The following is an 88,769-nucleotide window of genomic DNA, read 5'->3' as shown; positions in this document are numbered from 1 at the left end:
GGATAACAGGCTGATACCGCCCAAGAGTTCATATCGACGGCGGTGTTTGGCACCTCGATGTCGGCTCATCACATCCTGGGGCTGAAGCCGGTCCCAAGGGTATGGCTGTTCGCCATTTAAAGTGGTACGCGAGCTGGGTTTAGAACGTCGTGAGACAGTTCGGTCCCTATCTGCCGTGGACGTTTGAGATTTGAGAGGGGCTGCTCCTAGTACGAGAGGACCGGAGTGGACGAACCTCTGGTGTTCCGGTTGTCACGCCAGTGGCATTGCCGGGTAGCTATGTTCGGAATAGATAACCGCTGAAAGCATCTAAGCGGGAAACTAGCCTCAAGATGAGATCTCACTGGGACCTTGAGTCCCCTGAAGGGCCGTCGAAGACTACGACGTTGATAGGTTGGGTGTGTAAGCGCTGTGAGGCGTTGAGCTAACCAATACTAATTGCCCGTGAGGCTTGACCATATAACACCCAAGCAATTTGACTACTCTAACGAGCATCAGATTGCGGTGTGTGAAGACGCAATGAACCGAAAGTTCGACGCTCACAAAACACCGACAGCTGTCACATACCCAATTTGCTGAAGCGAGGCCAACTGGTCACGACTCAGTACCCGAATTTCTTGACGACCATAGAGCATTGGAACCACCTGATCCCATCCCGAACTCAGTAGTGAAACGATGCATCGCCGATGGTAGTGTGGGGTTTCCCCATGTGAGAGTAGGTCATCGTCAAGATTAAATTCCGAAACCCCAATTGCGAAAGCAGTTGGGGTTTTGTTTTGGGCGCTCGAAAGTGTCCGTTCCTTGTTTGCTCCATATCCCTATGGGTTCCCCTCTGCGCTGTGCTATCGAGGCTTTTTGCAATGCCGCCCAAGTTCAGTCGAACCTTACAGCGGTTCAGGGTTCACAGCAGGTGCGTCATGCATTTACCTCTACGGTGTATCTACAAACACCGGTGCAGCGTCTGAGCTCTTGTGCAAAATAATCCCCGAAACAGACAATCCCGCCTGTCCGGACCCGACCACCCGGGACTATCATGCCGATAGCCCTGTCACTCACTGCAAGGAGCCGCTCGGAACGCCGATGCGCCAGATCTGGAAATCTTTTCGAGCCCTTTATTTCGCCTCCTTGATGATGCTGATTGGCTCCGGGCTGCTCAGTACTTATCTGGCCTTGCGCCTGGCGGCAGACAATGTCGACAGCCTGTGGGTCGGTGCGCTGATGGCCGCCAACTATTTTGGCTTGGTTCTGGGTGGCAAGATCGGGCACCGCCTGATTGCCCGGGTCGGGCACATTCGTGCCTACGCCACTTGTGCCGGAATCGTCGGAGCAGCGGTGCTGGGCCACGGTCTGATCGATTGGCTGCCAGCCTGGATCGTGCTTCGGATGATCGTGGGTCTGGGTATGATGTGCCAGTACATGGTCATTGAAAGTTGGCTGAACGAGCAGGCGGATGCCAAGCAGCGCGGCGTAGTGTTCAGTGGCTATATGATTGCGTCTTATCTCGGACTGGTGCTGGGCCAATTGATCCTGGTCATGCATCCCCATCTTGGGCTCGAGCTGTTGATGCTGGTCGCCTTGTGCTTTGCCCTGTGTCTGGTGCCGGTGGCCATGACCCGACGTATTCACCCTGCGCCCTTGCACCCGGCGCCCATGGAACCCCGCTTCTTTATCAAGCGCGTGCCGCAGTCGCTCAGTACAGTATTGGGTGCGGGATTGATCGTGGGCTCGTTCTACGGTTTGGCGCCGCTCTATGCGTCCCAGCAGGGGCTGACGACTGAACAGGTCGGCCTGTTCATGGGTAGCTGCATTTTCGCTGGTTTGCTCGTGCAGTGGCCTTTGGGCTGGTTATCGGACCGCTATGACCGAGCACTGCTGATTCGCTGCTTTGCCTTGTGTCTGGCGATAACGGCGTTGCCGCTGGCGATCATGACCGAGGTGCCCTTGGAAGTGCTGTTCGTGACGGGCTTCTTTTGTTCGCTGGTGCAGTTCTGCCTGTACCCCTTGGCTGTGGCCTTTTCCAACGACCACGTCGAAGGTGACCGTCGGGTTTCGCTGACGGCCATGCTGCTGGTGACCTATGGCATAGGTGCGAGTGTCGGGCCACTGTTGGCAGGTATTGTCATGAAGCTCTTCGGCAGCCAGATGCTCTATGCGTTTTTCAGCCTTTGTGCGTTGGTCCTGGTGTGGCGAATTCGACCGAAGGCGGTAACCAACCTGCACCAGGTCGACGACGCGCCGCTTCATCACGTGGCTATGCCCGACAGTATGTCCAGTTCGCCATTGGTCGCTGCGCTGGACCCCCGGGTGGATGAGCAGGTGGTACAGGAGCAGATGCAAGGCAGTGTTCCTGATCCAGAGCCTGAACCCACACCTGAAGAGCCGGCTAACGAAGAGCCTGCCGACGAAGAGCCACAAGAACCCCTGGACCCAGACGAACACCCCCATGACTTGAGCAGGGCGCGACCCTGAACGAAAAACGGGCAGATCCCACCAGATCTGCCCGTTTTTTTGCCTCAGCGTTAGAGCTTAAAAATCGTCGTCTTTGTCGAAGCGCCGAGCCTCACGTTGCAGCTGATACACAAAGCGCTCCACTTGGCGTTGCACCAGGCCACTCATGTTGTGGAAGCGCACGCCGGCGAACGTGATGTTGATCTTGTCTTCGAAGTGCAGGTAGCGCAGCTCTACGGCGGTAGTCATGCTGCCGAAAGGCAGGGCAGCGACAAAGCGGTCGTAGACCTGGCCCAGCTGCAGGCGTCCGGAGATGTCACCTTCGAAGCGAAGCTTGCAGCCGGTGGCGGAGATATCCAGCAACTTACCATTGACCGGTGCCTTGAGTTTCTCGCCACCCAACTCGATATTTACCAATTGCGCCAATTTCAATGCGGCTCGAAACGCATTGCGACGCTGGTGGTAGACCACCTCGTTGGGCATATTGCCGCTATAGATGCGGTGGCCGTCCTTTTCGCTGAGGCTCAGCGTGCCGTTGCTTTCCCACGCAACCCGTACGCCATCGTGAAAACCTTCGATACGAAAGGGTTCGCCATTCTCCAGGTAGCGTTCACCGTCACGGGGAATCATTTCATCCAGTACCAGCGTCTTGCTGTCTCGGGAAACGTCCACCAGGTAGCTTTGGAAGCGTTGGCTGCGCTCGTGGAAGGTGATGATCAAAGGATCATGGCTGTCTTGGAGCATCCGCAAAGTGCTGGCGATTTCCAGAGGCGTGGTAAGGACCTTCGGGGGCTGCGGGGCATCTTCCGCATTAAGGGCGTTGAACACGATTCTTCCATCTCCAGGCAAAATACGACTACACGCAAGAACAGGCATTTTGCCAGTATGTAGCGCACCTTGGATAGGCCGCGCTGTAAACCGGCGTCAGGCTTGGCTGCGGGTGCTAGGCTTGACCAGGCGTGAGGTGGAGCCTTGGGCGTTGTACAGGGCCGGAGGTTCGCCGCCGTGGAGTATGCGTAACTGATTGGCGGTCGTGGCTTGCTGAAGCTGGATCGACTGGCCGTTGAGCTGGTTGGCTTCCTGGCACTGGGCGAGCAATTGGTTGAGTTCTTTGCTCTGTGACAGCAACTGGTCGCCGACCGAAGAATGACTGGCCAGTTGCGCGAGGCCATCGTGATCGGCCGGCAGACCCAGGCTGATCAGAATCTCGCTGCGCTTCTTGCCGTGCTGTTCGAGCAACACAATCAGCGATTGTTTGCGCGCCAGGATTTCTTCCAGCAAGGGCATATCCCGGCCGTACAAGGCCAGGGACTCTTCTTTGAGCAGCTCGAGCAATTGCTGCGTCGGCGCCAGATCATCAATGATCAGTTGAAGCAAATGTTCGTCGTGGTGCATGGCTGGCCTTGGGTTTTAAGCGTCCAAAAGCCCTGCGCAGGCCTTTGCCTAGCGCTCGGCTTCGAAGTTGAGCAGCTTGCTGGCTACACGGTTGCTGTCGACTTTATAGCTGCCATCTGCGATGGCCTGTTTCAACTCGGCCACGCGGGCTTTATTGACAACCGGCTGGTCGCGCAGCGAGTCAGTGACCTTCTGCAACTGTTGAGCCTCATTGCTCAGGTGTACCGATTCCCCACTCTGGCTGACGCTGGCCTGTTCTGCCTTGGCAGGCAGGGGCTGGGACTTGGCTTCTACGCTGTCCTTGGCACCGCCGGTACGCGTATTGCCTGGCAAAGCCGGGGCGTTATTCAAACGACTGAAATCAATGACCATGTTGAAAAAACCTCTGGGTATTTGGACGCTTGCCATGTTTTCGGCCATACCCGGATAAACTTTAGGCTCGGATTGACAATAAACCTGTACAGGTCGACATCCAACACACAGTGTAGGAAAAGCTGGCGTGTGATTCCAGTGATCTATAAAGCCACTTCGACCTGGCCGGGTGCCGTGACCCGCGCCTTGATCACGCGATTGGAGTTGAGATTCTTGACGCGGATCTGTTCGCTCATGCCGCCGTTGGACAACGCTTCACCTGGCATCCTGACGTTCAACCCGCCGCTGCTGGCGGAAATGACCACTTGGTCACCCTTACGGATCACCTCGGCCTGTTCCAGATGAACCAGGGTGATGACTTGGTCTGTAACCACTGGTCGGGTAAGTCTTTGCCCGATAGCCTGGTCCAGTGAGGTCAGGTAACCCTGATTAATCTGGCTGATGTCTCGCTCACGCAAGGCCACATCCTCGAAGCTGATAATACCGGTGCGTTTCAAAGGTCGCGCAACGACAACCACCTCACGGAACAGCTTGACTTGAGCAGGCACGAACACCGTCCAGGGCGAGGCACCTTCACAGCGTACTTTCACCGTGACTCGGCCAATGGGTTGGGCGGGACTTTCCAGGGTCGCTGTCAATTCCCTGTCGCACATGGGCATGCGCAAACGCGGGTCCAACTGATTGACCTGGATTTCATAACGTCCCGGCGTCTGTGTGGTTGCCAGATAATCTTCTACAGTGAACTCAAGAAACCCTTGGGTGACGCCGATAAGTACATCAGGCAGGGTAACGTTGTCGGCACGGGTCGTAGCATTGAGTCCCAAGGCAAGCAACGCCATCGTGGCGCAGAGTAATCTGCGATAGCGTTGGTGACCGAAGCGTCGGGAAACTGTCGTTTTGATATCCATGATCAATAAATAGCAAAGCTCGTGCCGTTTAGTGTTGGGTACGCTTCGTACCCCTAGTTTTGGGAGTCTGGGCATGGCAGGTGTAATGGATTCAGTAAACCAGCGCACACAGCTGGTAGGGCAGAATCGCCTGGAGTTGTTGCTTTTCCGCCTGGACGGCAAGCAGTTGTATGGCATCAACGTATTCAAAGTGCGTGAAGTGCTGCAATGCCCCAAGTTGACGATCATGCCCAAGTCCAATCCGGTCGTGTGTGGCGTGGCCAACATCCGTGGCGCGACTATTCCGATTCTCGACCTGGCATTGGCCACGGGGTCCTCGGGTTTGCAAGACCGCCAGAGCCCATTCGTGATCATTACCGAGTACAACACCAAGACCCAGGGTTTCCTGGTGCGCTCGGTGGAACGTATCGTCAATATGAACTGGGAAGAGATTCATCCGCCGCCCAAGGGCACCGGACGCGATCACTACCTGACGGCGGTGACGCGGGTCGATAACCAGTTGGTGGAAATCATCGACGTGGAGAAAATTCTCGCCGAAGTGGCGCCGACCTCGGAAGCCATCTCGGTCGGTGTGGTGGATGCCGAGACCGCGCATAAGGCCGTGTCTCTGCGTGTGCTGACCGTGGACGATTCTTCGGTGGCGCGCAAGCAGGTTACGCGTTGCCTGCAAACCGTCGGTGTGGACGTAGTAGCGCTCAATGATGGTCGCCAGGCCCTGGACTACCTGCGCAAGCTGGTGGACGAAGGCAAGAAGCCAGAGGAAGAATTCTTGATGATGATTTCCGACATCGAGATGCCGGAAATGGACGGCTACACCCTTACAGCCGAGATACGCAACGATCCACGCATGCAAAAACTGCATATCATCCTGCATACTTCGTTGTCGGGGGTATTCAATCAGGCAATGGTCAAGAAGGTCGGTGCTGATGACTTCCTGGCCAAATTCCGTCCTGATGACCTCGCATCCCGGGTAGTCGACCGGATCAAGGCAGCAGATCACAGCTAAGGGATTCTCCCCTGGCGGTCACACGATTTAAGAGGCGGTACCATTGTCTACGGGTAATTTGGATTTCGAACAGTTCCGGGTCTTCCTGGAAAAAGCCTGTGGCATATTGCTCGGTGAAAACAAGCAATACCTGGTATCCAGCCGTCTCAACAAACTGATGGAACAGCAGGGCATCAAATCCCTGGGTGAGTTGGTCCAGCGGATCCAGGGCCAGCCGCGCAGCGGGCTCAAGGAAATGGTGGTCGATGCCATGACTACCAACGAAACCTTATGGTTTCGCGATACATACCCCTTTGAAGTGCTTAAGAACAAGGTGCTGCCGGAGGCCATCAAGGCCAGCCCGGGCCAGCGCTTGCGTATCTGGTCGGCGGCGTGCTCTTCGGGGCAGGAACCGTACTCGATCTCGATGTCCATCGACGAGTTCGAACGGACCAATATGGGCCAGTTGAAAGCCGGCGCGCAAATTGTCGCCACGGACCTGTCCGGCACCATGCTTACCAACTGCAAGACCGGTGAGTATGACAGCCTGGCGCTGGGTCGAGGTCTGTCCCAGGAGCGCCTGCAACGTTACTTCGACCCCAAAGGGGCGGGACGCTGGGCGATCAAGGCACCGATCAAGAATCGCGTGGAGTTCCGCTCGTTCAACCTGCTCGATAGTTATGCGAGCCTGGGCAAGTTCGACATGGTGTTCTGCCGTAACGTGCTGATCTATTTCTCGGCTGAAGTGAAGAAAGACATCCTGTTACGCATTCACGGCACGCTCAAGCGTGGGGGGTATCTGTTTCTCGGCGCTTCCGAAGCCTTGAACGGCCTGCCTGATCACTACCAGATGGTGCAGTGCAGCCCGGGTATCATCTACCAGGCCAAGTAAGTCAATGTGAGAGTGTGGGAGGGGGCTTGCTCCCGATAGCGGTGTGTCAGTGATAGATTTATCAACTGAACCACCGCCATCGGGAGCAAGCCCCCTCCCACATTTTTTTGCGGCAAGATAACTAAAAGTGGCAATGCCCATTGCCGCTTTACTGGCGCCACGCGGAAATCACTTGCCGCTTTTCTGGCATTGCCGCCGGCAATCTCCCCCGCAAACCCCTTGTATACGGGGCTTCACAAAATTGGCATGCACCTTGCTATAACCCTGCTAACGAACAGCAGGTCAGCCTAAAGGTCTCCGCCATGAGCATCAGCTTCGATAAAGCGCTCGGTATCCACGAACAGGCCCTGGGCTTTCGCGCCCAGCGTGCCGAAGTCCTGGCCAACAACATTGCCAATGCCGATACCCCGAATTACAAGGCTCGGGACCTGGACTTCTCCGCCGTGCTCGCCGCCCAGCAAGACAAGACCAAGAACGGCACCTTCGCCTTGAACATGACCAACAGCCGTCATATCGAAGCTCAGGGCCTGGGCAATGCTGACGAGTCGCTGCTGTATCGCACGCCGATGCAGCCGTCGATCGACCAGAACACCGTCGACGCCCAACTGGAGCAATCGAATTACGCCGAGAACTCGGTGAACTTCCAGGCCAGCTTCACCCTGCTCAACAGTAAATTCAAAGGGCTGATGTCAGCCCTGCGTGGAGAGTAAGCCATGTCCCTGTCCAGTGTTTTCAATATTGCCGGCAGTGGCATGAGCGCGCAAACCACGCGCTTGAACACCGTCGCCAGTAACATCGCCAACGCCGAGACCGTGTCTTCGAGCATTGACCAGACTTACCGCGCCCGTCACCCGGTGTTTGCCACCATGTTCCAGGCTGGTCAGAGCGGCGGCAGTGATTCGTTGTTCCAGGACCAGGACGCAGCTGGCTCTGGTGTGCAAGTGCTGGGTGTGGTCGAAGACCAGAGCAACCTTGAGGCCCGTTACGAGCCGAACCATCCTGCCGCGAACGAAAAGGGTTACGTCTATTACCCCAACGTCAACGTGGTCGAGGAAATGGCCGACATGATTTCCGCCAGCCGCTCTTTCCAGACTAACGCGGAAATGATGAACACCGCCAAAGCCATGATGCAGAAGGTCCTGACCCTGGGTCAGTGATAAGGGGCGCCAAATAATGGCCATCGTTGATACGTCTAACAATACGGCAGTCCAGGACCTGTTCAATTCCAAGGTCAAGGATGCTTCGAACAATGTATCGAATGTTTCCAAAGCCGCGACTGGTAACCAGTCGCTGGGCAAGGATGCATTCCTGCAGTTGCTGGTCACCCAGCTGAAAAACCAGAACCCGCTGTCGCCTCAGGACAACGGCGCGTTCGTGGCGCAACTCGCCCAGTTCAGCAGCCTGGAAGGCATCAACACCCTGAACGACTCGGTGAATAACATCTCCAGCAACTTCAGCTCCTCGCAAGCGTTGCAGGCTTCGTCGCTAGTGGGGCGGTCGATCATTATCCAGACCGACAAAGCCATGGTTGATACCAGCAAGAGCATGAACGGTTCGGTGGATGTGCCATCGGCGGTGGGCAACGTTTCCGTCAAGATCACCGACAAGGACGGCAACGTCGTGCGCACCGTGGATATGGGCGCGCAGAGTGCCGGCAGCCAGAGCTTTATCTGGGATGGCAAGAACGACAAGGGCGAGGTCGCCCCAGCCGGCACCTACACCTTCAATGCCTCCACCAAGAACGACAAGGGTGATGCGGTGGCCCTGGCCACCTCACTGCCGGCCACGGTAACCAGCGTGACCCTGAGCAAGACCGGCGGCGAAATGCTGCTCAACCTTGCAGGCGGCATGGGCAGCGTCAAGCTGTCGCAAATTCAGACTATCGGTACATAGAGCCGGCTAGATACGGCAGAGGGAGAGAAACATGTCTTTTAACATCGGCCTTAGCGGCCTCTATGCGGCCAACAAACAACTGGACGTGACCGGCAACAACATCGCCAACGTCGCGACCACTGGCTTCAAGTCATCCCGTGCGGAATTCGCTGATATCTACGCGGCCTCCAAGCTGGGTACCGGCCAGAACACTATCGGCAACGGTGTGAACCTGGCGGCGGTGTCCCAGCAGTTCACCCAGGGCGACGTCAACGGCGGTGGCGGCATCCTCGACATGGCGATCCAGGGCGGTGGTTTCTTCGTGCAGAAGGGTAGCGACGGATCGCTGGAATACACCCGTAGCGGTGCTTTCCGTGCGGACAAGGACGGCTACATTACCAACAACACCGGTACTTCGCGTTTGCAGGGTTACGCTGCGGACGAGAATGGCAAGATCTCCAAGGGTGGCCTGGTCGACCTGCAACTGAACCTGGCGAACCTGCCACCGAAGGCGTCCACCAAGGTGGACTCTGCCAGTAACCTCAACTCCTCGTCGCCGGTAATTGACCAGACCAAGAATCCGTTTGATCCGAGTAAGTCCGAAACATTCACCACTCAATACAGCACTACATTGTATGACTCTCAGGGTAACGCTCACCCGATGGTGCAGTACGTGGTGAAAACCGACGCCAACCAGTGGCAGTCCTACACCTTGATCGATGGCCGCAACCCTGATGGTTCGCCTCCTACCGGTACCGGTGCTGACGTGAAGGCGCCTGTGCCCTCGACTCTGAGTTTCGATGGTGCCGGTAATCTCAAGAGCATCGTGACCGGTGGTGTTGCCGGCAACACCTTGACCATCAAGGATTGGGTACCTGGCACAGTCACCGATGGAGTCTGGAAGGCCAACGATGCGACAGCGAACAAGGACGGCATTGCTATCAACATGGGCAACGTCACTCAGTACAACTCCGCCAGCTACCGCAATCCGCCAATCACTGACGGTTATGCCACTGGCCAGATCACCGGCCTGAAAATCGACGGCAGCGGTGTATTGTTCGCGACCTTCAGCAACCAGCAGAGCAAGGCCATCGGCCAGATCTCCCTGGCCAGCTTCAACAACGAGCAAGGCTTGCAGCCGGCTGGCGGTACGGCTTGGAAAGAGACCTTCGCATCGGGTCAGCCGGGCTACGACGCGCCGGAATCCGGCACTCTGGGTTCGATCAAGGGCTCCTCTCTGGAAGCCTCCAACGTTAACCTGACCAACGAGCTGGTGGACTTGATCAAGGCCCAGAGCAACTACCAGGCGAACGCCAAGACCATCTCCACGCAGAGCACCATCATGCAGACCATCATTCAGATGACCTGATACCGTCGCTCAATACGCGCGCACAAAAAAAGCCCCTCGATAGAGGGGCTTTTTTTGTGCGCGCGTTACTTGTTTACCGCATGTTTCATCTCGCTTTGCTGCTGGAACGTCCAACGCCCGTTGCGCCACGGACGAGTCACGGGCGCATGCCGCCCATGGACCAGTGGGAGACATGCATGGCGATTTACAAGCAGTGGGAAGGCGCACCACCAGGAAGTCATTGGTTTGTCCTGAATAACTATAGTGCGGGCTTATACGGACGCAAAAATCAGCCGGATGAACCCGGAAAAAACAAAGACACCGACGCTGAGTCCGTCAGGCAACTGCTCAGTGAGTTGATGGATGCCGAAAAAGACTCCAAGAGCCAGACCGCTCAAGACCTTCGCGACAAGCTGAACGAAAAGCGCGAAGAGCTCGGTGACGAAAAAATCAAGGAGATCATCAAGGCGCTGATGGAGACGGCTGACGTCTCCTGGTTGGATTTTCTGCGGCGCTTGATGAGGTTGTGGTTCCCAGAGATGGATGATGCATCACCGTCACCTTCACCGCCTTCTCCTCGCCCATCGCCAGGTGGAGGCGGAGGTGGTGGGGGTGGTGGCAATTGGCCGAGCCCCAACGATTTCGGCCCCAGCGAGCCCATGAGTAATCTGCCGATTACCGAAGGCTCCAAGCACTTCAACTACAAGCCCGATGAAAGTAACCCAGGGAAAAAACCAGACAATATCTGGAGTGGATTCAGCCAGGGGCCGGACGGCAATTGCGTCACCGTTTCAGCGATTAAGGGGGCAATGATGAAGTTTGGACAGAAGCCCACTGATGTCTTCGCAGAGGTCAAAGAGACGAGCAATGGCTATTACGTGAAAATGCGCGATGGCAAAGAGGTTAACTTTACCAAAGATGAATTACGGCAGGCAGCCAGGTATGCGCAGTTCAAGGGCGATAATCCGAGTATGTTGACCGATGCCAATTTCATGTTCGCCGCGAGTGCCAAGCGTGCACAAATGGAAGGCAATGGACTGGACGACAACCCCAATGAATCGAAGAAGAGCTTTGCCCATGCCATGCAAAGTCTGAACAACGGCGAAATGCCCGGCGAAGCATTGGATCGCCTTGGTTTGAAAGGGCTCTATAGGAAGTCCTCGAGTAGCGAACTGGCGAGCGGCAAGCTGGGCGTCGTGGCCTATAATCGCCATTCAATGGTGGTCATCGACGGTCAAGTTGAGCTATGGGGGCGGCGAGGTGGCGCGCCGAAGCAGGGTATTGCGTACGCGTTCCTCTAGGCGTGATAAACAAAAAAGCCCGATAAACCCTGTGCAGTCGGGGTCCATCGGGCTTTTTAAATCCAGGGCGTTCAAGCCCTGGATCGGTTCAGCTTATTGGCAAGCTTCGCAATCCGGCTCGTCAATTGCGCAGGCCTTTGGCACTGGTGCCGGGCCGGCGGGGGCAGCGAGTACCGAATCATCACCGTGGTTGCCGCTGGAAACAGCATTGAGCTTACCGGTGTTGATGGTCGACTTCTCGGTGCTGGTTGCGGCCAGGGCACGGAGGTAGTAAGTGGTTTTCAGGCCACGGTACCAAGCCATGCGGTAGGTCACGTCCAGCTTCTTGCCCGAAGCGCCGGCGATGTAGAGGTTCAGCGATTGGGCCTGGTCGATCCACTTCTGGCGACGACTGGCGGCGTCAACGATCCACTTGGTGTCCACTTCGAACGCGGTCGCGTAGAGCTCCTTGAGCTCTTGCGGGATGCGCTCGATCTGCTGCACCGAACCGTCGTAGTACTTCAGGTCGTTGATCATCACCGAGTCCCACAGGCCGCGGGCTTTCAGGTCACGGACCAGGTACGGGTTGATCACGGTGAATTCGCCCGACAGGTTCGATTTCACATACAGGTTCTGGTAGGTCGGTTCGATCGACTGCGACACGCCGGTGATGTTGGCGATGGTAGCGGTCGGTGCGATGGCCATGATGTTGGAGTTACGAATACCTTTCTGTACACGGGCACGTACCGGTGCCCAGTCCAGGGTTTCGTTCAGGTCGACATCGATGTACTTCTGGCCACGCTGTTCGATCAGGATCTGTTGCGAATCCAGCGGCAGGATGCCCTTGGACCACAGCGAGCCCTGGAACGTCTCGTAGGCGCCGCGTTCGTCGGCCAGGTCGCAGGAAGCCTGGATTGCGTAGTAGCTGACCGCCTCCATGGACTTGTCGGCGAACTCGACCGCAGCATCCGAACCGTAAGGAATGTGCTGCAGGTACAGCGCGTCCTGGAAGCCCATGATGCCCAGTCCCACTGGACGATGCTTGAAGTTGGAGTTCTGCGCCTGTGGCACCGAGTAGTAGTTGATGTCGATGACGTTATCGAGCATGCGTACTGCGGTGTTGACGGTGCGTTGCAGCTTGGCGGTGTCCAGCTGGCCGTTGACGATGTGGTTCGGCAGGTTGATCGAGCCCAGGTTGCAAACGGCGATCTCGTCCTTGTTGGTGTTCAAGGTGATCTCGGTGCACAGGTTCGAGCTGTGGACCACGCCCACGTGCTGCTGCGGGCTGCGCAGGTTGCATGGGTCTTTGAAAGTCAGCCATGGGTGGCCGGTTTCAAACAGCATGGACAGCATTTTGCGCCACAGGTCTTTGGCCTGGATGGTCTTGAACAGCTTGACCTTGCCTGGGTACTCGGTGAGGGCTTCGTAGTACTCGTAGCGCTCCTCGAAGGCCTTGCCGGTCAGGTCGTGCAGGTCCGGGACTTCGGATGGCGAGAACAGGGTCCACTTGCCGTCATCGAAGACACGCTTCATGAACAGGTCAGGGATCCAGTTGGCGGTGTTCATGTCGTGGGTACGACGACGGTCATCACCGGTGTTCTTGCGCAGCTCGATGAACTCTTCAATGTCCATGTGCCAGGTTTCCAGGTAGGCACACACAGCGCCTTTGCGCTTGCCACCCTGGTTCACGGCGACGGCGGTATCGTTCACCACTTTCAGGAAGGGGACGACGCCCTGGGACTTGCCGTTGGTGCCCTTGATGTACGAACCCAGTGCGCGCACCGGTGTCCAGTCGTTGCCCAGGCCGCCGGCGAATTTGGACAGCATGGCGTTGTCGTGGATCGCGTGGTAGATGCCCGACAGGTCATCCGGCACGGTGGTCAGGTAGCAGCTCGACAACTGCGGACGCAGGGTGCCGGCGTTGAACAGGGTCGGGGTCGACGACATGTAGTCGAAGGACGACAGCAGGTTGTAGAACTCGATGGCGCGATCTTCTTTCTGCTTCTCTTCAATCGCCAGGCCCATGGCCACGCGCATGAAGAACACTTGCGGCAGTTCGAAGCGGATACCGTCCTTGTGGATGAAGTAACGGTCGTAAAGGGTTTGCAGGCCCAGGTAGGTGAACTGCTGGTCACGTTCGTGGTTGATCGCCTTGCCAAGTTTTTCCAGGTCGAAGGTGGCCAGCACCGGGTTGAGCAATTCGAACTCGATACCCTTGGCGATGTAGGCTGGCAGGGCCTTGGCGTACAGGTCAGCCATCTCGTGGTGGGTGGCGCTGTCGGCCACGCCCAGGAAGCCCAGGCCTTCGGCACGCAGGGTGTCCATCAGCAGGCGCGCGGTCACGAACGAGTAGTTCGGCTCGCGTTCAACCAGGGTACGGGCGGTCATCACCAGGGCGGTGTTGACGTCGGTCAGGGCCACGCCGTCGTACAGGTTCTTCAGGGTTTCGCGCTGGATCAGGTCACCATCGACTTCTTCCAGGCCTTCGCAGGCTTCGGTGATGATGGTGTTCAGGCGGCCCAGGTCCAGCGGCGCAAAGCTGCCGTCGGCCAGGGTGATGCGGATCGACGGGTGCGCTTGTACGGCAGCTTCTTCGGCCGGGGAACGCACGGCACGTTCCTTGGCGCGCGAATCACGGTAGATCACGTAGTCGCGTGCGACTTTCTGCTCGCCGGCACGCATCAGGGCCAGTTCGACCTGGTCCTGGATTTCTTCGATGTGGATAGTGCCGCCCGATGGCATGCGACGCTTGAAGGTTGCGGTGACCTGTTCGGTCAGGCGGGCAACCGTGTCGTGGATGCGCGACGAGGCAGCAGCGGTGCCGCCTTCAACTGCAAGAAACGCTTTGGTGATGGCGACGGTGATCTTGTCATCGGTATAAGGAACGACAGTGCCGTTACGCTTGATCACGCGCAGTTGGCCAGGTGCAGTGGCGGACAGATCCAGGTTCGAATCAGCGGCCTGCGGCACGGAGCCCTGCGGGTTCTCGCGAGTTGTGTCGGTTTGCATGGGGGGTTGTCTCCACGTTCTATATTTGATTGCGAGTGCCAGGCTTTTTCCTGCAACACCCGTACCGTTTTCCATGTCGGGGATGGAGAACAGCTGCCATCCGCGTGAGCGGTTTGGTCTACTGAAAAATCTGTTGGTTCAACGCTGCGCTAGCAATAAAACGCTTGAGTTTCGAGCCACTTGTGTGGTTGGGCGCTGATGTCGAAAACCCTACATGTAGGGTCTTCATAAGCGCCGAGGTACAAGATAATGCGTTTTCGAGGGGTTAGCAACGGAGTAACCTGTGGATAACGCTGTGAGTAAAATGTGTAAGAAAGGTCGAATAGGCGTGTAGGCCGCATTGCTGCTGGATTACGCCGTTTGTCATTAAATATTTCGGGCGTGAAACAGCCTGCCCATTTTCGAAGGGCGCGAACCCTATCACAAACAAACGCGATCTCCGAATGGATTTCCAGGCTTGTTTTTAAGGGGCGAGCCATGGCTACAATCGGCCTTGATCAGGGCGATAGCATGCTTGCTCCACATGACAACTGTAGGAGCGAGCTTGCTCGCGAAAACCGTCAACGATAATGCAGCATACTTGGATAAGCGCGGTGCCCTTGCGTTCTTCGCGAGCAAGCTCGCTCCTACAATAATAAAGAACCGAGGTAGCGCATGGAGCAAGAAGCCTGGCAGATATTGATCGTCGAAGACGACGAGCGACTCGCCGAGTTGACTCGCGAATACCTGGAAAGCAACGGCCTGCGCGTGTCGGTGGAAAGCGACGGTGCGCAGGCTGCGGCGCGGATCATCGCCGAACAACCCGACCTGGTGATCCTCGACCTGATGCTGCCCGGCGAAGATGGCCTGAGCATCTGCCGCAAGGTACGCGAGCGCTATGACGGCGTCATCCTGATGCTCACTGCGCGCACCGACGATACGGACCAGATACTGGGCCTGGACATGGGCGCAGACGACTACGTGTGCAAACCCGTGCGCCCGCGTTTGTTGCTGGCGCGTATCCAGGCACTGCTGCGCCGCAGCGAGCCGGCGCTACCGGCGGCAGTGGAAAACCAGCGCCGCCTGCAATTCGGCCCCTTGGTGGTGGACAACGCCCTGCGCGAGGCCTGGCTGCACGATGGCGGTATTGAACTGACCAGCGCCGAGTTCGACCTGTTATGGCTGCTGGTGGCGAACGCCGGGCGCATCCTGTCCCGCGAGGAAATCTTTATCGCCCTGCGCGGCATCGGCTACGACGGCCAGGATCGCTCCATTGATGTGCGCATCTCGCGCATTCGGCCGAAGATCGGCGACGATCCGATTCACCCGCGTCTGATCAAGACGATCCGCAGCAAAGGCTACCTGTTCGTCCCCGAAGCCGCCGCCGATATGCCGCTGTGAATTCGATCTTCCTGCGCATCTACGGCGGCATGTGCGCGGCGCTGATCCTGGTGGCGCTGCTCGGTGCCCTGGCGTTGCACCTGCTCAACGATGTGCGCAGCGGCCAGTACCGCGAGCGCCTGGCCCACGGCACCTTTGCGTTGATGGGCGATAACCTGCAACCCATGAGTGCCATTGAGCGGCTGCGCGCCTTGGCGGTGTGGGAGCGCTTGCTGGGCATTCCGCTGGAACTGCGCACGTTCACCCAGGCGCAACTGGACTTGGGCCAGCGCAACCGCCTGCAACGTGGCCAGGTCCTGGTGGAACAGACCGGCCCCCATGCGGCGCGAGTGCTGCGACTGGTCAGCGAACAGGAGCAGTTGGTGCTCACCGGCGAAGTGCAGCAGATCAGCGAGCAATTGGCCCGTGCGACCATCTACCTGCTGGCCGACGAACTGGTGCGCTTTCCAGTCGCCGAGCAGCCGCAGCGCCTGGCCGATATAAAGGAGGCCAAGGGCTTTGGTTTTGAAATGCACTTGGTGGCCCTCGACCAGGCCGACATGGACGACGACCAGCGCCGGCGCGTAGCGGAAGGCGATACGGTGATGGCTCTGGGCAAGGGCGGCGATTCGATCCGCGTGTTTGCCGGCATGGTCGGCACGCCATGGGTGCTGGAGATCGGCCCGCTGTATCAAATGAACCCTTATCCGGCGCAATGGCTGATTCTGATCACCTTGATCGGCCTGACTCTGATCGGCTTGATCGTCTATTTGCTGGTGCGCCAGCTTGAGCGCCGACTCAAAGGACTGGAGGCGGCAGCTACACGCATCGCCAAGGGCAACCTGGAGGTCCGCGTGCCGGCCCGTGGGGCTGATTCGGTCGGGCGCCTGGCGGCCGCATTCAATGGCATGGCCGAGCATTTGCAGCAATTGCTGGCGATTCAGCGCGAGCTTGTACGTGCGGTGTCCCATGAGTTACGCACACCGGTGGCGCGCCTGCGTTTTGGCCTGGAGATGATTGGCGATGCCGCCACCCCCGAAGCCCGGCGCAAATACCTGGAAGGCATGGATGGCGATATCCAGGACCTCGATGGCCTGGTGGACGAGATGCTCACCTATGCGCGCCTGGAGCAGGGGGCGCCGGAGCTGAATTTCCAGCGGGTGGACCTGAATGCCTTGCTCGACCAGGTGATCGGCGAATTGTCGCCACTGCGCCCGCAGGTCGTCGTTACCCGCGGTATTTGCCTGTCATCGACGCATTGGGATGACGCCTGGGTCGACGCCGAACCGCGTTACCTGCACCGTGCCCTGCAGAACCTGGTGAGTAACGCCATGCGCCACGCCAAGGGGCACGTGCTGATCAGTTACCAGGTGGGCCAGGTGCGTTGCCGCATTGATGTGGAGGACGATGGCCCCGGCGTGCCCGAAAGCGCCTGGGAGCGGATCTTTACGCCGTTCCTGCGCCTGGACGACAGCCGCACCCGCGCGTCTGGCGGCCACGGCCTGGGCTTGTCGATTGTGCGGCGGATCATCTACTGGCATGGCGGGCGGGCGTTGATCAGCAAGAGTAACAACCTGGGCGGGGCGTGTTTCAGCTTGAGTTGGCCCCGGGATCAAGAGAAACCCTGACGTCCTGACTGTAGGAGCGAGCTTGCTCGCGAAAAACTCACAGGCGCCGCGTTTATTCAGGAAGCACGCGTTATCGTTGACGTTTTTCGCGAGCAAGCTCGCTCCTACATTGCGATAGCCACCAGGCTCAACAACTGCTCTCCCTCCACCACAAACTGTCCTTCCAGCTCTTTGCCATGCTTCCATTCTTCCGAAAGATCGGTCAGCAACCGCAACCGCACCTTCCCGGCCGCTGACCACTCCAACACCTCGGCATGCTCGAAATAAAAGCGCTTGCGCACGATCGGATAGAGCGCCTTGAACAGACTCTCCTTGACCGAAAACGTCAACGTCACCAGCAGCCCGTGCTGCTGACGGGGTAGTGCGGCCATGCGCTGCAATTCATCCGCGGTCAGAATTTCCCCGGCCAGGCGTTCCGCGCGTTCCAGGGCCAGCAGGTTCTCCAGGTCCATTCCCAGCCCGCGCCACTGCGTCTTGTGGCCGACAATGGCCGCCGCGTGCCCGGTGCTGTGGGTGATGGAGCCACTGATATGCCCAGGCCAGATTGGTGCGCGGTCTTCACCGATCGCCGGGATGCAGTTGAGGTTATCGAGTCGCTGTAGCGCTTCGCGGGCGCACAGGCGGCCGGCGAGAAACTCCGCTTGCCGCTTGGCCACCGAGCGCTGGATGCTCGCCGGCGGCGGCACGGCGCTGCGCTGGAAATCCAAGGGGTTCAATAAGGCCGGGTCGAATCGCGTGCTCAAAAACACCGTACCCGGCAAGGGGACAGGCAGCGGCCAACGGGCATCGAGTGGGGTACAGCAAGCGGGTAGGGGCGTCATGCGCAGTATTTTGCCGAGTTGGCGCGCCAGTGGATAGCCCGGCAGCGGTTCAGTTGTGGTTCAGAGCCTGTTCAGGGGGAGTTCAGGGGCGCTTGCGTAGTCTGGACCTCACAGCCTAAACGCGTATGAGGTGACTACCATGACTGCGATCAAGAAGCTGATGTTGGCGTTGACCATGCTCGGCGCCACCGCCGGCGTGCAAGCCTCGGATGGCGACTTCAGGGGATTTGGCAGCGAGAAAACCAAGAAATCCGGCAGCCCGATCCATCGTGTCAGCTTCGAGGACGCCGGCACCCAGACCGCGCCGTGGGGCCGGGCCTTGGGCGCTACCGCCGCGCAACCTGACTATCGCAGCGGCTACCCGCACCTGACGGGCCATTACAATGGCATTAAACTGCGCCCGCAAGACGTGCAGGGCCGCTATGATATCCCTCGATAGGATAGTTGAATTGCCTTGGAGAGCCTTATGAAATTGCTGGTGGTGGAAGATGAGGCGCTGCTGCGCCATCACCTGTTTACCCGCCTGACCGACAGCGGGCATGTGGTCGAAGCCGTGGCCAATGCCGAGGAGGCCCTGTACCAGACAGGCCAATTCAATCATGACCTGGCGATCATCGACCTTGGCCTGCCCGGCATGGGCGGCCTGGACCTGATTCGCCAACTGCGCACCCAGGCCAAGACCTTTCCGATCCTGATCCTGACCGCCCGCGGCAACTGGCAGGATAAAGTCGAAGGCCTGGCGGCCGGTGCCGACGACTATGTGGTCAAGCCGTTCCAGTTCGAAGAGCTGGAGGCGCGAATGAACGCGTTGTTGCGCCGCTCCAGCGGTTTTACCCAGTCCACCATCATTGCCGGGCCCTTGCTGCTGGATCTCAATCGCAAGCAAGCCTCCCTGGATGAACAGCCGCTGGCGCTGACCGCCTATGAGTATCGGATCCTCGAATACTTGATGCGCCATCATCAGCAAGTGGTGGCCAAGGACCGCTTGATGGAGCAACTCTACCCCGATGACGACGAGCGCGACCCGAACGTCATCGAAGTGCTGGTCGGTCGCCTGCGTCGTAAGCTGGAAGGACCGACCGGGTTCAAGCCGATCGATACCGTGCGCGGCCTGGGTTACCTGTTCAATGAGCGCTGCCGTTGATTCGCTCGCTACGTGTGCGCCTGATGCTGGCGGCCGCCACCCTGGCCGTGCTGTTCATGCTCGGCTTGTTGCCCGCCATGCAAGGCGCTTTCAGCCTGGCCCTGCAGGATTCCATTGAGCAGCGCCTGGCTTCGGACGTGACCACCCTGATCTCTGCGGCGCGGGTCGAAAATAATCGCCTGCTGATGCCGGCGCAGTTGCCGGATGAACGCTTCAACCTCACCGACAGCCGTCTGCTTGGCTATATCTACGACCGCGAGGGCCACCTGGTATGGCGTTCGCGGGCGACCCGGGAAGAAAACATCAACTACAAGCCGCGCTACGATGGGCGCGGCAACGAGTTTGCGCGCATCCGCGAGGCCAATGGCCAGGAATTTTTCGTGTATGACGTCGAGGTCAAGCTGCTGGGGGGCAAGAGTGCGGCGTTCAGCATTGTTGCCCTGCAACCGGTGCGTGAATATCAACTGACCCTCGAAGGCTTGCGCGAGAACCTCTACCTCGGCTTCGGCGCCGCTTTGCTCGTGCTGTTGACGCTGTTGTGGCTGGGCCTGACCTGGGGCTTGCAAGCCTTGCGACGCTTGAGCCAGGAGCTTGACCAGATCGAAGGTGGCACCCGTGAGAGCCTTTCCGAAGAACATCCCCGCGAACTGCTGCGACTTACCGGCTCCCTCAACCGGTTGCTGCACAGCGAACGCGAGCAACGCACACGCTACCGCGATTCCCTGGATGACCTGGCCCATAGCCTGAAAACCCCACTGGCGGTCTTGCAGGGGGTGAGTGAGGACATGGCTCAGCGCCACGAAGACCGTGGCCAGGCGTGGGTGCTGCAATCACAGATCGAGCGCATGAGCCAGCAGATAGGCTATCAATTGCAGCGTGCCAGCCTGCGTAAGAGCGGCCTGGTGCGCCACCAAGTGCGTTTGGAGCCTGTGTTGCAAAGTCTGTGCGATACCTTGGAAAAGGTTTACCGCGACAAGCGCGTCAACGTCTCCTTTGACCTGCCGCAAGAGTGCGACGTGCCCATCGAGAAAGGTGCCCTGCTCGAAATGCTCGGCAACTTGCTGGAAAACGCCTATCGCCTATGCCTGCGACAAGTACGTATCAGCCTGGTGGAAAACCTGGACGGCATCGAACTGTGTATCGAAGACGACGGCCCCGGTGTGCCGCCGGACCAGCGCGCACGGATTCTGCAACGCGGCGAGCGGCTTGATCGCCAGCACCCAGGGCAGGGCATCGGGCTGGCGGTGGTCAAGGACATCATCGAAAGCTACAACGCACGGCTGACGCTAGGGGACTCGGCACTAGGCGGCGCGGCTTTCAGGATCCATTTTCCGGCGTTGTGATGTCTATCGACTGGGCTTACGCGATGGTCGCCAGATAGTCGACCGCCATCTGACTGATGCCCTGCGATCCAAATGTGGGAGGGGGCTTGCACCTCGATGAAGGTGTGTCAGTCAATACGTCTGGGGCTGACCCACCGCCATCGGGGCAAGCCCCCTCCCACAGGTCCAGCGGCATACCAAAAGTTGTGTAGATACCCGTGCTGAGCCAAGGCCACCGCCTTTTAACTTTCCTGCGCGCGATACGCCCCCGGGGTCAACCCCGTCCACTTCTTGAATGCCCGATGAAACGCCGACGGTTCGGAGAACCCCAACTGCTCGGCAATCTCCTGCAAGGACAAATCCGCCCGTCCCAAATGGTAGATGGCAATATCCCGGCGTAACTCATCCTTCAATGCCTGAAAGCTGGTGCCTTCTTCGCGCAGGTGCCGGCGCAGGGTCTGGGGGCTGATGTGCAGGTGCTGGGCGACGGCCTCCAGGTCTGGCCAGGGCGTGCGATCACGACTCAGCAAGCGGCGCAACTGGCTGCTCAGGCTGTCGCCTTCATCCGGTCGGGACAATAAGTCGGCAGGCGAGCGCTGCAAGAAATGCTTGAGGGTGCGTTCATCCTGCAACAGGGGCAGGCTCAGGTAGCGGCTGGGAAATACCAGGCTGCTGTTCGGCGCGCCGAACATGTGAGGGCAGGGGAACAACAGGTCGTATTCACTGGCATGGGCCGGCGTGGGGTAACTGAAGGTTGCCTGCTGCAGCCGGATTCGCTGGCCGATCAGCCAACTGCCCAGGCGATGCCAGATCACCAGCAGGCATTCACTGAGAAAGTGATCCGGGTCCCATAGCTGCGAGTCGTCCAGGCTCAGTCGCGCCATATCGCCTTCTTTCGTCAGTTGCCAGCGCGGGCCCTGCGGGAAGAGGCTATAAAACAATAAGCCGCGTTCCAGAGCCTTCTCCAGCGTGCGGCAATGGATCAGGGCGTGGCACATCATGGCGAAGGTGCCGCGTTTGCTCGGCCCATCGGCGAACCCCAGGTACTCGTCATCCAGCTCCAGCCAGAGCATTTGCAGCAGCCGGGTGAATTGCTCCGGTGCAATGCGGGCGCGAGGCTCGCTCAGCAGTTCAGGGGTGATGCCCACCTGCTGCAACAACCCCGAGTAGTCGTAACCGGCTCGACGCGCACCGCCGAGGGCTGCTCGGGCGTAGTGACTGGCGATGGTACGTTCGCGCATGCAAGGGCCTCGTCCATGGAGTGGCGGATGGTAGCCATCACCCGGCCAAGCGACAAGGCGGATATCCGCCAAATTGTAGGACGAGACTAGGTAGGTGGGCGGAAATCCGCCACCTGGCTGCGTGACTCAGGATAGGCAATAACGCCCCCAGCCCTGATGTCTAAAGGCCTTCAGCGTATTTGCGCAAAGTGGCACGCCGTTTGCGATAAGGATCACAGCGCAGGCTTTGTCCTACAGGCTTCGCCAACAACAAATCCCTCCAGTGCAGGAGGGTTCGCAATTCAAGTGTCGTGGGCAATGGCGGATATTTGCCCCACGGGACGTTTGAGGAACTTTGCAATGACGACTCGTCAGCCAATCTACAAATCCCTGTATTTCCAGGTGATTGTCGCAATCGTTATCGGTATTTTGCTCGGCCACTTCTACCCGCAGACCGGCGTGGCCCTCAAGCCACTGGGTGACGGCTTTATCAAGCTGATCAAAATGGTCATCGCCCCGATCATCTTCTGCACCGTGGTCAGCGGCATCGCTGGCATGCAAAGCATGAAGTCGGTGGGCAAGACCGGTGGTTATGCGCTGCTGTATTTCGAAATCGTCTCCACCATCGCCCTGCTGATCGGCCTGGTCGTGGTCAACGTCGTGCAACCGGGCGCCGGCATGCACATCGACGTCGCCACCCTGGACGCTTCCAAAGTGGCGGCGTACGTCACCGCCGGTAAAGACCAGAGCATTGTCGGCTTTATCCTCAACGTCATTCCGAACACCATCGTCGGCGCCTTCGCCAACGGCGACATCCTGCAAGTGCTGATGTTCTCGGTGATCTTCGGTTTCGCCCTGCACCGTCTGGGCGCCTACGGCAAGCCGGTGCTGGACTTCATCGATCGCTTCGCCCACGTGATGTTCAACATCATCAACATGATCATGAAACTCGCGCCAATCGGCGCCCTGGGTGCGATGGCATTCACCATCGGCGCCTACGGTGTGGGTTCGCTGGTGCAGTTGGGCCAGCTGATGATCTGCTTCTACATCACCTGCATCCTGTTCGTGGTCCTGGTGCTGGGCGCCATCTGCCGCGCCCACGGTTTCAGCGTGTTGAAGCTGATCCGCTACATCCGTGAAGAACTGCTGATCGTACTGGGTACCTCGTCTTCCGAATCCGCATTGCCACGCATGCTGATCAAGATGGAGCGCCTGGGTGCGAAGAAGTCGGTGGTCGGCCTGGTGATCCCAACCGGCTACTCCTTCAACCTCGACGGTACGTCGATCTACCTGACCATGGCTGCCGTGTTCATCGCCCAGGCGACCGACACCCACATGGACATCACCCACCAGATCACCCTGCTGCTGGTGCTGCTGCTGTCTTCCAAAGGCGCGGCGGGCGTGACCGGCAGCGGTTTCATCGTACTGGCTGCGACCCTGTCGGCCGTAGGCCACTTGCCGGTGGCCGGCCTGGCGCTGATCCTGGGTATCGACCGCTTCATGTCCGAAGCCCGTGCGCTGACCAACCTGGTGGGTAACGCCGTTGCTACCATCGTTGTCGCCAAGTGGGTCAAGGAGCTGGACACCGACAAGCTGCAAAGTGAGCTGGCGTCCGGCGGCACCGGTATCTCCGACACCCGCGAGGAAGATGACCTGGGTGTGGCCGAAGGCCCGGCGCCTGTCGTCAAGTAAGTCGCTGCTGGCGTGATCTGACGCCAAGGCCACCCGCAAACGCCCCGACTGGTTCGGGGCGTTTGCGTGTGTGTACGGCCACTTCTGGATTCTTTTGCTTTACAGTAAATGACGATTTCATTAACAACGCTGGCAGGAGGTTTGATGGACAGTGTGGATTTGAATGTCCTGCGTAGCGTCCTTGAGTGGCGTCGCGCCGGGCAGCGGGTGGTGTTGTACAGCGTGGTACAGACCTGGGGCAGTGCGCCGCGCCCTCCTGGGGCGATGCTGGCCTTGCGCGGCGACGGGGTGGTGATTGGCTCGGTTTCCGGTGGCTGCATCGAAGATGACTTGATCGCCCGCCTGCAGGACGGGCGGTTGGCTGATAATGGGCCCCCCGTCCAATTGGTCACCTACGGCGTCACCCGCGATGAAGCGGCGCGCTTTGGCTTGCCGTGCGGCGGTACGCTGCGCCTGACCGAAGAGCGGGTGGATGATTGGGGCTGGGTGGCCGAACTGCTGGCGCGCTGTGAAGACCACCAGGTCGTTGCGCGTGAATTGGACCTGACCACGGGCGCGGTAGCCCTGAGCGCCGCGAGCAAGACCGATGTGGTGAGCTTCGACGGCGAGCGTCTGCGTGCTATTTACGGGCCGCGTTGGCGCCTGCTGTTGATCGGTGCCGGGCAGTTGTCACGCTACGTCGCGCAAATGGCGCGCTTGCTGGATTTCGAAGTGCTGATCTGCGACCCCCGTGAAGAATTCGTCTATGGCTGGGAAGAACAGCACGGTCGATTTGTGCCAGGCATGCCCGACGAGGCGGTGCTCAATATCCAAACCGATGAACGCACCGCTATCGTCTGCCTGACCCACGATCCGCGTTTGGATGACATGGCATTACTGACAGCACTGAACTCCACCGCGTTCTACATCGGCGCGCTGGGGTCGCGGGTCAATACCCAGAAGCGTCGAGAGAATCTCGCAGCCCTGGGCTTGTCTGAGGACGCCATTGCACGTTTGCACGGGCCGATTGGCTTGCATATCGGTAGCCATACCCCGGCGGAGATCGCTTTGTCGTTGATGGCGGAAATTGTCGCAATCAAGAACGGCGTGGCAGCGGTGCAGAAAAAACCCTTGGCGGTGGTGGCGCAGTGACTGTCACGGCTATCGTGCTGGCAGCGGGGCAGGGCAGTCGTTTTCGCGCCGAAGCCGGTGCCGATCAGGACAAGTTGCTGGCCGTTTGCGTGGGGCTGGATGGCGTTTCCCGGCCGGTGATCGAGCAGGTACTGGTTAACCTGCCCGCGTCGCTTGTTGAGCGCTGGGTGGTGACCTCACCGGAGCGCCTTGAGGTGATTCGTTTAGCTGAGGCGTACGGTTGCAAGGTCTTGCTGCTGGAATCGGCCGGTATGGGTGACAGCATTGCCGCAGCCGTTGCGGCCAGCGCCTCGGTGGATGGTTGGCTCGTTGTGCTGGGTGATATGCCGTTTATTCGATCCGCGACGATCGAGCGTGTGCTGGCCGATCCGGAAAACATCACTGTACCGGTGCATGCCGGGCAGTATGGGCATCCGGTGGCTTTCGGTGGTGTATTCGGGCCTGCGTTGATGGCGTTGACAGGGGACCGTGGCGCGAAGCCTTTGTTTGCACAAGCACAGGTGCGGGGCGTGCAGGTGGATGATCCTGGGGTGCTATGGGATGTGGACGTGCCGCAACGGTTGAGGTTCAGCGCCGAGCGCTAATACCTGTAGGAGCGAGCTTGCTCGCGAAAAACGTCAACGATAAAGCGTGCTTCCTGAATGAACGCGGGGCCTGTGAGTTTTTCGCGAGCAAGCTCGCTCCTACAGGCATTAGGGCAAGCCCCCTCCCACACTTGAACAGCCGTGTGTTCGAATTTTTTGCAAAAAAAAAGCCCCGCCTGATTGCTCAGGCGGGGCTTTTTAGTGGCGGATGGAATCAAACGAGGGGTTTAGGCTCTTCTTCCACGGCCTTGTGCTCTACCGCCTGGGCAGCCGCTGCAGCCGCTGCTTCGGCTTCCTTGCGGCGACGACGCACTTCACGTGGGTCGTTCGGCGCACGGCCGTTTTCGGTAAGGGCGCTGGCAGGTGCAGCTTCAACTACAGGGGCGGCCACTTCGGCAACCACTGGGGCTTCAACTTCAACCACGGGTGCAGGCTCCACAACCGGCGCCGGCTCAACCACTGGGGTTGGCTCAGCGACGACTTCGGCAACCGGCGTCGGCGCTTCTTCTACCGCAGGGGCAGGCGTTGGCGCTTCAACCGGGGCAGCCGGCTCAGCGGTCCACTGGAAGGCGGTCTGTTCTTCGCGAACTTCACGCACAACCGGGGCGGCTTCTTCGGCAGCCGGTGCTTCTACAGCCGCTTCAACCACTGGCGCAGGCTCGATAACCGGTGCGGGCTCAACAGCAACCACTTCGGTTTCTGGCTGTGCGTCGCGAACCGGGGCAACTTCCACTTCCGCAGCCACTGGGGCTTCGATCGGGGTAGTGGCTTCAACGACTGGCGCTTCAACAGCCGGCGCTTCAACCACTGGGGTCTCGGCGGCTGGCGCTTCTACCGCAACGGTTTCCTCGACAGCAGCGGTAGCTCGCTCGGCTTGCTCGTGGGCCTGGGCCTCGGCAGGTGCGCTGATGACCGAGCTGGCAACGGCAGCGGTAACGGCCAAGCCGGCAGCCAGTTCGGCGCCCGTTGGTTCGTTGCTGGCGGCTTCGGCATTTTCGCCGGCTTCTTCCGAACCTTCGATCACGTTGCCGTTGGCGTCACGTTGACGCTCGCGACGGTTGCTGCGACGACGCTGACCACGGGAGCGGCGGCGTGGACGATCGCCTTCGGCGTTGTCCTGGCCGTCTTCCTGCAGTTGCTCTTCGCCGGTCAGTACTTCTTCTTCGCTGGCGGCAGCGGCTTGCTCAGCGCGTGGTTGACGCTCCTCACGCGGTGGGCGTGGCTGGCGCTCTTCACGTGGGGCACGCTCTTCGCGCGGCTGGCGCGCCGGGCGTTCTTCGGTGCTGGCAGCAGCGGCAGCAGCAATGGCTGGCGCGGCGTCCAGCGGCTCACGCAGTTCACGCACGCGCTCTTCGCGCTCGCCACGCGGCTTGCGATCTTCACGCGGGGCACGTGGGGTACGTGGTGCGCGCTCTTCACGCGGTGCACGTTCTTCGCGGGCGACGGCCGGGGTGTCTTCGCGGGCTTCGCGAGGTGCACGCTCTTCACGTGGCGCGCGTTCTTCACGCGGTGCACGTTCTTCACGCGGCTTGCGCTCTTCGTCACGGCGACCGTTGCGGTTACGGCTCTGCTGGCGACCGTTGCGACGTTCTTCGTTGCGCGCCGGGCGCTCGGTGGCAGGCTTTTCGACCACGACCGGGGCAGCAGGCTCTTCTTTGGTGGCGAACAGGCTGACCAGCGATTTCACCAGGCCCTTGAACAGGCTTGGCTCAGGCAGGGCGGCCGGGGCGGCAACCGGAGCAGCGGCTTCGGTCGGCATCGGTGCGTTGGCACGGGCCGGCGCGGTCTTCACGGCGGCTTCCTGGCGGACCAGGGTGCGGGTCGCAGCCGCTGGCTGGACTTCTTCCACTTCGGCAGCGGCAGCAGCAATTTCATAGCTCGACTGGCCGCTATGGGCTTCCGGGCTATCGTCACGCAGGCGCTGGACTTCGAAGTGCGGCGTCTCGAGGTGATCGTTCGGCAGGATGACGATACGGGCACGGGTGCGCAGTTCGATCTTGGTGATCGAGTTGCGTTTTTCGTTAAGCAGGAAGGCGGCAACCGGAATCGGCACTTGCGCGCGGACTTCGGCGGTGCGGTCTTTCAGGGCTTCTTCTTCGATCAGGCGCAGGATCGCCAGGGACAGCGATTCAACGTCACGGATAATGCCGGTGCCGTTGCAACGCGGGCAGACGATGCCGCTGCTCTCGCCCAGGGATGGACGCAGGCGCTGGCGGGACATTTCCAGCAGGCCGAAGCGCGAGATACGGCCCACTTGTACGCGGGCACGGTCAGCTTCCAGACACTCGCGGACTTTTTCTTCCACGGCGCGCTGGTTCTTGGCAGGGGTCATGTCGATGAAGTCGATCACGATCAGGCCGCCGATGTCACGCAGGCGCAGTTGGCGGGCGATTTCTTCAGCCGCTTCCAGGTTGGTCTGCAGGGCGGTTTCTTCGATGTCGCTGCCTTTGGTGGCGCGCGCCGAGTTGATGTCGATGGACACCAGGGCTTCGGTCGGGTCGATGACGATGGAGCCGCCGGAAGGCAGTTCGACCACGCGCTGGAAGGCGGTCTCGATCTGGCTTTCGATCTGGAAACGGTTGAACAGCGGTACGCTGTCTTCGTACAGCTTGATCTTGCTGGCGTACTGCGGCATCACCTGGCGGATGAAGGTCAGGGCTTCGTCCTGGGCTTCAACGCTGTCGATCAGCACTTCGCCGATGTCCTGGCGCAGGTAGTCGCGGATGGCGCGGATGATCACGTTGCTTTCCTGGTAGATCAGGAATGGCGCGGAACGATCCAGGGACGCTTCTTTAATGGCGGTCCACAGTTGCAGCAGGTAGTCGAGGTCCCACTGCATTTCTTCGCTGCTGCGGCCCAGGCCTGCAGTGCGAACGATCAGGCCCATGTCGGCCGGTGCGACCAGGCCGTTCAGCGCTTCACGCAGTTCATTGCGCTCTTCGCCTTCGATACGACGGGAAATGCCGCCGGCACGTGGGTTGTTCGGCATCAGCACGAGGTAGCGGCCGGCGAGGCTGATGAAGGTAGTCAGGGCGGCGCCCTTGTTGCCACGTTCTTCTTTCTCGACCTGCACGATGACTTCCTGGCCTTCGCTCAGGACGTCCTTGATATTCACGCGGCCTTCGGGGGCTTTCTTGAAGTATTCGCGGGAGATTTCTTTGAGGGGCAGGAAGCCGTGGCGCTCGGAGCCGAAATCGACAAAGGCAGCCTCAAGGCTTGGTTCGATGCGAGTAATACGGCCTTTATAGATGTTGGCCTTCTTTTGCTCGCGTGCACCGGATTCAATGTCCAGGTCGTAGAGGCGTTGGCCATCTACCAGTGCAACACGCAACTCTTCGGGTTGAGTTGCGTTAATCAGCATTCTTTTCATGTTGTACCGTCGGTTTCCGGGCTGCCGGAAACGGCGTTCGGCACACACGACTTCTCACGGTCGGTGTCAGGTGCGTCAAGAGTGGTTGGCCACTCCAGTGTCCAGCAAAACCTGCCAATTGGGCCGGTATCGCGACGGACGCGTCCTGCTCGTTAGCGGTGGTGACAAAGGCACCACTTCAACAAAAGCTAAGGTCAGGAGGAGGAATCAACCGGCGACTGTGGACGAGATGAAGCGTCTAAAATAAGCCTAGTGCTACACAGTCCGACGGTTGTGCATCTCCACCCTACACGTATCCCTGATAATTCGGGTGCTGCCGCGCGCAGAATCCGCAGCGGGTTGGCATTTACCGTGTTCTCCAATGGGGAGTCCACGCTCATGGCTAAACAAGACTAGGTGTGGGCGGTTGCGCTCTCACTCAGCTCTTAACAGGCGTTGTTTCCGAAGTATTCGCCGTGGTCTGGTTCAAGACTGACTGCACTTTGTGAACTGGCCGTAAATATCGGCGCAGAATGCGAGTATTCACTCTGCTTTCTGCACTCGCTTCAGGCCTCATGTCACCTGCGCTTGTTACAATCTTGAGCCTTCCAAGGTGGCGAAAGCCCCGTAGGACGGCCTCGCGTCCTGATGAATTGCGATGGTCAGGGCCGGCAATTTGCCGCATGTCCTCTGTCCAGGCCGCTTTTGGCGGCGTTCGCGACTATAGCAGCAATGATTAAGTGCTTCAATTCCATAAAAAATTGTTATCATCGCCGGCATGACGACTACCGCCCCCCCGACCCCCAGCGTCCAGCTGCTTGAGGTCTCGCCGGAATATGCCGGCCAACGCATCGACAATTTTCTCCTGGCCCGGCTCAAAGGCGTGCCCAAGACCTTGATCTACCGCATTTTGCGTAAGGGCGAAGTGCGCGTGAACAAGGGTCGGATCAAGCCTGAGTACAAGTTGCAGGCGGGCGATATTGTTCGTGTGCCGCCTGTGCGCGTGCCTGAGCGCGACGAGCCTGTGCCATTGGCCCAGGGCCTGTTGCAGCGCCTGGAGGCCTCGATTGTCTTCGAAGACAACAAGCTGATCGTGATCAACAAGCCCTGCGGCATTGCAGTTCATGGCGGCAGTGGTCTGAATTTCGGCGTGATCGAAGCCTTTCGCCAGTTGCGCCCGGATGCCAAGGAGCTGGAACTGGTCCATCGCCTGGACCGTGACACCTCCGGCCTGTTGATGATTGCCAAGAAGCGCAGCATGTTGCGCCATCTGCACACTGCCCTGCGTGGCGATGGCGTGGACAAGCGCTACATGGCGTTGGTGCGTGGTAACTGGGCCAGCTCGATCAAGAGCGTGCGTGCGCCGCTGCAGAAAAGTAACCTGCGCTCCGGCGAGCGTATGGTCGAGGTGGACGAGGAGGGTAAGGAAGCCCTGACCCTGTTCAAGGTGCTTCGCCGTTTCGGTGACTTTGCCACCATGGTCGAGGCCAAGCCGGTCACTGGCCGCACCCACCAGATTCGTGTGCATACCCTGCATGCGGGCCACTGCATTGCTGGCGATACCAAGTACGGCGACGAGGGGTTCTCCAAGGAAATCCGCGACCTGGGCGGTAAGCGCCTGTTCCTGCACGCCTATATGCTTACGGTGCCGCTGCCCGATGGCGGCGAGCTGAAATTGCAGGCGCCGGTCGATGAGATGTGGGCCAAGACCGTGGAGCGTTTGAGTGTCGCACCTTGACTACAAGCTGCTGATCTTCGATTGGGATGGGACGCTGGCCGATTCCATTGGTCGGATTGTCGAGTCGATGCACATGGCGTCAACCCGTTCAGGCTATGAGCTATGCAGCGACCTGGCGGTTAAAGGCATCATCGGCCTGGGCTTGCCTGAGGCCATCCGCACCCTGTACCCGCAGATCGGTGACCAGGAACTGATAGCGTTCCGGCAGCACTATGCCGATCACTACATCGCTCTGGAAGCCGAGCCGTCGCCGCTGTTTGACGGCGTAAGGCAATCCTTGGCGGCGTTTCGTGCCGAGGGCTATCACTTGGCTGTTGCTACCGGTAAGGCTCGCCGTGGTTTGGACCGTGTGCTCAAGGCCCATGGTTTCGAGGATTATTTCGACATCACTCGCGCTGCGGATGAAACCGCCAGCAAACCTCATCCTCTGATGCTGGAGCAGATCCTGGATCATTGCGGAGTGTCGCCAGGCCAGGCATTGATGGTGGGTGACGCGTCCTTCGACCTGATGATGGCGCGCAATGCCGGCATGGACAGCGTGGCGGTCAGTTATGGCGCCCAGGCTGCCGAGGCGTTGCAGCAATACGAGCCGAGGCTGACGATTGATCATTTTTCTGAATTGCAGGTCTGGCTTAGCCGGGCCCAATGAGTTTTTGCTGGGGTTAATGGCATGAGTGACGAGTGGAAAGCGCCCGAAAAGGCCGAGAGCAGTGATGATAAAAGCTGGAAGCTGCTGGAGAAGACCCTCCTGGCCAGCGTCCAGGAACAGCGTCGTTCGCGGCGCTGGGGGATTTTCTTCAAGTTGCTGACCTTTGTTTACCTGCTCGGCATGCTGGCGCTGTTCAGCCCGCTGATGGACATGGAAAAAAGCGCCACCCGCGGCAGTCACTACACTGCCTTGATCGAAGTGCGCGGAGTGATTGCCGACAAGGAGCCCGCCAGCGCCGACAATATCGTCACCAGTCTGCGCGCCGCTTTCGAAGACTCCAAGGTCAAGGGCGTGATCCTGCGCATTAACAGCCCGGGCGGCAGCCCTGTGCAGTCCGGCTATGTCTATGACGAGATTCGTCGCCTGCGTGCATTGCATCCGGATACCAAGCTCTATGCGGTGATTTCCGACCTGGGTGCCTCGGGGGCCTATTACATCGCCAGTGCCGCCGACCAGATCTATGCCGATAAGGCCAGCCTGGTGGGCTCCATTGGCGTGACGGCAGCCGGTTACGGGTTTGTCGGCACTATGGAGAAGCTGGGGGTGGAGCGGCGCATCTACACCTCCGGCGAGCACAAGGCATTCCTGGATCCGTTCCAGCCGCAAAAGGCTGATGAGACCCAGTTTTGGCAGGGCGTGCTCGACACCACTCATCGCCAGTTCATTGCCAGCGTGAAGCAGGGGCGTGGGGATCGATTGAAGGATAAAGACCATCCGGAGCTGTTCTCCGGGCTGGTGTGGTCGGGCGAGCAGGCATTGCCGCTGGGCTTGATCGATGGCCTGGGCAGTGCCAGTTCGGTGGCGCGGGATGTGGTTGGTGAGAAGGAGTTGGTGGATTTCACGGTTGAGGAATCGCCGTTTGATCGTTTCTCCAAGAAGCTTGGTGCCAGTGTGGCTGAGAAGCTTGCGCTGTACATGGGCTTCCAAGGCCCGACGCTACGCTGATACCCCAAGCCTGCTGTAGATCAAAATGTGGGAGGGGGCTTGCTCCCGATCGCGGTGGATCAGCCAAGTTATCTATGGCAGACACACCGCGATCGGGAGCAAGCCCCCTCCCACATTTGGTTGGTGATGTATTTAAGGGATTTGCACGCCCTCGGCGAGCAGCATATCCACCAGCCGAATCAGCGGCAGCCCGACAAGGCTGGTCGCATCCGGTCCTTCGGTGCCCTGGAACAAGCTCACGCCCAATCCCTCGGCCTTGAAGCTGCCCGCGCAGTCGTAGGGTTGCTCGATCCGCAGGTAGCGCTCAATACGCTCTGCATCCAACTCGCGCATGTGCACGGTAAAAGGTACGCAGTCGACCTGGCAGCGCCCCGTCTCACTGTTAAGCACTGCCAACCCGGTAAGAAAGATCACCCGTTTGCCGCTGGCCGCCAACAATTGCTCGCGGGCGTTTTCAAAGGTGTGGGGTTTGCCGATGATCCGGCCTTCCAGTGCTGCCACCTGATCGGAGCCTATGATCAAATGCCCTGGATGGCTGGCGGCAAGGGCGCGGGCCTTTTGTTCGGCCAGGCGCTTGACCAGCTCGGTGGCCGATTCATCCATGTGGTGGCTTTCGTCGATATCCGGTGAGCTGCAGGTGAATGGCAGGTGCAGGCGGCTCAGTAATTCCCGGCGATAAACCGAGCTGGACGCGAGTAATAAAGGCAGCATATACGTCTCCTCAAGGCAGTCGCCGATTCTAGCGACGTGACCGGCTGACGCACAGGGCTGAATTTCCTTTGACATGGCCGGGTGCATCCCTATAATGCTGCGCCTATGTTGAATGACCCGATTCCACCTCACGTTGACCCGCGCAAATTGGCTGATCGTGGCACCACCCTTCAAGGTGAAGTGCTGCTGGCCGATTTGGAGAGACTCTGCGACCCGCTTTCCGACACTGTCGGTACGGTGCAGGCTAAATTCGTTTTTGAACGAGATGAACGTAAGTCTGTGGTAATCCACAGCATTATCGACACCGAAGTCAAAATGGTTTGCCAGCGTTGTCTTGAGCTGGTCACCCTGCCGATCCACAGCGAATGCAGTTATGCTGTGGTGAAAGAGGGTGCGAATACCCAGTCGTTGCCGAAAGGTTATGACGTGCTGGAACTGGGCGAAGATCCATTGGATCTGCATGCACTGATCGAGGAGGAGCTTCTGCTCGCCTTGCCCATTGTGCCTGCTCATCATCCGGAAGAATGCCAGCAGCCGGAGGGTCTCGATGACGAGGCCGAGCCGAGCGAGGACGAGGTAACGCGGTCCAACCCGTTCAGTGTATTGGCGCAGTTAAAGCGTGACCCAAACGTTTAGGAGTTAATCAATTATGGCTGTTCAGCAGAACAAAAAATCCCGCTCCGCCCGTGACATGCGCCGTTCGCACGACGCTCTCGAGGCTAGCACCCTGTCTGTGGAAAAGACCACTGGTGAAGTTCACCTGCGTCACCACGTATCGCCAGAAGGCGTATACCGTGGCCGTAAAGTGATCGACAAGGGCGCTGACGAGTAATCACTTGTCTGCTCAAGTCATCGCGATTGACGCAATGGGCGGGGACTTCGGTCCCCGCAGCATTGTTCAGGCCTGCATTGCCAGCCTGTCTGCAACGCCCTCGCTGCACCTGACCCTCGTCGGTCAACCCTCTCTTCTTGAAGAACTGATTGCCAGCCATCCGGCGGTGGATCGCGCGCGCCTGACGATTACGCCGGCCAGTGAAGCCATCAGCATGGATGAAAAGCCGGCGGCCGCCCTGCGCGGCAAACCCGATTCTTCAATGCGAGTGGCTCTGGAGCTGCTGCGTGATGGTAAGGCGCAAGCCTGTGTCAGTGCCGGCAATACGGGGGCGTTGATGGCCTTGTCGCGGCATGTGCTCAAAACCTTGCCCGGTATTGACCGGCCGGCGATGGTCGCGGCGATCCCGACGCAGAAAGGCTATTGCCAACTGCTGGACCTGGGCGCCAATGTCGATTGCAGTGCCGAGCACTTGTTGCAGTTTGCCGTGATGGGCTCAGTGGCCGCCGAAGCGCTGGGCGTGGCCCGTCCGCGGGTGGCCCTGCTGAATATCGGCACCGAGGACATCAAGGGCAATCAGCAGGTCAAGCTTGCCGCCACCTTGTTGCAAAGTGCGCGGGGCTTGAACTATATCGGCTTTGTCGAAGGTGACGGCTTGTACCGTGGCGAGGCCGATGTGGTGGTGTGTGACGGTTTTGTCGGCAATATACTGCTTAAGTCCAGCGAAGGCCTGGCGACCATGATTGCCTCGCGTATCGAGGTATTGTTCAAGCGCAACCTGGCGTCGCGCATGGTGGGTGCCTTGGCGCTGCCGTTGATGCGCCGCCTGCAGGCTGATCTGGCGCCGGCTCGGCATAATGGCGCGAGCTTCCTGGGGTTGCAGGGCATTGTGGTGAAAAGCCATGGCTCGGCAGGTGTCGAGGGCTTCCAAAGCGCGATTGCGCGGGCCTTGATCGAGATCCAGGAAAACCTGCCGCAACGCTTGCACGGCCGTCTTGAGGATCTGTTGCCTTAGGCGAATTGGCCCGGGAGTGCTTAAATGTGACCGGCCAGTTCAATTGACCATCCAATCTGTCAGTTTCGGTGCTCCCTCCATTCATTTTAAGATCGGGAGCGACTATTTTCGACGACCCGATCATTTAGGGGCTTGTTACATGTCTACATCCCTCGCATTCGTCTTTCCAGGGCAGGGTTCGCAGTCCCTCGGCATGTTGGCCGAGTTGGGCGCGCAATATCCGCTGATCCTGGATACCTTCAAGGAAGCTTCCGACGCCCTGGGTTACGACCTGTGGGCGCTGACCCAGCAAGGGCCGCAAGAGCTGCTCAACCAAACCGATAAAACCCAGCCGGCCATCCTGACCGCTTCGATCGCCCTGTGGCGCTTGTGGCTGGCAGAAGGCGGCGCGCGTCCGGCATTCGTCGCCGGTCACAGCCTGGGCGAATACAGTGCTCTGGTTGCAGCAGGCAGCCTCACCCTCGGTGAAGCGGTCAAGCTGGTGGAGCGTCGAGGCCAGTTGATGCAGGAGGCCGTACCTGCCGGGCAGGGCGGCATGGCCGCTATCCTGGGCCTGGAAGATGCTGACGTGATTGCTGCCTGCGCCGAAGCGGCCCAGGGCGAGGTGGTCAGCGCGGTGAACTTCAACTCCCCAGGCCAGGTGGTGATCGCTGGCGCCAAGGCGGCTGTGGAGCGTGCCATCGAAGGCTGCAAGGCCCTTGGTGCCAAGCGTGCGCTGCCATTGCCGGTGAGCGTGCCGTCTCACTGTGAGCTGATGCGCCCGGCTGCCGAGCGTTTTGCCGAGTCCATCGCGGCCATCGACTGGCAGGCGCCCCAGATCCCGTTGGTGCAAAACGTCAGTGCCGCGGTTGCACCCGACCTTGAGACCCTCAAGCGCGACCTGCTGGAGCAACTCTACAAGCCAGTGCGCTGGGTTGAATCGGTCCAGACCCTGGCCGCCAACGGCGCTACCGAACTGGTCGAGTGCGGCCCGGGCAAAGTCCTGGCGGGCCTGAACAAGCGTTGCGCCGACGGTGTGTCGACCGCCAACCTCAACACCCCTGAAGCCTTCGCTGCCGCCCGCGCGGCACTGGCCTGAATTGCGAAATTAGGAGAAGCCTGCATGAGTCTGCAAGGTAAAGTTGCACTGGTTACTGGCGCAAGCCGTGGCATTGGCCAGGCGATCGCCCTGGAACTGGGTCGTCAGGGCGCCGTTGTGATCGGCACCGCCACTTCCGCCTCGGGCGCCGAGCGTATCGCCGCGACCTTGAAGGAAAATGGCGTGCAGGGCACCGGCCTTGAGCTGAATGTGACCAGCGATGAGTCCGTGGCTGCCGTATTGGCCCAGATCACCGCACAGTTCGGCGCGCCGGCAATTTTGGTGAACAACGCCGGCATCACCCGTGACAACCTGATGATGCGCATGAAAGACGACGAGTGGTACGACGTGGTCGATACCAACCTGAACAGTCTGTTTCGCCTGTCCAAGGGCGTTTTGCGCGGCATGACCAAGGCGCGTTGGGGCCGAATTATCAATATTGGCTCCGTAGTGGGTGCCATGGGCAACGCAGGCCAAGTAAACTATGCCTCCGCCAAGGCCGGCCTGGAAGGTTTCAGCCGCGCACTGGCGCGTGAAGTCGGCTCGCGGTCGATTACGGTCAACTCGGTGGCCCCAGGGTTCATCGACACCGATATGACCCGCGAACTGCCGGAAGCACAGCGTGAAGCCTTGCTGACGCAGATTCCGCTGGGCCGTCTGGGCCAGGCCCAAGAGATCGCGAATGTGGTCACTTTCCTGGCATCCGACGGTGCGGCATACGTGACTGGGGCTACAATCCCGGTGAACGGCGGGATGTACATGAGTTAAATTGTGACGGATCGCTTCAAAAAAATGTCATACGAGCTGTCTAAAATCCGTTATAAAGCTGCAACTTAATTTATAGGCAGATGGTCGGCGGGGTACAGGGTGAAGCTTTCAGTTGAAAAGCTGAAATGGCTTTCTATACACTTACCCACTGGCCAGCTGCCTGAATTTGTCCATTAGGAGTTAAACAAGGTATGAGCACCATCGAAGAGCGCGTCAAGAAAATCGTCGCCGAGCAACTGGGCGTTAAGGAAGAAGAAGTGGTCAACACTGCTTCCTTCGTAGAAGACCTGGGTGCCGATTCCCTTGACACCGTTGAGCTGGTGATGGCTCTGGAAGAGGAATTCGAGACCGAAATCCCGGACGAAGAAGCTGAAAAAATCACTACTGTTCAAGCTGCCATCGACTACGTTACTAGCCACCAGGCGTAATAGTTTGTAGTCGTCGCTTGCTGTCAGGGAAAAACCGCACTGCTGTAACGGCGTGCGGTTTTTTCTTTAAGCGGTGATGAAAAGCAAGCTGCGAAGCGAAGTGTCGTCATTAGAAAAAGGAGAGTGCTGTGTCGCGTAGACGCGTCGTAGTCACCGGTATGGGTATGTTGTCGCCACTGGGCACGGATGTGCCAAGCAGTTGGCAGGGCATTCTGGCTGGCCGCAGTGGTATTGGTCTGATCGAACACACGGACCTTTCTGCCTATTCCACCCGTTTTGGCGGCTCGGTAAAGGGTTTCAATGTCGAGCAATATCTCTCGATCAAAGAGTCCCGCAAGCTCGACCTGTTCATTCAATACGGCCTGGCCGCCGGTTTTCAGGCAGTGCGTAATGCCGGCCTGGAAGTCACCGACGCCAACCGTGAGCGCATCGGCGTGGCCATGGGCTCGGGTATTGGCGGTTTGACCAATATCGAAGAAACCAGCCGCACGTTACACGATTCCGGCCCTCGTCGAATTTCACCGTTCTTCGTACCGGGCTCGATCATCAACATGATTTCCGGCTTCCTGTCCATCCACCTGGGGGCACAGGGGCCTAATTACGCCATTGCGACGGCGTGCACCACCGGTACTCACTGCATCGGCATGGCGGCGCGTAATATCGCCTACGACGAGGCGGACGTGATGATCGCCGGTGGCGCCGAAATGGCCGCCTGCGGCCTGGGCATGGGCGGCTTCGGCGCGTCCCGTGCGCTGTCGACCCGCAATGACGAACCGACCCGTGCCAGCCGTCCGTGGGACAAGGGCCGCGACGGCTTCGTACTGGCCGACGGTGCCGGTGCCCTGGTACTCGAAGAGTTGGAGCACGCCAAGGCGCGTGGCGCCACCATCTATGCCGAGCTGATCGGCTTTGGCATGAGCGGCGACGCCTACCACATGACGTCGCCGCCGTCCGACGGTGCCGGTGCTGCGCGCTGCATCACCAACGCCCTGCGCGATGCGAAGGTCAACCCCAACCAGGTGCAGTACATCAACGCCCATGGTACTTCGACGCCGACCGGCGACCTGGCGGAAGCCGAGGCCATCAAGTCGGTGTTCGGCGAGCACGCCTACGAGCTGGCGGTCAGTTCCACCAAGTCCATGACCGGCCACCTGTTGGGCGCGGCAGGCGCGGTGGAGGCGATCTTCAGCGTGATGGCGATCAAGGATCAGGTCGCTCCGCCGACCATCAACCTGGATGAACCGGACGAAGGCTGCGACCTGAACTTCGTGCCTCACGAAGCGCAACCGATGCCGATCGACGTGGCGATTTCCAACTCGTTCGGTTTCGGTGGCACCAACGGGTCCCTGGTGTTCCGCCGGTTCGCCGAGTGATGCACAGCTGGGTCGACGGTCAACCAGCGGACTCCGTGCCCCTGAAAGATCGCGGCCTGGCGTATGGCGATGGCTTGTTCGAGACCATCGCCGTCAAGGCCGGGCAGCCGCTGTTGCTCGACCGTCACCTGCAGCGCCTGAATGAGGGCTGCAGGCGTTTGGCCTTGGTTGCCGATCACGGGTTGATTCGCAGCGAAGTGCTGGCCTATGCCGTCGCCCTCGGCGACGGTATCCTCAAGTTGATCCTTACCCGTGGCGATAGCCTGCGCGGCTATGGTCTCAATCCTGGCGCTCCGGTGCGCCGTATCTTGCAGGGCAGTGCGCCCGCGTCTTATCCCCCCGTCCATGGTGTCGAAGGCATCCGCCTGTTTCCGTGCGCGACCCGCTTGGCCGAACAGCCGTTGCTGGCCGGTCTCAAGCACCTCAATCGTCTGGAGCAAGTGCTCGCACGCGCAGAGTGGCAAGATGCCGATCATGCCGAAGGCCTGATGCTGGATATGTCCGGTCGGGTTATCGAAGGCGTGTTCAGCAACCTGTTTCTGGTGCGCAACGGTTTGTTACTAACCTCTGACCTGAGCCGTTGTGGCGTTGCTGGCGTGATGCGCGCCGAGCTGCTGGCCCAGGCTCAAGCGCTGGGCATCCCGGTAGCCGTGGCCGACGTCAGTGTCGAGCAGTTGCGACAAGCCGATGAAGTCTTCGTCTGCAACAGCGTATATGGCATTTGGCCGGTGCGCGGATGCGCTGCGATGAGCTGGTCGGTTGGGCCGCTCACCCGTAAACTGCAGGGTATTGTTCGCGCGCTATTGGATATTTGAGTTGATACGAAAACTGGTTTTACTGCTGCAGATCAGCCTGGTCTCGGCGGCGTTGCTCGTGGGCTTTTCGGCCTGGAAGCTCGACTCTGCCCTCAAGCAGCCCTTGAAGCTGTCCCAGGAGCAGTTGCTCGACGTCCCGGCTGGCGCTACCCCTACGGGCACCTTCAATCGACTGGAAGCTGACGATGTGCTCGACGATGCCTTCTGGCTGCGCCTGTACTGGCGCTTCAATCTCGAAGGTCAGCCACTGCACAGCGGCGAATACCGCATGACTCCCGGTCTTACCGCCGAGGGGCTGATTGGCTTGTGGCAGCGTGGCGAAGTGGTGCAATACAGCCTGACGCTGGTGGAGGGCTGGAATTTCCGCCAGGTACGCATGGCCCTGGCCAAGCACGAAAAGATCGTGCAGACCCTTCCAGGGCTGACTGACAGTGAAGTAATGGAAAAGCTCGGCCACCCGGGTGTATTCCCCGAGGGGCGTTTCTTTCCCGACACTTATCGCTTCGTGCGCGGCATGACCGATGTCGAATTCCTGAAAAAAGCCTACAACCGCCTGGACGATGTCCTCGCCCAGGAGTGGAGCAAGCGTGCCGCCGATGCGCCGTACACTGACCCTTACCAGGCGCTGATCATGGCGTCCCTGGTGGAGAAGGAGACCGGTGTACCGCAAGAGCGTGGGCAGATCGCCGGTGTGTTTGTGCGTCGCATGAAGATCGGCATGTTGCTGCAGACCGACCCGACTGTGATCTACGGCCTGGGTGAGCGCTACAACGGCAAGTTGACCCGCGCCCACCTCAAGGAAGCCAACCCTTACAATACCTATATGATCGCCGGCCTGCCGCCGACACCCATCGCCATGGTCGGTCGCGAGGCCATTCACGCGGCGCTGAACCCGGCGCCAGGCAGTAGCCTGTATTTCGTCGCCCGTGGCGATGGCAGCCATATTTTCTCGGATAACCTGGATGCGCATAATGCCGCCGTGCGCGAGTTCCAGCTCAAGCGGCGTGCCGACTACCGCTCCAGCCCGGCGCCGGTGGTGAAACCACTGGACGACGCAGCCCCGCCCGGCGACGCACCGATCGAGCCCGCGCCGGACACCATCGTGCCGCAAAGCCCGCAATGACTCTGACTAAGGACTGCCCGTGACTGGCTTGTTTATTACCCTGGAAGGCCCGGAAGGCGCCGGCAAAAGCACGAACCGTGACTACCTGGCCGAGCGCCTGCGTGCTCAGGGCATCGAAGTGGTGCTGACCCGTGAACCGGGTGGTACGCCACTGGCCGAGCGGATTCGCGACGTCCTGTTGGCCCCGGGTGACGAGCAGATGAACCCGGACACCGAGCTGCTGCTGGTATTTGCCGCCCGTGCCCAGCACCTGGCCGAAGTGATCCTACCGGCCCTGGCACGCGGTGCCGTGGTGATCTGCGATCGTTTCACCGATTCCACCTACGCCTACCAGGGCGGTGGCCGAGGCTTGTGCCTGGAACGCATCGCTACCCTGGAAACCTTCGTGCAGGGGGATGTGCGCCCCGATCTGACCCTGCTGTTCGACCTGCCGGTGGAAGTGGGCATGGCTCGCGCCAGCGCCCGGGGGCGCCTGGATCGTTTCGAGTTGGAAGGGCAGGCATTTTTCGACGCTGTACGCAGCGCATTCCTGCAGCGTGCCAAGGCTGAGCCTGCACGTTATCACCTGCTGGATGCCGCCCAGCCGCTGGCCCGGGTGCAACAGGCCATCGACGCACTGTTGCCGACACTGTTGGAGCGCACCCGTGGCTGAGTCCTACCCATGGCAGGACAGCCTCTGGCAGCAATTGGCCGGGCGCGCCCAGCACGCCCATGCCTATTTGCTGCATGGGCCGGTGGGCATCGGTAAACGCCACCTCGCCGAGCGCCTGATGGCCAGCCTGTTGTGCCAGCGTCCGGTCAATCTGCAGGCGTGCGGAGAGTGCAAATCCTGCCTGCTGCTCAAGGCTGGCAGTCACCCGGACAACTATGTGCTGGAACCCGAGGAAGCGGACAAGGCGATCAAGGTCGACCAAGTGCGTGATCTGGTCAGCTTCGTGGTGCAGACCGCGCAGATGGGTGGGCGCAAAGTGGTGCTGATCGAGCCGGTCGAGGCGATGAACATCAACGCGGCCAACGCCTTGCTCAAAAGCCTCGAAGAACCCTCCGGCGATACCGTGCTGCTGCTGGTGAGCCACCAGTCCAGCCGTTTGCTGCCGACTATTCGCAGCCGCTGCGTGCAGCAGGCCTGCCCATTGCCGAGCGAGGCCATGAGCTTGCAATGGCTGGCGCAGGCGTTGCCGGAGTGCACCCTGGACGAACGCATCGAATTACTGACCCTGGCGGCCGGTTCGCCCTTGGCGGCAGTCAAGCTGCAGGCCCAGGGCGTGCGTGAGCAGCGGGCGTTGGTCGTGGATGGCGTGAAGAAGCTGCTCAAGCAGGAACTGTCCGCCACGCAACTGGCCGAAGGCGCCTGGAAGGATATCCCCCTGTTGCTGTTGTTCGACTGGTTCTGCGACTGGTCCAGCCTGATCCTGCGCTACCAGCTGACCCAGGATGAAAACGGCCTGGGCCTGGCGGATATGCGCAAGGTCGTGCAATACCTGGCGCAGAAAAGTGCCCAGGACAAAGTGCTGAACATCCAGGACTGGATTCTTGCCCAGCGCCAGAAGGTACTCGGCAAGGCCAACCTCAACCGCGTGCTGTTGCTCGAAGCGCTGCTGGTGCAGTGGGTCGGCCTGCTCGGCCGGCGTTAATTTCCGTGGCCGACGGGTGTATCGTTGGTCAGACCCTTTTCGTGACTTAAAGCCCTGACTCCCTATGCTCGTAGATTCCCATTGCCACCTTGATCGCCTCGACCTTGCCCAGCACGGCGGTTCCCTCGACGCCGCCCTTGAAGCTGCCCGCCAACGTGGGGTAGGCCACTTCCTATGTATCGGTGTCAGCGCTGAAAACGCCGCCGACGTCAAGGCTCTGGCTGATCGCTACGCCGATGTGGATTGCTCGGTGGGTATCCACCCGCTGGACCTCAAGCCCGGCGAAGCCCCGGCCCTCGATTGGCTATTGGGCGAACTCAACCATCCACGGGTAGTGGCCATTGGCGAAACCGGCCTGGATTACCACTACGAGCCCGAAGCTGCCGAGTTGCAGCAGGCTTCGTTCCGCCTGCACCTGCAAGCCGCCCAGCAGACCGGCAAACCGGTGATCGTCCATACCCGTGGTGCCCGCACCGATACCTTGTCGCTGCTGCGTGAAGCCGCGCTGCCACAGGCCGGTGTACTGCATTGTTTTACTGAAGACTGGGACATGGCCAAAGCCGCCCTGGACCTGGGGTTCTATATTTCCCTGTCGGGTATCGTCACCTTCCGCAACGCCGACGCCCTGCGTGACGTAGCTCGCCAGGTGCCAGCCGATCGCTTGCTGGTGGAAACGGATTCGCCCTACCTGGCGCCTATTCCCCATCGCGGTAAACCGAACCTGCCGGAGTATGTGCGCGACGTGGCCGACTACCTGGCGATGCTGCGCGGCGAATCCTACGAGCGCTTCGCCGAGCAGACCACCGAGAACTTCAAGCGCCTGTTTCCGTTGGCCCATATAGCTGGGTTAAGCAGCTGAATTCCAGGCAAAAAAAACCCGGGTTCTGGGGGGGGAATCCGGGTTAAGACCATTAGGAGTAAAACAAGGGCACACAGTCCGTCGGTACCCAGGTCGACGCGTCACTTGGGGGAGATGTCGCGCCGACAGTTGAAGTATTGATCACTATGCCATTCAGTCCAGTCGGATCTGATCGTTTTTTAAACAGATTTGGAATACGTCCGCTTCTCTTGAGTTCTCATTGCGCAGGTGGGCAGGTTCAGGTGATACGTATTATTTCTGACTGATAGAGGCAAAATCGTTGGCGCATTGAAAGTTATGTGCCTTGCGGGTTCACATAGACATTGCCCAACGACCGTTCAGTCGGGATAATCCCTCGCATCGGGTAAATCGTATCGCCACGTATCTATGGCCCTGCGCAACCCTCCCTATTCCGACCTCTGCAGACCTCTTCCTCATGCACAAAGAACCCCGTAAGGTCCGTGAGTTTCGCCGCCGTGAGCAGGAAATTCTCGACACCGCACTCAAGTTATTCCTCGACCAAGGCGAAGACAGTGTCACCGTCGAGATGATTGCGGATGCCGTGGGTATCGGCAAAGGCACGATCTACAAGCATTTCAAATCCAAGGCCGAGATCTATCTGCGCCTGATGCTCGATTACGAGCGTGACTTGAACGAGCTGCTGCACTCGGCCGACGTCGACAAAGACAAGGAAGCCCTGTCCCGCGCTTACTTCGAGTTCCGCATGCGTGACCCGCAGCGCTACCGCCTGTTCGACCGCCTCGAAGAGAAGGTGGTCAAAGGTCACCAGGTGCCGGAAATGGTCGAGGAGCTGCACAAGATCCGCGCCTCGAACTTCGAACGCCTGACGCTGCTGATCAAGGGCCGTATCAATGAAGGCAAGCTTGAAGACGTGCCGCCGTATTTCCACTATTGCGCCGCCTGGGCCTTGGTGCATGGCGCTGTAGCGCTGTACCACTCGCCGTTCTGGAGCAATGTGCTGGAAGACCAGGAAGGCTTCTTCCAGTTCCTGATGGACATCGGCGTGCGCATGGGTAACAAGCGCAAGCACAGCACTGACCTGCCAGGCGCTGAAAAGGGTGAAGAAACCCCTGGGACGTAAGTCATTCGCCAATGATTTACTGCTAGGTGCAGTACCCCAGGAATATACTCAGGCAAGGATCTTGCTAAAAGCTGATTTATAGGTCAGTTTTTAGTGCGCCCGAATTATCCTCTGCCGGAGTGATCCATGATCGTTGATCGTCAAGGCAGGCGTTTTCGCAATTTGCGAATCAGCCTGACCTCAGCCTGCAATTACGCGTGTACCTATTGCGTGCCAAATGGCAAGCGGCTGGTGGCTGCCCAGGACGAACTCTCGGCCGAGGCCATGGCCCGGGGCGTGGCTTACCTGATCGAAGCCGCCGGTATCGAGCGCTTGCGCATTACCGGCGGTGAACCGCTGGTCAGCCCCAAGCTGGAAGCCTTCATGGGCGCGGTAGGGCAGATGGGCCTCAGCGACATCAGCCTGACCACCAACGGTCAACTGCTGGCGCGCAAACTGCCGTTGCTGGTGATCGCCGGCATTCGGCGCATCAATGTTTCCCTCGATACCCTGGATGCCGATGCCTTCCGCAGCATCGCCCGTGGCGGCGACCTGGCCACCGTGCTCGATGGCATGGACCAGGCCAGCGCCGCCGGGATCAAGATCAAGGTCAATATGGTGCCGTTGCGCGGCCAGAACCTGGACCAGGTAATGCCCCTGCTTGATTACTGCCTGGAGCGCGGCTACGAGCTGCGCTTTATCGAACTGATGCGCATGGGCCACTTGGCTAAAGACTCCAACGCGTTCCTGCAACAGTTCGTCAGCTTGCAACAACTGCTCAGCCTGATCGGCGAACAGCACGAATACCTGCAGGCCAATGCACCCGTCGACGCCACGGCCGTGCGCTACGAAGTGCCGGGCAAGGGCTTCTTCGGCGTGATCGCCAACGAAAGCGTGCCATTCTGCCGCACCTGTTCGCGGTTGCGCTTGTCCTCCACTGGATGGCTGCATGGGTGCCTTTCATCCAGCAATCGCCACTACGTCGGTGACTTGCTCGATCAACCGCGCCACCAGGCATTGCCGGCCCTGCAGGGTTTGCTGATGAAGGCTCTGGGCGACAAACAGGAAGTAGCGTTTTCTGGCGGCGCAACGGTCATGAAGATCATCGGCGGCTAATGTAGATCTTCCGAGCTCCCACATTTGATTTGAGGCGCTGCGCAGTGGCGCGGATTCTGCATCTCACGCCCATTCGCCGGTTTTCCGTCACCGGCTTCTGGAGGATTAGGATGCGTAGTCTGGTTTTGCTGCTGGTGTCGTTGGCCCTGGGCGGTTGCATGACCGTCAGCGATATGGCCGAAGGCACCCGCTATCAGATGAGCGACGCCGGCTTGCTCGACCACAGCGACACCCGGCGTACCGCCTCGGTGCGTATACAGCCGGATTCCTTTGTGTTTATCGCCCAGGGTGCCTTCGTACCGCCGGGCAGCGCGTATCCGCGGCCTAACGTGGTAGCCGAGGAGGCGTTCAACGGCTTCGTCGAATATTTCCCGATGGTGCGTCGTGCGCGCCAACCGGAAGGTCTTGAGCAGGCCATGGCCGAAGCCCGCGAGGCGGGTGCCCACTACTTGCTGTATTGCCGTTTTGCGGCAGCCGATGACCGTATCGGCAACGCCGACGAGTGGACTGACCAGCAAGCCCTTGACCGCCTGGGACTGGACAGCGGCGTGATCCAAGTCATGTTGATCGAGACCAGCACACAGTATTTGATTGATACTGCACGTATTCGCAGTCGTGGCGGTTTACTGACGTTCCACGACACATCGCCACAAGATCTGATTGCCCGTCCCCTGGCGCAATACGCCCGAGGCTTGTTGGGCATGAGCAATCAGTAGACCTGAGGAGAACCCCATGACCGATTCCGCCAAGGCCAATGATCTATTGGCCCAGTTGCCCAAGGGCAAGGGTCCGGCACCGGTACATCTGTGGAACCCGGATTTCTGCGGCAACATCGACATGCGCATTGCCCGTGACGGCACTTGGTTCTACCAGGGCACACCGATCGGGCGTAAGCCGATGGTCAAATTGTTCTCCAACATCATTCGCCGCGACGGCGATGAGTATTTTCTGGTGACTCCGGTGGAAAAAGTCGGCATCACCGTCGATGACGCACCTTTTGTCGCCGTCACCCTGGATGTGCAAGGGCAGGGCGAAAGCCAGGTATTGTGCTTCACCACCAACGTCGACGAGCAGGTCGAAGCCGGCCTTGAACACCCGCTGCGGGTTGAGATCGATCCTGTCACTCAGGAACCTGCGCCCTATCTGCGGGTGCGCACCAACCTCGAAGCCCTGGTGCACCGCAATGCGTTCTATCAATTGGTGGAGCTGGCGGTGAGCCGTCCGATCAACGGTCAGAACTGGCTTGGCGTATGGAGCGGCGGGGTATTTTTCCCCATTGGCCTGGAACCTTGAAGCCGATTTTGTCTTTGTACTGAAATAATTCTCTTGCCGGAAATAGGCGCTTTCGGTTATCAATTTGTACATGATTAGACATGTTCGATTTGATAAGAAAAAACGCGTCGTCGACGAGCTCATCCGCCGTATCGAGGGTGGAGTAATGGCCGACGGTTTCCTGTTGCCGGGCGAGCACCAATTGGCCGAGGAGTTTGCCGTCAGCCGTGGCACGCTGCGCGAAGCCCTGGCCGAACTCAAACGCCGCAGCTACATCGCCACCCAGAGCGGTGTCGGTTCCATCGTCACCTTTGACGGCATGGTGCTCGACCAGCGCAGCGGTTGGGCCCAGGCCTTGGCTGATACGGGTGCTCAGGTGAGTACCGACATCCTGCGCTTCGAAGCGGTGAGCCGTCCTGACCTGTTCAGCCGTTTCGGCACTGATCAATTTATTGCCCTGGACCGCCGCCGGCGTACGGCCAATGGTACTGCCGTGTCTTTGGAGCGCTCCTTGATGCCTGCTTCTGGTGGCCTGGAAAGCCTGCCCCGTACCGGGTTGATCGATAATTCCCTGACCATCACCCTGGCTGCCTACGGCTATGTGGGCGCCGAGGGCGATCAATGGATCGGTGCCGAGCCCTTGAGTGATGAAGACGCTGACTTGCTCGGCCGGCCCGTAGGCACGGTATTCCTCAAGGCCTCGCGCACTACCTACGACCGTCGCGAGCGTTTTATGGAGCATGTCGAAAGCGTGCTCGACCCCTTGCATTTTCGTCTGCACCTGCAGTTTGGAGATTCAAAATGAGCCGGGAAAATCGCGCACTCGGCGCCTTTTACGGCCTCGCCCTGGGCGACGCCTTGGGCATGCCCACCCAGTCCTTGAGCCGAGAGCAGGTACAAAAGCGCTTCGGCGCTATCACTGCGCTGGAAGATGCGGACGCCGACCAGCCCATTGCGCCGAACATGCCCGCCGGTTCCATCACAGATGACACCGAGCAAGCCATCCTCGTTGCTGAGCTGCTGGTGGACGGTCAAGGCCGGATCGAACCTGCCGTGCTTGCCCAGCGCCTGATCGACTGGGAAGCGGGGATGCGCGCCAAGGGTTCCCAGGACTTGCTCGGGCCGTCGACCAAGCGCGCCATCGACATGATCCTCGCCGGTCACACCCCGGAGGAATCCGGGCGCTACGGCACCACCAACGGCGCCGCCATGCGCATCACCCCGGTGGGCATTGCCACCGATATCAGCGATCCGGCACGGTTTATCCAGGCGGTGATCCAGGCCTGCCAGGTCACCCATAACACCTGCTTGGGCATCTCCAGCGCCGCAGCCGTGGCGGCGGTGGTCTCGGCCGGTATCGACGGCGTGGACCTGGGCGAAGCCCTGAACATCGGCATTCAGATTGCCCAGCAGGCCGAAAACCATGGTTATTGGATTGCCGGCGGACGCATCTCTACGCGCATCAGTTGGGCCCGCACCCTGAGCGTCGGCAGTGGCGATAAAGCTCTGTTTGCAGACCTGCTCTATGAGTTGATCGGCACTTCGGTTGCCTCACAAGAGTCGGTGGTGGTGTCGTTTGCCCTGGCGCAGCAAGTGGCCTGCGGCGACATGAGTGCCTTCGAAGCCCTGTGCCTGGCTGCCAGCCTGGGAGGTGATACTGACACGATCGCCGCCATGCTCGGCGCCATGCTGGGAGCGTGCCTGGGCATGCAGTGTTGGCCTGAGGCATTGATCGAGCAGGTCCGGAAGGTCAATAGCCTGGACTTGCAGCCGTTAGTCCGTGGGTTACTCGCATTGAGGTAACGCCACAGATCACACATTTGATCGCATCGAGTCATGACGACCGTGTAAAGGTTCACATTGCGCATCTGCCACAACCATAACAATACAGGCACCTGGAGTTCCCCTTCATGAGCAGTACCTCTTCCGGCCAAAGCGCCGGGCAATTGGAAACACGCGGCATCGAACCGGTCCCCGAAGGCGAATGCAATGGTCATCCGTTGCAATTGTTCTGGGTGTGGTTCGCTGCCAATATCAGCATTCTCGGCTTGCCACTCGGCGCGACGCTTGTGGCGTTTCGTGGCCTGGCCATCTGGCAGGCGATCATCGTCGCGATCCTCGGCGCAGCCGGCTCCTTCGCGGTAGTGGGCATCATCTCCATCGCCGGCCGCCGTGGTCGCGCGCCGAGCCTGACCTTGTCCCGTGCCATCTTCGGCGTGCGCGGCAATATCGGCCCGACGCTGGTGTCCTTGATGTCACGCCTGGGCTGGGAAACTGTCAACACCACCACTGCAGCCTTTGTGTTGCTGTCGTTATGCTCGATCCTGTTCGGTTCTGCGGTCGAGGCGAAAAGCGCGCCAGTGCTCACGCTGATCTTCATTGCCATCTTCGTGCTGCTGACCCTGGCTGTGTCCGGCCTCGGCCATGCCACCTTGCTGGTGATCCAGAAGTGGGCCACTTATGTATTCGGCGCCTTGAATATCCTGGTGGGCGGCTTTCTCTGCGCCACCATCGACTGGAGTGCAGTGTTCAACGCCGCCCCGGCGCCATTGAGCGCGATGATCATTGGTGTGGGCACCATGGCCGCGGGCACGGGTATCGGTTGGGCCAATGCCGGTGCCGACATGTCGCGTTACCAGCACCGCAGCGTCAAGGCCGTGCGCCTGGTGGCTTCTGCCGCGTTTGGTGCGGGGATTCCGCTGGTGTTACTGATCACCCTGGGCGGCCTGTTGTCAGTAGGTAACAATGACCTTGCGTCAGCCACCGACCCGATCATCGCGATCCGCGACATGCTGCCGACCTGGATGGCCGTGCCGTACCTGATCACTGCGTTCGGTGGTCTGTTGCTGTCGAACAACCTGTCGGTGTATTCGGCCGGTCTGACCACTCTGACCCTGGGCTTGAAGGTCAAGCGTGTGCATGCGGTGATCGTCGATATCGTGGCGATCTTCGCAGGTTCCATCTACTTCATGCTGATCGCCGACAGTTTCTACGGCCCGTTCATCACCTTCATTTCGCTGCTGGCGGTGCCGATCACGGCATGGGTCGGGATCTTTGTGGTCGACCTGATTCACCGTCACTACTACAGCCCCACAGATCTGCTGGATGTCAGTCCGAGCAGCGCCTACTGGTACCGCGGCGGCGTGGAATGGCGGGCGTTTGGCGCCTGGGCGGTGGCCATCGTGCTGGGGTTCAGCTTCACCACCATCGGTACTACCGCCGACAACATCTGGTTTGCCGGGCCGTTGTCCGACTCCTGGCTGGGCCATAACGGCCTGGGCTGGATCGTCACGTTCCTGGTGGCGGGCGGAATTTATGCGGTACTGGGCGGCGCGGCTGACCGTCGTCCGGCTTTGGTAGAGAGCCCTAATGTCTAGATTGCTGCACACCGGCCAGGTCATCGTCGATCTGGTCATGGCCCTTGATACGCTGCCGGCAACTGGCGGCGACGTGTTGGCAAAGTCCGCCAGTTTCGAAGCCGGTGGTGGTTTTAACGTCATGGCTGCCGCCCGACGCAATGGCTTGCCGGTGGTTTACCTGGGCCGCCACGGCAACGGGCGCTTCGGTGACCTGGCGCGTGCGGCAATGCAGGCCGAGAGCATTGACATGGCCTTGGCGGCCAGCGGTGAAAAAGACACCGGCCTGTGTGTGTCCCTGACCGAAGCCAGCACCGAGCGCACATTCATTTCCCATATCGGCGCCGAGGGCGAGTTGAGTGCAGGGGATCTGGCCCGGATCGTGCCGCATGCCGATGACTATGTGTACGTCAGTGGTTACAGCTTACTTCTTGAGGGCAAGGCGCAGCCGCTGATTGACTGGCTGCTGGCATTGCCACAGGAGATCGTCGTGGTGTTCGACCCAGGGCCGCTGGTCAAGGCGCCGGATTCAGCGTTGATGCGGGCGTTGCTGCCGCGTATTGATATCTGGACCAGCAATGGCCCGGAAGCTCTGGTGTTTACCGGGGCGACGGGTATCGCTGCCGCGTTGCCAGAACTGAATCGATACCTGCCTGCACAAACGCTGCTCGTGGTACGCGATGGGCCGAATGGCTGCTGGGTAGGGCGCAGGGGCGAGATTGAACATGTGCCCGGTTTCAAGGTGCAGGCGGTGGACAGCAATGGTGCGGGGGATGCGCACGCAGGGGTGTTTATTGCTGGCCTGGCGACGGGGTTGAAGCCGGCTGAAGCAGCGCGCCGAGCGAATGCGGCGGCGGCATTGGCAGTGACGCGTTGGGGGCCGGCTACCTGTCCAGGCGCAGCCGAAGTTGATGCACTAGTTTCCAGACAAACATAAATGAGTGAGGGGGCTTGCCCTAATGCCAGTCAGTTAAGCGGTCATCGCCTTCTGTAGGAGCGAGCTTGCTCGCGAAAAACGTCAACGATAACGCGTGTTTGCTGAATGAACGCGGCGCCTGTAAGTTTTTCGCGAGCAAGCTCGCTCCTACAAAAAAGCCTTAACTGACTGGCATTAGGGCTTGCCCCCGATAGCCGAGCGTCAGTCAATACATCTGTTGACTGGTCCACTGCAATCGGGGCAAGCCCCCTTCCTCATTTTGATGGGTGTTCAGCCTGCTTTTTTCAGCGCTTGGATCAACTCATCCTTGCGCATGGTCGACCGCCCAGGGATATTCTTGGCCCGCGCTTCTTTCATCAGGCTTTCCTTGGTCTGCGTACCCAGCGAGGCGCGACTGCTACGCGGGTGCCCTTCACGGCTGGCCGCCGCACGCTTGGACGACTCATGCCGATCCTCGGCTTTCTTCGCCGGGGCCTTGCGCCGGCCCGAACCACCGGCTTTTTCACCGCCACCAGACTGCTTGTTGACGGTGGCCCAGGCACGAGCCTCGGCCTCTTCCTTGGATAATCCCTTGTGCTCATAACTGTCTTCGATATGAGCGGCCTTGCGTTTCTGTTCGGTGGTGTATTTGGCTTTGCTTCCACGAGGCATCGCTAAAACTCCTTCCGGCCCCTGTTGCCAGGGGCCAGACCAGAAATGGATTATTGAGAGACCGCACCGTCCAGCTTGCGCGCTTCATCCACACCCGAGGCAGTCAGCTTGATCGGCAGGTTCAACGAGTATTCACCGGCGTCATCGGTGGTCACATGCCCATCCTTGATCAGTCCGCGGTCCTGCAGAAATGCCAAGACACTGGCGACCTCTTTTTCACCGCGGTAATTGTCCAGCACCTCCTTGCCCAAGCCTTGCGGATGGGCGTGCAGCAGACGGGTGAGGACTTCTTTTTCAAGGTTTCTATCGACGTTCATGTGTACCTCTTCACTGGGAAATGATCGGGTGTCGGTCGTGCTATGGGTGTCTCAAGGCGCGGGTTGTTTCGGTGCACCAGGGACGTTCGAGTCATCCCCTTTGTTGATCTTCGGCTCATTGGCGCCAGGGCCCATCTTGCCGTTGCCGACGGCAGCCGGTGCCTGGCGCTGGGTGTCGTTGCCCTTGGTGCGTGGGTCCGCGCCGTTGTCGATGATCGCGCCACCGTTGGTATCAAGGCCGGTGCCCATTGAATCCTGGGATTCCTGGGTGGCGGGGCTGGGCGGGCTGCCGACTGGATCAGTCTTGCCGGTAGATGATGTGGCGGCAAACGCGCCCACGGATGCGGCGGACAACAGGCCGGCGAGGGCGAGGGCAGACAATTTGGAATTTTTCATGAGGGTGTCTCCATATGATTAATGTCCTTACCCTGTATTGGTCCCCCCTCATTCGGTGATCGTGCCTTGATGTCGACGAACGGTATCAATTCGCCTGTATCCGTTTTATGTGCCCAAACGCTGCGCCCTATCAGGCGCACTGTGGCGATCGCCCAATTGAGTGCGGCAATAACCAATATGCTCAGCATCATTGTCCAAAGGCCGTAATCGACAATGATCTTGCCCGCGAGCCAGGGAAACCCGAAGACGCCGACAAAGTACGCCATGCTGAACAGCAATAACGCCTGGGACGTGGTGCCACTGGGTGCCTCATTGGCGACCAGCCCATTGATCACCGAATACGTCAGGCCATACCCGACCCCCAAAATAGCGGCGGCCAGTAAATAGCTGAGGTTGCCGCTCACACCAAATGCAAACAGCGCGATGGCGCCGAGCATTATCCCGGACAACACGCAGGCAGCCTGGTAGGCGTCGCGCTTGACCACAAATCCGGCGATCAGCAGACGGCTGGTAATCGCCGCCGTCAGGAAACCTGCAAAAAACAGTGAATAGTCCAGCCCATGGGCAGCGGCGTAGCTGGTCTGGAACGATGACAGCCCACCAAACACGCAACCACCCAGGCCGACCATCAGGATGGCGAACGCCGCTTTGGACGACAGTACGCGGCGACTAGCGAACCAGGAGATCCTCGACGCCGGCACATTCGCATGCCCCTTGAGCAGGATGCCCATGCGCCAGAACATCACTACGCCGGCAAGGCTGGCCAGCCCGGCAATATAGAACGCAGTCGTCAGGGGCAGGTCCAGCGCAATGGCGGCGCGCCCTAGTAAAGGGCCGAAGCCGATTCCGCTCAACATGCTGCCCGATAGCAGGGCGAAATACCTGGCGCGCTGGCAGGGTTCTACCAGCAGCGTCACGATGATCGGGCCCAGGGTATAGAACACGCCCCAGCCCAGACCCAGGGACAGCCCGAACAGCATCAAACCCTGACCAAACCCGGGGGCCAGGGCGAACCCCAGGCAGGCCAACACCAGTAATACGCCGGTGCTCGCAATCGCTCGCGCCGCGCCCAACGCATCCGCCAAATGCCCGGAAAGAAGCACCGCCACAAAAGTGCTGAGCATCGCCGTGGCAATGACACTGCCTGCGTCGTGCTCATTGCCGCCGCGTGAATGGATCAGCAGCGACAGCAAAAAAGTTGAGCCATAGGAAAGCGACAGCAGGAAACTGGCGAGGCAGAACAGCGCGAAAGTCTTTGCGCCCACTGGAGAGGTGGCGTGCATAAGCAGGACCTGATCATTGGATTTATGCCAACTGTTTACCATGGGCACCCAGCGGGATTGTTCTGTGTTTGCCGGTGCTGGCATCCCTGTGGGGCGGAGTAAAACCTGCTCTTGGGTATGAAATTGCGCTGCAATCGTTCACTGAACCGCCTTAGTATGTGGGCTTTGAATTTACCCAAGGCTTGCCCATGACCATCGAGATTCGCCCCGCCGTGCCCAGCGATGCTGCGCAGATCCTGACCTTTATCACCGAGTTGGCCGAGTACGAGAAAGCCCGGCATGAGGTGATCGCCAGCGTGGTGGATATCGAACGCAGCCTGTTCAGCGAAGGTGCCACGGCCCATGGCCTGATGTGTCTGCGCGACGGCCTGCCGATTGGTTTTGCGGTGTTCTTTTTCAGCTATTCCACCTGGCTGGGCAGCAACTGCCTGTACCTCGAAGACCTCTATATCAACCCGGAACAACGTGGCGGTGGGGCAGGCAAGAAGTTGCTGCGCCACTTGGCCAAGATCGCCTGTGACAACGGTTGCGGTCGCTTTGAGTGGAGCGTACTGGATTGGAATGAGCCTGCGATTGCCTTCTATAAGTCCATCGGCGCCCAGCCCCAGGAAGAGTGGGTGCGCTACCGCATGGAAGGTGATGCGCTGAGGGATTTTGCCCAAGGTTGACGGTCTTCAGAACCGGCTATGAATGGCCGGTTTATTTTGCGATTGCTCACAATATGGGATTGAAATTTATATATTGAGATATTTCAAGATCTAGGTTTATAGTCGCCTGCATCAGCACTCACTATCAAAAAATAAAACAGGTGAAGCGATGCAGGCACAACCGTTGTCACTACCCGCGGTGCCCGAGCCGACTTACGGCGAGCGTTTGAAGAACAAGGTAGTGATCGTCACAGGCGCTGCCCAAGGCATTGGCGAAGCGATTGTCGCCTGCTTCCAGGCCCAGCAGGCGCGCTTGGTGATTGCCGATATCCAGGGCGAAAAAATCGAGAAGATCGCCGCCCATTGGCGCGAACGCGGTGCGCAGATCCATGCCCAACCTGTCGATATCACTTCCAAGGATCAATGGCAGGCGCTGGTCAACCTGGTCATTGAGCGCTTCGGCCGCGTGGATGTGCTGGTCAACTGCGCCGGGGTCAATGTGTTCCGCGACCCCTTGGAGATGACCGACGAAGACTGGCGCCGCTGCTTTGCCATCGATCTTGACGGCGCCTGGTACGGCTGCCGCTCGGTGTTGCCGCACATGCTCGAGCAGGGCATCGGCAACATCATCAATATTGCCTCCACCCATTCCAGCCACATCATTCCCGGCTGCTTTCCCTATCCCGTCGCCAAGCATGGCTTGCTCGGCCTTACCCGCGCCCTGGGCATCGAATACGCGTCCAAGGGCATCCGTGTGAATGCCATCGCCCCGGGTTATATCGAAACCCAGCTCAACGTCGACTACTGGAACGGTTTCCCCGACCCTCACGCCGAGCGCCAGCGAGCGTTCGACCTGCACCCGCCCAAGCGCATCGGCCAGCCCATCGAGGTGGCGATGACTGCGCTGTTCCTGGCGACCGACGAGGCGCCCTTTATCAATGCCACCTGCCTGATGATCGATGGCGGGCGGTCGGTGATGTACCACGACTAACAAAGCGTTTTCCAATAACAAGAAGGAGGTGGTTCATGTTCAAGAAGGCACTCGGGGCTGTGGCACTGGCGTTGGCTTTCAGCGGCGTTGTATCGGCTGAGGAAGTAAAGATCGGCTTCCTGGTCAAGCAGGCCGAAGAACCCTGGTTTCAAACCGAATGGGCCTTCGCCGAAAAAGCCGGCAAGGAACACGGTTTCACCGTGATCAAGATCGCCGTGCCCGACGGCGAGAAAACCCTTTCGGCCATCGACAGCCTGGCCGCCAACGGCGCCAAGGGTTTTGTCATCTGCCCACCGGACGTATCCCTGGGCCCGGCCATCGTCGCCAAGGCCAAGGTCAATGGCCTGAAAGTCATGGCCGTGGATGACCGCTTTGTCGATGCCAAGGGCAACTTCATGGAGGACGTGCCGTACCTGGGCATGGCCGCCTTCGAAGTGGGCCAGAAGCAGGGCGCCGCCATGGCCGCCGAGGCGAAGAAACGCGGTTGGGACTGGAAGGACACCTATGCGGTGATCAACACCTTCAACGAACTCGACACCGGTAAGAAACGTACCGACGGCTCGATCAAATCCCTGGAAGAAGCCGGCATTCCCAAGGACCACATCCTCACCGCCGCGCTTAAAACCCTCGACGTTCCCGGCAGCATGGACGCCACCAACTCGGCCCTGGTCAAGCTGCCCAGTGGCGCGAAGAACCTGATCATCGGCGGCATGAACGACAACACCGTGCTCGGCGGCGTGCGCGCCACTGAAAGCGCCGGCTTCAAGGCGGCCAACGTGATTGGCATCGGCATCAATGGCACCGATGCCATCGGCGAATTGAAGAAAGCCGACAGCGGTTTCTTCGGCTCCATGCTGCCGAGCCCGCATATCGAAGGCTATAACACCGCGCTGGCGATGTACGAATGGGTCACCAAAGGCAAGGAGCCTGCTAAGTACACCGCCATGGACGAAGTCATCCTGATCACCCGCGAAAACTTCCAGGAAGAACTGACCAAGATCGGGCTGTGGAAATGACCGCTGCGGCCCTGCGTTTCGACGCGATCGGCAAAACCTTTCCCGGGGTCAAGGCGCTGGATGGCATCAGCTTCACCGCCCACCCGGGGCAGGTGCACGCCCTGATGGGCGAGAACGGTGCGGGCAAGTCGACGCTGCTGAAGATCCTCGGCGGCGCCTACATCCCCAGCAGCGGCAGCGTGCAGATCGGCGCGCAGGTCATGGCGTTCAAAAATGCCGCCGACAGCATCGCCAGCGGCGTCGCGGTGATCCACCAGGAACTGCACCTGGTGCCGGAAATGAGCGTCGCCGAGAACCTGTTCCTCGGGCACCTGCCGACGCGCCTGGGCGTGGTCAATCGCGGCTTGCTGCGCCAGCAGGCGCTGGCGTGCCTCAAGGGCCTGGCCGATGAGATCGACCCCGACGAGAAGCTCGGGCGCCTGTCCCTGGGCCAGCGCCAACTGGTGGAAATCGCCAAGGCGCTGTCCCGTGGTGCCAACGTGATCGCCTTCGATGAGCCCACCAGCAGCTTGTCGGCGCGGGAAATCGACCGGCTGATGGCGATCATCGCGCGCCTGCGGGATGAGGGCAAAGTGGTGCTCTACGTGTCGCACCGCATGGAAGAGGTGTTCCGTATCTGCGATGCGGTGACGGTGTTCAAGGACGGTCGCTATGTGCGCACCTTCGAAGACATGAGCAGCCTGACCCACGATCAGTTGGTGACCTGCATGGTCGGCCGCGATATCCAGGACATCTACGACTACCGCCCGCGGGAGCAGGGCGAGGTGGCGCTCAGGGTCGACGGCCTGCTCGGCCCGGGCCTGCGTGAGCCGATCAGTTTCCAGGTGCGCAAGGGCGAGATCCTGGGCCTGTTCGGGCTGGTAGGCGCGGGGCGCACCGAGCTGTTTCGTTTGCTCAGTGGCCTGGAGCGCGCCAGCGCCGGCAGCCTGGCGCTGTACGGGCAAGCGCTGCAGTTGCGCTCACCCCGCGACGCCATCGCCGCCGGCATCTTGCTGTGCCCGGAGGACCGCAAGAAAGAAGGCATCATCCCACTGGCCAGCGTTGCCGAAAACATCAACATCAGTGCCCGCGCGGCGCATTCCACCTTTGGCTGGCTGCTGCGCGACGGCTGGGAGAAGGGCAACGCCGACCGGCAGATCCAGGCGATGCGGGTCAAAACCCCAAACGCCGCGCAGAAGATCCTGTACCTGTCCGGTGGTAACCAGCAGAAGGCCATTCTCGGCCGCTGGCTGTCGATGCCGATGAAAGTGCTGCTGCTGGACGAACCCACCCGTGGCATCGATATCGGCGCCAAGTCAGAGATCTACCAGATCATCCATAACCTGGCGGCCAGCGGCATTGCGGTGATCGTGGTGTCCAGCGACCTGATGGAAGTGATGGGCATTGCCGACCGTATCCTGGTCATGAGCGAAGGCGCCCTGGCCGGTGAATTGCCCCGCGAGCGGACGGATGAAGCACGACTGCTGCAACTGGCACTCCCGCGTTCGCGGGCTTGAAGAATAAGAGGTGTGGGTATGTCTCAGGCAAAAACTGCAAAGGGCTTCTGGCCGGCATTCAACCAGCGCAAATTTCTCGATGACTGGGTGATGCTGTTGGCGGCGTTGGGCATCTTTGTGCTCAGCGCAGTGTTTATCGATAACTTCCTGTCGCCGCTGAACATGCGTGGCCTGGGCCTGGCGATTTCCACCGTGGGCATCGCCGCGTGCACCATGCTGTTCTGCCTAGCGTCGGGGCATTTTGATTTGTCGGTGGGCTCGGTGATCGCCTGCGCCGGCGTAGTGGCGGGGATTGTGATCCGTGACACCGACAGTGTGGCACTTGGCGTGTCGGCGGCCCTGGCCATGGGCCTGGTGGTAGGGCTGATCAACGGCATCGTGATTGCCAAGCTGCGCATCAATGCGCTGATTGCGACGCTGGCGACGATGCAGATCGTACGCGGCCTGGCCTACATTTTCTCCAACGGCAAGGCGGTGGGGGTGATGGATGAGCGCTTCTTCGTGTTCGGCAACGGCCAGCTGATGGGCGTGCCGGTGCCGATCATCATCACCGTGCTGTGCTTTATATTCTTCGGCTGGCTGCTCAACTACACCAGCTATGGGCGCAACACCATGGCCATCGGCGGCAACCAGGAAGCCGCGCTGCTGGCCGGGGTGAATGTCGACCGCACCAAGATCATCATCTTTGCCGTGCACGGTTTGATCGGCGCGCTGGCCGGGGTGATCCTCGCCTCGCGCATGACCTCCGGCCAACCCATGATCGGCCAGGGCTTCGAGCTGACGGTGATTTCGGCGTGTGTGCTGGGCGGGGTATCGCTGAGCGGCGGCATCGGCATGATCCGCCACGTGATTGCGGGTGTGCTGATCCTGGCGATCATCGAGAATGCGATGAACCTTAAAAACATCGATACCTTTTACCAGTACGTGATTCGCGGCTCGATCCTGCTGCTGGCGGTCATCATCGACCGCATGAAGCAGCGCTGATCAAAAGCCATATGGAGATCAAATGTGGGAGGGGGCTTGCTCCCGATAGCGGTGTATCAGATAGAAAATCTGTAACTGACCCACCGCTATCGGGAGCAAGCCCCCTCCCACATTTGGATCTGCTCTGTATTGAAGGGCGGTATTTGCCATAATGCCCCCGCTTTTTTATCTATAGGCCCGATATGCAGGAAAACGCCCACACCCCCGTCAAAGACGCCGCCCCCACCGGCACCCAGACCCTGCTGCGTGGCCTGGGCGTGGTGCAAGCGGTGGCGGCCGGTGCGCGGGATCTGAAAGAGATCGCCCGGCGCATCGGCACCACGCGCAGCACCACACACCGCCTGGCCAGTTGCCTGGTGGATGAGCGTTACCTGCGCGTGGTGCCGCAAGTCGGCTACCTGCTGGGTCCGAAGCTGATCGAGTTGGGTTTCCAGGCCCGCGAAGAGCTGCCATTGGTGAGCCTGGCGGTGCCGTATCTGGACGAGCTGTCGGCCTTGACGGGCGACACCATCCATCTGGCGATTCGTGAATACGACGACGTGCTTTACCTGCACAAGAACCCCGGTCGCAATGGCCCGGAGATGCGCTCGCGGGTTGGCCATCGCATGCCGCTGGCGCGCACCGGCATCGGCAAGGCGTTGTTATTGGATGATTCGCCGCAGGAGTGGCAGCGCCTCTACGAAGTCAGCTTGCCGGCGGCAGGCAAAAACCTGCAATGGCCGCAGCACCCGGAGCAATCCTGGGCGCAATTCGAGCAGCGCATGGGTGAATATGTGGCCGGCGGTTATGCTTTCGATCTGGAAGACAACGAGCCGTCGATCCGCTGTGTGGCCTCACCGGTGCGTGATGCCAGCGGGCGTATAGTCGCCGGCATCAGCATCGCCAGTACCGTGCCCTACATGCCGCTGGAGAAAATGGCCGAGCTGATCCCTGTGATCAAACAGGTCGCAGCCCGGCTGTCAGCGGAGTTGGGCGCGAAAGCCTGATCAGGCTTTCAGGCTCGCCATGTCGATGACAAAGCGGTACTTCACGTCACCCGCGATCATGCGTGCGTAAGCCTCGTTGATCTGGCGGATGTCGAGCATTTCGATGTCGCAGGTGATGTTGTGCTCGGCGCAGAAATCCAGGACTTCCTGGGTTTCGGCAATACCGCCGATCAGCGAACCAGCCAGCACTTTACGGCCCAGCACCAGCTTGGCGGCGTTGACGGGCGGGTCCACCGGTTCGATCAGGCCTACCAGGATATGCACACCGTCAAAGCGCAGTACATCGAGGTAGGGGTTCAGGTCGTGTTGCACCGGAATGGTGTCGAGCAGGAAGTCGAAGTGCCCGGCCGCCGCTTTCATCTGCTCGGCGTCGGTGGACACGATCACATGATCGGCGCCTTGGCGACGGCCTTCCTCGGCCTTGCTCGCGGAGCGGGTGAACAGCGTCACTTCGGCGCCCATGGCCTTGGCGAACTTGATACCCATGTGGCCCAGGCCACCCATGCCGAGAATCCCGACTTTGTCGCCAGCCTTCACACCGTAGTGTTTGAGCGGCGAGTAGGTGGTGATGCCTGCGCACAGGATCGGCGCGGCGCTGGCCAGGTCGAGCTTGGCCGGGATCTTCACCACGAAATGTTCGCTGACCACGATGCTGTCGGAGTAACCACCCATGGTGTTGCTGCCATCCACACGGTCCGGGGTGGCGTAGGTCATGGTCGGGCCTTCGAGGCAGTATTGCTCTAGGTCTGATTGGCAGGCTTCGCAGTGACGGCACGAGTCGACCATGCAGCCCACGCCAACCAGATCACCGACTTTATGCGCGGTGACGTTGGCGCCGACGGCGGTGACTTTGCCGACAATTTCGTGGCCCGGCATCAGCGGGTACACGGCAATGCCCCATTCGTTGCGAGCCTGGTGGATATCGGAGTGGCACACGCCGCAGTAAAGAATCTCGATGGCCACGTCATCGACACGCGGGCTGCGGCGTTCAAAAGACATCGGGGCGAGGGGGGTGGTGGCTGACTGGGCGGCGTAACCGATGGCGGTGTACATAGTAAACCTCACAAAAGCTTGGACTGCAGAGGCGGCAAATTCTGCGCGTAGGCCTTTGGCGCGAACATGGCAAATGCTCCGAGTCTCATGCCTATTCGTCCGGCAGTGCCTGAGCTTTGGATATATTGGCCGCCAGACCTGCGATGATGGTGTCATCCCTTATTCGCGAAGTTTTTTGCCATGCTGTTGACCCGCCATTTGGACGCCAATGCCACGCTGGTTTCCTTGATCGAAGGGCTCACGCCCCGCGATGGTTTTTCCCCGACTCACCTGCCGGGTGTGCAGGTGCTGCGCGCCAGTTGCGATGTAGCGCGTGGGCCGCAGATCTATGAGCCAAGCCTGATGTTCGTGGCCCAGGGCAGCAAGGTCGCCTACCTCGGCCCGCGCACGTTGGAGTATGGCGCCGGGCATTACCTGATCCAGGCGATGCCGGTGCCGTTCGAATGCGAGACCTTTGCCATGGCCCCCGGGGCGCCGCTGTATGGCGTTACGGTAGGCATCGACCGCGTGGTGTTGGGCGAGTTGGTGATTGCCATGGGCATGCAAGCCGGGCCGCCGCCGACCGCGCAGACTTTGGAGTCGATGAGTTCGGTGGTGCTGGACGATACGATGCGCGGCTGCGTCGAGCGGCTGTTGCAGTGCCTGCACGATCCGCTGGAAAGCCGGATCATGGGCCCGGCGCGGGTGCGCGAATTGTTGTTCACCGCGTTGCGTGGGCCACAGGCGGATGTGCTGCGTGCGCTGGTGGAACAGCAGGGGCAGTTTTCGCGAATCGCCACGTCATTGAACCACCTGCATGCCCATTACGCCGAGCCGCTGAATATCGAGACGTTGGCCGGATATGCCCATATGAGTGCCTCGACCTTTCATGAGCATTTCAAGCGCTGCACCTTGTTGTCGCCGGTGCAGTACCTCAAGCGCCTGCGACTATTGAAGGCCCAGCAGTTGCTGCTGGTAGAGGGCATGAGTGTGGCGCAGGCGGCGCACAAGGTGGGGTACCAGAGTACGTCTCAGTTCAGTCGGGAGTACAAACGCTACTTCCTGCGCAACCCAGGCGAAGAGCGGGCCGCCTGACACCCCACTGTAGGAGCGAGCTTGCTCGCGAAAAACTAATAGACGCCACATTCATTCAGACAGTACGCGTTATCGTTGACGTTTTTCGCGAGCAAGCTCGCTCCTACATGTTGATCGATGCCGCCCACAAAAAAGGCCCCCATCTCGGGAGCCTTTTTTGGTTAAGCGAACGACTTACATATTCGGGTAAGTCGGCCCACCCGCACCTTCCGGTGTCACCCAGGTGATGTTCTGCGAAGGGTCCTTGATGTCACAGGTCTTGCAGTGCACGCAGTTCTGGGCGTTGATCTGGAAGCGCTTCTCGCCGTCTTCCTTGGTGATCACTTCATACACGCCGGCCGGGCAGTAGCGCTGCGCCGGTTCATCGTAGAGCGGCAGGTTGGTGCCGATCGGGATGCTCGGGTCTTTCAACTTCAAGTGGCAAGGCTGCTCTTCTTCGTGGTTGGTACCGGAGATGAACACCGAGCTCAGTTTGTCGAAGCTCAGCTTGCCGTCGGGTTTGGGGTAATCGATTTTCTTGCAGTCTTTGGCCAGCTTGAGGCAGGCGTAGTCCGGCTTGGTGTCGTGCAGGGTGAACGGCATCTTGCCGCCGAGGATGTTCTGGTCGAACCAGTTGAAGCCGGCGCCGATGATCGGGCCGAACTTGTGCATCGCCGGGCCGAAGTTACGGGTGGCGAACAATTCCTCATACAGCCAGCTGGCCTTGAAGCCATCGACATACGCAGTCAGCTCGTCACCGCCCTCGGATTCGGCGAACAGGCGATCAGCAACCGCATCGGCGGCGAGCATGCCGGACTTCATCGCGGTGTGGCTGCCCTTGATCTTGGCGAAGTTCAGGGTGCCGAGGTCGCAGCCGATCAGCGCGCCGCCCTTGAAGACCATCTTGGGCAGCGAGTTCAGGCCACCTTTGCAGATGGCGCGGGCGCCGTAGCTGACGCGCTTGCCGCCTTCCAGGTACTGGGCCAGCACCGGGTGGTGCTTGAGACGCTGGAACTCATCGAAGGGCGACAGGAAGGTGTTGCTGTAGGACAGGTCGACGATCAAGCCGACCACCACCTGGTTGTTTTCCAGGTGATAGAGGAACGAACCACCGGTATTTTCGGCGCTCATGATGTCCAGCGGCCAACCGGCGGTGTGCACCACCAGGCCTGGCTGATGCTTGGCCGGGTCGATTTCCCAGATTTCCTTCAGGCCGATGCCGTAGTGCTGGGCGTCGGCGTCGCTGTCCAGGTTGAAGCGCTGGATCAACTGCTTGCCGATATGGCCACGGCAGCCTTCGGCAAACAGCGTGTACTTGCCACGCAATTCCATGCCCGGGGTGTATACGCCTTCCTTGGGCTTGCCTTCGCGGTCGACACCGAGGTCACCGGTGATGATCCCGCGCACCACGCCGTTCTCGTCGAACAGCGCCTCCTGAGCGGCGAAGCCTGGGTAGACTTCCACGCCCAGGTTCTCGGCCTGCTGGGCCAGCCAGCGGCACAGGTTGCCCAGGGAAATGATGTAGTTGCCTTCGTTGTGCATGGTCTTGGGCACAAAGAAGTCGGGAACCTTGGTGGAGGTATCGCTGCTGCGCAGTACGTAGATGTCGTCACGCACCACCGGGGTGTTGAGCGGGGCGCCGAGCTCTTTCCAGTCCGGGAACAGTTCGTTCAGGGCCCGGGGTTCGAACACGGCACCGGAGAGGATGTGGGCGCCGACTTCGGAGCCTTTCTCGACCACGCAGACGCTGATTTCCTTACCGGCTTCGGCGGCCTTCTGCTTCAGGCGGCAGGCGGCAGACAGGCCAGCCGGGCCAGCGCCGACGATGACCACGTCGAATTCCATGTATTCGCGTTCCACAGGCTATCTCCTACTCAAGGCTCAACAGGCTTTTTTTTCTAATGGGTGGAGGTTCGGCGGGGTTCTGCTCAACGGCAGCACCCACCTGTCTCTCTAGGTGGCGCATTATATATAGACCACTGGCAGCGTCCAATACAAACGTTTGTTTGAATTGGCCGCAGCCTAGGTAAATCAAAGCAACGGGGCTTATGACTGACCATTTTGCCGTATTGACCAGAATAGGCGTTCCGGTCAAGATACGGTCGGTTTTGCGCTTCCCGTAGGCAGACTGCAGGTTTCAAGAGCACGTCCAAAGGCCGGCCGAAGGTAAAAATGTGACGCGCCCCCGAACAATGGGGCGCAGTTTACACGCCGCGATAAAGAATGACCGCTCAGTCACCACTGACGAACGGTCGTCACTTCCCGTGTGCAAGGCCACTGCCGAAGTCTTTGGAGGTGCCCTTGTGTGCCGATGAGCATCAACCGCCAGGTTCGCCTAGGCGACTTTCTTTTCACCGGAGAGTAACGAGGAATCCATGAAGGTTCTTGTAGCTGTCAAACGCGTTGTCGATTACAACGTGAAAGTTCGCGTCAAGGCGGACAATTCCGGCGTCGACCTTGCTAACGTCAAGATGTCGATGAACCCTTTCTGCGAAATCGCTGTGGAAGAAGCCGTACGCCTGAAAGAGAAAGGTGTTGCGACTGAAATCGTCGTGGTGTCCATCGGTCCGACCACTGCCCAAGAGCAGCTGCGTACCGCTTTGGCCCTAGGCGCCGACCGCGCCATCCTGGTCGAATCCGCCGAAGAACTGACCTCCCTGGCGGTTGCCAAGCTGCTCAAGGCCGTTGTCGACAAGGAACAGCCTCAGTTGGTGATCCTCGGCAAACAAGCCATCGACAGCGACAACAACCAGACCGGCCAGATGCTGGCCGCACTGACCGGTTACGGCCAGGGCACCTTCGCTTCGAAAGTCGAAGTGAGCGGCGACAGCGTCGCGGTAACCCGTGAAATCGATGGCGGCGCGCAGACGGTTTCCCTGAAACTGCCGGCCATCGTCACCACCGACCTGCGTTTGAACGAGCCGCGCTACGCGTCCCTGCCAAACATCATGAAAGCCAAGAAGAAGCCTCTTGAAGTGCTGACTCCGGATGCTTTGGGCGTTTCCACCGCCTCCACCAACAAGACCGTCAAGGTTGAAGCGCCGGCAGCACGCAGCGCGGGCATCAAGGTCAAGTCGGTGGCTGAGTTGGTCGAGAAACTGAAAAACGAAGCGAAGGTGCTTTGAATTGGAGAGCCTGATCATGACTATCCTCGTAATCGCCGAACACGATAACAAGGTGCTGGCCCCGGCCACCCTCAACACCGTGGCTGCCGCTGCGAAAATCGGTGGAGATATCCACGTATTGGTTGCTGGCCAGGGCGCTGGCGCCGTGGCTGAAGCCGCTGCGAAAATCGCGGGCGTAAGCAAAGTCCTGAACGCTGACAATGCCGCCTACGCGCATCAGTTGCCAGAAAACGTTGCGCCGCTGGTTGCAGAGCTGGGCGCTGGCTACAGCCACATCCTGGCTGCCGCCACCTCCAACGGCAAAAACATCCTGCCACGGGTTGCCGCGCAGCTGGACGTTGACCAGATCTCCGAGATCATCTCGGTAGAAAGCGCCGATACCTTCAAGCGCCCGATCTACGCCGGTAACGCCATCGCCACCGTGCAGTCCAATGCCTCGGTCAAGGTCATCACCGTGCGCGCCACCGGTTTCGACCCGGTTGCCGCCGAAGGTGGCTCGGCCGCGGTTGAAGCCGTCTCCGCTGCCCACGACGCTGGCACGTCCAGCTTCGTCGGCGAAGAGCTGGCCAAGTCGGATCGCCCTGAGCTGACGGCTGCCAAGATCGTCGTTTCCGGCGGCCGCGGCATGCAGAACGGTGACAACTTCAAGCACCTGTACGCCCTGGCCGATAAGCTGGGCGCTGCGGTCGGCGCTTCCCGCGCAGCCGTCGACGCAGGTTTCGTACCCAACGATATGCAGGTCGGCCAGACCGGCAAGATCGTTGCGCCACAGCTGTACATCGCCGTCGGTATCTCCGGCGCGATCCAGCACTTGGCCGGTATGAAGGACTCCAAGGTGATCGTCGCGATCAACAAGGACGAAGAAGCGCCGATCTTCCAGGTTGCCGATTACGGCCTGGTGGCGGACTTGTTCGAAGCCGTACCTGAGTTGGAGAAGCTGGTCTAATCCAGCCGCTTCACTTATAAAGAGCCCGGTCTTGTGACCGGGCTTTTTTATTACCTGTAGGAGCGAGCTTGCTCGCGAAAAACTCCCAGGCGATGCATTTATTCAGAAAGCACGCGTTATCGTTGACGTTTTTCGCGAGCAAGCTCGCTCCTACCAAGAACTTTACGAAGGAACATGCCATGGAGCTGCGCCCCTGGACTGTACTGCTGGGCCTTGTGCTGCTGCCGAGCCTGTCACTGGCCGCCGGCAAGTGCGAGCGCCTGGTGATCACCGGCAGCCCGGATGCACCACCTTTGTTGTGGCGTGATCCCCAGGACCCGACGCACCTGATCGGCGCTACCGCCGAGGTGCTGCAACAAGTGGGCAAAGAGCTCGGGCTGAAAATCGACCTGCTCTACGGCGGCAAACGCTCCCTGGCCCTGGATGAAGCGCGTAGCGGGCGCATGGACATCCTCGCCGACGCGCCGCTGAACCTCGGTGAACTGGACAACTTCGACTACATCCATCCGGCGTTGATGCAGACCGATTACCTGGTCTGGACACGCAAGGATTCACCCCTGGCCTACACCACAGTGGCGGACCTGCACGGCCACAAAGGCGCGGTATCGGAGCGCGCCCGCTTGAGCGCTGAATTCGAAGCCTTCGCCGGCCAGCAGCTCAGCCTGCAACGCCTGCCGAACCTGACACCGGCATTCCAGAAACTGTTGCTCGGCGAGGTGGATTACGTGCTGGCCGGGCGCTATTCCGGAATGGCCATGGCCCAGACCTTGGGCATGAATAACGATCTGGTCGCCCATGAGGTGCCTGTCGATCAGCCCGGCTTGTACCTGGCGATTTCCCACAACTCGGCGTGCAATGATCCATGGCTGCGCGGACAGTTGGCGAAAAAGATGACAGAATTGCCCGCGTCCGGTGTCGCGCAAGCCGCGCTGCAGCGCAATCTGGAGCGCTGGAAGGCGCAACTGCAACAGCCCGTTGGCACCCCAACACAGTAGGGATTTACAGTGATTTTTCGACCTCTTTTCGCGGCCCTCGCCGTTGTCGCTCTGGCGGGATGTGCAACCGATCCTGCGCCGAATGAACAAATGCGCCTGACCCAGCAAGCCTTGGAGCAAGCCACCGCGGTCGGGGTCAACGCCGACGAATCGCCCGAGCTGAAACTGGCCGAAGAAAAATTCGCCAGGGCCAAGGCCAACATGGCCGACCAATCCTACAAGCGCGCGCGTATGCGGTCCGAACAGGCTGAGCTGGATGCGCGTCTCGCCGAGGCTAAAGTGCTCACCGCCAAGAGCCAGGAACAATTGAACGTGCTCAATACCCGCATCACCCGCTTGCGTAAGCAGCTGCAGTTGGGAGACGCGCAATGAGCCCGATGATCCGTGGTTTGGGCTGCGTGTTGCTGCTGGGCAGTGCGGCATTGGGCGGTTGCGCCAGCCAACCCAGCAGCGAGCAGGCGTTGCAACAGGCCGGCGATGACTTCCAGAAGGTCAAGGAGGACGCCAACGTGCTGCGCTTCGCCCCTAAGGATGTGATCCGCGCCGGCGAATCCCTGGCCCGTGCCGATCGCTTGTCCAGCTACTGGGGCAGCGGCGCCGATGTGGTGCATTACGCCTATCTGAGCCAGCGCTACAGCGCCATCGCCCGTGAACACACCGAGCAAGGCCTGAACGCGGAACGCGGCGCCCAACTCGAATTGGAACGCCAGCGCCTGCAACTGGCCCTGCGCGAAAACAAACTGGCCAGCGTGCAGCAACAGGGCAAGTGGGTTGAAGCACAAATTGCCAGCCTCACCACCCAGACCGACCGTGGCCTGGTGATGACGCTGGGAGATGTGCTGTTCGACACCGGCGAAGCGGAACTGGCCAACTCGGCCAATCGCACAGTGTTGAAGATCGTGCAGTTCCTGCAACTCAACCCCAAGCGTCGTGTACGCATCGAGGGCTACACCGACAACACCGGGGGCGAGCAGGAGAACCTGAAACTGTCCCGCGACCGTGCCCAATCGGTGGCGGACCTGTTGATGGACCTGGGTATCGATGATAAGCGTATCGAGGTCCAGGGTTATGGTGATCAGTACCCGGTAGAAGCCAACGCCTCCGAACGAGGCCGCGCGCAGAATCGCCGGGTGGAAATCGTATTCTCCGACGAGAAAGGCCAGCTGGGCGCTGCCCGCTGAGCGCCAGGCTTCGATTTAATGTGAGAGGGGGCTTGCTCCCGATTGCGGTAGTTCAGTTGCAACATCTTTGACTGATACACCGTCATCGGGAGCAAGCCCCCTCCCATATTTTGTCAGGCGTACTCCCTTTACAGTTTTTGCTGTCACTCCCTCCTGCGCTCGACTATCGTGACAACTGTCCCCGTACACTTCTAAACTGTGCTGGTATGTTTCACACAAAAATAAAATACCCGTGAAATCGAGTGCTGCGTCATGACCAATCTGTTGCTTTACCAGCGTATTGCCCAGCAACTGGCTGAGGACATCCGACGCGGTGTCTACCAACCGGGGGAGCGCGTGCCATCGGTGCGCAAAATGAGTTCCCAGCTCAATGTGAGCCATGCCACGGTGCTGCAGGCCTATGCCAACCTGGAAGACCAGGGGCTGATCCGGGCGCGGCCGCAGTCGGGCTATTACGTGCACCAGACGCCCGCACTCACGGCGCCGACGCCAGACATCGCACGGGTCGAGCGTCCAGGCTTGGTCACCCGCAGCAGCATCATCCAACAGGTATTGGTCGAATCGCGCCGTGAAGGGGTGTTCCCCTTGGGCGCTGCGGTGCCGAGTGTCGATTACCTACCGGTACGGGCGCTGCACCAGCAGTTGGCCAAGGTCACACGGTTCCAGAGCCCGCGGGCTTTCAGCTACATGTTCAGCCCCGGCTTTGAACCGCTGCGTCGCCAGGTGGCGATCCGCATGCGCGATGCCGGTGTGGTGGTAGACCCTTCCGAGGTGGTGATCACCCACGGCTGCGTCGATGCGTTGCAGATGTCCTTGCGTGTTCTCACGCGGCCTGGCGACCTGATCGCCGCCGAATCACCGACTTACTACGGCTTGTTGCAACTCGCCGATTTGCTCGGCCTGAAAGTCATCGAGATCCCCAGCGACCCAGCCACGGGCATGAGCCTGGAAGCCCTGCAGCTGGCCGCCAACCAGTGGTCGATCAAGGCGCTGGTGCTCACCACGCGCCTGAGCAACCCCCTGGGTGGCACCATGCCCGAAGAGCGCCAGAAACAACTGCTGCGCCTGGCGTCGGATTTCGATATCCAGATCGTCGAGGACGATATCTACGGCGAGCTGATGTTCGAACTGGGTCGCACCAAGGCTCTGAAAGCCTACGACCGCCTTGACCGGGTCATCTACTGCTCGAGTTTTTCCAAGACCTTGTCCCCGGGGGTGCGTATCGGCTGGATGATCGCCGGCAAGTACCAGCAGGAGATCCAGCGCCTGCAGATGTTCAGTACCCACTCAGCATGCAGTGTCACCCAGATGGGGGTCGCGGCCTACCTGGAAAACGGTGGCTACGACCGCCACCTGCGCTATATCCGCCAGGAATACCGCAAGAACCTCAGCGCCTTCCAACTGGCGGTGCAGCAATATTTCCCCGAGGGCACCCAGATGACCCGTCCAACCGGCGGCTTTATCCTGTGGGTCAGTTTGCCGGGTCGGGTCAATACCCAGGAACTGCACGTGCGTGCCTTGCAACAGGGCATCAGTATTGCGCCGGGGCTGATCTTCAGTAATACGGAACAGTTCAACCACTGTATTCGCCTCAACTGCGGTACCCCCTGGAACCGCGAGGCAGAGCGGGCGTTGATGACCTTGGGCATGCTGGCCAGCCAGTTGTGCCAGGAGACCGGGGCGGGTTTTTGAGGCGTGCAAAGGGGACAACACTGATCTGCGCTCTTGTCATGTCGCCCACAACAAGCGAGCATATGGCCTTCTGCCGTTAACGCTGCTGGCGATATGACTTCTATTTTTCGCGTTACCCTGGTGATTGGCCTGTTGAGCCTGTGCAATGTCAGCACTGTGCTGGCGGAGCCGGTGGCGGATGGCGCGTCGGCAGTCAGTTCTGAACAGAAGACCTCAGCGAAGAAACCAGCTCCCGCGAAAAAAGCCCCCGCCACGCAGAAAAAAACCGCAACTACCAAAAAGCGCGCGCCTGTTGCGAGCAAATCCAAGTCGGCCCGTGAAGTCGCCAAGACTAAATTGCCACCGGCACAGTTGGACCTTTCGCTGCCTTCGGACATGGTCAGGCTGTTGCAGCCCATCGGCACCATGCCCAAGCCCAAGAGCGTGCCCTTGCTGCCGCCGATGTTTGGCGAAAAGCCCACCGACAACAGTGCGTTCCAGATCAACGGCCGCTTGCTCAGCAATGAGATGAAGCTGCAACTGCGCAACGATGAGCGCCGTGATGTTGAAGGCGCCGCGCTGGATTTTGAATTCAAGCAATAAACTATGCGGCTATGCGTGACCCAGGTTGCCGACCATCTGTCGCAGACTGGTCGGTCACTTTTGTTTTGTGCGAAAAACCCCTGTTGGACCATTTTAAAACGGCTGTTTAAGGGCGTACTCTAGCCCGGCCATCCCTATTGAGTCGTCGAGGACCTGCTGGTCATGAAATGCCGTGAAGGCTGTGGCGCATGCTGCATCGCCCCCTCCATCAGTTCGCCGCTGCCCGGAATGCCCCAGGGCAAGCCTGCAGGTGTTCGCTGCCTGCACCTGTCGGTCGGACAACTGTGCCAGCTGTTCGGCCTGCCTGAACGGCCGGCGGTGTGCAGTGATTTCAAGGCTGATATCGAGGTCTGTGGCAATGACCAGGCCGATGCAATTCGCTTGATCGGCTGGTGGGAGCAGATGACGGCGGCTTGATGGGCTTTACTATTGGAACTTCAACAATAAGGAATACAACAATGGGTTCGCTGAAACGACTGGCCGTGTTGTGCGGTTTTACGCTGCTGTTTGCTGCTACTGCCCAGGCTGAGGATTGGCAAGTGGCCAAGGACGAAGACGGTATCAAGGTGTCCCTGAGCGAAGTTGCCGGCTCCAAGTACAAAGCGTATCGCGGCGTGACCGTGATCAAGGCGCCTGTGGCCAAGATCGTTGCATTGCAGGAAGACGTGGCGGGTGCCTGCGCTTGGATTCACGAGTGCAAATCCCAGAAACTGGTCGACAAGAAAGGCGATGAGGCCTGGACCTACACGCAATTCAAGGCACCCTTTCCGGTGAGTGATCGTGACTCGTATACTCATGTCACAACCGCTAAAAACGCCGATGGTAGCGTAACCCGCACCTTGCAGGGCGTGCCTACCTACAAGTCGGAAGAAAAAGGCTATGTGCGGGTCGCCCAGGTCGAAGGCTTCTGGAAACTGGTGCCCAAAGGCGCCAATGAGACCGAAGTGACCTACCAAGTGCACACCGAGCCGGGCGGCAGCGTGCCGTCGTGGTTGGCCAACAAATTTGTGGTGGAAGCGCCGTTCAATACCCTGAAGGCCCTCAAGGAGCGCGCTGAAAAATAAGCGCAACTGATCCGGTGCCTCCTGCCTTGGGTGGAACGTTTGGCAAAGCCTCAAGGTCCAGATAGATGTAAGCCCACACATGGGTTTTATCGAGGAGGCACCGATGCCGAAGTGGAATGTTTCTTTCATCAATGACCGTGGCGAGCCGGTAGTCGAGCAATTCGACTGCGAGCATGAGCCGACGCTGGAAGAAGCCGCACAGATGGTGCGGGTGCGTGTGTCACCGGTGTTGGAAAAGCTGGACCTTAACGATCTTGCCGATCGTGTTCCCGATCCCACGGTCAAGAGCCTGCATGATCAAAATGGTATCAAGGACCTCAGGGTCGAACCCGCGGCCTGAATATTTCCGTTAGACCCATCAAGCACCTCTGGTGGAGGTGATAGCTTCGCGCTACTCTGCAATCGAGATCAGCGAATGAATCGCTAAGGTCTGGTCTTGTCAGCTACATGCTTGTTTTCCAGCGGTGTTGTTCCTGCCGTAGTACTCGCGCCAGTAAGGCGCGAGCTTCGGGAAGCACGGAAAGTCTATCCATCATTTGAGGAGCACTTTTCATGAGCACAGCCTATCAAGAAGACATCAGTACCAACGTCCTGCGCCGCATGAAAGAAGGCGGCTTCGATTTCTCGCGTTTTCACCCCATTGAGTTCTACGCCATTTTCCCGGATGAGGAACGGGCGCGCAGGGCTGCGGGTCGATTTCGTGGCGAATCCCTGAATGCCCAGGTCAGCGCGCGCGACGATGGCGCCTGGTATCTGGAACTGAGCAAAATCATGTTTGCAACCTACGACGGCATAGGAGACTTCGAGCATGACTTCGAGGCGGTGGTCGAGCCCCTGGGTGGGATCATCGAAGGATGGGGCGTCAAGCAGGAGGTGCGTGGGTTACCCATGTAGTTGGTGTTTATGAGCAGCGCAGCGTATCGGCTGACCTTTGGGTCGGCCGATTTTGTTTGGGGCTTCGGCAGGAGCGCTGATTTAGTTGCACGCAAAAAAAAGCCACCCCAATAGGGTGGCGGAAAGGGAAGCTCGAGGGAGCAGATCAGTACACGAAGTAACACAGTACCGCTTGCACAAAGGGTTTCGCTGTAGGACATGTCCTGTTCAGCCGATGGAGGTGATTATCCGCAGCGCTGGCCGGGCAGTGAAATCAACTCTGGCTATGCTATCGATAGGCAAGTGCCGCGTTGCAATGACGCGTGCGACGTGCACTGGGGACGTTCTACGCACCGGGATGGTGCGAAGAATCCGCCTGAGTTATTCAACTCATTGATTATTAAGTGTTTATGCCGCTGGCACGGGCCTTGCGAAGGTTCTCGCGTCCGGGTGACAAGGAGTACGGCATGATCCGCACTTATTACGATGAAATGTACGATGGGGCAGGGCAGGTGCGTCCTCATTACCGCGAGTTCGCCCGCTGGCTGGCCGACACCCCTACGGATTTGCTGGCCCAGCGTCGGCGCGAAGCCGATTTGCTGTTCCACCGGGCCGGGATCACCTTCACCCTTTATGGGGATGAGCTGGGCACTGAGCGCCTGATTCCCTTCGATACCATTCCGCGCAGTATTCCGGCCAGCGAATGGCGGGTTGTCGAGCGCGGCTGCATCCAACGGGTCAAGGCACTGAACATGTTCCTCGCCGACCTGTACCACGACCAACGCATTATCAAGGCCGGCATTATTCCCGCCGAGCAGGTACTGGCCAATGAGCAGTATCAGTTGGCAATGCAGGGCCTGGACCTGCACCGTGATCTGTATTCCCACATTTCCGGGGTCGACCTCGTACGCGATGGTGACGGCACTTATTACGTACTGGAAGACAACCTGCGCACGCCCAGTGGCGTCAGCTACATGCTCGAAGATCGCAAAATGATGATGCGCCTGTTCCCGGAACTGTTTGCGGCCCAGCGCATCGCGCCTATCGACCACTACCCCAACCTGTTGCTCGATACCCTCAAAAGCGCCAGCCCCCTGGATAACCCCAGCGTGGTGGTGCTCACTCCAGGGCGCTTCAACAGCGCGTTTTTCGAGCATGCGTTTCTTGCCCGGGAAATGGGCGTGGAACTGGTGGAGGGGGCGGACCTGTTCGTACGCGACGACCGTGTATTCATGCGCACCACCGACGGCCCAAAGGCTGTGGATGTGATCTACCGCCGCCTCGATGATGCCTTCCTCGACCCACTGGCCTTCAACCCGGACTCCATGCTTGGCGTGCCGGGCCTGCTTGCGGCCTATCGTTGCGCCAATGTGGTGCTGGCCAATGCCATCGGCACGGGAGTTGCGGACGACAAGTCGGTTTACCCGTTCGTCCCTGAAATGATTCGCTTCTACTTGGATGAAGAGCCGATCCTGCAGAACGTTCCGACCTTTCAATGCCGTAATCCCGACGAATTGTCCCACGTACTGGCCCACCTGCCCGAGTTGGTGGTCAAGGAAACCCAGGGCTCCGGCGGCTATGGCATGTTGGTTGGCCCCGCGTCCACGGCGGCGGAAATCGAAGCTTTTCGCGCGCGCATCAAGGCTAAGCCCCACGCCTATATCGCGCAGCCGACCCTGTGTTTATCCACCTGCCCGACCTTCGTCGAAAACGGCATCGCCCCACGGCATATCGACCTGCGCCCGTTCGTGCTGTCCGGCAAGGAAACCCGTGTGGTGCCCGGCGGCCTGACCCGCGTGGCCCTGCGCGAAGGGTCGCTGGTGGTCAACTCGTCCCAGGGCGGCGGCACTAAAGACACCTGGGTGGTCGAGGACTGATGCCATGTTGAGTAGAACTGCCTCGGATTTGTACTGGATGTCGCGCTACCTGGAACGTGCCGAAAACCTCGCACGCATGCTCGACGTCAGCTATTCACTGTCGCTGATGCCCCAGGATGGGCGCGGCGACGGTCTGCACGAACTGGCCATGCCGTTGTTGATCACCGGCACCCTGGAGGATTACCACGAGCGCCACGGCCAATTGCATGCCGAACGCCTGCTGCACTTTTTCGCACTGGACGCGGCCAACCCGGCCAGTATCTACAGTTGTCTGGGCGCTGCACGGGCCAGCGCCCATGCAGTACGTGGGCGAATCACCGCTGACATGTGGGAAAACATCAACGCCACCTGGCTGGACATTCGTGATATCGCCCAACAGGGGTTGAGCCGCTACGGCATGAGCCGGTTTTGTGAGTGGGTCAAGGAGCGCTCCCATCTGTTCCGCGGCGCCACCTACGGCACCATCATGCGTAACGATGCCTTCCGCTTTATCCGCCTGGGCATTTTCATAGAGCGCGCCGATAACACCCTGCGCCTGCTGGACGCGCGCTACGAAATGGCCGGCGACCAGGCTGCGGCGGTCAGCGATGGCACGGCTCACGCGTACTACCAATGGAGTGCTTTGCTGCGTGCGTTGTCGTCATTCGAGGCCTACACCGAAATTTATCGTGATGCGCCGGGTTCCAGGCAAGTGGCTGAGCTGCTGCTGTTACGCGCCGATGTCCCGCGTTCACTAAGGGCGTGCAGTGAGGAGATTGCCCAGATCCTTGCCAGCCTGCCCGGTCTCAACGGCCGCCCGGCCCAGCGCCTGGCCGCCGAGATGGACGCTAGCCTGCGCTTTACCACCATCGACGAAATCCTCGAGGAAGGCCTGCATGCCTGGCTGACCGACTTTATCCCCTTGGTCCGCCAATTGGGCGACGCCATCTACAGTTCCTATCTGGAGGCGGCATGAGACTCTCTATCAGCCACGAAACCACCTACCACTATCAAGACCAAGTGCGCGCCAGCATCCAGTACCTGCGGCTCACGCCCCATGACAGCGAGCGCCAGCGCGTGCTGAGCTGGCAACTCGACCTGCCACGCCCGGTGCGGGCGCAGGTGGATCCCTTCGGCAATATCCTGCATGTGCTGACCCTGGACGAACCCCACGACGCGATCATCATCGGCGCCCGTGGCCAGGTGGAGATCGACGAGTTGCGCGAGGCCGAACACGAAAGCCAGTCTGCCTGGCCTTTCCTGCGCTGCACGCGCCTGACCGAGCCCGATGAAGCCCTGCGCCGGTTTGCCGAGCAGCATTGCCACCAGCGTCGCGACCGCACGGCGCTCATCGATCTGATGCAGGCCCTCAACCAAGCGATGATCTACACGCCGGGGGCTACTGAAGTCGACACCTGTGCCGCCCAGGCCTTTGCAGGCGCTGCGGGCGTGTGTCAGGACCATACCCATGCGTTTCTCGCCTGCGCACGCAGCCTGGGCATTCCTGCGCGGTATGTGTCGGGGTATTTGTACACCGAAGACTGCGCACATCTGGCCAGTCATGCCTGGGCCGAAGCCTGGCTGGATGACGCCTGGTACAGTTTTGACGTGACCAACCAACTGGCCCGGCCAGAGCGGCACTTGAAGCTGGCCGTGGGCCTGGACTACCTCGACGCCTGCCCGGTACGCGGCATGCGCCGAGGGGGTGGGCATGAGCAGATGCATGCCAAGGTATTTGTGGCACCGCAGCAATGACCGATAACTGTAGGAGCGAGCTTGCTCGCGAAAAACGTTAACGATTACTCGGGGAGCCTGATACCCAACGGTGCTCTCAGGCTTTTCGCGAGCAAGCTCGCTCCTACAACTTGCGGCCTGCCATATGCCGCAGATAATCCAACAGCAAATCCAACTCATGTTCCGGCAATACACTGGCAGCAAACGCCGGCATCTTCGCCTGCGGCCAGTGCCTAAGGCTTTGCGGGTCACGGATATAACGCTTGAGGAAATCACCGCCAAAATACTCGGTGGGGTTGTAGGGAATATTCAGGTCCGGACCCACTTGGGCATCGCCGGCGCCGTTGAGGCGGTGGCAGGCCAGGCAGTTCTTCTGGAACAACGCAAAGCCCTGGTTGACCTGGTCATCCGCCGCAAGCGTCGGGTCGGGTAACAGTGCAGGGAAACGTTCGGCAACCGTCTGCAATTGCTTGATCCTGGAGACTTGGAACGGCCACTGCTCCGGGCTGATGTGCCCGGCTTCGGGGTGGGTCCACACCAGGTAGAACGGCCCGGCGCTCGGTTTGCCTTGCGCAAGCGCGGGCCATGGACGGGCCGGGTCTTCCACCGCCAACCAGGCGCGGGCGCCGGTTTTTTCCAACAACGGCGCGGCAGACAGTTCGGCGGCGAAACCATCCAGGGCAACCGCTTGCAGGTGGCTCTGAGGTTTAAGGCCGGACAGGAGTGCCGCCAGGGGCACCGCGCGATAGGTCATGTTGTGCTTGTAGGACACGTCATCGACGATCTGCACCGTCTGCGCTTGCGGGTGTTTGAGCAGATCAGCGGTCTGCCAGGTCTGCCTGGTGTGGTCCAATTCGATGGTCAATTGCGCAGCGGCTACAGGAAAGCTCAGCAGCAGGGCAAGTAAGGCTAGGATCGATTTCAAGGCGGCGGCCCGAGGCTAGGTGGCGGTGGCGCTCACGATACCGGAAATCGACAGGTAAAAAGACAGCCCCCGCTACGGCAGTGCTAAGCGCACTGTTCCGGCAGGTGCTGCCAAAAGCTGCAGGCCTGGTGCTGTATGTGCACGGAGTCTGGGGGCGGGGGCGTCACCCAAGCACCCTGGTCAGGTTGGGCAAGATCAGAATCAGTGTGGTGGCGAACAGAATAAGTCCTGCCTGACGTACTTTCGAATGTTTGAACATGGCTGACTGCCTATTTGTTGTTATTCCTGAGCGTCAAATGCGTGCCGGTTAATTTCAGTATCGCGAGCTGACGTTGCACTTTTCTTACAGCTGCTCCAGCAAGACCCGGCAGCAGCGCCCTACAGGTTCAACCTTAGAGCGCCCGTCCTTATTCGCTTAGATCCATTTCATATCAGCTAATCAGCGTTTGTACTAAAAAAGACATGAGGCTTAGTGCCATCTTGGCGCCAGCCCTAGGGCTAGACAGCTAAAACGATTAATCAGGCGTTTTGCGTAGCTACCTACCGTTCGTCCGAGCGAGGGGGTCAAAAGCATTGAGCGCATCCGTCATTGAAACCGTGTCAATCGCGCCTAAGGTAGGGGCATACACCCACAGCGGCTCGAGGATGTCATGACCCAAGCTTTGATCTTTGATGCGATACGCACGCCCCGGGGCAAGGGCAAGGCCGACGGTGCCCTGCACAGTGTCAAGCCGGTAAACCTGGTGGCCGGCTTGCTCACTGCGCTGGCGCAACGCAGCGATCTTGATACGCGCCAGGTGGATGACATCGTGCTCGGCTGCGTCACTCCCGTGGGCGACCAGGGCGCCGATATCGCCAAGACTGCCGCGCTGGTAGCGGATTGGGACATCAGCGTCGCCGGTGTCCAGATCAATCGCTTCTGTGCCTCCGGCCTGGAGGCAGTCAACCTGGGCGCGATGAAGGTGCGTTCCGGCTTCGAAGACCTGGTCGTCGTCGGCGGCGTCGAATCCATGTCCCGGGTACCCATGGGCAGCGATGGCGGCGCCTGGGTGCTCGACCCGCAAACCAATATGCATAGCCACTTCACACCCCAAGGTATCGGCGCCGACCTGATCGCCACCCTGGAAGGCTTCAGCCGCCAGGATGTGGACGCCTTTGCCCTGCAGTCCCAGCAGAAAGCTGCCAGGGCACGGGCAGACGGATCCTTCAACAAGTCGCTGATCGCAGTGCAGGACCAGAACGGTATCGTGCTGCTGGACCATGACGAGTTTATCCGCGGCGACTCCACCCTTGAGGGCTTGGGCAAGCTCAAGCCCAGCTTCGAAATGATGGGCCAGATGGGGTTCGACGCCACCGCATTGCGGGTCTACAGCCATGTGGAGCGCATCCAGCATGTGCACACCCCGGGCAACAGCTCCGGCATCGTCGACGGCGCCGCATTGATGTTGATCGGCTCCGAGGCCAAAGGCCGTGAACTGGGCCTGCAACCGCGGGCGCGCATTGTTGCCACGGCCGTGACCAGCACCGACCCGACCATCATGCTCACCGGCCCGGCGCCGGCCACTCGCAAGGCCCTGGCCAAGGCCGGCCTGCGGGTTGAAGACATCGACCTGTTCGAAGTCAACGAAGCGTTCGCCTCGGTGGTGCTCAAGTTTATCAAGGACATGGGTATCGACGCCGCCCGGGTCAACGTCAACGGCGGTTCCATCGCCATGGGCCACCCGCTGGGCGCCACCGGTTGCGCGATCCTCGGCACCTTGCTCGATGAGCTGGAGGTGCGTCAGCAACGCTACGGCCTGGCCACGCTCTGTGTCGGCGGCGGCATGGGTATCGCCACCATTATCGAACGCCTCTGAGCCTAAGGAATCTGTCATGACCGATGCCATTCGTTACGAAAAAGGCCAGGACCAGATCGTGGTGCTGACCCTCGACATGCCCGGCCAGAGCGCCAACACCATGAACGCCGCCTACCGCCAAGCCATGGCGGCCACCCTCACGCGCCTGGAAGCGGAAAAGAACGAGATCGCCGGGGTGGTGATTACCTCGGCAAAGAAAACCTTTTTTGCCGGTGGCGACCTCAATGAGCTGATCAAGGTCGATAAAGCCCACGGCAAAGATTTCTACGACAGCGTGCTGGTGTTGAAAGCGCAGTTGCGGCGCCTGGAAACCCTCGGCAAGCCAGTGGTGGCTGCGATCAATGGCGCGGCCTTGGGCGGCGGCTGGGAGATCTGCCTGGCCTGCCATCATCGGGTCGCGCTGGACGACAAAGCCGTTCAGCTCGGCCTGCCGGAAGTCACCCTTGGCCTGCTGCCGGGCGGTGGCGGGGTAGTGCGTATGGTGCGCATGCTGGGCCTGGAAAAAGCCCTGCCGTACTTGCTCGAGGGTAAAAAAGTCCGACCCGGCCAGGCCCTGCAAGCAGGTTTGATTGATGAGATGGCGGCGGATCGTGAGGAGCTGCTGAGCAAGTCACGGGCCTGGATTCTTACCAATCCCGAGGCCAGGCAACCGTGGGACAACAAGGCGTATCAGATCCCAGGTGGTACGCCGTCAAATCCCAAAGTCGCGCAGATGCTCGCCATTGCCCCATCGATTTTGCGCAGCAAAACCAATGGCTGCTTCCCGGCGCCGGAGAAAATCCTCTGCGCCGCTGTGGAAGGCGCCCAGGTGGACTTCGATACCGCGCACCTGATCGAAACCCGCTACTTCACCGAGCTGGTGACCGGGCAAGTGGCGAAAAACATGATCGGCACCTTCTGGTTCCAGCTCAATGAAATCAACGCCGGCAGCTCGCGGCCCCAGGGTATTGCCCCTTACGTCACACACAAGGTCGGTGTGCTCGGGGCCGGGATGATGGGCGCCGGCATTGCGTATGTCAGCGCTTGTGCGGGCATCGACGTGGTGCTCAAGGACATCAACCTCGCCGCCGCCGAGAAAGGCAAGGCGCACTCGGCAGCGTTGCTGGACAAGAAGGTCTGCCGTGGGCAATTGACCGCCGAACAGCGGGAAACCACCCTGGCGCGCATTCATCCGACGCAGGATGATGCCGATCTGGCCGGCTGCGACCTGATCATCGAGGCGGTGTTCGAAGACCGCGAGCTGAAGGCCAGGGTCTCGGCCGCCGCACAAAGCGTGGTCGGTGCCGACGCAGTGATCGCCTCCAACACCTCCACTTTGCCGATCAGCGGGCTCGCCACGGCAGTCCCCGATCAAGCCAGGTTTATCGGCCTGCACTTCTTCAGTCCCGTGGACAAGATGCCCCTGGTGGAAATCATCAAGGGTGCGCGCACCAGCGACGAAACCCTGGCCCGAGGGTTTGACTTCGTCCTGCAAATCAAGAAAACCCCGATTGTGGTCAACGACAGTCGCGGCTTCTTTACTTCGCGGGTGTTTGGCACGTTCACCAACGAAGGCATCGCCATGCTCGGCGAAGGCGTGGCCGCGCCGATGATCGAAACCGAAGCGCGCAAGGCCGGCATGCCGGTGGGGCCGCTGGCGGTGTCCGATGAAGTCTCCCTCAGCCTGATGAGCCATATCCGACAGCAAACCGCCAAGGATCTGCAGGCCGAAGGTAAGGCACTGCCGAACCATCCGGCGACGGCGGTAATCGATCTGCTGGTGAACGAATACAAGCGCACGGGCAAAGCGGCAGGCGCTGGTTTTTACGACTATCCCGCTGGCGGCCAGAAGCACCTGTGGCCTGAGCTGAAAGCCCGCTTCGAACAGCCCGGCAAGCGCATTTCAGCCCAGGACGTGCGCGACCGCTTGCTGTTTATCCAAGCCATCGAAACCGTTCGCTGTGTGGAGGAGGGCGTGCTGATGTCCACGGCTGACGCCAACATCGGTTCAATCTTCGGCATTGGCTTTGCCGCGTGGAGTGGCGGGGCGTTGCAGTTTATCAACCAGTACGGGCCGGACGACTTCATCGCCCGCGCCCGCTACCTGGCCGAGGAGTACGGGGAGCGCTTCTTGCCACCGGCGTTGTTGCTGGAGAAAGCCGCGAAAGGCGCGCTGTTTTAGACGTTTCACTGTAGGAGCGAGCTTGCTCGCGAAGAACGCCAACGATAACGCGGGCATCCTGAATAAACGCGCCGCCCGTACGTTCTTCGCGAGCAAGCTCGCCCCTACAGTGAGTGTGGGCGCCCATTGAGGGCTTGCCTTGAGGGTGTATTTCAAGGCAGGCTCTGGGGTGTGCAATATTCCCATCGCCGTGTCAGGTATTTTTTATGTCGCTACGCGTCTGCATCCTGGAAACCGATATCCTGCGTCCAGGCTTGATCGATCAGTACCAAGGTTACGGACAGATGTTCAAGCGCCTGTTCGCCAAGCAACCGATTGCCGCCGAATTTGTCGTCTACAACGTGGTGCAGGGCGAATACCCACCGGATGACGAAGTGTTCGATGCGTACCTGATCACCGGCAGCAAGGCCGACTCGTTCGGCACTGACCCTTGGATCCAGACCCTCAAGACCTATGTGCTCGAGCGCTACGAGCGCGGTGACAAGCTGTTGGGTATCTGCTTCGGTCATCAACTCCTGGCATTGCTGCTCGGCGGCAAGACTGAGCGCGCGAGCCAAGGCTGGGGCATGGGCATCCATGACTACAAACTGGATGCCAAGGCCCCATGGATGAGCCCCGAGGTGCCGGAGCTGACGCTATTGATCAGTCACCAGGACCAGGTCACTACCTTGCCGGAAAATGCCACGGTCATTGCCTCCAGTGAGTTTTGCCCGATTGCCGCATATCACATCGGTGACCAGGTGTTGTGCTTCCAGGGGCACCCTGAATTTGTCCAGGACTATTCCCGCGAGTTGTTGGAGATTCTTCAAACAACCCTTGGGGAAAAGGTTTACACCAACGGCGTCGCCAGCCTGGAACGCGACCACCACGGCGCAACCGTGGCGGAGTGGATGATGCGTTTTGTCGCCCACAAGCCGGACGCCAGCGTTAAAGCCAGCCCGAACGCTTGAAGCTGGCCCATAAACCTGTGCAGCCCAGCGCAATAAACCCGAGCACCGCAAAATAGCCGTAGTGCCACTGCAGCTCGGGCATGTTCTGGAAGTTCATCCCATAAATCCCCGCCACTGCCGTGGGGAATGCCAGGATCGCCGCCCACGCGGCGAACTTGCGCTGCACTACGCTCTGGCGCGAGGCCTCCAGCAATACACCGATCTCAATGGTCTGGCTGGCGATATCACGCAGGGTGGTGAGGTCTTCCATCTGCCGCGTCACGTGGATCTGCACGTCGCGAAAGTAGGGGCGCATGTTCTTGTCGATAAACGGAAAGCTCAGCTTCTGCAGCTCCTGGCTGATCTCCACCATCGGCGCCACATAGCGCTTGAGCCGCAGCACGTCACGGCGCAGGCCGTGCAGGTTCTGGATATCGCCCTCGCTGAGCGAACTGCATAGCACGTTGCGCTCCAGCTCATCAATCTCCGCATGGATCGCCTCGCTCACCGGCTGGTAGTTTTCGGTGACGAAATCCAGCAGCGCATAGAGTACGAAATCTTCCCCATGCTCCAGCAACAGTGGCCGCGCCTCACAGCGTTGGCGCACAAAGCCATAGGACGCTGAGTGACCATTGCGTGCAGTGATGATGTAGCCGTTGCCGGCAAAGATATGGGTTTCGATAAACTCCAGCTTGCCGTTCTCGCGCACTGGTGAATAAGTGACGATAAACAGCGCGTCGCCGAAGGTTTCCAGCTTCGGGCGGCTGTGCTTTTCCATGGCGTCTTCGATGGCCAGTTCGTGCAGGTTGAACTGGCGTTGCAGGTTGTTCAACTCCTGGGCGCTGGGCTCTTCCAGGCCGATCCACACAAAGTGTCCGGGTTTGGCGGCCCAGGCCGCGCCTTCATCGAGGGTGATATCCGAGACTTTCTTTCCGGCGCTGTAGACGGCGGCCGCAACAACTCTACCCATGGTGCTGATCACTTCTTATCAAGAGGACAGATGTTGGGCAGCTTAGCCTGAATGGCGTTCCGTTGTTGCGGGCTGATGTTGCCCTATCCCCCTGTAGGAGCGAGCTTGCTCGCGAAAATCGTCAACGATAACGCAGCGCCCACAGGTGACCCGCGTCGCTTATAGGTTTTTCGCGAGCAAGCTCGCTCCTACAAGTTCATGGTCCATCTGTGCAATGCACTCATCCATCTGTGTCTGGCAGGCCAGCATCAACTGAGGGATATCATCCACTGTCAGGCCAATCGTAGGAATCGGCGGCAATGAACGTATGAGCACATCCCCACTGTCCCAACGATTGAGCTTCATCTGCTTCACATAAGTGCTGACACACACCTGCACGATTGGTACGCCGGCCGCAATCGCCATATGGAATGCGCCTTTCTTGAACGGCAACAACCCGTTGCCCAGGTTGCGCGTGCCTTCGGGGAACACCCAGATCGAGGTGTCCTCATGCTGCAACGTATGGGTGGTGGTAAGCATGGCACGCCGCGCCTTATGTGCATTGCCGCGGTCGATCAGCACATTGCCCGCCAGCCAGAACAACTGGCCGAACAGCGGTACCCATTTAAGGCTCTTCTTGGCGATGCACACGGTGCGGTGCGGCACCACATTGCCGAGTACAAACAGGTCGTAGTTGGACTGATGGTTGGCGATCACCACACAGGTACCGGGTTTGTTGCGCAGCGATTCGACATCCGTCTTCAACTTCAGGCGCAAGATCCACATGGCCGGTAATGCGTAAAGACGGGCGCAGAGGCGGCTGTTGTCCGGATTGAATGGCCGACACACCCCTAAAATTACGCCCAGTACCCCGGCGATCATAAAGTGCAGGCCCATCAACAGCATACGTAACAGAAAAAGCATCGAAACGGCCCATCGGGACAAAAGGTGGCGCAGTGTACGGATGTGCACTGTATTCGGCAATTGCCCCTACATATGTAGGAGATAGGCGATGTTTAAGCGCATGTTTCTACGCATGCCAATAATGGCTGCCCAGAGCGGCTACAGATGTTTCGGGTTTATTTGTAAGAAAAACCCGATACTAGATCGGGCTTTGATAAAGCAGGTGTAGGCGTTAACTCAGGTTATGGCCTTGATCCTGGATGATTGCTTCGTCCAGAGCCTCCAGCAGCGCTCGGCGCACTTTTAACTTGGTGTGCTTGTGAGCGTTCATATTGATCTTCTTCAACTGCCGCGCCGCCTCCAGGGCTGCCGCGTGCAATTCTTCCGGTGCCACGACCTTATCGAGGAAGCCTGCTTGCAAGGCGCCTTGCGGATCAAACATCTCGGCATTGATTACCGACCGATGAAATGCCGACTTGCGCAGACGATCCCGCGCCAGCTCGATACCCGCATGGTGCATGGTCATACCGATTGCAACTTCATTCAGGCCAATGCTGAACGGGCCTTCCACGCCAATGCGATAATCCGCCGACAACAATAAAAACGCGCCCTTGGCCACCGCATGTCCAGAGCACGCCACGATCACCGGGAACGGATGCGCCAACAAACGCCGCGCCAGGGTCGAGCCCGACGTCACCAGGCTGATCGCTTCTTTAGGGCCGGCCGTCATCACCTTCAAATCATAACCACCCGACAAAATCCCCGGCGTGCCCGTGATGACCACCACCGCCCGATCCTTCTCGGCCTGATCCAGCGCAGCATTGAATTCGCTGACCACCGCCGGAGAAATGGCATTGACCTTGCCGTTGCTCAAGGTCAGGGTCGCGATACCGTCTTCGAAATGGTAGGCAATCAACTCACTCATGACGCGGTTCCTTGTAGGGCTTGTTATAGAGAGAATGCAGCAGACGTTACCCACCACGCCCTCCCGGGTAAAGCGCTGTGACTGACTACCCGGTCAGGCTTTTCCCCTATGCCCAAGGGTAGACGCCCCGCAGCACAGCGCAGCAGTCCCGCAAAACCGGTGCTGGGCCTGCCCAAGAATGGCAGAAACACCGCCCGTTACCGGGCGCGCCACGGCATAACCGTCTAACCACATGAAAATTCTGAAAAAAACCTTTGCCATCAGAAAGGCTTTCGACTACATTAGCGCGCCTCGACAGACTGAACTGGTTTGACGAGATACGGTGAAGTGTCCGAGTGGCTTAAGGAGCACGCCTGGAAAGTGTGTATACAAGAAATTGTATCGAGAGTTCGAATCTCTCCTTCACCGCCATATTAAGTAAACACAAACCCCTGGTTTTCATAAAGAAAGCCGGGGGTTTGTGGTTTTTGGCGGCTGGGAAAGGGCGATATTGGCTCGTCTGGAAAAATCTCTACGCGCCAGCCAGTGTGCCTTCGCTCGGCCAATGATGGAAATTTGTCTCCTTTTCCGTCTTTTTCCGGTACCGGAACAAAAACCAAATCTGTTCCCTTTGGCTCAACGTATCAGATTGTACAAAGCGTCGAATTGGCTTTTCTACTGTCTCTGACTTTAAGAAGGGTGCGCCCATTGTCGTCAATGATTATCTCGACCTTTAAAATGCCGTACATGGCTTCCTGGCTTAAAGTCAGCGTGTTATCACTGAGATCAAACCCAGGTGCTGCTGGATCCAGCGGTATAATCATATGATCTTGTTCTTCGATATTTCCTTGTAGTGCAGATACATTTTTTATAACGAAATTTCCTTCAGTAAGCAAATAGGCACCTACCCACGAGCCCCACAAAGAGTGCGGAATTAACTCGGATGAAAAATTCCCAACGGTGACCAAAATCGTTTTCGCTCGCGCTTCAGCCATTTCTTGTTCTTTGCTTAAATCAATCTCCATCTCCCACCAATTTGGCAGTAACAGCAACATATGATTCTGATCAAGGTAGCCTTGAATGGCGGGTTCTAATTGAGTTGCAAGAATTTCGTTAAGTTCAGCCAGGAGCGCCGTATTTTCCTGGACAATAGCGGCCTCGGGCACGGGGGGAGATACAGGTGGCTTAATGCTTGAAGATAAAACTTCCATGGGGGGATGCCCAGCAGCCACTTCTGCTCTCCAGGCCGTATCACGTGCATCAAGCGCTGCGCCTGCAACTTCTCCAATCCAATAGGACTCGTTGACATTCTGAAGTAGCCATCGTTGCATGGCAGGTGAAACGGGATAGCTCAACTCTGCCGCTTTTTTTCGCCGCGCCTGGTCGTCAGCAGGATTATCGATCATAGCGGCAGCCAACATCTGAGCCTGGAAAAATTGTGCACTCCCTTCGATCGTGTCAGAAAACTTGAGATCGTCTGTACTGGCAGGGAATTGGTTAGTATGGATTGCATACCAGTAAGCGGCTTCTGACAAATAGTGCTGAGACTGTTCAGGGCTTGACGTGGATTTTTGAAGGGTGTGATAGAGGAGTGTGCGATAAAGTCTCGCGTTCGTTGGTACAGGGTACGCTTTATTCAAAAACGTGCGGGGCGGCGGCGTCCAGCGCTGCTCTGAAAATTGTATGAGGTGGAACGTTTCGTGCACAATAAAGTTATAGATTTCTTCTGCGTCAGATAGAACTGGAGGGAACTTATCTGGTGGTAATGGTAGATACAATGGGATGTCAAGTGCAGTTGCCTGCCGGTTTTTCCACCATACGTAGCGTAATGTACCACCCCCACCGCCCGCATGAGGATGGGGCGGTGCTGCGTCGACGTCTGCTCGTGTGACGCAAGCTATGCCCGCAACGCTGACTTCGCGAGCTTGATCACCAGCAACCAGTAGCAGATAACGCTCGGACATATGTGTATCTACCCAGACGCGATTACTGATCGGCCAGCTTTTGTATATGAGCGTGTAAACTTCTTGGGCTAGCGGATCTATTTCAATGTGTTTTGTATTAGTCATTTTCAGTCTCTTGAGTTGTTCGTAATTAAACTCAGGGGGAAGTTTTTACGTGGTCGCGATAAATCATTAATGATGGTTGGCTGTCAGTCTCTCGATACATTCGTAGAGACTGCCATCTCCTTTTTTAACAAAGTGGCTTGCTGGATAAGGTTGTTTGATTTTGGAGTGAAATTAGCTACGAATATTGAGGGTCTTTTGATCTTAGTTTGTTGTCGTGGTGGGTATACTGTCAGAGTTGACAGTTTTTAATACCGATTTGAATTATTCGAGAACCCTTATGGTTATACCGATGCCAGGCTTCTTAAGCAGTCCGCTCGGCACAGCCATCCGGCGTCCAGTGACATCGAGCAAATCGCAGCCGTCCCGCAGCGCAATTGAGCAGAGCAGTGCAAAATCACTGAGTACCGCATCACTACTGATTTCACTACGTAGAGCAAGGTTCTCAAGGAGTTGTGTAGCGGCACGAAGTCGATAGGTCGCAGCGTCGAGGAGTGTTTCCAGCGTCGATGATTCAAAGGCAGATCTGTCACCGCCTCAAGGCGCTTCTTTCGTACTCAGAAATGGCCCAACTGAGCCAAATGGGTAACTGTTCATGCCAATATGCATGGGGGCTATCGGGCTGGCTGCTGCGCCGATCAGCAGGACGTTATCGATAACAGGATGCGGGGTTCTGCGGCGGAAATTTTCCATTGCGGTGGTCGCCAACCCGGGTCGACGGGCATGGGCACTGCCTGCGAAATGTGCAGGGCTTCGGCCGGGGTGAGGGCCAAAGGCGTTTGGTTGTTTTTGACTTGATCTACGAACAGTGTTGCTGGGTTGCTTGAGCATGCAGTTATTAAAAAAAACAGCACAGTGATACAAACAAAATTCGCATGATTGCTTCCTTTCATCACCTGTTTTCGAAGTAGTATGCCTGCTTGTCGGGTTCGCTAAAAAAGCCGCTGTCTCATGTCGAGATCAAGCGGCTTTTTCATACCCGTTACACTTATTGCGCGGTTTTCAGCTTGATCACATCACCGGAAATCTTGGTGGTGTAGCCGTTCAGTACCCAGGCCCAGAACCACTTTTCCTGCACTTGGGTGTTGATCATCGCGTCGCCGCCTTTGGCTTTGATGGCTGCATCCTGGGCGCGTACGAAACGGTTGTTCTGGCCAATCGGGATAACGCCCAGCAGCATGATGCCGGTGGCGCTGGCTTCGCTGTGGCCGAGGACGGTGTATTGGCTGGCGTCGTATTGCGGGGTTTTCATGGCGGTGCCGGTGCAACCTGCCAGGGTGAAACCGAGAACGGCTGCTGCAACTACTTTACTGACGTATTTCACTTGTAACTCCATGGACTCGATCTCGAGATTCAATTCTCGAGGGGGCGCCACTTTAATCGCTCAGATGGCAGATTGAAAACAACCAGTCGAGGTTTCAGGTTATGTGGCGGCAATCAGGCCGCCATCGGGAGCAAGCCCCCTCCCACATTCGTCCGTGTTTGGTCAGAGATGCAGCCATGCCAGGCTGCCGAGCACCCCGGCCACTGCGCCGGCGGTGTACGACATGCGTTTAAGCCATTCTTTACGGGTGAGCAAGATGATCGCCGTCAAAGAAATCGCGATCTGAATTGCTGTCATCGCCTGGGCCCAGCGATGGTGCTGGTGCAGTGCCTCCTCGGATTTTTGATCCCATTCCCGTGACGTGGCCTCCAGCTTCTCGGCTTCGTGACCGTGGGCATGTTCGGTGGTGTGTTCGAGGTGTTTTTCGTGGGGGGGCTGGGGACTTCGAAGGCTTCGGACATGGCGGCGTCTGCGAACGGATTGAGGAGGGCTGATTCTTCACCAGCGCAGCTGTCTCAAGCCTGTACGTAACGCCGGATAACCCGCCCGTACACCGCCAGGTTAACCAACACCACCACGGCCCCCAGCACCAGCTGAATATTCGCGGTCAGGCCGGCCGGGTAGATCAGCGTCAGGATGTAGTGTTCGATAAACCCGCCGCCATAACCGTCTTGCCCGGCCAGGTGGCGCAACAGGTTTTCCCAACGGGTGAGCGGGCAGGGCAGGTGCAGCACCTCCACAGCGATGCCCCAGGCAACGGCGGGTAAATGCAGCCACATCACCCGGGGCCATTTCAGGGTGAGCAGGCCGCCGAACAGTACGAACAGGATAAAGGTCAGGTGAAACAGCACGAGGCCGTCGGCGGCTAAACGATAGAGCATGCTTGAGCTCGATTTGAGGTGAAGGGGGGCGCGAATCTTGCGGAATGACGTTTATATCTCCAGTTGGCTGGCATTGATACCGAACGCCTTGGCAATTTTTTCCCGCGTGGTCCGTCGAGGTTTATTGACCGCCTCTTGCTGGGCAAAGGCAGGTTGTGAAATACCCAGGCGCCTGGCGACCTCTTCCTGGGTCAGGTTCAGGTGTTCGCGCCAGGCTCGGATAGGTGTCGCGCCATCCACCAGGCGGCTGACTACCGCATGGGGGATCAGGTTTGGATCGTTTTGCCGCGCCACATAGTGTTCATAGGGAATCACCACGAAGGCTGGCTTGCCCTCCGTATTGTGGATGATCTGTACGGCAGTAGGTTCGCTCGTCACGTTTTTTAACCTCTTGGATGCTG

General features: G+C 59.3%; 87 protein-coding genes, 1 tRNA gene, 2 rRNA genes and 2 pseudogenes (3 of these 92 running past the window's edge). 66 read left to right on the top strand and 26 right to left on the bottom strand.

Going from position 1 to position 88,769, the window contains the following annotated elements:
* From QYQ93_RS22150 to QYQ93_RS22140, 3 genes are all read left to right on the top strand, one after another.
* Window positions 1–459 (top strand): 23S ribosomal RNA (locus tag QYQ93_RS22150); it begins 2,433 nt to the left of the window's first position.
* 157 nt (window positions 460–616) lie between these two features.
* Window positions 617–732, top strand: a 5S ribosomal RNA gene (gene rrf / locus QYQ93_RS22145).
* Between the two features lie 348 nt (window positions 733–1,080).
* Entirely contained in the window at window positions 1,081–2,469 is a 1,389-nt protein-coding gene (locus tag QYQ93_RS22140) for an MFS transporter (protein WP_338475479.1), read from the top strand.
* Window positions 2,470–2,526: 57 nt separating this feature from the next.
* Here QYQ93_RS22140 and QYQ93_RS22135 read toward each other — a convergent pair whose 3' ends face one another.
* The 4 genes from QYQ93_RS22135 to flgA form a co-directional block, all read right to left on the bottom strand.
* Window positions 2,527–3,276, bottom strand: a complete 750-nt coding sequence (locus tag QYQ93_RS22135; protein ID WP_043050116.1) for a flagellar brake protein — start codon at window positions 3,274–3,276, stop codon at window positions 2,527–2,529.
* Window positions 3,277–3,372: 96 nt separating this feature from the next.
* Window positions 3,373–3,843 (bottom strand): flagella synthesis protein FlgN, encoded by a 471-nt coding sequence (locus QYQ93_RS22130; protein ID WP_043050115.1) that lies wholly within the window; start codon window positions 3,841–3,843, stop codon window positions 3,373–3,375.
* A 48-nt stretch (window positions 3,844–3,891) separates the two neighbouring features.
* On the bottom strand, window positions 3,892–4,215 hold the full coding sequence (gene flgM, locus QYQ93_RS22125; RefSeq protein ID WP_043050120.1) for a flagellar biosynthesis anti-sigma factor FlgM: 324 nt from the start codon (window positions 4,213–4,215) through the stop codon (window positions 3,892–3,894).
* 143 nt (window positions 4,216–4,358) lie between these two features.
* On the bottom strand, window positions 4,359–5,123 hold the full coding sequence (gene flgA, locus QYQ93_RS22120; RefSeq protein WP_338475478.1) for a flagellar basal body P-ring formation chaperone FlgA: 765 nt from the start codon (window positions 5,121–5,123) through the stop codon (window positions 4,359–4,361).
* Between the two features lie 73 nt (window positions 5,124–5,196).
* Here flgA and QYQ93_RS22115 point away from each other — a divergent pair, with 73 nt between their 5' ends.
* The 7 genes from QYQ93_RS22115 to QYQ93_RS22085 all read left to right on the top strand — a co-directional run bounded on the left by QYQ93_RS22115 (window position 5,197) and on the right by QYQ93_RS22085 (window position 11,521).
* Window positions 5,197–6,129: a chemotaxis protein CheV gene (locus QYQ93_RS22115; protein WP_043050113.1), complete on the top strand. Its 933-nt coding sequence runs from the start codon at window positions 5,197–5,199 to the stop codon at window positions 6,127–6,129.
* A gap of 43 nt (window positions 6,130–6,172) precedes the next feature.
* Window positions 6,173–7,000, top strand: coding sequence for a protein-glutamate O-methyltransferase CheR (gene cheR, locus QYQ93_RS22110; protein ID WP_005790588.1), 828 nt, complete (start codon window positions 6,173–6,175; stop codon window positions 6,998–7,000).
* A 302-nt stretch (window positions 7,001–7,302) separates the two neighbouring features.
* Window positions 7,303–7,710, top strand: coding sequence for a flagellar basal body rod protein FlgB (gene flgB, locus QYQ93_RS22105; RefSeq protein WP_043050112.1), 408 nt, complete (start codon window positions 7,303–7,305; stop codon window positions 7,708–7,710).
* Window positions 7,711–7,713: 3 nt separating this feature from the next.
* A complete protein-coding gene (flgC, locus tag QYQ93_RS22100; protein WP_043050111.1) occupies window positions 7,714–8,157 on the top strand; it encodes a flagellar basal body rod protein FlgC in 444 nt (147 codons plus the stop codon).
* A gap of 16 nt (window positions 8,158–8,173) precedes the next feature.
* Window positions 8,174–8,893 (top strand): flagellar hook assembly protein FlgD, encoded by a 720-nt coding sequence (gene flgD, locus QYQ93_RS22095; RefSeq protein ID WP_043050110.1) that lies wholly within the window; start codon window positions 8,174–8,176, stop codon window positions 8,891–8,893.
* Between the two features lie 31 nt (window positions 8,894–8,924).
* Window positions 8,925–10,241 (top strand): flagellar hook protein FlgE, encoded by a 1,317-nt coding sequence (gene flgE, locus QYQ93_RS22090; protein WP_043050109.1) that lies wholly within the window; start codon window positions 8,925–8,927, stop codon window positions 10,239–10,241.
* A 176-nt stretch (window positions 10,242–10,417) separates the two neighbouring features.
* Window positions 10,418–11,521 carry a hypothetical protein gene (locus tag QYQ93_RS22085; protein ID WP_338475477.1) on the top strand — a complete coding sequence of 368 codons (1,104 nt, stop codon included), beginning with the start codon at window positions 10,418–10,420 and terminating at the stop codon, window positions 11,519–11,521.
* Between the two features lie 93 nt (window positions 11,522–11,614).
* Here the strand turns inward: QYQ93_RS22085 and QYQ93_RS22080 are convergent, their stop codons facing one another.
* The gene (locus tag QYQ93_RS22080; RefSeq protein WP_043050107.1) at window positions 11,615–14,509 is read right to left on the bottom strand and encodes a ribonucleoside-diphosphate reductase subunit alpha; all 2,895 of its coding nucleotides are present in this window, start codon (window positions 14,507–14,509) and stop codon (window positions 11,615–11,617) included.
* A 654-nt stretch (window positions 14,510–15,163) separates the two neighbouring features.
* On the opposite strand from QYQ93_RS22080, the gene QYQ93_RS22075 reads away from it, so the two are divergent.
* Together QYQ93_RS22075 and QYQ93_RS22070 are read left to right on the top strand one after the other, a co-directional pair.
* A complete protein-coding gene (locus QYQ93_RS22075; protein WP_338475476.1) occupies window positions 15,164–15,889 on the top strand; it encodes a response regulator in 726 nt (241 codons plus the stop codon).
* The gene (locus tag QYQ93_RS22070) at window positions 15,886–17,496 is read left to right on the top strand and encodes an ATP-binding protein (RefSeq protein ID WP_217883751.1); all 1,611 of its coding nucleotides are present in this window, start codon (window positions 15,886–15,888) and stop codon (window positions 17,494–17,496) included. Before QYQ93_RS22075 ends, QYQ93_RS22070 begins: the two co-directional genes overlap by 4 nt.
* A gap of 104 nt (window positions 17,497–17,600) precedes the next feature.
* On the opposite strand, the gene QYQ93_RS22065 is transcribed toward QYQ93_RS22070, so the two are convergent.
* Window positions 17,601–18,317, bottom strand: a complete 717-nt coding sequence (locus QYQ93_RS22065; RefSeq protein ID WP_043050104.1) for a 4'-phosphopantetheinyl transferase family protein — start codon at window positions 18,315–18,317, stop codon at window positions 17,601–17,603.
* A 139-nt stretch (window positions 18,318–18,456) separates the two neighbouring features.
* Between QYQ93_RS22065 and QYQ93_RS22060 the strand changes: the two genes are divergently transcribed.
* Genes QYQ93_RS22060 through QYQ93_RS22050 form a run of 3 tightly spaced genes read left to right on the top strand, consistent with a single transcriptional unit; the run spans window position 18,457 to window position 20,804 of the window.
* The gene (locus QYQ93_RS22060) at window positions 18,457–18,756 is read left to right on the top strand and encodes a hypothetical protein (protein ID WP_338475475.1); all 300 of its coding nucleotides are present in this window, start codon (window positions 18,457–18,459) and stop codon (window positions 18,754–18,756) included.
* A 27-nt stretch (window positions 18,757–18,783) separates the two neighbouring features.
* On the top strand, window positions 18,784–19,461 hold the full coding sequence (locus QYQ93_RS22055) for a response regulator (protein WP_043050102.1): 678 nt from the start codon (window positions 18,784–18,786) through the stop codon (window positions 19,459–19,461).
* A complete protein-coding gene (locus QYQ93_RS22050) occupies window positions 19,458–20,804 on the top strand; it encodes an ATP-binding protein (RefSeq protein ID WP_046069160.1) in 1,347 nt (448 codons plus the stop codon). Before QYQ93_RS22055 ends, QYQ93_RS22050 begins: the two co-directional genes overlap by 4 nt.
* Before the next feature lie 221 nt (window positions 20,805–21,025).
* On the opposite strand, the gene QYQ93_RS22045 is transcribed toward QYQ93_RS22050, so the two are convergent.
* Complete coding sequence (locus QYQ93_RS22045; protein ID WP_338475474.1) at window positions 21,026–22,024, bottom strand: AraC family transcriptional regulator; 999 nt, start codon at window positions 22,022–22,024, stop codon at window positions 21,026–21,028.
* Between the two features lie 339 nt (window positions 22,025–22,363).
* On the opposite strand from QYQ93_RS22045, the gene QYQ93_RS22040 reads away from it, so the two are divergent.
* The 3 genes from QYQ93_RS22040 (at window position 22,364) to QYQ93_RS22030 (ending at window position 25,410) form a co-directional block, all read left to right on the top strand.
* Complete coding sequence (locus tag QYQ93_RS22040; RefSeq protein WP_043050099.1) at window positions 22,364–23,695, top strand: dicarboxylate/amino acid:cation symporter; 1,332 nt, start codon at window positions 22,364–22,366, stop codon at window positions 23,693–23,695.
* Window positions 23,696–23,839: 144 nt separating this feature from the next.
* Window positions 23,840–24,826, top strand: coding sequence for an XdhC family protein (locus QYQ93_RS22035; RefSeq protein ID WP_043050098.1), 987 nt, complete (start codon window positions 23,840–23,842; stop codon window positions 24,824–24,826).
* Window positions 24,823–25,410: a nucleotidyltransferase family protein gene (locus QYQ93_RS22030; RefSeq protein ID WP_043050097.1), complete on the top strand. Its 588-nt coding sequence runs from the start codon at window positions 24,823–24,825 to the stop codon at window positions 25,408–25,410. Before QYQ93_RS22035 ends, QYQ93_RS22030 begins: the two co-directional genes overlap by 4 nt.
* A 214-nt stretch (window positions 25,411–25,624) precedes the next feature.
* On the opposite strand, the gene rne is transcribed toward QYQ93_RS22030, so the two are convergent.
* Entirely contained in the window at window positions 25,625–28,771 is a 3,147-nt protein-coding gene (gene rne / locus QYQ93_RS22025) for a ribonuclease E (RefSeq protein WP_338475473.1), read from the bottom strand.
* 766 nt (window positions 28,772–29,537) lie between these two features.
* Here rne and rluC point away from each other — a divergent pair.
* The 3 genes from rluC to QYQ93_RS22010 are packed head-to-tail and all read left to right on the top strand — an operon-like array spanning window position 29,538 to window position 32,151.
* On the top strand, window positions 29,538–30,497 hold the full coding sequence (rluC, locus tag QYQ93_RS22020) for a 23S rRNA pseudouridine(955/2504/2580) synthase RluC (RefSeq protein WP_003175615.1): 960 nt from the start codon (window positions 29,538–29,540) through the stop codon (window positions 30,495–30,497).
* Window positions 30,484–31,146 (top strand): HAD-IA family hydrolase, encoded by a 663-nt coding sequence (locus QYQ93_RS22015; protein WP_338475472.1) that lies wholly within the window; start codon window positions 30,484–30,486, stop codon window positions 31,144–31,146. Before rluC ends, QYQ93_RS22015 begins: the two co-directional genes overlap by 14 nt.
* A 21-nt stretch (window positions 31,147–31,167) precedes the next feature.
* A complete protein-coding gene (locus QYQ93_RS22010) occupies window positions 31,168–32,151 on the top strand; it encodes a S49 family peptidase (RefSeq protein ID WP_217883004.1) in 984 nt (327 codons plus the stop codon).
* A 132-nt stretch (window positions 32,152–32,283) separates the two neighbouring features.
* Here the strand turns inward: QYQ93_RS22010 and QYQ93_RS22005 are convergent, their stop codons facing one another.
* Window positions 32,284–32,862, bottom strand: coding sequence for a nucleoside triphosphate pyrophosphatase (locus QYQ93_RS22005; RefSeq protein ID WP_338475471.1), 579 nt, complete (start codon window positions 32,860–32,862; stop codon window positions 32,284–32,286).
* 105 nt (window positions 32,863–32,967) lie between these two features.
* Between QYQ93_RS22005 and QYQ93_RS22000 the strand changes: the two genes are divergently transcribed.
* The 20 genes from QYQ93_RS22000 (at window position 32,968) to QYQ93_RS21905 (ending at window position 50,549) form a co-directional block, all read left to right on the top strand.
* Window positions 32,968–33,498 carry a YceD family protein gene (locus QYQ93_RS22000; protein WP_034120803.1) on the top strand — a complete coding sequence of 177 codons (531 nt, stop codon included), beginning with the start codon at window positions 32,968–32,970 and terminating at the stop codon, window positions 33,496–33,498.
* Window positions 33,499–33,511: 13 nt separating this feature from the next.
* Window positions 33,512–33,694 carry a 50S ribosomal protein L32 gene (gene rpmF, locus QYQ93_RS21995; protein ID WP_003179396.1) on the top strand — a complete coding sequence of 61 codons (183 nt, stop codon included), beginning with the start codon at window positions 33,512–33,514 and terminating at the stop codon, window positions 33,692–33,694.
* Between the two features lie 4 nt (window positions 33,695–33,698).
* Entirely contained in the window at window positions 33,699–34,709 is a 1,011-nt protein-coding gene (gene plsX / locus QYQ93_RS21990; protein ID WP_338475470.1) for a phosphate acyltransferase PlsX, read from the top strand.
* Window positions 34,710–34,848: 139 nt separating this feature from the next.
* Entirely contained in the window at window positions 34,849–35,787 is a 939-nt protein-coding gene (fabD, locus tag QYQ93_RS21985; RefSeq protein ID WP_338475469.1) for an ACP S-malonyltransferase, read from the top strand.
* A 24-nt stretch (window positions 35,788–35,811) separates the two neighbouring features.
* Window positions 35,812–36,555 carry a 3-oxoacyl-ACP reductase FabG gene (gene fabG / locus QYQ93_RS21980; protein WP_003189275.1) on the top strand — a complete coding sequence of 248 codons (744 nt, stop codon included), beginning with the start codon at window positions 35,812–35,814 and terminating at the stop codon, window positions 36,553–36,555.
* A gap of 191 nt (window positions 36,556–36,746) precedes the next feature.
* The gene (gene acpP, locus QYQ93_RS21975) at window positions 36,747–36,983 is read left to right on the top strand and encodes an acyl carrier protein (protein WP_003175607.1); all 237 of its coding nucleotides are present in this window, start codon (window positions 36,747–36,749) and stop codon (window positions 36,981–36,983) included.
* Between the two features lie 128 nt (window positions 36,984–37,111).
* Entirely contained in the window at window positions 37,112–38,356 is a 1,245-nt protein-coding gene (gene fabF / locus QYQ93_RS21970; protein ID WP_043050090.1) for a beta-ketoacyl-ACP synthase II, read from the top strand.
* Entirely contained in the window at window positions 38,356–39,171 is an 816-nt protein-coding gene (gene pabC / locus QYQ93_RS21965; RefSeq protein WP_338475468.1) for an aminodeoxychorismate lyase, read from the top strand. The genes fabF and pabC overlap by 1 nt, the downstream gene beginning before the upstream one ends.
* 1 nt (window position 39,172) lies before the next feature.
* Window positions 39,173–40,294 carry an endolytic transglycosylase MltG gene (mltG, locus tag QYQ93_RS21960; protein WP_338475467.1) on the top strand — a complete coding sequence of 374 codons (1,122 nt, stop codon included), beginning with the start codon at window positions 39,173–39,175 and terminating at the stop codon, window positions 40,292–40,294.
* A 19-nt stretch (window positions 40,295–40,313) separates the two neighbouring features.
* Complete coding sequence (gene tmk / locus QYQ93_RS21955) at window positions 40,314–40,946, top strand: dTMP kinase (RefSeq protein ID WP_043050087.1); 633 nt, start codon at window positions 40,314–40,316, stop codon at window positions 40,944–40,946.
* Entirely contained in the window at window positions 40,939–41,928 is a 990-nt protein-coding gene (locus tag QYQ93_RS21950; protein WP_043050086.1) for a DNA polymerase III subunit delta', read from the top strand. Before tmk ends, QYQ93_RS21950 begins: the two co-directional genes overlap by 8 nt.
* Window positions 41,929–41,992: 64 nt before the next feature.
* Window positions 41,993–42,787, top strand: coding sequence for a TatD family hydrolase (locus QYQ93_RS21945; protein ID WP_043050085.1), 795 nt, complete (start codon window positions 41,993–41,995; stop codon window positions 42,785–42,787).
* Window positions 42,788–43,223: 436 nt separating this feature from the next.
* Window positions 43,224–43,889, top strand: coding sequence for a TetR/AcrR family transcriptional regulator (locus QYQ93_RS21940; RefSeq protein ID WP_043050084.1), 666 nt, complete (start codon window positions 43,224–43,226; stop codon window positions 43,887–43,889).
* 126 nt (window positions 43,890–44,015) lie between these two features.
* Entirely contained in the window at window positions 44,016–44,984 is a 969-nt protein-coding gene (locus tag QYQ93_RS21935; protein ID WP_338475466.1) for a GTP 3',8-cyclase MoaA, read from the top strand.
* A 110-nt stretch (window positions 44,985–45,094) separates the two neighbouring features.
* The gene (locus tag QYQ93_RS21930) at window positions 45,095–45,700 is read left to right on the top strand and encodes a DUF4823 domain-containing protein (RefSeq protein WP_124379134.1); all 606 of its coding nucleotides are present in this window, start codon (window positions 45,095–45,097) and stop codon (window positions 45,698–45,700) included.
* Window positions 45,701–45,716: 16 nt separating this feature from the next.
* On the top strand, window positions 45,717–46,277 hold the full coding sequence (locus QYQ93_RS21925; protein ID WP_043050081.1) for a DUF1285 domain-containing protein: 561 nt from the start codon (window positions 45,717–45,719) through the stop codon (window positions 46,275–46,277).
* Between the two features lie 70 nt (window positions 46,278–46,347).
* On the top strand, window positions 46,348–47,061 hold the full coding sequence (locus QYQ93_RS21920; RefSeq protein ID WP_043050080.1) for a GntR family transcriptional regulator: 714 nt from the start codon (window positions 46,348–46,350) through the stop codon (window positions 47,059–47,061).
* A complete protein-coding gene (locus QYQ93_RS21915) occupies window positions 47,058–48,059 on the top strand; it encodes an ADP-ribosylglycohydrolase family protein (protein WP_338475465.1) in 1,002 nt (333 codons plus the stop codon). The genes QYQ93_RS21920 and QYQ93_RS21915 overlap by 4 nt, the downstream gene beginning before the upstream one ends.
* Window positions 48,060–48,166: 107 nt before the next feature.
* Window positions 48,167–49,633, top strand: a complete 1,467-nt coding sequence (locus QYQ93_RS21910; protein WP_338475464.1) for a purine-cytosine permease family protein — start codon at window positions 48,167–48,169, stop codon at window positions 49,631–49,633.
* The gene (locus QYQ93_RS21905; RefSeq protein WP_338475463.1) at window positions 49,626–50,549 is read left to right on the top strand and encodes a PfkB family carbohydrate kinase; all 924 of its coding nucleotides are present in this window, start codon (window positions 49,626–49,628) and stop codon (window positions 50,547–50,549) included. The genes QYQ93_RS21910 and QYQ93_RS21905 overlap by 8 nt, the downstream gene beginning before the upstream one ends.
* 270 nt (window positions 50,550–50,819) lie before the next feature.
* Here QYQ93_RS21905 and QYQ93_RS21900 read toward each other — a convergent pair whose 3' ends face one another.
* The 4 genes from QYQ93_RS21900 to QYQ93_RS21885 are packed head-to-tail and all read right to left on the bottom strand — an operon-like array spanning window position 50,820 to window position 53,196.
* Entirely contained in the window at window positions 50,820–51,200 is a 381-nt protein-coding gene (locus QYQ93_RS21900) for a Rho termination factor N-terminal domain-containing protein (RefSeq protein ID WP_043050076.1), read from the bottom strand.
* Window positions 51,201–51,250: 50 nt separating this feature from the next.
* Window positions 51,251–51,517 carry a hypothetical protein gene (locus QYQ93_RS21895; protein WP_043050075.1) on the bottom strand — a complete coding sequence of 89 codons (267 nt, stop codon included), beginning with the start codon at window positions 51,515–51,517 and terminating at the stop codon, window positions 51,251–51,253.
* Between the two features lie 51 nt (window positions 51,518–51,568).
* Window positions 51,569–51,913: a hypothetical protein gene (locus QYQ93_RS21890; protein WP_124379127.1), complete on the bottom strand. Its 345-nt coding sequence runs from the start codon at window positions 51,911–51,913 to the stop codon at window positions 51,569–51,571.
* Window positions 51,910–53,196: an MFS transporter gene (locus QYQ93_RS21885; RefSeq protein WP_338475462.1), complete on the bottom strand. Its 1,287-nt coding sequence runs from the start codon at window positions 53,194–53,196 to the stop codon at window positions 51,910–51,912. Before QYQ93_RS21885 ends, QYQ93_RS21890 begins: the two co-directional genes overlap by 4 nt.
* Before the next feature lie 188 nt (window positions 53,197–53,384).
* Here QYQ93_RS21885 and QYQ93_RS21880 point away from each other — a divergent pair, with 188 nt between their 5' ends.
* From QYQ93_RS21880 to QYQ93_RS21855, 6 genes are all read left to right on the top strand, one after another.
* Window positions 53,385–53,864: a GNAT family N-acetyltransferase gene (locus tag QYQ93_RS21880; protein ID WP_043050118.1), complete on the top strand. Its 480-nt coding sequence runs from the start codon at window positions 53,385–53,387 to the stop codon at window positions 53,862–53,864.
* A 148-nt stretch (window positions 53,865–54,012) separates the two neighbouring features.
* Complete coding sequence (locus QYQ93_RS21875; RefSeq protein ID WP_338475461.1) at window positions 54,013–54,834, top strand: SDR family oxidoreductase; 822 nt, start codon at window positions 54,013–54,015, stop codon at window positions 54,832–54,834.
* A gap of 35 nt (window positions 54,835–54,869) precedes the next feature.
* The gene (locus QYQ93_RS21870; RefSeq protein WP_338475460.1) at window positions 54,870–55,850 is read left to right on the top strand and encodes a substrate-binding domain-containing protein; all 981 of its coding nucleotides are present in this window, start codon (window positions 54,870–54,872) and stop codon (window positions 55,848–55,850) included.
* Complete coding sequence (gene araG, locus QYQ93_RS21865) at window positions 55,847–57,346, top strand: L-arabinose ABC transporter ATP-binding protein AraG (protein WP_338475459.1); 1,500 nt, start codon at window positions 55,847–55,849, stop codon at window positions 57,344–57,346. The genes QYQ93_RS21870 and araG overlap by 4 nt, the downstream gene beginning before the upstream one ends.
* Window positions 57,347–57,364: 18 nt before the next feature.
* Window positions 57,365–58,330, top strand: coding sequence for an L-arabinose ABC transporter permease AraH (gene araH / locus QYQ93_RS21860; RefSeq protein ID WP_338475458.1), 966 nt, complete (start codon window positions 57,365–57,367; stop codon window positions 58,328–58,330).
* Between the two features lie 182 nt (window positions 58,331–58,512).
* Window positions 58,513–59,316 carry an IclR family transcriptional regulator gene (locus tag QYQ93_RS21855; RefSeq protein WP_338475457.1) on the top strand — a complete coding sequence of 268 codons (804 nt, stop codon included), beginning with the start codon at window positions 58,513–58,515 and terminating at the stop codon, window positions 59,314–59,316.
* Here QYQ93_RS21855 and QYQ93_RS21850 read toward each other — a convergent pair whose 3' ends face one another.
* Window positions 59,317–60,369: an NAD(P)-dependent alcohol dehydrogenase gene (locus QYQ93_RS21850; RefSeq protein ID WP_014719540.1), complete on the bottom strand. Its 1,053-nt coding sequence runs from the start codon at window positions 60,367–60,369 to the stop codon at window positions 59,317–59,319.
* A gap of 180 nt (window positions 60,370–60,549) precedes the next feature.
* On the opposite strand from QYQ93_RS21850, the gene QYQ93_RS21845 reads away from it, so the two are divergent.
* On the top strand, window positions 60,550–61,443 hold the full coding sequence (locus QYQ93_RS21845) for an AraC family transcriptional regulator (RefSeq protein ID WP_338475456.1): 894 nt from the start codon (window positions 60,550–60,552) through the stop codon (window positions 61,441–61,443).
* 174 nt (window positions 61,444–61,617) lie between these two features.
* Here the strand turns inward: QYQ93_RS21845 and QYQ93_RS21840 are convergent, their stop codons facing one another.
* Window positions 61,618–63,282 (bottom strand): electron transfer flavoprotein-ubiquinone oxidoreductase, encoded by a 1,665-nt coding sequence (locus QYQ93_RS21840; protein WP_043047184.1) that lies wholly within the window; start codon window positions 63,280–63,282, stop codon window positions 61,618–61,620.
* A gap of 515 nt (window positions 63,283–63,797) precedes the next feature.
* Between QYQ93_RS21840 and QYQ93_RS21835 the strand changes: the two genes are divergently transcribed.
* The 14 genes from QYQ93_RS21835 to QYQ93_RS21770 all read left to right on the top strand — a co-directional run bounded on the left by QYQ93_RS21835 (window position 63,798) and on the right by QYQ93_RS21770 (window position 75,491).
* Complete coding sequence (locus QYQ93_RS21835) at window positions 63,798–64,547, top strand: electron transfer flavoprotein subunit beta/FixA family protein (RefSeq protein ID WP_043047183.1); 750 nt, start codon at window positions 63,798–63,800, stop codon at window positions 64,545–64,547.
* 16 nt (window positions 64,548–64,563) lie between these two features.
* Window positions 64,564–65,493 (top strand): electron transfer flavoprotein subunit alpha/FixB family protein, encoded by a 930-nt coding sequence (locus tag QYQ93_RS21830; RefSeq protein ID WP_034120769.1) that lies wholly within the window; start codon window positions 64,564–64,566, stop codon window positions 65,491–65,493.
* A gap of 179 nt (window positions 65,494–65,672) precedes the next feature.
* Window positions 65,673–66,488 carry a transporter substrate-binding domain-containing protein gene (locus QYQ93_RS21825; RefSeq protein ID WP_338475455.1) on the top strand — a complete coding sequence of 272 codons (816 nt, stop codon included), beginning with the start codon at window positions 65,673–65,675 and terminating at the stop codon, window positions 66,486–66,488.
* A 9-nt stretch (window positions 66,489–66,497) separates the two neighbouring features.
* Complete coding sequence (locus QYQ93_RS21820; RefSeq protein WP_043047181.1) at window positions 66,498–66,860, top strand: DUF4398 domain-containing protein; 363 nt, start codon at window positions 66,498–66,500, stop codon at window positions 66,858–66,860.
* Complete coding sequence (locus tag QYQ93_RS21815; RefSeq protein ID WP_124401589.1) at window positions 66,857–67,669, top strand: OmpA family protein; 813 nt, start codon at window positions 66,857–66,859, stop codon at window positions 67,667–67,669. The genes QYQ93_RS21820 and QYQ93_RS21815 overlap by 4 nt, the downstream gene beginning before the upstream one ends.
* A 252-nt stretch (window positions 67,670–67,921) precedes the next feature.
* Window positions 67,922–69,361 carry a PLP-dependent aminotransferase family protein gene (locus tag QYQ93_RS21810; RefSeq protein ID WP_043047179.1) on the top strand — a complete coding sequence of 480 codons (1,440 nt, stop codon included), beginning with the start codon at window positions 67,922–67,924 and terminating at the stop codon, window positions 69,359–69,361.
* 93 nt (window positions 69,362–69,454) lie between these two features.
* Window positions 69,455–69,943 (top strand): hypothetical protein, encoded by a 489-nt coding sequence (locus QYQ93_RS21805; protein WP_043047178.1) that lies wholly within the window; start codon window positions 69,455–69,457, stop codon window positions 69,941–69,943.
* A 162-nt stretch (window positions 69,944–70,105) separates the two neighbouring features.
* Window positions 70,106–70,360: a YkgJ family cysteine cluster protein gene (locus QYQ93_RS21800; RefSeq protein WP_043047177.1), complete on the top strand. Its 255-nt coding sequence runs from the start codon at window positions 70,106–70,108 to the stop codon at window positions 70,358–70,360.
* A gap of 41 nt (window positions 70,361–70,401) precedes the next feature.
* Window positions 70,402–71,007, top strand: coding sequence for an START domain-containing protein (locus tag QYQ93_RS21795; protein ID WP_043047176.1), 606 nt, complete (start codon window positions 70,402–70,404; stop codon window positions 71,005–71,007).
* A 79-nt stretch (window positions 71,008–71,086) separates the two neighbouring features.
* Entirely contained in the window at window positions 71,087–71,347 is a 261-nt protein-coding gene (locus QYQ93_RS21790) for a hypothetical protein (protein WP_043047175.1), read from the top strand.
* Between the two features lie 212 nt (window positions 71,348–71,559).
* The gene (locus tag QYQ93_RS21785; protein ID WP_338475452.1) at window positions 71,560–71,901 is read left to right on the top strand and encodes a ribonuclease E inhibitor RraB; all 342 of its coding nucleotides are present in this window, start codon (window positions 71,560–71,562) and stop codon (window positions 71,899–71,901) included.
* A gap of 446 nt (window positions 71,902–72,347) precedes the next feature.
* On the top strand, window positions 72,348–73,757 hold the full coding sequence (locus QYQ93_RS21780) for a circularly permuted type 2 ATP-grasp protein (protein WP_338475451.1): 1,410 nt from the start codon (window positions 72,348–72,350) through the stop codon (window positions 73,755–73,757).
* Between the two features lie 4 nt (window positions 73,758–73,761).
* Entirely contained in the window at window positions 73,762–74,712 is a 951-nt protein-coding gene (locus tag QYQ93_RS21775) for an alpha-E domain-containing protein (protein ID WP_043047173.1), read from the top strand.
* Window positions 74,709–75,491 (top strand): transglutaminase family protein, encoded by a 783-nt coding sequence (locus QYQ93_RS21770; RefSeq protein ID WP_043047172.1) that lies wholly within the window; start codon window positions 74,709–74,711, stop codon window positions 75,489–75,491. Before QYQ93_RS21775 ends, QYQ93_RS21770 begins: the two co-directional genes overlap by 4 nt.
* A 103-nt stretch (window positions 75,492–75,594) precedes the next feature.
* On the opposite strand, the gene QYQ93_RS21760 is transcribed toward QYQ93_RS21770, so the two are convergent.
* Window positions 75,595–76,395 carry a cytochrome c gene (locus QYQ93_RS21760; RefSeq protein WP_338475450.1) on the bottom strand — a complete coding sequence of 267 codons (801 nt, stop codon included), beginning with the start codon at window positions 76,393–76,395 and terminating at the stop codon, window positions 75,595–75,597.
* A 650-nt stretch (window positions 76,396–77,045) separates the two neighbouring features.
* Here QYQ93_RS21760 and QYQ93_RS21755 point away from each other — a divergent pair.
* The 3 genes from QYQ93_RS21755 (at window position 77,046) to QYQ93_RS21745 (ending at window position 81,362) form a co-directional block, all read left to right on the top strand.
* The gene (locus tag QYQ93_RS21755) at window positions 77,046–78,251 is read left to right on the top strand and encodes an acetyl-CoA C-acetyltransferase (protein ID WP_338475449.1); all 1,206 of its coding nucleotides are present in this window, start codon (window positions 77,046–77,048) and stop codon (window positions 78,249–78,251) included.
* Between the two features lie 16 nt (window positions 78,252–78,267).
* Window positions 78,268–80,412, top strand: coding sequence for a 3-hydroxyacyl-CoA dehydrogenase NAD-binding domain-containing protein (locus QYQ93_RS21750; RefSeq protein ID WP_338475448.1), 2,145 nt, complete (start codon window positions 78,268–78,270; stop codon window positions 80,410–80,412).
* A 206-nt stretch (window positions 80,413–80,618) separates the two neighbouring features.
* Window positions 80,619–81,362, top strand: a complete 744-nt coding sequence (locus QYQ93_RS21745) for an amidotransferase (protein WP_043047168.1) — start codon at window positions 80,619–80,621, stop codon at window positions 81,360–81,362.
* On the opposite strand, the gene QYQ93_RS21740 is transcribed toward QYQ93_RS21745, so the two are convergent.
* From QYQ93_RS21740 to QYQ93_RS21730, 3 genes are all read right to left on the bottom strand, one after another.
* Window positions 81,340–82,311: a magnesium and cobalt transport protein CorA gene (locus QYQ93_RS21740; RefSeq protein WP_043047199.1), complete on the bottom strand. Its 972-nt coding sequence runs from the start codon at window positions 82,309–82,311 to the stop codon at window positions 81,340–81,342. The two genes, QYQ93_RS21745 and QYQ93_RS21740, sit on opposite strands and share 23 nt — an antisense overlap.
* Window positions 82,312–82,470: 159 nt before the next feature.
* Complete coding sequence (locus tag QYQ93_RS21735) at window positions 82,471–83,214, bottom strand: 1-acylglycerol-3-phosphate O-acyltransferase (protein WP_338475447.1); 744 nt, start codon at window positions 83,212–83,214, stop codon at window positions 82,471–82,473.
* A gap of 211 nt (window positions 83,215–83,425) precedes the next feature.
* Complete coding sequence (locus QYQ93_RS21730) at window positions 83,426–84,118, bottom strand: crotonase/enoyl-CoA hydratase family protein (RefSeq protein ID WP_043047166.1); 693 nt, start codon at window positions 84,116–84,118, stop codon at window positions 83,426–83,428.
* 321 nt (window positions 84,119–84,439) lie between these two features.
* Here QYQ93_RS21730 and QYQ93_RS21725 point away from each other — a divergent pair.
* A tRNA-Ser gene (locus QYQ93_RS21725) sits at window positions 84,440–84,529 on the top strand.
* Between the two features lie 212 nt (window positions 84,530–84,741).
* Here QYQ93_RS21725 and QYQ93_RS21720 read toward each other — a convergent pair.
* Window positions 84,742–86,166 carry a hypothetical protein gene (locus QYQ93_RS21720; protein ID WP_338475446.1) on the bottom strand — a complete coding sequence of 475 codons (1,425 nt, stop codon included), beginning with the start codon at window positions 86,164–86,166 and terminating at the stop codon, window positions 84,742–84,744.
* 261 nt (window positions 86,167–86,427) lie between these two features.
* A complete protein-coding gene (locus QYQ93_RS21715; RefSeq protein ID WP_338477284.1) occupies window positions 86,428–86,667 on the bottom strand; it encodes a short-chain dehydrogenase in 240 nt (79 codons plus the stop codon).
* A 484-nt stretch (window positions 86,668–87,151) separates the two neighbouring features.
* Window positions 87,152–87,487 carry a hypothetical protein gene (locus QYQ93_RS21710; protein ID WP_043047109.1) on the bottom strand — a complete coding sequence of 112 codons (336 nt, stop codon included), beginning with the start codon at window positions 87,485–87,487 and terminating at the stop codon, window positions 87,152–87,154.
* 162 nt (window positions 87,488–87,649) lie between these two features.
* Window positions 87,650–87,871: pseudogene (locus QYQ93_RS21705) on the bottom strand (DUF4337 family protein); the annotation flags it as partial.
* A gap of 131 nt (window positions 87,872–88,002) precedes the next feature.
* Window positions 88,003–88,368, bottom strand: a complete 366-nt coding sequence (locus QYQ93_RS21700) for a DUF2784 domain-containing protein (RefSeq protein ID WP_198720915.1) — start codon at window positions 88,366–88,368, stop codon at window positions 88,003–88,005.
* Between the two features lie 51 nt (window positions 88,369–88,419).
* Window positions 88,420–88,769, bottom strand: the 3' portion of a protein-coding gene (locus tag QYQ93_RS21695) for a helix-turn-helix domain-containing protein (RefSeq protein WP_043047106.1). 19 nt of this gene lie beyond the right edge of the window; 350 of the gene's 369 nt are visible here — the last part of the coding sequence; its start codon lies beyond the right edge, outside the window; the stop codon is at window positions 88,420–88,422.
* Window positions 88,730–88,769: pseudogene (locus QYQ93_RS21690) on the bottom strand (type II toxin-antitoxin system RelE family toxin); its annotated part runs 212 nt beyond the window's last position; the annotation flags it as partial. The pseudogene QYQ93_RS21690 and the gene QYQ93_RS21695, both read right to left, overlap by 59 nt.

This window comes from Pseudomonas khavaziana (genome assembly GCF_036704165.1).
In the GTDB taxonomy this organism is placed as follows: domain Bacteria; phylum Pseudomonadota; class Gammaproteobacteria; order Pseudomonadales; family Pseudomonadaceae; genus Aquipseudomonas; species Aquipseudomonas khavaziana.
The sequence above is the reverse complement of the archived record's forward strand: the minus strand, read 5'-3'. Positions and strand labels throughout refer to the sequence as shown.

Excerpts from the sequence above, each read along its gene's own strand:
- QYQ93_RS22140 (WP_338475479.1), top strand. The coding sequence starts at position 1,081 with ATGCGCCAGATCTGGAAATCTTTTCGAGCCCTTTATTTCGCCTCCTTG.
- QYQ93_RS22130 (WP_043050115.1), bottom strand. The coding sequence starts at position 3,843 with ATGCACCACGACGAACATTTGCTTCAACTGATCATTGATGATCTGGCG.
- flgM (WP_043050120.1), bottom strand. The coding sequence starts at position 4,215 with ATGGTCATTGATTTCAGTCGTTTGAATAACGCCCCGGCTTTGCCAGGC.
- flgA (WP_338475478.1), bottom strand. The coding sequence starts at position 5,123 with ATGGATATCAAAACGACAGTTTCCCGACGCTTCGGTCACCAACGCTAT.
- QYQ93_RS22115 (WP_043050113.1), top strand. The coding sequence starts at position 5,197 with ATGGCAGGTGTAATGGATTCAGTAAACCAGCGCACACAGCTGGTAGGG.
- flgB (WP_043050112.1), top strand. The coding sequence starts at position 7,303 with ATGAGCATCAGCTTCGATAAAGCGCTCGGTATCCACGAACAGGCCCTG.
- flgC (WP_043050111.1), top strand. The coding sequence starts at position 7,714 with ATGTCCCTGTCCAGTGTTTTCAATATTGCCGGCAGTGGCATGAGCGCG.
- flgD (WP_043050110.1), top strand. The coding sequence starts at position 8,174 with ATGGCCATCGTTGATACGTCTAACAATACGGCAGTCCAGGACCTGTTC.
- flgE (WP_043050109.1), top strand. The coding sequence starts at position 8,925 with ATGTCTTTTAACATCGGCCTTAGCGGCCTCTATGCGGCCAACAAACAA.
- QYQ93_RS22085 (WP_338475477.1), top strand. The coding sequence starts at position 10,418 with ATGGCGATTTACAAGCAGTGGGAAGGCGCACCACCAGGAAGTCATTGG.
- QYQ93_RS22080 (WP_043050107.1), bottom strand. The coding sequence starts at position 14,509 with ATGCAAACCGACACAACTCGCGAGAACCCGCAGGGCTCCGTGCCGCAG.
- QYQ93_RS22075 (WP_338475476.1), top strand. The coding sequence starts at position 15,164 with ATGGAGCAAGAAGCCTGGCAGATATTGATCGTCGAAGACGACGAGCGA.
- QYQ93_RS22065 (WP_043050104.1), bottom strand. The coding sequence starts at position 18,317 with ATGACGCCCCTACCCGCTTGCTGTACCCCACTCGATGCCCGTTGGCCG.
- QYQ93_RS22060 (WP_338475475.1), top strand. The coding sequence starts at position 18,457 with ATGACTGCGATCAAGAAGCTGATGTTGGCGTTGACCATGCTCGGCGCC.
- QYQ93_RS22055 (WP_043050102.1), top strand. The coding sequence starts at position 18,784 with ATGAAATTGCTGGTGGTGGAAGATGAGGCGCTGCTGCGCCATCACCTG.
- QYQ93_RS22045 (WP_338475474.1), bottom strand. The coding sequence starts at position 22,024 with ATGCGCGAACGTACCATCGCCAGTCACTACGCCCGAGCAGCCCTCGGC.
- QYQ93_RS22040 (WP_043050099.1), top strand. The coding sequence starts at position 22,364 with ATGACGACTCGTCAGCCAATCTACAAATCCCTGTATTTCCAGGTGATT.
- QYQ93_RS22035 (WP_043050098.1), top strand. The coding sequence starts at position 23,840 with ATGGACAGTGTGGATTTGAATGTCCTGCGTAGCGTCCTTGAGTGGCGT.
- rne (WP_338475473.1), bottom strand. The coding sequence starts at position 28,771 with ATGCTGATTAACGCAACTCAACCCGAAGAGTTGCGTGTTGCACTGGTA.
- rluC (WP_003175615.1), top strand. The coding sequence starts at position 29,538 with ATGACGACTACCGCCCCCCCGACCCCCAGCGTCCAGCTGCTTGAGGTC.
- QYQ93_RS22010 (WP_217883004.1), top strand. The coding sequence starts at position 31,168 with ATGAGTGACGAGTGGAAAGCGCCCGAAAAGGCCGAGAGCAGTGATGAT.
- QYQ93_RS22005 (WP_338475471.1), bottom strand. The coding sequence starts at position 32,862 with ATGCTGCCTTTATTACTCGCGTCCAGCTCGGTTTATCGCCGGGAATTA.
- QYQ93_RS22000 (WP_034120803.1), top strand. The coding sequence starts at position 32,968 with ATGTTGAATGACCCGATTCCACCTCACGTTGACCCGCGCAAATTGGCT.
- rpmF (WP_003179396.1), top strand. The coding sequence starts at position 33,512 with ATGGCTGTTCAGCAGAACAAAAAATCCCGCTCCGCCCGTGACATGCGC.
- fabD (WP_338475469.1), top strand. The coding sequence starts at position 34,849 with ATGTCTACATCCCTCGCATTCGTCTTTCCAGGGCAGGGTTCGCAGTCC.
- fabG (WP_003189275.1), top strand. The coding sequence starts at position 35,812 with ATGAGTCTGCAAGGTAAAGTTGCACTGGTTACTGGCGCAAGCCGTGGC.
- acpP (WP_003175607.1), top strand. The coding sequence starts at position 36,747 with ATGAGCACCATCGAAGAGCGCGTCAAGAAAATCGTCGCCGAGCAACTG.
- pabC (WP_338475468.1), top strand. The coding sequence starts at position 38,356 with ATGCACAGCTGGGTCGACGGTCAACCAGCGGACTCCGTGCCCCTGAAA.
- QYQ93_RS21945 (WP_043050085.1), top strand. The coding sequence starts at position 41,993 with ATGCTCGTAGATTCCCATTGCCACCTTGATCGCCTCGACCTTGCCCAG.
- QYQ93_RS21940 (WP_043050084.1), top strand. The coding sequence starts at position 43,224 with ATGCACAAAGAACCCCGTAAGGTCCGTGAGTTTCGCCGCCGTGAGCAG.
- QYQ93_RS21935 (WP_338475466.1), top strand. The coding sequence starts at position 44,016 with ATGATCGTTGATCGTCAAGGCAGGCGTTTTCGCAATTTGCGAATCAGC.
- QYQ93_RS21930 (WP_124379134.1), top strand. The coding sequence starts at position 45,095 with ATGCGTAGTCTGGTTTTGCTGCTGGTGTCGTTGGCCCTGGGCGGTTGC.
- QYQ93_RS21925 (WP_043050081.1), top strand. The coding sequence starts at position 45,717 with ATGACCGATTCCGCCAAGGCCAATGATCTATTGGCCCAGTTGCCCAAG.
- QYQ93_RS21920 (WP_043050080.1), top strand. The coding sequence starts at position 46,348 with ATGATTAGACATGTTCGATTTGATAAGAAAAAACGCGTCGTCGACGAG.
- QYQ93_RS21915 (WP_338475465.1), top strand. The coding sequence starts at position 47,058 with ATGAGCCGGGAAAATCGCGCACTCGGCGCCTTTTACGGCCTCGCCCTG.
- QYQ93_RS21910 (WP_338475464.1), top strand. The coding sequence starts at position 48,167 with ATGAGCAGTACCTCTTCCGGCCAAAGCGCCGGGCAATTGGAAACACGC.
- QYQ93_RS21905 (WP_338475463.1), top strand. The coding sequence starts at position 49,626 with ATGTCTAGATTGCTGCACACCGGCCAGGTCATCGTCGATCTGGTCATG.
- QYQ93_RS21900 (WP_043050076.1), bottom strand. The coding sequence starts at position 51,200 with ATGCCTCGTGGAAGCAAAGCCAAATACACCACCGAACAGAAACGCAAG.
- QYQ93_RS21895 (WP_043050075.1), bottom strand. The coding sequence starts at position 51,517 with ATGAACGTCGATAGAAACCTTGAAAAAGAAGTCCTCACCCGTCTGCTG.
- QYQ93_RS21890 (WP_124379127.1), bottom strand. The coding sequence starts at position 51,913 with ATGAAAAATTCCAAATTGTCTGCCCTCGCCCTCGCCGGCCTGTTGTCC.
- QYQ93_RS21885 (WP_338475462.1), bottom strand. The coding sequence starts at position 53,196 with ATGCACGCCACCTCTCCAGTGGGCGCAAAGACTTTCGCGCTGTTCTGC.
- QYQ93_RS21880 (WP_043050118.1), top strand. The coding sequence starts at position 53,385 with ATGACCATCGAGATTCGCCCCGCCGTGCCCAGCGATGCTGCGCAGATC.
- QYQ93_RS21875 (WP_338475461.1), top strand. The coding sequence starts at position 54,013 with ATGCAGGCACAACCGTTGTCACTACCCGCGGTGCCCGAGCCGACTTAC.
- QYQ93_RS21870 (WP_338475460.1), top strand. The coding sequence starts at position 54,870 with ATGTTCAAGAAGGCACTCGGGGCTGTGGCACTGGCGTTGGCTTTCAGC.
- araG (WP_338475459.1), top strand. The coding sequence starts at position 55,847 with ATGACCGCTGCGGCCCTGCGTTTCGACGCGATCGGCAAAACCTTTCCC.
- araH (WP_338475458.1), top strand. The coding sequence starts at position 57,365 with ATGTCTCAGGCAAAAACTGCAAAGGGCTTCTGGCCGGCATTCAACCAG.
- QYQ93_RS21855 (WP_338475457.1), top strand. The coding sequence starts at position 58,513 with ATGCAGGAAAACGCCCACACCCCCGTCAAAGACGCCGCCCCCACCGGC.
- QYQ93_RS21850 (WP_014719540.1), bottom strand. The coding sequence starts at position 60,369 with ATGTACACCGCCATCGGTTACGCCGCCCAGTCAGCCACCACCCCCCTC.
- QYQ93_RS21845 (WP_338475456.1), top strand. The coding sequence starts at position 60,550 with ATGCTGTTGACCCGCCATTTGGACGCCAATGCCACGCTGGTTTCCTTG.
- QYQ93_RS21835 (WP_043047183.1), top strand. The coding sequence starts at position 63,798 with ATGAAGGTTCTTGTAGCTGTCAAACGCGTTGTCGATTACAACGTGAAA.
- QYQ93_RS21830 (WP_034120769.1), top strand. The coding sequence starts at position 64,564 with ATGACTATCCTCGTAATCGCCGAACACGATAACAAGGTGCTGGCCCCG.
- QYQ93_RS21825 (WP_338475455.1), top strand. The coding sequence starts at position 65,673 with ATGGAGCTGCGCCCCTGGACTGTACTGCTGGGCCTTGTGCTGCTGCCG.
- QYQ93_RS21815 (WP_124401589.1), top strand. The coding sequence starts at position 66,857 with ATGAGCCCGATGATCCGTGGTTTGGGCTGCGTGTTGCTGCTGGGCAGT.
- QYQ93_RS21810 (WP_043047179.1), top strand. The coding sequence starts at position 67,922 with ATGACCAATCTGTTGCTTTACCAGCGTATTGCCCAGCAACTGGCTGAG.
- QYQ93_RS21805 (WP_043047178.1), top strand. The coding sequence starts at position 69,455 with ATGACTTCTATTTTTCGCGTTACCCTGGTGATTGGCCTGTTGAGCCTG.
- QYQ93_RS21800 (WP_043047177.1), top strand. The coding sequence starts at position 70,106 with ATGAAATGCCGTGAAGGCTGTGGCGCATGCTGCATCGCCCCCTCCATC.
- QYQ93_RS21795 (WP_043047176.1), top strand. The coding sequence starts at position 70,402 with ATGGGTTCGCTGAAACGACTGGCCGTGTTGTGCGGTTTTACGCTGCTG.
- QYQ93_RS21790 (WP_043047175.1), top strand. The coding sequence starts at position 71,087 with ATGGGTTTTATCGAGGAGGCACCGATGCCGAAGTGGAATGTTTCTTTC.
- QYQ93_RS21785 (WP_338475452.1), top strand. The coding sequence starts at position 71,560 with ATGAGCACAGCCTATCAAGAAGACATCAGTACCAACGTCCTGCGCCGC.
- QYQ93_RS21780 (WP_338475451.1), top strand. The coding sequence starts at position 72,348 with ATGATCCGCACTTATTACGATGAAATGTACGATGGGGCAGGGCAGGTG.
- QYQ93_RS21775 (WP_043047173.1), top strand. The coding sequence starts at position 73,762 with ATGTTGAGTAGAACTGCCTCGGATTTGTACTGGATGTCGCGCTACCTG.
- QYQ93_RS21770 (WP_043047172.1), top strand. The coding sequence starts at position 74,709 with ATGAGACTCTCTATCAGCCACGAAACCACCTACCACTATCAAGACCAA.
- QYQ93_RS21755 (WP_338475449.1), top strand. The coding sequence starts at position 77,046 with ATGACCCAAGCTTTGATCTTTGATGCGATACGCACGCCCCGGGGCAAG.
- QYQ93_RS21750 (WP_338475448.1), top strand. The coding sequence starts at position 78,268 with ATGACCGATGCCATTCGTTACGAAAAAGGCCAGGACCAGATCGTGGTG.
- QYQ93_RS21745 (WP_043047168.1), top strand. The coding sequence starts at position 80,619 with ATGTCGCTACGCGTCTGCATCCTGGAAACCGATATCCTGCGTCCAGGC.
- QYQ93_RS21740 (WP_043047199.1), bottom strand. The coding sequence starts at position 82,311 with ATGGGTAGAGTTGTTGCGGCCGCCGTCTACAGCGCCGGAAAGAAAGTC.
- QYQ93_RS21735 (WP_338475447.1), bottom strand. The coding sequence starts at position 83,214 with ATGCTTTTTCTGTTACGTATGCTGTTGATGGGCCTGCACTTTATGATC.
- QYQ93_RS21730 (WP_043047166.1), bottom strand. The coding sequence starts at position 84,118 with ATGAGTGAGTTGATTGCCTACCATTTCGAAGACGGTATCGCGACCCTG.
- QYQ93_RS21720 (WP_338475446.1), bottom strand. The coding sequence starts at position 86,166 with ATGACTAATACAAAACACATTGAAATAGATCCGCTAGCCCAAGAAGTT.
- QYQ93_RS21700 (WP_198720915.1), bottom strand. The coding sequence starts at position 88,368 with ATGCTCTATCGTTTAGCCGCCGACGGCCTCGTGCTGTTTCACCTGACC.